The following is a 115,343-nucleotide window of genomic DNA, read 5'->3' as shown; positions in this document are numbered from 1 at the left end:
TTCAAACTTAACTTGGTCTTTCACTTGTGTTCTCTTTTGCTTCTTTTTTTGACGTTTCTTCGCCATTCGCTCACCATCTTTCAAGCAAGTATAGTAAATTGCTCTTATGAGCAACATCCATCTCTTAGCTACTATAATATTTCTAAAAATAGAACAAGAAATCCTGCAACATAAAGCGTTACAGGATTTTCATACCAAAGTATGCCTCGTTTGGATAGGCAATCCTTCAGATCCTATTATAGCATAAAAAGAAGCGAACAAATATACCCATTCCTTAGGTACTTAGGCCGTTTGTCAGAATCGTGCCTGGCATATATTGTTGATTTAAATAATCCTGAGGATCTGTAGATAACAATTGTACGAGTTGATAAGATCCGTCATCAAGCTGTTCAACTCTACACATTTTTCCGTCTATTGTCATTGTTTGATGTTTCTCGTAGCTAGATAGATCATCCTCGATAATATCGTAGTCACTTAAAGGAGTGTAGTGGATCATTGGATCACCTGCTGATCTTGCTGTTTATTTTCACCAATTAACTCATTCAGTTTCTTCATAGCGTGACTAACCCCGCCAACTGCATCAATCAAACCACATTCTACTGCATCATCTCCGATTACATTCGTCCCTATATCACGAGTTAAATTTCCCTTTGCAAACATTAAGTCTTTAAACTTCTCTTCTGTTACGTTTGAGTGATGTGTAACAAAGTTAATAACGCGCTCCTGCATTTTATCTAAATACTCAAATGTCTGTGGCACACCAATTACGAGTCCTGTTAATCGAATAGGATGAATAGTCATTGTAGCTGTCTCTGCTATAAATGAATAATCTGTCGCTACTGCAATTGGTACTCCAATAGAATGCCCTCCTCCAAGGACAATGGAAACAGAAGGCTTTGATAAAGAAGCAATCATCTCAGAAATGGCAAGACCTGCTTCTACATCCCCTCCAACGGTGTTTAACAACACAATGACACCTTCAATCTTAGGGTTTTGCTCAATAGCAATAATTTGAGGTATTAAGTGTTCGTATTTTGTAGTTTTATTTTTAGGAGGGAGTTGTACATGTCCCTCCACTTGACCAATAATAGGTAAAATGTGAATATTTGAGTCTGGTGCTTGCGGTACATTGGATTGCCCTAATTGTTGAATTTTTTGCATTAATGAAGACTGTGAATTTTGATCTTGTTCTTGCTCCTGGTCTTGGCCCTTTTTAGTCGTTTCTTCTTTTCCCATAATTACTCGCTCCTTTCATCATTATTCCTAGTATGAGCGAACTGAAAAAGAAGCATGCACCGTTTATAAAATACAATTGTTAACCCAGAATGTTTTACATTTTGTTTTCTTAATACATTGGCTCTATTAATGGAAAGGACCGTTATGTTTGATGAGTGGTTGGGCTAGCTCGGGGACAACTCGCTTTCCTGCGGGGAGCTTGGGAAGGAGAGCCTAGGTGAGGCCCCGGAAGCCGGCTGGCCCGCTGAGGAGACTCACCAGCTCCCCATAGGAAAGCGAGTGGTTTCCAGGCACACCTCATACTACACTAACAGAAACATTCTCTCAGTTTCGAGTCTTCATAATGAGTGCACTATTCTTAAACAATCATGTTATAGAGATAACGACATTAAACGACTATATTTAAATGGATACTTCTATATTAAGAATATGTAGTTGATATAATCACAAAAAAGCTCCCTGACAAGTAAGTCAGGGAGCTTTCCATTATTTAAAAGGATCTAGAGCTTTAGACAGTGTGCTCCTCTCTTCTGCAGATAAAGGAATAAGTGGAAGGCGTACTCCACCTACATCTAATCCTTTCATTTGAAGAGCAGTTTTGACAGGTGTTGGGGATGGGGCCATGAAACAGGCATTCATCACAGGAAGTAGCTTTTGATGAAGTTTCGCTGCTTTTCGAGAATCTCCTTCTCGCAGTTCACGGACCATCTCTTGCATTTCGTTACCAATCACATGAGCAGATACTGAAACAATCCCATTTGCGCCAACAGCAACAGAAGGAAGGGTAAGACTATCCTCACCACTATAAACGCTGAACCCCTCATCTGTATTGGAAATTAATTCTGTCATAGCGTCTAAATCACCACTTGCATCTTTAACAGATACAATATTCTCAACCTTAGACAAACGAGTGATTGTATCTACATCCATATTAACTACAGAACGTCCCGGGATGTTATACAGCATTACTGGTAAAGACGTTTCTTTAGCAATTGTACTAAAATGCTGATAGAGCCCTTCTTGGCTTGGTTTGTTGTAATAAGGAGCGACTAACATAATACCATCTACGCCAGTCTGTTCTACCTTTTTTGTTAATTCAATTGAAGCATGTGTGTTGTTGCTTCCCGTTCCTGCGATCACAGGCACTCGGTTGTTTACGATGCTAACAACATGTTTACTTAGAGCAACCTTTTCTTCTGAAGTTAAGGTAGGTGATTCGCCCGTAGTGCCAGCAATGACAAGACCGTCAGATCCATTTTCAATTAAGTAGTTGACGAGTTGCGTTGTTTTATCTAGATCTAGATTCCCACGATTGTCAAATGGAGTCACCATAGCAGTCAATACATTTCCAAAGTTCATAAACATGCTCCTTTCTATAATTATTCGTTTAATTGTAGTTCAAATGTTTTATGAAGGGCATTAACAGCTTGTTTTAGATCCTCATCTTTTACAAGTACCCAAATGGTTGTGTGACTATCTGCCGATTGCAAAATTTGAACACCTGCAGATGTTAGTGTATGAACAATTTTAGCTGCAATACCAGGTACCCCTGTTATTCCAGCCCCAACAGTAGAGACTTTTGCACAATTATGAGTAATTTCTGGTTCATAACCTAGTGCTTCTAAAATCTCACGTGCATGAGACGTGTAGATATCCGGGATCGTGTACACAACTCCCTTAGGAGAAATATTAATAAAGTCCACAGAGATTCCTGCTTCAGCCATTGATTTAAATACCTCAGACTGGAGCTGGTAAGGCTCATCTTTAGCAAAAACTTTAATTTGGGCAATTCCAGACAAATGTGCAATTCCTGTTACCGGACGATCTGGAATATCTTTCCCTCTCCCATCATGTCTAGATTGTGTGACGAGTGTACCGAAATCATCTGAATACGTTGAGCGTACTCGAATTGGCACTTTTGCTTGCATAGCTATTTCGACTGCTCTAGGATGGATGACCTTTGCTCCTTGATAAGCCAAGTTAACAATTTCATTATAAGTCATCACCTTTAAAGGTCTTGCCGTCTCAACAATTCTTGGATCAGCAGTCATAATACCTTCAACGTCTGTAAAAATATCAATATATTCAGCATCTAAAGCAGCACCAAGTGCTGCCGCGGAAGTGTCGCTTCCGCCACGGCCAATTGTCGTAACATCACCAGATTCCGTTTGGCCCTGGAATCCAGCTACAACAGCTACATCTGAGTACTGGAGTTCCTGCAAAATGCGTTCGGGATTCATTGCCCGAATTTTTGCTTCGGTAAAATCATTACTCGTCACAAAACCAGCCTGAGCACCTGTTAAAGCAACAGAGCTTACGCCAACTTTTTGCAATTCATTAGAGAAAACGACTGAAGAAATCACTTCTCCGCAAGAAGTCAATAAGTCTTGTTCTCTTTTCGATGAGTTTGTGGTTGGAAAATCGATAAGACCTAAAAGACTATCTGTTGCGTAAGGATCCCCTTTGCGACCCATTGCCGATACGACAACAACGACTTTATAGCCCTCAGCACGCGCTTTCTGAACGTGGGCAATAGCCTTCTCTCGACTCTCTTCGTCTTTTACCGAAGTGCCTCCAAACTTTTGAACTAAAATCTTCATAAGGACACCTCTAATTATCTATTCTTGTTGTATAAATCTCCTTATTACCTGCGAATGGTAATAAGAGTTGCTACACGGAAAGGATTATTGCTCAAAAAGAATCAGACGGCAGTCAACGGATATTCGCTACGCTGCCTGCCGTCTTCTCATTGAATCTATGAAAAGCTTACTTTGAAAGCCACTGGTTCTGGACTAGGCTTTCTGCAATCTGTACAGAGTTCCATGCAGCACCCTTAAGTAGGTTATCAGAAACAACCCACATATGGAAGCCACGAGTCTGATCCAAGTCTTTACGAATGCGCCCTACAAATACATCACGTTTCCCCGTTGCATTTAAAGGTGTTGGATAAACTTGATTACTTGGGTCATCTTCTAATACTAATCCAGGAGCATTGGCAACCGCTTCTTTTAAAGCCTCAACTGTTACATTATCCGTTTCTACTTCAATATAAACACTTTCAGCATGTGAAGTAAAGAACGGAAGTCTTACACAAGTTGCCGCTACAGGCAATTCGTTCATATGCATAATTTTTTTCGTTTCATTAATCATTTTCATCTCTTCAAATGTATATCCATTTTCCTGGAATTTATCAATTTGAGGGAGCGCATTAAAAGCAATTGGATAATGATGCTCATCACCGCCAACTGGCAGGATTTCAGCTTTCATGTCTTCACCATTCAAATATGCTTCTGATTGAGCTCTTAACTCGTCATTCGCTGGATTTCCCGCACCAGAAACAGCCTGGTAAGTTGATACGATGACACGGTTCAATCCGTATAAATTTCGAATTGGTTCAAGTGCTGCCACCATTTGGATGGTTGAACAGTTCGGGTTTGCGATAATACCATTATGGTTAGCAAGATCCCCCTCATTAACTTCAGGTACGACAAGAGGTACGTCGGGATCCATTCGGTATGCACTCGTATTGTCGACTACAACAGCACCTCGTTTTACTGCTTCAGGTGCTAGAGATTTAGAAATTGAGCCCCCTGCTGAGAATAAAGCAATGTCTACTCCTTCAAAGCTTTCCGGTGTTGCTTCTTGCACAATAATTTCTTTATCTTGAAAGCGCACGCGTTTACCAGCAGAGCGCTTGGATGATAACAACGTTAAGGTTTCAATTGGGAAATTACGATCGGCTAATGTTTCGATCATCTTTTCTCCTACTGCCCCTGTTGCTCCGACAACTGCTACATGATATTTTTTATTTTCGACCATAGTATGTTCTCCCTTCGTCCTTACGTTTTCTTCCTATATCTACATAAAAAGATTACTTTATATTCTACCACAACCCCAAATCTTCAAGATACCTATTTCTATCATCATCTCTCAATAATTACAGGCTGAACTTGCTTAAATTCAAGAGCGGCTTCAATGGTCTCTACAAGTGAGTCCATACGAGCTACCATAGAGTTTGGTTTTTTTACCGGATCATCTTGACCATAAGGAACAAAGAAGATATTCTTTGTTGCCATAAGTCTCATTAAATTGACACCATTTAATCCTAGAGCGTCGTTTGTGGAAATGGCTAATACGACAGGACTCTGATTCCTGAGTGTAGCTTTTGCTGCCATCAATACAGGAGAATCTGTTAATGCATTTGCCATTTTACTCATGGAATTACCTGTTAATGGAGCGATAACCATACAATCTAGTGGGCGTTTTGGTCCGAGGGGTTCCGCTTCAGGAATAGTTGAAATCAATTTCTCTCCTGTGATCTCTTCTATTTTCTTTAAATGTTCAGCCGCTTCCCCAAAATACGTATCTGTCTTCTGCACTGTATATGACACTACAGGTACCACAGTAGCACCTAAATCCATAAGTTTCTGCATTTGCGGAAAGACTTCTGAATATGTGCAATGAGAACCTGTTAAACCAAAACCAATCGTTTTCCCCTTAAGTGACATATTTATGAACTCCCTTCACCTAGTTTTTCTATAATAATTTGAGTAACCACATTCGCCAAAATGTTTCCAGCTGTCTTAGGTGCAACAATTCCAGGCAATCCTGGAGCTAAAAGTGCTTTTACACCTCGTTTTTCAGCATATCGAAAATCGGTTCCGCCTGGTTTAGATGCCAAATCAATGATTAACGTGTGTGTCGGCATCGTTTGGATTACACTTGCTGTTAAAACATGAGCAGGAATAGTATTGATAACAATATCGCTGTCGTGTGTATGTTCTTTAATATCTTTCATAGAAAATGGGATGAGTCCCATTTCGGATATACGTGCTAGATCCTCTGATTTTCTCGCTCCCACTTTGACTTTTGCTCCTAGAGATGCAAACACCCGGGCTACACTCATCCCAACGCGACCAAGGCCAAGTACAGTCACTTTAGAAGAGTGGATTGTGAAATCAGTGTGTTGAATTGCCATCATAATTGTTCCTTCTACGGTTGGTATAGAATTATAGATGGCCACGTCATTTCGATCGAATAAAGGTATCAGCGTTCGCTTTGTTTCATCTGTAATGCCTGTTAAATATTTATTTGTAATCCCGGTAAAGATCAAGCAGTGCTTAGGTGTCTTCTCTAGCCATTCCTTCGTTAGGGAAAGAGATTGATTTGAAAAAATTGTATCAATTTTCCCATCTGTGTTTGTTCCTGGCACTGGCAAAATGACCGCATCAAGCCTCCCAGGATCCACTTCATCAAAATCGACTTGCTTTGCCCCTGTAAAACCATGATCCAGTTGATCAAAACCTGTAAGAATTAAGGTCGCATCCCATTCACTTAGTCTGCGAATAACCTCCAATTGCCTCGCATCTCCACCAAGAATTCCAATTGTATATCCAGTTAGCATTCCATTCACCTCGCCTTGCATGGAATAATATCTCTTGATTCTCTCCTATCCTATGAGGGGTGAAATCGAATGGTGAATGTCTTATGTAAATCATCTTTTCTTCCCTTTCCTCAAAGGAATGGTATTCCGCATAAGCCCCCCTTATATGTGTAGATAGGGCCGTTGCGTTTGTTGAGTGCTTGGAGTGTCTGGGGAACGACTCGCTTTCCGCGGGCGAGCTGTCGAGCCTCCTCCTTCACTACGTTCAGTCTGGGGTCTCGTCGACCTCTTTCTCCCGCAGGAGTCTCCCCGTTCCCCAGACACCCCTGGCTCTAGTTTTACGAACGGCCTCTCATCTTAAGGATGGTGAAAGTGGCAGGCTTTCCACATAAGACAGTTTCCGTTACACCATATATAGCAAAGGTGGGCCTGGAAACTGCGAGACTCCCGTGGGATAAAGAGCCTAGGTGAGACCCCGCAGCCCGGCCCTGCCGGGTGAGGAGGCTCACCAGCTCTCCACAGGAAAGCGAGTAGTTTCCAGGCCCTCCTTACACTCAATTAAAGTTAACGGAAACATTCTCTCAACTTCGAATATCCAACAATAGGGCCTAATTGTTGAAATAGTTCAGTAATTAATTGTGTTACAGAAAAGAGTAAGAGTTAAAATAGAAGAAAATAAAAAAACCGCTCTGAGTTATATAACTCAGAGCGGTTCATTGGCTATTGGTATGGTACTGAAACAGCAATTTACTCTTTTGGGTCAATGATAATCATATCATCACCGATTTTTTGGATATCAGACCAGTGAAGTTTTATTTCAGCCCCTTCTTTTTTCATCCCAAACCATTTGTAGTTAGGAATAATAAAAGAATGGATATTTCCTGTGTTCGGATCAATTTCTAAATCCGTTTGCCCTAACACACCGAGTCTAGAGCCGTGTCTTACATCTACAATCTCTTTTCCGCTAAGTTCACGATATCTCATATTCATCGCTCCTTTATAAAACTCTATGAAGAAAAGGAACGCGGTATGAACACCATCTACTCTTCAATCGGTGAAATAATAGAAGAAGATTGATTTCCAGTGAATACAGCTTTTAAGACATGGTCTACAGATTCGTGCGTTACACTATCAATTTGAGTCACCATTTCATCTAGTGTTCGGTGACGACCTAACATGAGTTCATTTTTACCATTTCGACTCATCCGGCTATTAGTGCTCTCAAGTCCTAACATAATACTTCCTTTTAGCTGCTCTTTACTGTTCTCAAGCTCTTTATTGGATAATCCATCACGAATAAATTCATTTACCGTGGTGTCGATTGTTTCTTGAAGTACTCCTAATTGATCTTTACCTGTACCACCATAAATTGTTAAGAGCCCACTGTCTGCGTGAGAACTGTGGTATGAAAAGATCGAATAAGCTAACCCTCGTTGCTCACGAACTTCCTGGAACAACCTAGAGCTCATGCTTCCACCTAATACATTATTCAAAACGACTAAGCTGAATACGCGATCATCTCCGATTGGCAGACCGTCATATCCTAAGCAAAGATGCGCCTGTTCTGTATCCTTTTTGCGACGAATGGCACCTGTTTGAAAAGCAGGTTTAGTAAATGGATCCGGACTATGTTGACTCGTATAACCTCCAAAGCGATCCTCTACGTCTTTAAAGAATGATTCGTCAACATTTCCTGCTACCGAAACGACTACATTACCCGGAATGTATTGCTGATCCATATAGGACCTAATGGATTCTGGTGTAAATGACTTTAGCGTTTCTTCTGTACCTAGTATCGGATAACCTAATGGATGGTTGCCATATGTAGCCTGGGCCAATAAATCATGGACGATATCATCAGGTGTATCTTCATACATTTTTATTTCTTCGAGGACTACTTTCTTCTCACGGTCCATTTCTGTTTCATCAAACGTCGAGTTAAAGAACATGTCTGATAATATATCAAGAGCTTTTTTGGCATGTGTATCCAATACTTTTGCATAGTAGCACGTATATTCTTTTGACGTAAACGCATTAACTTGTCCGCCAATTGAATCAAAACTCTCAGCTATTTCACGAGCAGAACGTGTTTTAGTTCCTTTAAAGAACATGTGCTCAATAAAATGTGAGATTCCGTTGTTTTGTTGATTTTCATTTCTTGATCCCGTTTTCACCCATACTCCAATTGTAACAGAGCGGACGTTCGAGATTTCCTCCAACACGATTCTAAGCCCGTTGGAGCAGGTATATTTTTTAACCAAAGGTCATCCTCCTAAAATTAGTGCTTAATCGATGAGCATATTACTTTAAGCGCTTCTCATCTAACATCTTGGTGACTGTATCTATTGTATAGTCTTTTTGTTTAATTTTCAAAATAAGGTCGTTTAATCCATTTTGAACAGATGTTGTAGGGTGCATGAGTACAAATGATCCACCTTCTAACTTACTCATAACTCTTCGAATCATAACTTCTGGAGCAGGCTTTTTCCAATCTATTGTGTCAACCGTCCACAAGATCGTCTCCATGCCCAGAAGATCTGCCTGTTCGACCACTTCATCTGTCCAACTGCCACTTGGAGGAGCAAACCATTTTGGTTTTTCCCCTGTGATAGCTTGGAGGATATCGTTCGTTTGTTTAATTTGTTTTTGTATTTCATCTTTAGATATTTTTGACATGTCAGGGTGGTTGTATGCGTGGTTACCAATTTCATGACCCTCTTCTTGAATCATTTCAACTAGATCTACATTCTTATTGGCCCATTTCCCTTCAATAAAAAAGGTTGCTTTCACTTTATTCTTTTTAAGTATGTTTAAGATATCTGGAATATATTCTTCTCCCCAGGAAACGTTTATATTTAAAGAGACCATTTCTTTGTCAGGATGACCTCTAAATATAGGTGCTGCAGGTAGATCGTTAAGAGAGACTTCTGGTTTAGTTTGTTTATATACGAGTAACGATTCCTCAAACTTCCCCTTCTTCTTCATCTTTTTATACGATTTGTCTATGTCTACCTCTAGACCGTTTAAACCAGGCATCTTCTTCCACACATCATGAATAACCGCATCCTCTGCAGGTTTCTCGTATTCGCGAGCCTTTTCTTCAATTTCCTTATACAACGCATCTTCCGTATTCGCAACAGGTGTCGCTTGATCCTTCATACTCGTCAAATAAGAAGAGGAATAAGGATTCTCAAACGCCTTATAAGAAACAAGCAACATACAAACAAACACCACAATCGGCACAAACCGCCTCATCACCACCACTCCCCTCTACCACAACCTATGTAAAGAAAGGACAAGGTAGAACAGAAAAGCGCAAGGGGCTGTTTAGAGGCGTACGGATAAGCAAGCTACTGTAAGTCTGCGCAGCAGACTGGAGGTAGCTTGCTTATCTCGCTAGCCTCTAGCCCCTGAAGCTAGACATCCGAAAAGCGCAAGGGGCAAAGAGGAAGCTCGACTAAGACCGTCACCTCCTGTGACAACGCCGAACTGACCTGCGTCCTGCAGGCCCGCATAAGCAAGCTGACGGAAGTTCGCGCAAGCGTCCTGCAGCCAGATTGCTTATGACGCTAGGGGCTAGGAGCCGGAGCTGGACAACAGAAAAGCGCAGGCGGGGTGCCCAGGGCCGTACGGATAAGCAAGATGGCGGAAATAAGCGTAGCTTATTGTAGTCAGATTGCTTATCTCGCTAGGCCCTCCCCGCCGGAGCTAGACACCCTAAAAGCACAATCAAAAACTCACCAAAACCAACATCTAAAATAAATCAAATAATTATGTATAAAAAAAGAAACTGGCTTGCCAGCTCCTTTTTGCTATACTACTCTGTAGTTTCTTGTTGCTTTTTTTCTTCAATGATGACGTCTTTGTGAGATAGATTGACACGACCTTGGTTGTCGATTTCTTTAACTTTAACCTTCAACTGATCTCCAATTGCTACAACGTCTTCTACTTTACCTACTCGTTCTTCAGCTAATTGAGAAATGTGTACTAAGCCATCTTTCCCTTTAAATAGCTCAACGAAAGCACCAAATTTCTCGATACGTTTAACAGTACCAAGGTACGTTTCTCCAACTTCGACTTCTCGAACCAAGTCTTCGATGATCTGTTTTGCGTTACGGTTCGCTGCTGCATCTGTAGATGAGATGAAGATTTTACCGTCTTGCTCGATATCGATTTTAACACCTGTTTCTTCGATAATCTTGTTGATTTGTTTACCACTTGGTCCAATAACGTCACGAATCTTATCAGGCTTAATTGCCATTGTAAGAATTTTCGGAGCGTATGCAGAAAGCTCTTCACGTGGCTGTTCGATTGTTGCAATCATGCTATCTAGGATTTCTTTACGTCCAGCTTTCGCTTGTGTAAGTGCATCCTCTAGAATTGAGCGAGATAAACCTTCAATCTTAATATCCATTTGTAGAGCAGTTACACCTTTTTCTGTACCTGCTACTTTAAAGTCCATATCTCCAAGGAAGTCTTCCATACCTTGAATATCAGTAAGAACTGTATAATCTTCGCCTGATTTCACAAGACCCATCGCAATACCAGCTACAGGTGCTTTAATCGGAACACCAGCATCCATCATGGCAAGTGTACTTGCACAAATACTTGCTTGTGACGTTGAACCATTAGATTCTAATACTTCTGACACAAGACGTACCGTATAAGGGAAGTCCTCTTCTGATGGTACCACTTTCTCAAGAGCACGCTCACCTAATGCACCGTGGCCGATTTCACGACGACCTGGTCCACGCATTGGGCCTGTTTCACCAACACTAAAGTGAGGGAAGTTGTAGTGGTGCATAAAGCGTTTTGATTCTTCTAAGTCAAGACCATCAAGAATTTGAACATCACCTAAAGCACCAAGTGTACAAATGCTTAAGGCTTGAGTTTGTCCACGAGTAAACAATCCAGAACCATGTGTACGAGGTAAGACTCCTACACGAGAAGACAATGAACGAATTTCTTCCGGTTTACGCCCGTCTGGACGGATCTTTTCTTTCGTGATTAAGCGACGAACTTCTTCTTTGACGATTTTATCAAGAACAGATTTGACTTGACTAATCTTTTCAGTCTCAGCATCAGCATCTTCGTATTCAGCAACCACATTGTTCTTAACTTCTGTGATCGCTTCATCACGAGCATGTTTTTCTTCTGTTTGAATTGCTTTAACTAGTGCGTCTTTTGCTTTGCCTTCAACTTCTGCAACGATATCTGCATCAAGTTCAAACAGCGTTACCTCACGTTTTGCTTTTCCAACTGCTTCTACAACTTCTTCTTGGAAAGCAACAAGGCGCTTGATTTCTTCATGACCAAACATAATTGCTTCTAACATGACTTCTTCAGGTACTTCATCCGCTCCTGCTTCTACCATGTTTACAGCGTCTTTTGTACCAGCTACTGTTAGTTGAATGTCGCTTTTTTCTTGCTGTTCAATCGTTGGGTTGATGATGAACTCTCCATCAACACGACCTACAATTACACCTGCGATTGGACCGCTAAATGGAAGGTCCGAAATAGATAATGCAAGGGATGACCCTAACATTGCTGCCATTTCTGAAGAACAATCCTGATCCACACTCATTACTGTACTAATTACTTGTACTTCATTACGAAAGCCGTCTGGGAAAAGAGGACGGATTGGGCGGTCAATTAGACGTGAAGCAAGAACTGCTTTCTCGCTTGGACGTCCTTCACGCTTAATAAATCCACCTGGGATTTTACCTACAGCATATAATCTCTCTTCGTAATTAACAGTAAGAGGGAAAAACGGCAAGTCTTTTGGCTCTTTAGATCCTGTTGCGGTTGCTAAAACAGATGTGTCTCCGTATTGCACCATACATGCTCCACTTGCTTGTTTGGCTAACTCTCCAATATCTATACGTAAAGGGCGGCCAGCTATTTCAGTGGAGAAAACTTGTTTTTCTTCTGCCATTTGTATGTTAACACCTCTCATACTCAATCTTATATTCTCATTCTTATTGTGCATAAGATTCCTCTTATGTATTAATTTTAGCTATAGAAAAAGCGGGAAATCATCCCGCTTTTAACTACTTAACGACGTAGGCCTAGTTCTTTAATTAATTCACGGTAACGAGTTACATCTTTGTTACGTAAATAGTTTAAAAGGTTACGACGTTTACCTACCATTTTTAGAAGACCACGACGAGAGTGGTGATCTTGCTTATGAGTACGTAAATGCTCGTTTAATTTTGTAATCTTTTCAGTAAGGACAGCGATTTGAACCTCAGCGGATCCAGTATCGTTTTCGTGTGTCTTGAACTTACTAATGATTTCATTCTTACGTTCTTGTGTGATAGCCATCCTATTCACCTCCTAAAATTTTATCGAACCCCTATCCCCTAGCAAGCGTCGGTGATTTCGACTTGCCAAGCGATGGTTCCTGTGCACGCAGCACAACTATTAATGTACATGTTTTTAAGGAAAAATGCAAGGGGAACCCGGAATTCTACGCAAAAAAGTTACGAATCTCGGCTTCATCTTTCTGAAGTTGCTCAATTAGATGATCTACTCCATTAAATTTCTCTTCATCCCGGATAAATGCATGCCATTCTACCGTTAACTCTTCTCCGTATAAGTCCTTTTCAAAATCGAAGAGGTTAATTTCAACAGACAGTACTCTTGTGTCTTGGAAGGTGGGTTTATACCCTATATTCGCCATTCCATAGTATGAAGAGTTATTGTAAAGGACTTTTACAGCATAAACCCCTACTTTAGGAAGCAAATACTCTTCAGAGACATAAAGGTTTGCAGTGGGAAAACCTATTGTACGTCCTCTTTGATCCCCTGTAACCACCTTACCTCGAATCTGATAGGGCCGTCCAAGCAATTCATTTGCTAAAGCAATGTTTCCTTCTCTAATTGAGTCTCTAATTAGTGTAGAACTGATTTTTTTCTCATGCTCCGTCACTTTAGATACGACGGTTTGAGATAAATATTCTCCTCCGTGAGTAGGGAGGGTATCCATAGTTCCTTTCCCCATTCGTCCATATGTGAAATCAAAACCTGCTACAACATGAGACACATGTAAACCAATAAAATAATGATTCACAAATTCCTGAGGTAATAAACCTGCTAAATCTTTGTTAAATGTCACAAGATAAACACGATCAATCCCTAAATCTTCTAAAACCTTTATTTTATCCTCTAAGGGAGTAATGTATTTCACATGCTGGGTTTCTTTCTTCAAAACAACAGACGGATGAGGATGAAAGGTCATAACAGCACTAGTTCGACCCGTTTCATCAGCTATTTGCTTAGCTGTACGAATGACCTCCTGATGTCCGCGATGAACCCCATCAAAATAACCTACAGCTAATACAGTATCAGGCAGGTCTTGATACTTGAGTGTATGGGGATGTTGTAGTTCATAAATTTCCATTTCCTCTCACCCTCTTTTCCTTACACGTTTCATTCGTATTGAAAGACTCGGACTGGCTTAATTAAATGTGGTTTCTTTGGGTGTACTTGGTAAAGCGCAAGTAATTTACCTTCTTGACTAACCATACCGAATGGATTTGTTTCTGGCAATATAGAAGGCTTAGGAAAAACCATACCATGGTAAACCTGATCTTCTTTTCCTGTTTCGACAAGAAGATTGCCAAGATGTCGCACACCTCTTTCTAAAGGTTGCAAGAGCTGAGCTAGGTTTTGCTCATCTCTTGCCTTTTCTATCTGTTCAAACGTGAATGACTCATTTGTTGTAAAAGAACCAGAAGCGGTACGGACCAAGGAAGACATATGAGAAGGGTATCCCAACTCTTTTCCAATGTCCACACAAAGCGTACGAATATAAGTACCTTTTGAGCAAGTAATATCAATGGTAAAGGAAGCTTTCCCATTATGATAAGATACCTCTTCAGATGTTAGATTTATATCATAGATCTGAACGGTTCTTTCAGGTCTTTCTACTTCCAAGCCTTCCCTGGCATATTCATACAAACGCTTACCACCCACGCGTACAGCAGAATACATAGGGGGAACTTGAGTGATTGTACCCGTAAATGATTCTAACACACTTCTAATTTCATTCATGTTTATTTCTTCTACCATTTTTTCAGAGATGATAGAACCGGTTTGATCTTCTGTTTCGGTAGCTGTGCCTAAAGTTACTTCTGCTTTATATACTTTTTCAGACTCCGTTACATAAGAAGAAATTTTGGTTGCCATTCCAACACACATTGGGAGAACCCCTTCTACATCAGGGTCAAGAGTGCCAGTATGGCCAACCTTTTTAGTTCTTAATATACCTCTCATTTTCATCACGCAATCGTGTGATGTCATGCCTTTTGGTTTCCATAAAGGGATGATCCCATCCATCATAAAAGCCCCCTCACCTTATTACTTGAGTATGTATGGGTTTTATTAAAAATAAAAAGAGTGCCCCTCAAAGGGACAGTCCCCCTTGTGTGTATACACATCATACAATGGTATATGCCACATTTCAGGGGAGCAGCCCCCTTGTGGGACACCCTCTACCAGATTTTATTCGTTTGTATCATTTAAATCTTGCAGAATTGTTTCAATACGATTCCCGTATTCAACAGCTTCATCAAATTCAAACATAATTTCTGGTGTTTTACGAAGGCGAATTCTTCGTCCAATTTCGGAACGAATAAATCCTTTCGCTTTAGCTAAGCCGATAAGTGTATCTTGTTTCTGTTTATCATCACCCAAAACGGAGATATACACTTTAGCTTGTTGTAAGTCACCTGTTACTTTCACTTCTGTGACTGTGACAAATCCAATGCGAGGGTCTTTAATCTTACGACTAATAATGTCTCCCATTTCTTTTTTCATTTGCTCACCGACACGGTTTGCTCTTAAATCACTCATTAATTTTCACCTCTTTATTCTGAGGGAGGGCTACAACCATTCCAAATTTGTTGTGGTGCGTTCAATTTCTGGAAAAGAGTCGATCATCGCTAACACTCGATTGATCTCTTTTTCAGCCTGAACTTTGTCACTAGAAATCGTGACAAAGCCAAGGCCTGTTCGTTGCCAAACATCTTGATGATCCAATTCTGCTACAGCAACATTATACTCATTATGAGCTCTTGTTAAGATTCGGCGCAATACCGAACGTTTTTCTTTTAAAGAATGAGCATCATATATGAGGCATTCTACTTCGACGGAAGCGATCATTTACGTTCGATCTCCTGCATTTCGAAAGCTTCAATGATGTCACCTTCACGGATATCATTGTAGTTTTTGATTGTTATACCACATTCATACCCTTTTTGAACGGTTTTTGCATCATCTTTATAACGTTTTAGTGCATCAATTTCGCCTTCATATTGAACAATACCATCACGGATAAGACGAACGCCACCTTCGCGTTTAATAACACCTTCTGTTACATAGCTTCCGGCAATCGTTCCAACTTTAGAAACTTTGAAGATTTCACGAACTTCTGCTTGACCTACAATTTTTTCTTCAAATTCTGGGTCTAAAAGACCTTTCATAGCACTTTCGATTTCTTCCATTACCTTGTAGATAATACGGTGAAGTCGAATGTCTACGTCTTCAGATTCTGCCGTACGCTTTGCGTTTACATCAGGACGAACGTTAAATCCGATTACCACTGCATTAGAAGCAGATGCAAGGATGATGTCTGATTCTGTAATCGCACCCACTCCAGTGTGAATAATTTTAACCTTCGCACCCTCTACATCAATTTGTTGTAAAGAAGAAGCAAGAGCTTCTGCAGACCCTTGTACGTCTGCTTTAATAATGATGTTAATTTCTTTTATGTCACCTTGTTTAATTTGTTCGAATAAATCATCAAGGCTAACTTTTGCTTTTTCACCGCGGTTTTCTTCAATCATACGCTGTTGACGAGCTTCCCCAACTTGACGGGCTTTCTTCTCATCATCAAACGCCACGAAGCGATCTCCTGCTTGAGGCACGCCGTTTAGTCCAGTGATCTCAACTGGTGTAGATGGTGGAGCCACTTTCACACGACGTCCTAAGTCATTTACCATCGCGCGGACACGTCCAAACGTATTACCAACAACAATTGGGTCTCCTACGTTTAACGTACCATTTTGCACAAGTAATGTTGCTACAGAACCGCGACCTTTATCTAATTCAGCTTCAATAACTGTACCCATCGCCAGACGATTTGGGTTTGCTTTTAATTCTTCTACTTCTGAAACAAGGACGATCATTTCTAGAAGATCATCGATCCCTTCCCCTTTTACGGCTGAAAGTTCTACGAAGATCGTCTCTCCACCGTACTCTTCAGGAACTAAATTATATTCCATAAGCTCCTGTTTCACACGATCTGGATTCGCACCCTCTTTATCCATCTTATTAACAGCTACAATAATAGGAACTTCAGCAGCTTGAGCGTGGTTAATAGCTTCTTTAGTCTGAGGCATAACCCCATCATCTGCTGCTACAACTAGTATTGCAATATCCGTTACTTGAGCACCACGAGATCGCATACTTGTGAATGCAGCGTGACCTGGTGTATCAAGGAACGTAATCTTCTTATCATTTTCTTCTACTTGGTAAGCACCAATATGCTGTGTGATTCCACCAGCTTCCCCTGCTGTCACTTTCGTTTTACGTATGGAATCAAGAAGAGTTGTTTTACCATGGTCAACGTGGCCCATGATTGTTACGACTGATGGACGTTCTACCAGATCAGCAGGATCGTCATCAGAGATGTAGTTTTCAAAATCCGTCTCATCTACTACAATCTCTTCTTCAGCTTTCACTCCGTATTCATCACAGATCAGTTCAATGGTGTCAGGATCTAGGTCCTGGTTTTTTGTAGCCATTACGCCAGAGAACATTAACTTTTTAATGATTTCAGAAGATTCTCTAGATAGCTTTTCAGCTAGCTCTGATACCTGCAAACTACCGGTGTACGTAATTTTTTCTGGTAGTTGTGGTTTCTTAGCTTGAGGGCGCTGTTGTTGATTGTTACGGTTTTGACCGCCACGGTTGTTTCGCTTGTTATTTTGGTTTTGCTTTTTGTTATTATTTTTAGTGTTTTTATTCATACGATTATCCTGATCTTTCTCACGTTTTTTCTGACCGCCATCCTTTTGGTTATTAGATGGCTTCGCAGAACCTTGTGAGTTATTTTGTTTCTTTTCTGCTCCCTTTGCTTGAGGGTTCTGGTCACTTTTCCCTTTATTATATACACCATCAAGACGAGTTTTTGTGTCGTCTGAAATAGTGGACATATGGTTTGAGACCTCTATATTCATGTTTTGTAATTTCGTTAATACATCTTTACTGGTTACATTTTTCTCTTTGGCATATTCATAAACACGCATTTTCGTCATACGTTCACCCCCGAATAGATTCATCGAGCATCGATGTGATTTTCGTTGCGAAACCACGATCGGTTATAGCCAAGGCTACTCTGCCTGATTTCCCTATCGCACTGGATAATGTGTCCCTATCAACAACTTCCCGATAAGGGACTTTATAGAAGCTACATTTATCCACTAGCTTCTTTTTAGTGTTTATCCCCGTGTCATTTGCTATTAAAACCAGGCAGGCTCGTTTTCGTTGTATATCACGAACGATGGCTTCTTCACCTAAAGTACATTTTCCGGCTCGAAATGCAAGTCCAATCATATTGAGGAATTTCTGATTCATGTTAATCCTCTTCTACCATTTCTAGAAGCTGATCATAAAGCTCCTGATCTACTTTGGCCTTTAAATGGTGGGACAGAATACTTTTTTCTCGAGCGGTTTTAATGACTTCTGCATCCTTAGTTAAATAAGCACCTCGGCCGTTCTTCTTTCCGGTTTCATCAATAAAAACTTCCCCGTCTTTATTTCTTACGACACGAATTAGCTGTTGTTTAGGTAGCATTTCTTTGGTAACTACGCATTTTCTTAATGGTGTTTTTTTGTTCTTAGCCATTTCGAGTCCCCCTTATTCGAATAGATCTTCGTCTACTTCAGAATAAGCGTCCTCTTGATGTTCACCAGGAGTAATCGTGCCATCTTCTAAAGCATCCGATTCACTCTTGATGTCAATTTTCCATCCAGTCAATTTAGCAGCAAGTCGGGCATTTTGTCCACGCTTACCGATTGCTAGAGAAAGTTGATGGTCCGGTACAACGACTGTTGTTGCTTTTTCTTCTTCATCTACTAATACCTCTACTACTTTCGCAGGGCTTAAGGCATTTGAGACGAATACGACAGGATCTTCTGACCACTGTACGATATCAATCTTTTCACCTTTTAGCTCATTCACAATTGCTTGTACCCTTTGACCACGTTGTCCTACACAAGAACCAACTGGATCAATTTCTGGGTCTGGAGCATGAACAGAAATCTTAGAGCGATCCCCTGCTTCACGAGAAACAGATTTAATTTCAACTGTTCCATCATAAATCTCAGGTACTTCCATTTCAAATAAACGCTTAAGAAGACCTGGATGTGAGCGAGACACATAAATATGAGGCCCTTTGTTTGTGTTTTCAACTTTTGTTACAAATACTTTTATACGATCATGAACATGATATTCTTCTGTCGGCATTTGTTCACCAACAGGAAGACGGGCTTCAACTTTACCAAGATTAATGTAAGTAAATCTTGCATCTTTACGTTGAATAATCCCTGTCATCACATCTTCTTCACGATCAACATATTCACTAAAGATCACACCGCGTTCAGCCTCGCGCACACGTTGAGTAACAACCTGCTTAGCAGCTTGTGCTGCAATACGGCCAAAGTCCTTCGGTGTTACTTCAATTTCAATTACATCATCAATATCATAGTTTGGATCGATTTTTTTGGCTTCATCTAGAGAAATTTCTTGTTGTGGGTCCATAGACTCTTCAACAACAAGTTTGCGGGCATAAACGTGCATGCCTCCACTTACTTCATCAAGATCAACACGAACATTCGTGGCTGATTTAAAATTCTTTTTATAAGCAGAAATAAGTGCTGCTTCTAATGCTTCCATTAGAAGGTCTTTGTCTATTCCTTTTTCTTTCTCTAAGTAATGAATGGCATCAAAAAGCTCACTACTCACCGTTTCTTCCCCCTTTAATTAAAACTGACAGCTAACCTTGCTTTTGCAATGTTGTCAAACGGTATTTCATATGTTTTCTTACGTGTTTTGATTGTTACTTCTATAGAAGCTGTATCATTTTCAAAGGATAGTAAACGTCCTTCGAATTCTTTTTCACCATCAATATGTTCGTATACTTTTATATTCACATTATGGTCTACGTATTTTTCAAAGTCTTTTCTCTTCTTTAATGGGCGTTCAGCACCAGGTGATGATACTTCTAAAAAGTAAGGGAAGGTAATGGGATCTTGAGCATCTAGTTTCTCGCTTAACTGCTCGCTAACCTGGCCGCATTCTTCGATATCAACCCCACCCTCTTTATCAACGTAAACTCGTAGAAAATAGTTTTTCCCTTCCTGTTGAAACTCAATGTCTACAAGTTCAAGGTTCATATCTTCAAGGATTGGTTGAATGAGTTCTTCAGTTATTTCCGTAACATTCTGGCTTCCCAATGGAATTCCCTCCTTTTTATTATTGCTAGCTGGATAAGCCGATACGCTAAAATTCCCTGCTGAGACAGCAGGGAATTCGTTCGGCGGTCAAATTCGGAAGTAATACGAAAGAGTGGGTTGCCCCACTCTTTTACTCTCATACGTATCTTCTGTCATACCAACAAAAATATACCACACACACGAAATTTTAGCAAGCCATGGTTCATAAACAGTTAGAACAAGGATAACTGGTTTTTATCAGGTAGTCCTTCTAAGCACCCATGTTCATCTAAATATTCTAAAACAGTTTTAGAAATGCGGCTTCGCTCTCGGAGATCCTCTTTTGATAAGAACTCTCCATCTTCTCGTGCTTTTACAATATTAATGGCAGCGTTTGTTCCTAATCCGTCAATAGAGTTAAATGGAGGGATTAATGTATTCCCGTCTACAATAAATTCGCTTGCAGCAGAGCGATACAAGTCCACTTTTTGGAAAGAGAATCCGCGTTCTTGCATTTCAAGAGACAATTCTAAGACCGTCAACAAGCTCTTCTCTTTCGGAGTGGCGTCTAACCCTTTACCATTAATCTCTTTAATACGTGTACGGACAGCTTCTGATCCTTTCACCATCGTGTCAATGTCAAAGTCACTAGCACGTACCGTGTTATAAGCAGCATAGAAATAAATAGGGTAATGGACCTTAAAATAAGCGATACGAACAGCCATAAGAACATAAGCGGCTGCGTGTGCTTTCGGGAACATATATTTAATCTTTTTACAAGATTCAATATACCAATCTGGCACACCGTGCTTCTTCATTTCGTCGATCCATTCAGGCTTTAAGCCGCGTCCTTTACGAACAAACTCCATTATTGTAAAGGCTGTAGGAGCTTCTAATCCCTTGTGCATTAAATACACCATAATGTCGTCACGACACCCAATTACTTCAGAAAGTGTACATATACCATCGCTGATAAGTTGATCAGCGTTATTTAACCAAACATCCGTACCATGAGATAGTCCAGAAATAATGACAAGTTCTGCGAATGTAGAAGGCTTTGTGTCTTCTAACATTTGACGAACGAAACGAGTACCAAACTCGGGTACACCAAGTGTCCCTGTTTTACACATAATTTGATCAGGTTCTACCCCTAACACTTGCGGGCCGCTGAAGATCTTCATTACTTCTTCATCATCTGTAGGGATCGTTTTAGGATCTATACCACTTAAATCTTGTAGCATCCTGATAACTGTTGGATCATCGTGTCCGAGAATATCAAGCTTTAAGAGGTTATCGTGAATGGAGTGGAAGTCAAAGTGTGTCGTCATCCACTCAGATGATTGGTCGTCTGCAGGATATTGTATAGGTGTGAAATCATAAATATCCTGATCATCAGGAACAACAATAATTCCCCCAGGGTGTTGTCCGGTAGTTCGTTTCACTCCAGTACAGCCTTGCACCAATCGGTCTACTTCAGCACCTTTATATTGAATTTCATGGTCCCCTGCGTAACCTTTAACAAATCCGTATGCTGTTTTCTCAGCAACTGTACCTATTGTACCCGCACGGAAAACTTTATCTTCACCAAATAAAACCTTTGTGTAATTGTGTGCTCTTGGCTGGTATTCTCCTGAGAAGTTTAAGTCAATATCGGGTACCTTATCCCCTTTAAACCCTAGGAACGTTTCAAATGGAATGTCCTGGCCATCTTTCTTATACGGTACACCACAATCAGGACAGTCTTTCTCTGGTAAATCAAAACCAGAACCTACTGATCCGTCCGTAAAGAATTCAGATTTCTGACATTCATTACAGACATAGTGAGGTGGTAAAGGGTTAACTTCAGTGATATCGGTCATTGTAGCTACGAAAGACGAACCCACTGACCCACGAGAACCAACCAGATAGCCATCATCTAAAGATTTCGTTACAAGTTTCTGTGAGATTAAATAGATAACAGCAAAACCGTTTCCGATAATACTATCCAGTTCTTTTTCGATTCGTTTTTCAACAAGCTCAGGGATAGGATCACCATAAATACTTCTAGCCTTATTGTAGGTCATCTCACGCATCTCATCATTAGCACCATCAATATTTGGCGTGTATAGATCATCTTTAACCGGTTTGATTTCTTCAATTGAATCTGCTATCTGCTGTGAATTCGTTACAACAACCCTTTTAGCAGTTTCTTCATCTAAGAAAGAGAAATCATCTAGCATTTCATTTGTGGTTTTAAAATGCACATCAGGTTGTGTTTGTCGGTTAAGGGGATTACCACTTTGAGAAGCAATTAGGATTTTTCGATAAATCTTCTCATGCTCATCTACATAGTGAGTATTTCCTGTAGCGACAACAGGTTTATCTAATCGATCTGCCATATTGATTAAGTTCTTTAAGATATCATATAAATGAGCTTCATTTCTAATAAGGTCTTTCTCGATCAAATGGTAATAGTTTGAAGGAGGCTGTACCTCAATATAGTCATAAAACTCAGCCACTTTCTCCGCTTCATCTTGTGACTTCTGCATCATCGCTTCAAATACTTCACCTTTATCACATCCGCTACCAATTAGTATTCCTTCCCTATACTTTTTCAGTACGGACCTAGGAATACGAGGGACACGATAGAAATAATTCACAAGGGACATGGACACAAGCTTGTAAATGTTCTTTAGACCTGTTGGGTTTTGCGCTAACAAAATGGCATGTGAAGGGCGGGAACGTTGGTATGCGTTTCCTTCCCCCATATATTTGTTCAAGTCCTTGTGATTTGTAATGTCTTTTTTCCGAGCTTCTTTTAATAATTTCCACAGCAAGTATCCAGTTGCTTCAGCGTCATAGATCGCCCTGTGGTGCTGAGTCAGTTCAATGTCAAATTGCTTACATAGTGTATTAAGACGGTGGTTCTTAAGCTGCGGAACAACGAGTCTTGCGAGCTCTAACGTATCAATAACAGGGTTCGATGCTTTCTCGTAACCAATCTTCTTCAAACCTGCATTTAAGAAACCCATGTCAAAGCTTGCGTTATGAGCGACTAATATAGAATCACCCATCCATTCATGGAAAGCTTTAATGACATCATCAGGGTCTGGGGCATCTTTTACCATGTCGTCAGTAATCCCCGTAAGATCAGTCGTTGTTTGACTTAAAGGTTCATGAGGGTTAGCAAAGGATTCAAAACGGTCAATAATTTCGCCTTCTTTAATCTTAACAGCCGCTAATTCGATAACCGTATCATAAATAGCTGACAAACCTGTAGTCTCTACGTCAAAGACCACGTATTCATCTGTTGCTAGATCTCTGTCTTGTTCTTCATAAGCGATAGGTACACCGTCGTCTACAATATTGGCTTCCAATCCATAAAGGACTTTAACACCATTCTTACTCCCTGCTGCATAGGCTTCTGGGTATGCTTGTACAACAGCGTGATCGGTAATAGCCACAGCTTTATGCCCCCATTTAGCCGCTTGTTCAACTAAACGAGAAGCTGATACCGTAGAATCCATTTGGCTCATCGTAGTGTGGGCATGGAGTTCCACTCGCTTTTGCCCTTCTGGTGCTTCATCTTTACGAACGATAGGCTTAACTTCATTAATATCTGAGCCCATCATCGTTAATTCGTTCGTATAGTTATCGGTCTGAACGCGACCTTTAGCCTTAATCCACATGCCTTTTTTCAAACGTTGGAACTTCTCTTCATCGTCATCTCTTCGAGAGAACATTTTCACCTGAATAGAATCAGTGTAGTCGGTCATTTTGGCCATAAGGAGATGGCGGCCTGAACGAAGCTCTCTTATTTCAACATCAAAGACATAACCTTGGATGACCATTGTGTTTTCTTCCTCTTGAATGGATTCAATTTTTTCAGGAACATCTTTAATGTTATAACCAATGAGTAGGGGACCTTCATGTAGAACCTCATCATCATCTTTATCCTTAGCACGCTGTTCTTTCTCTTGGATTGCCTTTTGTACAATGTCTTTATCCTCTTGCTTCTTTCGCTCCTTAAACTGTTCTAGAGCTTCCTCTGAAGAACTCACTTCAACCGTAAGAACATATAGCGATGCTCCTACACGATTACAGAAAGCTTGGAATGGTTCGCTTAACCGACGTTTCAATGCATGAGCTTCTGCATCATTACGTGCGTGCAAAATAAGTTTATTTCCATCTATTTGAGGACGCTGCTCATGTAATAAATCCTTATAAGCAGGTGAGAGATCTGGTATTGATTTTACAAAGTGAAGCCAGTAATCACAAATTCCATCTTCATCAAGCTTCTTCTCATCTGTTTCAATTGACCATGTAATGGTTGCAATATGATGAAAGGCTTCATAAAGTTTCGTCGTAAAAACAGCATAAACATCAGGTGGTAAAACTTTAGGGATATAAAAGTAAAAGTGCCACTCTTTTGTTGGCTTATGCACTGATAATTTCGTCAACTTGCTATCTTGAAAATGTTCGTTCACAAGATCCTCTGGCATTTCGATTTGCTTTAGGAGCAACTGCATTTTTTCTATCTGTGAAAGGTCCATGCTTCATATCCTCCCCTTCATAAGCAAAGAGAGGTACCTTCGCTGACGAAGGTACCTATTTTCCACTTACAATTCTTTTAGTAATGCTTTAATATGATCAACTAGTTCATCTTCATGCACTTCAGATTGTTCACCCGTTGTGCGAATCTTACTTTCAACGACTCCTTCATCCGCTCGTTTACCTACTGTAATACGAAGTGGAATTCCAATCAAATCGCTATCAGCAAACTTTACACCTGCACGCTCTTTACGATCATCATATAATACTTCAATACCCTCATCTTTTAGAGTCGAATATAGACGCTCAGCTAATTCTTTTTGTTCATCTTTTTTTACATTTAGTGCTAAAAGATGAACTTGATAAGGAGCAACTTGTTTTGGCCATGTAATACCTGAATCATCATGATACTGTTCTACAATTGAAGCTAACGTGCGTGATACTCCAATTCCGTAACAACCCATAATGAGTGTTTGATTCTTTCCGTTTTCATCAAGGAAATTAGCACCCATTTTTTCTGCATAGAACTGACCAAGCTTGAATACATGTCCTACTTCAATACCTTTTGCAAATTGAATGGTTCCTTCACCATCTGGAGATGGATCTCCTTCTTGAATAAAACGAAGGTCCGCGTAATGGGTAACCTCGAAGTCTTCACCAGGTGTAACATTTGTGTAATGGAAACCATCTTCATTGGCTCCACAAGTGGCATTAGCAAGACTCTTAACGGCATAATCTGCCACAATGTCGATCGTTTCAGGAGCACCAACCGGACCTAAGGAGCCAAAGCCTGCACCAATGGCTGCTTTCACTTCTTCTTCTGAGGCTAAGTCGATTAAGCTGGCATCATAAAGATTCTTTAGCTTAACGTCGTTCACCTCATGGTCACCACGTGTAAGAACCATGACTAACTTTTCATCATCGATCTTAAACATAATGGCTTTCATACCTTCTGCAGGTGAATGTCCAAGTGCATCAGCAGCTTCGGCCATCGTCTTACAGTTTGGTGTAGCGACTTTTTCTCGTTCTTTCGGTTGCTCTGTTGAAGCTTCATACGTATCTACAACTGGAGCCATTTCAATATTGGCTGCATAACTACTTTTATCTGAGTAAGCAATTGTGTCTTCACCAACTTCAGATAAAACCATAAATTCGTGTGTATCCTTACCACCCATAGCACCTGAATCGGCAATAACAGCACGGAAGTTTAAACCAAGGCGAGTGAAGATGTTCGTATAAGCTTGGAACATGCGTTCATAAGCTTGATCAAGACTTTCATTAGAACTATGGAAAGAATACGCATCCTTCATTAAGAATTCTCTACCGCGAAGCAACCCAAAACGAGGGCGTTTTTCATCTCGAAACTTGGATTGAATTTGATAAACTGTTAATGGCAATTGTTTATAACTCTTTACTTCATCACGAATAATAGCTGTTACTTCTTCTTCATGAGTAGCACCAAGAGCAAATTCACGATTGTGACGGTCGTTCATCCGCATTAACTCAGGACCAAATGTGTTCCAGCGCCCTGTTTCTTTCCAGTATTCAGATGGTTGAAGCGCCGTCATATTCATTTCAAGAGCGCCCGCATTTTCCATTTCTTCTCGAACAATCGCTTCTACTTTTCGTAATACTTTCGTACCTGCTGGTAAAAAGGAATAAATACCAGAAGCTACTTTTCGGATGAAACCGGCACGAACTAGTAGTTGATGACTTTTAATCTCTGCATCAGCAGGATTTTCACGTAGTGTAGGTAAGAGCATTTCACTCTGTTTCATCCTCATTCACCTCGTCTCTCTATTTACTTATAAAAATAATCTTTGAATATCGTTCCAGGTTACTACAATCATTAATAACATGAGAAGAGCAAAACCAATGAAGTGTACAATAGCCTCTTTTTGAGGTTCAATTGGTTTCCCTCTCACCGCTTCGACACCTACAAACAGTAAACGTCCGCCGTCAAGGGCCGGAAGAGGTACAAGGTTAATAATCCCAAGATTAATACTTAACATAGCAATCCATGGCAAATAATTCGCCCAACTCATACTAACGACTTCATCAGTTGCATTGTAGATCCCTACAGGACCTGATAACTGATCAATGGATAATTGACCTGTAACCAACTTCCCGAGGTTTGTCAAAATCATTGTTGTGATTTCATACGTTTTAGTAAACCCATATGTGGCTAATGTAGTGAAAGATTTTTCTTTAGGTTGGAAAACTCCTATCTTTCCAACTTCTTCACCATCACGCTCCATAACTCCTGTTTTGACTGGGATTGTTAAACTTTCCCCATCTCGAACAATAGAAAGTTCTACGGTTTCATTAGGCTTTTCTTGCAAGGATTCCACAAGCTCAACCCAAGTTCCTACATTTTCTCCATCAACAGAAGTTACTTTATCTCCTTGTTGTAACCCTGCTTCTTGAGCCGGCCCATCCTCTGTTAGCTTACCTAAGGTCGATTCGTTAGAAGGAACCCCTTGAATCATAGCAAGGAGATAAAAGATTACGATGGCGAGCAGAAAGTTCATCATTGGGCCCGCAAATAATTGCATGGCACGTTGAGATACTGTCTTTGAAGCAAATTGACGATCATAAGGTGCAATCTGCGTTTCTTTCTCATCCATCACAAACATAGCATCCGGTTCAACTTCAAATAGAAGCTTTTCATCTTCATCAAGCTCATACCCTTGAATCATTAACTTATGATCTAAGTCAGCTTGTTCGACTTCAATTACTCTCGCATTTGGATATTTAGACTTATTGTTCACGATAATTCGATTTACCTTGCCAGATTGGCCAAATTCGAGACCAATATGATGGCCTGGCTTTAAGTCGACAATTTCAGGATCTTCTCCTGCTACACGCACATAACCACCAATAGGCAATAAACGAATTGTGTATAGTGTTTCATTTTTCATAAATGAAAAGATTTTGGGACCAAATCCAATTGCAAATTCACGAGCCAACATGCCTGCACGCTTAGCGAATATTAAGTGACCCAGTTCATGAACAAATACAAGCAATCCAAACATGAATATAAATGCTAATATAGTTGGCAAAAATAGCACCTACCTTTTACTTTACGTATGATTTGATTCTTGTTCGTGTTTCTTGATCAACCGCTACGATCGTGTCTAGAGTTGGCTTGGGGATGACCTCATGCTCTTCTAGCGCACGTTCAATTAACGCTTCAATCGTTAGGAAAGAAATCTTACCTTCTAAGAAAAGCGCTACAGCTTGTTCGTTTGCAGCGTTTAATACAGTAGGCATCGTTCCTCCCGCTCTCCCAGCCTCATAAGCCATTCGTAAGCAAGGAAAGCGGTCGAAATCCATTTCTTCAAAGTGAAGTTTTCCTATTTCTACTAAGTTTAACGTTTTCGTTTCCTGCATTTCAAGTCGATTAGGAAAAGTTAACGCATATTGAATCGGAACACGCATATCAGGAGTGCCTAATTGAGCAATTACGCTTTTATCCTTGAATTCAACCATAGAATGAATGACACTTTCTCGATGTTGAATGACATCAATATCGTCATAAGAAATATCAAAAAGCCAATGAGCTTCTATTACCTCTAAGCCCTTGTTCATCATAGTCGCTGAATCAATCGTAATCTTTGCCCCCATGCTCCAGTTAGGATGATTCAGAGCATCCTCCACTGTCACACCTTCAAGGTCAGAACGGGACTTGTCACGAAAGCTACCACCAGATGCTGTAAGAGTGATCTTGTTAACATCCTTACGATTCTCTCCGTTTAAACATTGATAAATAGCAGAATGTTCGCTATCCACTGGTAGGATATCAACTTGATTCTTTTTAGCTGCTTCCATAACTAGATGACCAGCTGTAACAAGCGTTTCCTTATTGGCAAGAGCAACTTGTTTATGTGATTCAATTGCTCCAAGTGTGGCTTCTAGCCCTACACTTCCCATAATAGCGTTGACCAATATGTCTACATGATCATGAGTTGCAATTTCTTTCATGCCATTAGACCCTGCCAAGATTTCTGCTTGTACATTCTGTTCACTGAGTTTTGTTTTGGTTTCTTCATCTTGAACAACGATGATAGCAGGGTTAAATTCTTCAACTAAAGGCAAGGCTTTTTCTACGTTTCGTCCAAATGCCATCGCAAACAGCTTGAATTCTTCCGGATGGTTGCGTATAACGTCTGTGGTCTGAATTCCTATTGATCCAGTTGACCCTAACAAAGCTATATGTTTCATTCCTCACGCTCCTATGCTAATTTAATCCTATGATATAAATTGGATAAAATGCAGAATGGGAAGCACAAAAATTAAGCTATCAAAGCGGTCTAGTACTCCTCCATGACCTGGCAACAACTTTCCTGAGTCTTTAACTGAATAATGTCGCTTGTAGGCTGACTCAACTAGGTCCCCAATTTGACCAAATATGGCAATTAGAACAGCTCCGGCAAGAACGACGAACATTGATTTGTCAAGTGGCGCTAACAGGTGGAAAATAATAGCTACCACACAAGCTAACAAAATTCCTCCAAGAGAGCCTTCAATTGTTTTCTTAGGGCTAATTTGTGGCCATAACTTACGTTTCCCCATCGCTTTACCAAAGAAGAAAGCTCCAGTGTCGGTTGCCCAGATCAGCAATAATGTGAAAAAGACATAATGAACACCGAACTCATCCACATTTCTAGTCATAATTAGATAGTAAAATCCCATCCCTACATATACAGCAGATAGCAATAAGAACCCTGCTTCGTCAAAAGTAAATTTGTTTTTAACAAGAACTGTGTAACCTAAGAGAATAAAGACAGCTAGTAATGTAAATTCTGCCTTGGTCATATCAATTACCCCCGAAAATGTTTCTTCAGGAGCTAACAGAACCCATAAATGGACAAAAGATACAACCCCTGGAAACGATATAGGGGAGATTCGTCGCATTCTCATAAGTTCAGCAAGACCAATTGTAGCAAAACCATATATTAGAATGACAAACGGAAGTTGTCCAAAAAAGAATATAGGAATGATTAACAAACCAAATATAATCGCCGTAACGATTCGTTGTTTCATAACAATTTCAACACCTTATACCCCTCCATAACGTCGCTTTCGCTGTTGGTAATCATGGAGAGCTTTTTCGAATTGACCTTCATCAAAGTCAGGCCATAATACTTCTGTAAACCAAAATTCAGCATAGGCAAGTTGCCATAGTAGATAGTTGCTCAATCGCTGTTCTCCACTCGTTCGTATTAACAAATCAGGATCTGGCAGCTGGTGTGTGTAAAGATGTGAGGCGATCATCTCTTCTGAAATAGCCGACGGATGTCCCTTTTCATCTATGACTTGCTGAGTTACCTGACGTACGGCTTGAACGATTTCATCACGTCCGCCATAGTTAAGAGCAAAATTTAATATAAGTCCTGTATTGCCTTGGGTTTGTTTTTTAGCGTTTTCTACAGCTTTCTTCGTATGAGGAGGTAGCTTATCAATATGCCCTATGGTCTGAACTCTCACGTTATTCTCCATTAACTCTGGTAAATATGTGTTGAGGAACTCATCAGGCAATTTCATTATAAATTCTACTTCGTTTTTGGGACGTTTCCAATTCTCTGTAGAGAAAGCATACAACGTTAGGACGCCGACGTTCAAGTCCGTAGCGCGACGAACGATTTTTTTGACAACATCCATTCCCTCTTTATGACCAGCGACGCGAGGTAAGCCTCGCTTTTTTGCCCATCTTCCATTTCCGTCCATAATAATGGCAACATGCCTAGGAATATTAGTACGGTCGAGTTGTATTGATTCTGTCGGTGTCATCTTCTTTTTAAAAAAAGGAAGTTTTAGTACCATGCGTGATCCTCCATTTGGGGGGCGTTAATTGTATATGTATAGAAAAATGAGGCTTTCGCTTATTAGCGAAAGCCAATCATCTGCACACCTTGACTAGCCCAAAAATGAAAAACCCCCTTCTAGCAAGAGGGTTCATCATTCATTGTACAAGGAAATACATTAAACTTCCATGATTTCTTCTTCTTTAGTCTTAGCAACTTTGTCGATCTCTGCAATGTTTTTATCTGTTTCTTTTTGCACGTCATCTTGATAGCTGCGAAGTTCGTCTTCTGTAATATCTCCATCTTTCTCAAGCTTCTTGAGTTGATCATTTGAGTCACGACGAACATTACGTACTTGAACTTTTGCTTCTTCTGTATATTTCTTCACAACTTTAACAAGGTCTTTACGACGCTGTTCATTTAGAGCTGGGATGTTAATACGTACAATATTACCATCACTAGATGGTGAAAGACCAAGGTCTGCTTTTTGAATTGCTTTTTCAATCTCACTGATTGATGATTTATCAAATGGTGTAATGACTAACATACGTGCTTCAGGAGCAGAAATGGTTGATAGTTGGTTTAGTGGTACAACCGCACCATAGTAGTCTACTTTAACACCATCAAGGATAGAAGGATTCGCACGTCCCGCGCGTACGGTAGCTAATTGACGTGTAAATGCGCGCACCGCTTCTTCCATTTGTTCTTTTGTTTGCTGTAATACTGTTTTAGGCATGTTTATTTCCCCCTCACAATAGTTCCAATTTGATCGCCTAGGACGGCTTTTTTAATATTACCTTCTTCTGTAATCGAGAATACAAGAAGTGGGATGTCATTGTCCATACATAACGAAGAAGCAGTTGAATCCATTACGCCTAATCCTTCGTTAAGAACATCAAGATAGGATAATTCATCATACTTTTTCGCGTCTTTATTTTGTTTAGGATCGTCATTATAGACGCCATCCACGTTGTTCTTAGCCATTAAAATGACATCTGCTTCAATTTCAGCAGCGCGTAATGCGGCTGTAGTATCTGTTGAGAAATATGGATTCCCTGTACCGGCAGCAAAGATCACTACTCGTTTCTTTTCTAGATGACGAATAGCTTTACGACGAATATAAGGTTCAGCTACTTGTCGCATTTCAATAGACGTTTGAACGCGTGTAGGAATACCAATATTCTCAAGACTATCTTGCATCGCTAACGAATTCATTACAGTTGCTAACATTCCCATATAGTCAGCAGTTGCACGGTCCATGCCAACTTCGCTTCCTACTTTCCCACGCCAGATGTTTCCACCACCAACAACGACGGCAACTTCTACACCTAATTCTGAAATTTCTTTAACTTGGCGTGCCACGGATTGAATGACAGCTGGGTCTAACCCATATCCTTCTGCACCACTTAACGCTTCCCCACTCAACTTTAATACAACACGACGATAGTGAGCTGTTGTCATAATAACCTCCATATCACATTTATGTAAGCTTTTGAAAATAGGGAACACCACGTGTCCCCTATTCCACTAAAGCTATCATGTTTTATTTATTTACTTGGTTCATTACTTCTTCAGCGAAGTTTTCTTCTTTCTTCTCCATGCCTTCGCCAACTTCGTAACGTACAAAGCCTTTAATGGAAGCACCTTTTTCAGATACATATTGTTTTACTTTTTGGTCTGGGTCTTTAACAAATGCTTGCTCAGTAAATACGATACCTTCGTAGAACTTGTTAAGACGACCTTCAACCATTTTTTCAACGATATGTTCAGGTTTGCCTTCGTTTAGCGCTTCTTTCTTAAGAACTTCGCGCTCAGCGTTTACTTCTTCTTCAGGAACTTCATCACGTGTTACATAGCGAGGGTTAACTGCTGCAGCGTGCATTGCAACATCTTTAGCAACCGTTTCATCTGTTGTACCTTCAAGAACAGAAAGTACACCAATGCGACCTCCCATGTGAGTGTAAGCGCCAAATGCATCGTTATCACCTTTAGTGACAATTGCGAAACGACGAAGAGAAATTTTCTCACCGATTTTAGCTACTTGAGAAGTGATGTAGTCTTGAAGCGTGTCGCCTTCACCATGAAGTGGTTGCTCAAGTGCCTCTTCTACTGTTGCTGGTTGTTGTTTTACAAGATGTTGACCAAGTTCAGAAAGCATTGCTTTAAACTGATCGTTCTTCGTAACGAAGTCTGTTTCTGCGTTCAATTCGAAAATAACAGCAGTATTACCGTCTACCTCGATAGAAGCAGAACCTTCTGCAGCGATACGGTCTGCTTTTTTCGCAGCCTTAGACATACCTTTTTCACGTAACCACTCAACTGCTTTTTCCATGTCACCATCAGTTTCAGTAAGGGCTTTTTTACAATCCATCATACCCGCGCCCGTTTGTTCGCGTAGTTCTTTAACTTGTTTTGCTGTTACAGCCATTATAAAATCCTCCTTAAATGTTCAATATTATGTTTCAAAGAAAAGCAATGACAATTTGTGCCGTTTTGCTTGTCATAAAAACGAAAACATTATGCTATCTTTTCTTTAAAAAAGGTGATAAAAGGTTAATCCCTCTTATCACCTTTCAAACCTTCTTTATTCAGCAGCTGTTTCTGCTTCTTCAGCTTGAACTTCTTCAGTTTCTTCGCCTTGTTTAGCTTCAAGTACAGCATCTGCCATCTTAGAAGTAAGAAGTTTTACAGCGCGAATTGCGTCATCGTTCGCAGGGATAACGTAGTCGATTTCGTCTGGATCACAGTTTGTGTCAACGATACCAACAATCGGAATGTTTAGTTTGTGAGCTTCCGCTACAGCGATACGCTCTTTACGCGGGTCGATAATGAACATTACGTCTGGAAGACTTTCCATATTTTTAATACCGCCAAGGAATTTAACAAGACGTTCTTTTTCTTTAAGAAGTTCTACAACTTCTTTCTTAGGAAGAACGTCGAATGTGCCGTCTTCTTCCATACGCTCGATGTCTTTAAGACGAGCAATACGCTTACGGATTGTTTGGAAGTTTGTAAGTGTTCCACCTAACCAACGTTGGTTGATGTAGTACTGACCAGCACGAGTTGCTTCTTCCTTAACAGATTCTTGTGCTTGCTTCTTCGTACCAACGAAAAGGACGTTACCGCCGTTCGCTGCTACTTCCTTAACGTAGTTAAATGCTTCGTCAACCTTTTTAACTGTTTTCTGAAGGTCGATGATGTAGATGCCGTTACGCTCCGTGAAGATATATTTCTTCATCTTTGGATTCCAACGACGAGTTTGGTGTCCGAAATGAACACCAGCTTCTAAAAGCTGTTTCATAGAAATTACTGACATGATGTTTCCTCCTAATGGTTATTTGTTATCCTCCGCCTGTCTCATCTTCATTGCGGAACTCTAAAATAGAGCACCAACCGCATGAATCGACAAGCGTGTGTACTAACACCAAAAATAAATATATCATACGACATCATTCCAAGCAAGAATAATTATGACATTCTTGAGTGGAATTTCAGTGTAAGTTCAATTTCTGTTGTACCACGGTCTAACTCTTTGGCAATTTCTTCTACCGTTACCCCTTCATTATACATTTGAATTATAGATGATTCAATTGATGGCTGGTAGTGATCTTGCTCTTCTGGAACTGGAGGTTGATAAGAAGAAGCGCCGCCTTTATTGCTCCACTCTTGTCGGGTGACCTCAGCCCCCTCTATTTGGTTAGTAGAAATAGAACTATTTATATTCTTTCTTGAGTTCAAATCATACGGTTCCTCTTGCGCCTTAACCTTTTCACCATTGTCACCGTTTTCTTCAAGTTTATTCAATAGCTGAACATTTTCTTCTTTAATTTCTAGTAGATAAGCAGTAAAAGTATCTTCTATTTCTTTAGCTATCTGTTCTTGACGCTTTTCTAGCTCCTTCGTTTTCGATACTCTTAAAGATAAAATCACAATGGCTACTAGAAGAATTCCATGTAACAAAAAACTAATGGCGAGTAAATATGGTATCATAATTTTCCTTCCTTCACCTACACAGACTTTTAAGATTGAGATTGACCTTCCATAGACTGTATAGATACTTCCCCATCTTTGAATGTAGCTCTTGCTTTTGTGTAATTTCTACTTTCTCTACGTTGATATTTTCCAAAGGCAATGGTGACATAAGCAAATAATGTACCGTGAGTCATTAAATAAGCTTGATCTCCATCTTCGTAATCAGGTACTAGAGCTGCTAATTCATTTTGCACGATTTGAAGCCTCGTATAGGTTTGCTCATATGAGTTTCGCTGTCGCAATAAGGTTATACGTTCTTTACTGCTTAATCCGGAGTTTTCTTGTTTTAGAAGTAATTTATCTCCAATAATCGAGAGCTTATGTAAGGTATCCACTAGTTGTTCCTTTTCAAGTTCAAGTTGCTGCTGAGTCTCTAATAGCTTCTTATTAGAACCAACATAAATTTGAGTAGGTGTGTGCATTTTATTACCAATATCTTTCGCTTCAATAGAAGAACCTGCAGAAAGGGCTCCTCCAATGATGTTTCCTTTTTGACAATAAATATGTTTTCTCGCTATTACATCACTATGTAATACAGAGTTTTCAACAAATAAATCTCGTCCAGCTTCAATCTTCCCCTGATTTATATACCCACATTTGATATCTACTCCAGCGATTACACTACCTTTTCCATGCCCTGCAATTCCCTCTGATATGTAAACTGACCCTCCCGCTTCAATTGTGGATCCTTCAAGCAGGCCATAAATGGTAACGTCTCCTGTTGCTTTAATGGTGTACCCCGTAGGTACGTTCCCCCGAATCACAACACTCCCTACAAAATCTATATTGCCGGTCCTCATGGATATATCTCCATGAACTTCATAAAGAGGATATACATGAATACTTCTGTCACCTACTGAAAGTTGACCATCTGAAGTTGCGTACATCCTCGACTCAATCTTTTTCCATTCTACATTTTGGCCTGGTCGTAATAGCACAGCACGCCCGGGTTTAGGAGGGATATCTTCACCAGTAACAGTTTTGCCAGCCTCTCCATTTGTCGGTTCGAGAATCGTAAGCAAGGCATCCCCCGCGTGAACAGAAGGGATTTTAATTACATCACGAAAATTCACTTTTTCATCATAAGAAAATGTACGAGACAACTCTTTCTCATATTGCACCTTACCATCAGCACCATCCTGAGGAAGTATTCCTTCAGCAATTACAATAGGGAATTGATCCTCTTTGGCTCCAGATCCAATAACTTCAAGATTATCTTCTTCAAGACCCCACGTAATATTGTGAGAATTTAATGTTTCTATAAGATCGCCTTTAGAAAAGGAGAGCTCTAAATGGTATTCTTTCTTCAATGAAAGAGTTGCTAACATTTTGTCTGAATCAATTTGTACAGTGAAATAATCTGAAAAATTTTCAATTACCCCCATTAAAAAGCCCCCCTCGTTTTACACACTTATCGTATCTTTAAGAACCTTCCTTAATTTAAACAGAGCACGGGCGTGAATTTGAGAAATACGAGAAGTTGTTAAACTCATAACTTGCCCAATCTCTGTTAAGGTTAGCTCTTCTTGATAGAATAAACTAACTACTAATTGTTCTTTCTCATTTAACTTCTTTATGCCAAGTGCTAAGTCGCGATAATTCTCTTCTTTTATAACTTGGTCATGCGGGGTGATGGTGTTTTGGTCAGGTAGTGAATAACCAATCCCCTCTTTATGCTCATCTTTGGTATCCTTTGGTTTTTCTTCAATAGACAAGAGGTTAGCAAAGACTGTATCTTTAACGATCGAATCGACCTCTTGCTCAGCCATTCCTAAATGATCTGCAACTTCCTTTGATGTTACTTCTCTTTGCAAGAACTGTTCTAAATGTTCGGCCGTCTGCTCTATACGCTTTGATTTATCACGAATAGAACGAGGCAACCAATCTTCTTTCCTGAGACCATCCATAATGGCACCTCTTATACGAAAAGAGGCATATGTATCAAATTTCAAGTCGCGTGTCACATCAAATTTTTCAAGAGCATCATAAAGTCCGATTAACCCTAGACTTCGAATATCCTCCTTATGAACACTTTGAGGCAGATGAGCAGCAATTCGTTGCACATGGTACATGACAAGGTGCATGTATCGCTTCACAAGCTCATCTCCCGATTCTATATCTCGTTCCTTGTGCCATTTCTCCCATAGTTGTTCTTCATGAGGAGCCGAATTGTTGGTCATATATACCCTCCTCGCTATTACCTATTGGTCTTCATTTAATAAAGCTCTAACCATGTCTGAGGTTTGCTTGGCTTCGTCTTCTGATAAGTGACTCCCCCTCCCTTGGTCTTGCTTATTTGTTTTTTGGAATTCTACTTCTGAATTGTCTTCTTCCCAAGCTTCTCCATCCTGCCTCTCGACTGAGACACTAGAAACTCCTATTGCTTTTCGGAAGAGATACATAAATAAATAGAAGAAAGTAAATACAACCCCTACTTTTATAGAGGTAGTTGGTACTGTGTTTTGAGGAAAAGATAAACCTAAGGTTAGTAAAGCTCCGACACTTGCAAAAAGTACATTCCATAAGACTGAACCTACCATTAAATTTCTCTCACACCTTTATTTACAGTTCTTATTTGTAAGGTACCATTTGAAGGATTAAATTCAATGGTACGTCCATTGCTCCCTCCACAATCTTCTGCTACAACAGGAATGCCATAATCTTTCAACTGTTTCTTAACTGCTTCCAAATTTCTAGGGCCGATACGCATCATATCATTACTTGAGAACTGAAACATTTGAGCCCCACCCGCAAGCTTTGCTTTAAAAGATTTCCCGCCTTCTTCCCTTAACAGATCCATCATAATAGGGATAGCAGTGTCTGCATACTTAGCTAGCTTAATTTGATCTCCTTTAGCTAGACGAGAATCAGGTAGCATTACATGCGCCATTCCCCCTAACTTTGCCCGCAGATCATAAATTACAACACCAACACACGAACCTAGCCCAGATGTACGGATTATCCCTGGATCTTGAACAATATTTAAATCTGCTATTCCGACTTTCACTACATGATCACGTTTCATCTGTTGGGACTCCGAGTGAAGTAAATATCGTATCAAAGGAAGGGGGGTCCGGAAGAAGAAAGAAATGACCTTTCATTTCCTCCCCCTGATCTACTTCATCTACAAACGTCGTATCAATAACAATGGCATAATCATTGACTTGTGAAAGTTCTAGAAGTCCATAACTAAGAATGGCCCCTACCATATCAATTGCAATAGAGGGCACGGATGGATAAAGAGATAAACTTGTAAAATCCGACATGGAAGATAAATAGGATCCTGACAAAATATTCCCTAATTCTTGTATGGAGGATAAAGCCAGTTCTGAATAGGGAGGTCTAGTGAAATCAAAAGTTTCATCACCTGTCATGTATCTTACAAAACGACTAGCTTGTGTTGGTGACATAATAAAAAACATGTTGCCCGGGGCATCACCTTCAACACGAAGGAATACAGAAACGATCATCCGTTCAGCCCCTCCTACAATATCCATGACTTCATCAAAATCCACGACACGGACAGAAGGTACCTTCATATCAATCTTTCGTTGTAAAAGTTTCGATAATGCTGTGGCTGCATTTCCTGCGCCTATGTTTCCAATCTCTTTTAAAATATCTAAATGATAAGAAGTAAAACGATTGTCTAGTTTCATTCAACATTAACCTTCTACAGATTGTAATTGCTTCAATTCTTGATCTGATAAAACTTCCTCTAAATCAAGTAGAATGAGCAGTCGGCGCTCCAATTTCGCCACCCCACTTATGTAATCAGCATCTAGTGTGCCAACAACTTCAGGAGGAGGCTCAATAGTTCCACCAGGAATATCTATTACGTCATTTGCAGCATCAACCACAAGGCCCACTTCCATGTCCTCAAGGTGGACAATGATAATGCGTGTACGATCATCATAAGTGGATTCCCCAATATTAAATCGTTCTCTAAGATCTATAATGGGTGTTACAACTCCTCTTAAATTCATAACCCCTTTAACAAAAGAAGCAGTACGAGGAACTCGAGTTATCGGTTGCACCCTCTCTATAGATCCTACTCGACTTACGGGTACCCCATATTCTTCATTATTCAATTGAAACACAATTACTTTTAAATCCTGAGTATGATCTTCCATACCTCCACTTCCCCCTTTTTTATTTAATTAGTGCATTACTGTCGATAATTAGAGCCACCTGTCCATCTCCTAATATAGTAGCCCCCGAAATAGCAAAGACGTTCTGAAGATAGTTGCCGAGAGATTTAAGAACAACTTCTTGTTGACCAATGAATGAATCCACAACAAGACCGGCCATTTTATCTCCTTTACGTATAATCACAATAGAATAATAGTCACCTTTGTCAAATTCTTGTGGTACTTCAAATACATCCTCAAGTGATACTAACGGGACCACGCTGCCTCTAAAATCGATGACTTGTTTATTGTGAGCATGCATGATGTCTTCTTTCTTAACGATTGCTGTTTCAATAATAGACGAAAGTGGTACAGCATATTTCTCTTGTTGAACCTCAACAAGCATAACTGAAATAATTGATAACGTTAGAGGCAATTGGATGGAGAAGGTTGACCCCTTATCCGGAACAGAATCTATTGTGATCGAACCTCCTAGCGATTCAATCGTATTCTTTACTACATCCAATCCTACACCACGGCCAGATACATCCGAGATTTGGTCTGCAGTAGAAAACCCACTAGACATGATATAATCAAATACCTGTTGGTTGGACAAACCAGAAGCTTGCTCATTCGTAACAAGTCCATTATTTATTGCTTTTTGGAGCACCTTGTCTCGGTTAATCCCACCACCATCGTCAGAGATTTCTATAAAAACATGATTACCACTATGGTAGGCTTGTAGCTTTAGGTTTCCTTCTTCTGGTTTCCCCTTTGCTAAACGACTCTCAGGTGTTTCAATCCCATGATCTAATGAATTTCTAATCAGATGAACAAGGGGATCCCCAATTTCGTCAATTACCGTGCGGTCGAGTTCGGTCTCAGCCCCTTCAACAACTAGATTCACCTTCTTATTCAGATCCCTCGCTAATTGACGGACCATTCTAGGAAAACGGTTAAATACTTGCTCAACAGGCACCATGCGCATATTTAAAATAATGCTCTGCAGATCTCCTGATATGCGAGACATACGTTCTACCGTCTCCTGGAGTTCTGAATGATTTAAATCTGTTGAAATTTGTTCCAAACGCCCTCTGTCAATGACTAACTCTTCGAATAAGTTCATTAATACATCTAAACGATCGATATTCACTCGAATTGTTTTACTTTGAGCCACCTTTTGCTGAGATTCTTGAGTTTTTGACTCCTCTGGTGTTTCTGTCTTTTCTTTCACAGCGACGGCGGTCTGTTCTTTGTCACTAGAGTGTTGATTGGACTCATCCTTAGAATCATCCTTATGTGGAGATGTTGCTAGACTACTTGTCTCTGTAGTAGAAACATAGTCTTCAACTGTTACTTTCTTTATATGAACCGAATCAATCTCAGAAACTTTTAGTATGCGAGCTTGAATATCTTCTTCGTCATGTGTTGAGAGGAGTAAAACTTTAAATTGAAGATCGAAATTTTCTTCCTCCAACTGATCAACTGTTGGTGCTGATTGAGCTACTTCCCCAATTTGCTCTAACACTTCAAACACCATGTACACTCGCGCACCTTTTAACATGCAATCTTTGGTAAGTGAAACCGTGATTTCATAGTTGGTAAATCCTTGTTCAGCAGATTCCATTAAAACCGTACGTTGAAACTCATCTAAGTTCAGTTCATATGAAATCTCACTAGTCGATGCTTCTTTTGATTCCATTTCAACTTGTTCGTCTTGCACCTTAGCAGGAAGTTCACCTTCCTCAATACGTTCAAGCTTACCAACAACTTGTTGAACATCCCTTTCCCCTTGGCCTCCGGTTGCAATGTCTCCGACCATTGCTTCAAGATCGTCCACTGCATCAAATATAATATCCAATAGGTCGCTGTCTACTTGAATTTTGCTATTACGAATGAGATCAAGAACATTTTCCATCTTATGAGTTAAGTTGGCCAAATCCTGATAATTCATTGTTGCTGACATTCCTTTTAGAGTATGTGCAGCTCTAAAAATTTCGCTTACTATAGTTAGATCTTCTGGGTTCTTCTCTAGCTTTAATAATGAATCATTTACAGTTTGTAAGTGTTCCTTACTTTCTTCAATAAAAACTTCTAAATATTGGCTCATTTCCATACAACCTTCACCTCTTGTGTCCGCCTACCCTTTTCATAAGGGCTAGACTGATCTCGTTTACATGTACAACTTCATCTACTAAGTGGGTTAGAATCGCTGCTTTAGGCATTCCAAAAACAATAGATGATTTCTCTGATTCTGCGATAACTGCTACAGAATTGTTTGATTTCTTTAATTGCTCTAACCCTAATGCTCCGTCTGACCCCATACCTGTCATTATTACGGCGGTCATGTTAATGGAATTTATACGAGCGATCGAACTAAACAATACGTCTACTGACGGTCTATGTCCTTTTGTTGCATCTGTCTGATCTAGGTGAATGATTAAATTCCTTTGGTATTGAATCTTCATGTGATAATTTCCTGGTGCTATGTATGCTACTCCTCCATGCAAGATTTCCTGATCTTCCGCTTCTTTGACGGAAATCTCGCACAACCTGTCAAGTCTTTGAGCAAGAGACTTAGTAAAGCCAGGAGGCATATGTTGAACAATAACAATTGGAGCTGGATAGTCTTTGGGTAAAGCAGTCAACACTTGCTGAAGAGCTCTCGGACCACCAGTAGAAGTACCAATTGCAATCAAATCCTGCTTGCCCTTTGAATAAACAAACCGTTTTGCATCAATCGTCGCAGATGAAGCAACTACAGGGGAAACCACTGATTTATTAACTTCATTAAGATTAGCCTTTGATGCAGCAATTACTTTTCCTACAATCTTTTCTGCAATGGAATTGATGTTTAAAGATATAGACCCAGAAGGCTTCTCTATGAAATCTACCGCCCCGTATTCCATGGCTTTTAATGTATTTTCTCCACCACGTGTCGTCATACTCGATAACATCACAACAGGAAGTGGGTACGATCTCATAATTTCTTTTAAACAAGTCAGTCCATCCATTTTAGGCATTTCTACATCGAGCGTTATGATGTCAGGAGATAATTCTTTCACCTTTTTAAGGCCTTCTTCTCCATTTCTTGCTGTTCCAACTACAGTTATTCGATGATCTGCTTCTAAAATTTCCTGTATCATTTTTCTCATGAAGGCAGAGTCATCAACGACCAATACTCGAATGGTGTTCATATAGGATCTACCTTTCTAATAAAGAGTGCTTTAATCGGGATAAAAACGAACGTTTAGGGTTAACTGTTAATCGATCCCCCAGATAGTTAAGAGTGATTTCATTTATCGCTTTACTTACGGGAGCTTTATCATTGTAGATCGTATAGGGGACTTGAGCTGTTACAGCTTTTACGACCGTTCGATCATCTGGAAGGATTCCAAGAGCATAAACGGTTCGGTTCAAGAATTGTTCTGCTACAGTTTGTAAACGTTTAAGTGTTTCATCACCAGACTTGTTCGAAAAGGAACGGTTAACAACTACACGAATTGGTAACTCACTCGTTCTTTGGTGGATATGCTTCATCATGGCATAGGCATCTGTTAATGATGTAGGTTCAGGAGTCGTTACAACAATACACTCGTTACTTGCAAGAATAAAATGGACCCCTTCATGAGTAATTCCTGCTCCCATATCAAAAAGAATATAATCATAACTTTGCATAAGTTTCTCTAATTGATCAAAAAAGTAATCTATACGTCCGTCATTAAAGGTAAATATCGTAGAAAGCCCTGAGCCTCCTGCAATGTAGGAAAGAGATTTAGGGCCATTTTCAATGATGTCAAAAATGGATAAATTGTTTTCAAACATGTCTACAATCGATCTTTTAGGAGTAAGTCCTAAAAGAATATCGATGTTCCCCATTCCAATATCAAGATCAAACAGCAAAACCCGCTTCCCCTTATCTGCTAAAGTCAGTCCAAAGTTAAGAGCAAAATTCGATTTTCCTACGCCCCCTTTACCACTTGTAACAGCAATCGTTTTAGCTTCCTTGGATGTTTTAATATATTTTAATTTCTCTCTCAAGTTAGAGGCTTGGTCACTCATAATGAAGCCCTCCCACTAATTTCGAGACAATTGATTTAGAGGAGGCTTCTCTAATATCATCCGGAACGTTTTGACCATCCGTTAGATAAGCAACGCCAATATTAAATTTCATCATCATATTGAACATGACACCATAATGAGACGTCTCATCGACTTTAGTAAAGATCAATCGTTTAAGGGGAACACTATTAAACTGTTTATAGATCTCCTCAATGTCTGTCGCTTTACTAGTAATAGATAAAACTAGATAAGTCTCTAACTCTTCTTCAAAGTCAACTGTTTCCTTTAATTCCTGAACATATTTCTCATCTTTAAAATTTCGGCCTGCTGTGTCAACCAACACAAGATCGTAGTCAGAAAATTTTTCTTTGGCTTTCTTGTAATCATCAAGGTTATAAGCAACTTCTATTGGAACATCTAATATCTTTGCATACGTTTTTAATTGATCAATCGCTGCTATGCGAAACGTGTCAGTAGTGATGAAAGCCACTCGTTTTTGATGGCTTAACACACTTTCTGCAGCAATTTTAGCAAGAGATGTTGTTTTCCCTACTCCTGTAGGTCCAACGAGATGAATGTACTTTTTACTAAAGTCTATACCTCCAAATGGTATTCCTTCTAATTCGGAAGAAAGGCGCTCTTTTAGCCATTCTTTTGCAGTTGCAACGTCAACGTTCCCCTTTGCAACGTAATAATGTTCGACTAATGGGTCTATAAGTCTTTTCGCCAGTCTTTCAGATACTTCTTGATTAATAAGGTGGTTATATAGTTTTTGTAAGACACCTGGATACACCAGAGGGCTGCTTGTTGATTGCGTCTTCATTAATTTCTTAAGTTCTTGTAATTCATCGTACACATTTTGACCCTGATCGGTAGGTTTCTCTTTTGATATACTGCCTGATCTTTGAATCGTTTGCATGGTATAGGTTTGCTCTGAATCCCGCTTTGGTTCTGGGTCTATAGCTGCTACAACTTCTATAGACTTCTTCTTAAACATTCCAAGAAACCCTCCTTTATGGATTTCTTTGGAATTTAGGATTACAGCTTCTGCGCCTAATTCACTCCGAACCTGCTTCATTACTTCAGGCATAGTTGGTGCACGATATTTTTTCACCTTCACGCTACATTCACCTCCCCTACACTTTGCACTTCTATAGTAGGCTCTAATTCGTTGTAAGAAAGAACCGCCACCTGTGGTAGAAATCTTTCTAACAGTTGTTTAACATACATTCTAGTAGCAGGAGAACATAATACGATCGGAGTTTCTTCCTGCAAGGAAAGCTGCTCGACCTGGCTAGCAACAGATTGAACAATTTGCTGTTGCGTTTCAGGATCTAATGCCAAATAACTTCCATGTTCTGTTTGTTGAACGTGTTCAGCTATGGTTTTTTCCACTTTTCCTGAAACAGTAATGACCTTAAGCCCATTCTGGCCAACAGAATATTGTTGAGTGATTTGAGTTGATAACGACTGTCTGGCATATTCAGCTAGAAGTTCAGTATCATTTGTCATCTTCCCAAAGTCCGCCAAGGTTTCAAAAATGACAGGAAGATTTTTAATCGATACATTCTCTCTTAATAACTTTCCTAATACTTTTTGCACTTCCCCTACAGATAATGGTTCTGGTGTTACTTCCTCAACTAAGATAGGGTATGAGTCTTTCAAATGATCAATAAGTTGTTTGGTCTCCTGCCTCCCTAACAACTGATGAGCATACTGCTTAATGACTTCTGTTATATGTGTAGACACAACAGATGGTGGGTCTACCACTGTGTAGCCAAACATTTCAGCATCTTCTTTCGTTTCCTCAGCAATCCATTTAGCTGGTAAACCAAAAGCTGGTTCTTGCGTATCAATCCCCTCTACACTATCGTCTTCAACACCTGGACTCATAGCTAAGTAATGATCAAGAAGAAGCTCTCCCTTTGCCACTTCATTCCCTTTTATTTTTAACCGATATTCATTAGGATTTAGCTGAATGTTGTCTCTAATTCTAACAACAGGGATAACTAAGCCCAGTTCAATTGCTAACTGCCGCCTGATCATTACGATTCTATCTAGTAAGTCCCCTCCTTGATTTGTATCTGCCAAGGGAATCAGAGCATAACCAAATTCAAATTCAATAGGATCAGTTGAAATCAAGCTAACGACATTCTCAGGTGACTTCATGTCTGAACTCTCTTGCTCTGTCTCTTCTTCTAAATCTGGTTCTTGGTCTTGTGCTGCCTCTTTTGACAGCCACCAACCTCCAAAAGCCAACACCCCCGATATAAATGTTGTAATCAAAATCGGTATCGGTGTGAGCCCGAGCATAAAAATTGTAGCAGCCGCTATGTATAAAAGTTTCGGATATCTTAACAGCTGTGTGGAAACATCTGTACCTAGATTTCCTTCTGAAGCAACACGTGTGACAACAATCCCTGTTGCAGTAGAAATAAGCAAAGCAGGTATTTGACTCACAAGCCCATCTCCCACAGTTAATCTCATATATGTATCAATAGCTTCAGAGAAGCCATACCCTTTTTGGGTCATTCCGATAATAAGTCCGAAAATGATATTAATTAATACTATAATAATTCCAGCGATGGCATCACCTTTTACAAACTTACTTGCACCATCCATCGCACCATAAAAGTCGGCTTCGTTCTCAATTTTTTCTCGCCGATTTTTTGCTTGTTGCTCAGAAATTAATCCCGCATTTAAATCCGCATCAATACTCATCTGCTTACCTGGCATCGCATCTAGTGTGAATCGTGCAGCAACTTCTGACACACGTTCAGCACCTTTAGTTATGACCAGAAATTGAATGATGACGAGGATGGAAAAGATTACAAAACCAACTAGTGCGCTGTTTCCCGTAACAAATGTACCAAACGTTGCAACAACGCCTCCAGCCTCTGCATTCGCTAAGATTGATCGCGTTGTAGATACGTTTAACCCCAACCTAAACAAAGTGAGCAATAATAAGAGGGATGGAAAAATGGAAAACTGTAATGCTTCAGTCGTGTTCATTGCCACTAAAATGACAATAAGAGCTAATGTAATATTAATGAGTATAAAGATACTCAAGAGTACAGGCGGCATTGGAATGACTAACATGACGATGATAAGTATAACGCCAACCAATACCGATAAATCTCTAATGGCCATGCATTTCTCTCCCTACGATTACGCTTTCTTCTGAAGTTTATATACGTAAGCTAATATTTCAGCAACCGCTTGGTAAAATTCTTCACCTATGGGTTGGTCGATTTCTGACTGTTCATACAATGCTCTTGCTAACGGTCGATTTTCAACAGTAGTAACGTCATTTGTGTGCGCAATCTCTTTTATTTTTAAAGCGACATAATCGACACCCTTAGCAACAACATAAGGGGCTTGAGCTTTCTCCTCATCATACTTAATCGCTATGGCAAAGTGTGTAGGGTTTGTTATGACAACATCCGCTTCTGGCACTTCACTCATCATTCGCTGCTGTGACATCTGACGCTGACGTTCTTTTATCTTTGATTTAATCTGAGGATCCCCTTCAATGTTTTTATGCTCATCTTTCAAGTCTTGCTTTGACATCCGTATATTCTTTTCATAATCATATCGCTGATAAATATAATCAATGCTAGATAATAATAAGAGCAAAAGAGAAGCAGCAAGTCCCATAATAACCGTTGTTTGACCGAAAAAGCTGACGGCGCTTTCTACACTTTTTTGAGACATTTCTAAAAGATCGCCCCGTCTCATCCACAGCACTGTAAATGTTACAGTCCCAATAAAACCTATCTTGAGCAAAGACTTAAGTAATTCTACCAATGCACGAGCGGCAAAGATTTTTTTCGCCCCTTGAATAGGGTTTAACTTTTTCAAGTCCATTTTTAATGGTTCTCCTGTGAAAAGAAAGCCAATTTGCAAAAAATTTGCAGCCAATCCCGCGACAATAGCCGCTCCCATTAAAGGCGCTGTGGTAAGAGCCATTTCCATCGTTACCTGGAGTAACATCTGATGGACTGTTTGCTCTGTTACTTCCCAAGTTATGTACTCTTGAAAGGTATGTCTGTATAGACTTGTGAACCTGTCTCTTAAAAAACCGCCAACGACGAACATCATTAAAAACACCGCGAAAAGAAGCAAAGCAGTGTTCACATCTTGGCTTTTGGCTACTTGACCTTTTTTACGAGAGTCTTCACGTTTTTTCGGTGTTGCTTTCTCGGTTTTCTCACCAGAAAAATATTGCAGATCTAATTGTAACTTCTCCATTTAAGACCCTCCCATCAGCGCCATTAAATCCCTCATTGAGACAAGCATTAAATCAAATAAATTCTCTACTAAGATTGAAAACATACCAAATGAAATAATAATGACTACAAAACTTACAAATATTTTTAAAGGTAAACCCACTACGAAAACGTTTAATTGGGGAACTGTACGCGCAATTATCCCTAAAGCGACGTCAACCAAAAATAGGCATCCGACAACAGGCATCGCCATCTGGAAAGCTACTATAAACATTTTATTAAAAGTAAAAAGAACAAATTCAGCAATAGAACCTTCACCAAAAGGTATAAAGACTTGTTCCATGGGAATCACTTCATAGCTATAAAAAACTCCATCGATTAATAGGTGATGACCATTTACAGCTAGTAAAAACAACAATGTGAATGTATATAGATATTGTCCAATTAGAGGACTTTGAACGCCGGTTTGGGGATCGATTACATTTGCAATTGCAAACCCCATCTGAAAGTCAATAAATCCTCCCGCAATTTGAATGGCAGATAATATTAAATAAGCAATAAACCCCACTAATAATCCAACCATCGCTTCTTTTAAAATTAGGAGAATAAATGTTTCATCTAATAGAATAATTGGTACATCAATTGTGAAATACATTAATAAAGCGATAAACACACTAAATCCTATTTTATGCTGAGTAGGCATATTCCGATACGAAAACAATGGAAGGGTAACAAAAAATGCTGTGACTCGCATGAATATTAATAAAAGTCCAGGCACTTTCGCTAGGTCAATTAAACTAACCATTCTTACCCTACAAACTGGTTCAAGTTCTCAAAAATAGTAGCTGTAAATTCTACCATTCTAGTTAACATCCATGGACCAAAAAAAACAAGTCCGCCCATAACAGCAACGATCTTCGGAATAAAGGCAAGTGTTTGTTCTTGAATTTGTGTGGTGGCCTGGAATATAGAAACAAGTAAGCCTACGGATAATGCCAATATGAGTAATGGTCCTGTAATGGTGAGAACGGTTACTACACCTTTTTCAGCTAGTGATATAACAAACTGACTATTCATCTATTGATCACCCTTCCTATCTTAAAATCCTTCTAGAAGTGACTGCATAATGAGATACCACCCATCCACAAGAACAAAAAGCAAAATCTTAAACGGAAGTGAAATCATTACAGGAGGTAACATCATCATCCCCATTGACATAAGGATACTTGCAACAGCCATATCAATCACAAGGAAGGGAACAAATATCATAAACCCCATTTGAAAAGCCGTTTTCAACTCACTAATAGCAAAAGCCGGAACCATAGTAGTTAAGGGAATATCCTGTACGCTTTCTGGTTTTTCCATTTGAGCATAGTTCATAAACAGTGCAAGGTCTTTCTCCCTTGTGTGTTTGGCCATAAACTCTTTCATTGGCTCACTAGCATTCTGATAAGCTTCTTCTAAAGTAATATCTTCATTAAACAAAGGAGTGAGAGCTTCTTCATTCACTTCTTGTAGTGTAGGGGCCATCACAAAGAAAGACAAAAACAAGGCTAATCCTACTAAGACTTGGTTTGGAGGCATTTGTTGTGTTGCCAGTGATGTACGAACAAACGATAGAACAATAATAATTCTTGTAAAACTTGTCATAAGAACCAAAATCCCCGGAGCTATAGAGAGAACCGTTAGTACCAATAGAAGCTTTACAGATGTGGCTACATTTGCTGGATCTGAGTCTGCAAATAGATTTATAAATTCATTCATTTGAATCCTCTTTCTTTTTCTTTTCCGCTTCTATAAGTTGCTGTCTCCGTTCCTTTAAAGAAGAAAGTTCTGATTGAAAAAGTTTTTGAAACGATTGATTTTGATAGCTTTTATTATAACTAGCCTCTTTTTTCTTCTGTGGCAACAGCTGCTTTAACAGTGCTGGTGAAAAGCTTTCAGATTCCGCTTCATTATTCTTCGTTAATTCTTTTATCGTGCTCTCATCCGTAATTTCTGTTACTAGCTCCACGTTCTCTCCTACACCAATTGCATAGAAATGTTGGCCAATGCGGACAATTTGTAATGATTTTTGCTGACCTAAAGGCACCCCTCCCATATTTTCCATAGCTTTAGAAGGGTGTATGCTTTTATTTCGTTTATTCATAAATTTCAATAACATATAGATTAAAAAAACAATGAAAGCAAGAGCCAGTACAATCTTTACTAAATCTAAAATAATTGAACTCTCAGAGGAAGCAGGCGAAGAAGAGGTCTTTTGTTCTTCCTCTTCTCCTTTTTCTTTAGATGAATCGTAATCCCCACATCCTTCAAGGGCTGGATTTTCTATGCATGTTTCTACACTTGGTTGTGCAGATAAATTCATTGATGTTGGCCACAATACCGTAATGATGACGAGGGTACTCACCCAAATAAATAACTGCTTAGTCATACTTCCTCCTATTTAAGCTAATGCTTTATTAATTGCTTCAAGTACTCGGTCTGCTTGGAATGGCTTTACAATGAAGTCTTTTGCTCCGGCTTGAATGGCATCAATAACCATCGCTTGCTGCCCCATTGCAGAGCACATAATGATCTTAGCATCAGCATTCATCCCCTTTATTTCTTTAAGGGCAGAGATTCCATCCATTTCAGGCATTGTGATATCCATCGTGATAAGATCAGGTTGCAGTTCTTTATATTTATCCACTGCTTCACTTCCGTCTTGAGCTTCTCCTACTACCTCAAATCCATTCTTCGTTAAAATGTCTTTAATCATCATTCTCATAAATGCTGCGTCGTCTACAATTAAAATTTTACTGGCCATTTAGATCCTCCTAATAATTACTATTGTAATTTTCTCAATCGCTCTTGTTGACTTAGTATTTCAGTTACCCGAACACCAAAGTTTTCATCAATCACAACCACTTCACCTTGAGCAATTGGTTTATCATTAACAAGTATATCAACTGGTTCACCTGCTAGTTTATCAAGCTCTACTATTGAACCAGATGAGAGTTCAAGAATGTCTTTTATCGTCCGCTTCGTACGTCCTAATTCTACTGTGACTTTTAGAGGTATATCCATAAGCATATCAAGATTACGCTTTTCTTGTTGATGGAGAGCTGTTGGTTCAAATTGACTAAACACTGCTTGTTGAACCTGACTTGAATCTTCTTGGCTCATCCCTCCCATATACTGTGTTTCTCTTTGAGAAGGAGTCTCTTGCGACTGAGACATATAGTGAGCAGAAGGTTGATGGTGTGAAGCATCTTCGTAAGTCTGCTGATATGTAGCTGAATCAGATGAACTCCCTTTATCTATTTCATTAGCGGGTTTTGGTTCTTGTTGTGTTTCTTTTTGGTCTAAGATATCGCCCTCTTCAGAAGGAGGGTTTAACAATTGATCTACCAACTCCCTGGCAAAGTCAATAGGCAACACTTGCATAATTCTAGAATCTATTAAGTCTCCAACTTTAATTTGAAAACTAACATTAACTAAATCTTCATCAGGTATTTGTTCTGTACCTTCTCCTTCTCTCACATGAAGCAAGTCAATACTTGGCGGTGAAATATCAACCTTTTTATTAAATACCGTAGACATACTTGTCGCAGCCGAACCCATCATTTGATTCATGGCTTCTTGTACGGCACTAAGATGAATTTCATTCATTTCTTCAGAAGGTGAAGTCCCATCCCCACCGAGCATTAAGTCTGCGATAATCGCTGCATCACTTTGCTGAATCACCAGTAAGTTCATGCCTGAAAAACCTTCTGTATATTCGACCTGAATCGCGACATTCGGTTCAGGAAATTCATCCGCCAAATTGGATCGCTTCATGATGGAGATTGTTGGTGTTGTGATGTCCACCTTTTGCATTAATAGGCTTGATAAAGCAGTGGCAGAGCTACCAAATGATATATTTCCAATCTCACCCAGCGCATCTTGCTCTAATGAACTTAAATATTCCTCGGTTGAGGGTTGTTGTTTATTCATATTACTTGTATCTGCAGTCCCATTTAATAGAGCATCTATTTCATCTTGGGACAGCATATCGTCACTCATCATCATCGTCCCCCCCTTGGTATTCGTCTAATATTTGCACAGCTACTTTCTTTTTAATTTGTCCAGGCTGTGCTAAGAACTTAGTTTCTTCGTCTACTTGTATTCTTAATGGATCATCAATCAGTTGATCTAACTGAATCACATCGTCTTTTGCTAGATGATAAAGCTCGTCTACTGTTATTTTAGACTCACCTAGTAAGGCTTTGACATCTACCTCAGCTTTTTCAATCGTTTTGGAAAGTGACTGATACTCCTCAGTACTCGTCTCTTGAGGTGCCTGCGTTTGCATCCAATAGTGTACAGATAACTTCGGTATTATGGGTTCTAATACTACATGCGGAATGCATATATTAATCATTCCCGAAGATTCACCGATTTCTGTGTTCAAGGATATAACAACCACTGTTTCATTTGGAGAAACCATTTGAAGGAATTGCGGATTCACTTCAAATTCTTCCAATTCTGGGTTAATGTCCACCACAGAACTCCAGGCCTCTTGTAGATTATCAATTGCCTTCTCAAAAAGTTGGGACATGATATTGGTTTCGATTTCAGTTAAACTTTCAACTTTGTTTACACTGACGCCCTTACCACCTAAAACGCGGTCAAGCATGGCGTACGCAATGTTGGGATTCGCCTCAAGTAAGATCCTCCCATCTAAAGGTTCTACTGAAAACACATTCAATATCGTCATTTTGGGAATGGATCTTATAAACTCTTCATAAGGAATTTGATCAACCGAAGCAACAGAAATGTGAATGTACGTTCTTAACTGAGCTGAAAAATATGTCGTTAATAGTCGCGCGAAATTCTCATGTATTCTACCTAAGCTTCTGATCTGATCTTTCGAGAACCTTAAGGCTCTTTTGAAATCATACACGCGCACTTTTCTTTCTTTCTCTTCCTTTTTTAAATCATCTGCATCCATTTCCCCTGTCGAGATTGCGGATAACAATGCATCAATCTCATTTTGAGAGAGAACTTCCTCTGCCAAAACGTCACCTCCAATCAGGTGCTCTTCATATTTATTATTGCAATACTTTCTTAATGGTGTAGACTTCCGTCACAACACCTTCTGTCATAAGTTCGTTCAAGCGGGTCTTAAGTGTTCCTTCTAAACTTTCGACCCCTGATTTAAATTCTTCTTCATTCATAGGAGATAATTGCTTAATTAAGATATTCTTTAATTGGAAGTCCCGTTTTTCTAACTCTTCTTTAGCGTCTTTACTATCTGTTACAATCCTAAATTGAATACGAACAAAACGATCGTTTTGTAAATCAGTCGTAAGTTCATCTGTTTCAATCGAATATTCTCTTAATTCGTCAATCGTTGGTTCATCACTTGCTTGAGTACTAGAATTCAAGACTAATATAAGCGCAACCACTCCTCCTACAGTGATTACTACAAGACTGATTACCATTGCTTTTAGAATTTTCGGGTTCAAGTTATGATCCCTCCTTTTGATTTACGCTAATAGTAGCTAGTCCAATCTGTCTGTAGAACTGTTTGGTTAACGTAGTCACTTCGTCTTCTTTCTCACGAACAAGAAGCTTCCGCCCATTAGTTAATGTAATGGTGGTATCTGGATAAGCTTGAATTTGTTCTATGTAAATTGCATTCAAAGTAAATGAATCACCATTTAATCGAGTTAATGAAATCATTATGTATGAGAGAGACGTATAAAACGCCCCTCTACCTCCCTTTTTAGTCAGGATTAAACCTTTTTATCGTTTCAGATTCACTAGTTCCTGTAGAATCTCATCAGACGTTGTAATAATACGTGTGTTTGCCTGAAAGCCACGTTGAGCTGTTATCATTTCCGTAAATTCTTCTGCTAGATCAACATTGGACATCTCAAGAGACCCAGATACTAGAGAACCAGTACCATTTGCCCCAGGTTGAGAGAGGTTTGCTGCAGCTCCAGAGTTTGTAGTGGCCCTGTAAGCATTGCTTCCAACTTTCTCTAGTCCACCCGGGTTTGAAAATTTCATTAATCCTACAGGCCCAGCTGTTTGGGGGGTAGCATTACCAGGAGTAATATAACTTACCGTTCCATTTGACTGTATACTGAAACTCTCAGCATTTGGAGGGATATTAATCGTTGCACCTTGATTATCAGATAAATACATTCCTTCATTGTTGACAATATCTCCGTTATTGTCTAAGTAGAAGTTACCAGCCCTTGTGTAGTAACTTTCATTCCCATCTCTAACTTCAAACATTCCATCCCCTTCTATCGATAGATCAAGAGGTCGGTTAGTAGTTTGGCGATTTCCTTGGGTGTAGATATTATCGATTGACCCTAGTTGGGATCCAAGTCCAACTTGGGAAGGGTTTTTACCTCCTAAGCCCCCTGCTGGTGCTTCTGCTGGAGATACACTTTGACTCATCATATCCTGAAACGTCACGCGGCCTTTCTTGTAACCTGAGGTGTTCACATTTGCGATATTATTCCCAATCGTATCTAACTTCGTTTGCATACCTTTCATCCCTGAAATACCAGCGTACATTGAACGTAACATGTAACATTCATCCCTTTCGGTTTTTAATAGAACCATTACCTCACTGCATCATTCAGTCCGCAGTGATCAGGCCTCCCGCAGGTCCAGCCCTAGTCTTCCATAACAATTGTTCCGTTTATATTCGTGAAAATTTGTGACTGTGCTTCTTGTTTATTCATTGCTGTAATAACAGTATTGTTTTTTGTACTCACAACAAGCGCCTTATCTTTCATAAGAATAAGTGAATCAGTAACCCCTTTTTGTTTAGCTTCCCGCATACGTTCCTCCATCTTCACCCATTCTGCTTCAGATATGTAAAGATTTCTCTCTTTCAATCGTAGTTGGGCATGTTTACTCAACTTAATACCGGATAGTTCTTGCTGTAACACACTCTTAAAAGAGGCATTTCCATTTTCAGCAGGTGTTCTTTTGGTGCTAGAAATGGTTAGTGGAGGATGAGATTGTAACGAGTGGATTCTTGGATCCATGTTACCTCCTTCTTTCCTGATAAAATTCGTTTCTACATTTAGTCCATCTGGTCAGAAACCCTCATGATTTGCTCTGTAGATATCTTTTCACCATTGCGAAGTTCTAGCTCTACTGTATTTTGTTTTTTTGTAACTGCCATAACTTCACTCGTTTCCGCGCCTGTTACCGTTCCATTTTCATTTTTAGTCTCGTAGGAAACCTGCTTCCCTATCATAGAGCTATATTTTACAACTGGTGCAAAATTCTGTGCTTGTGTTAACTTCTCGATGGCTGTAGACATATTTGTCATTTGCTCCAAAGTTGAGAAGCTAGTCATTTGAGAGATAAATTCTTTATCTTTCATAGGACTAGTAGGGTCTTGGTTTTGAAGCTGAGTCATCAATATCTTCAAAAAATCATCTTTTCCTAACACGTTATTACTACCAGCTTCTACTGACCTAGTTTGTTGCTGTGACTTTAAATAAAGAGAAGGATCAATAGTTGTCATCGTTATCACCTACACCTTTTCGTTCATTAATACATCATGGAAACTTTGCGCTTCATCATCTTCTTCACTCGCAGTTTCGGAAGACTTCTCATGTTGCCTTCCCTTTTCCTGCTCTTGGTCTTCTTCTTTCTCAAAAGTAAACGACTGGTCTGTTTGAGTTGAGAGATCTTGCTTCTCTATTTGAACCTGATTCGGTGTGAACATGTGACGAAGCTGATTCAGATTCCCTTCTAGCATTTCTTTGGCAGCTTGGGTACTAACCATGATTTTTACCATCATCTCACCATTTTGTTGAGTCATCTTTACCATCATGTCGCCTAGAGAACCTGGGTTCAATTTAATAGAAAGTTGGGACCCTGCTTTGTTCATGTTAAAACGGCTTCGGTTCATGATCTTTTGGAACTCTTCTATTAATTGTTTCGGCATACTTTGATCACTTTGGTTACTCGGATTCAACTTTATAACCATTTGCTCTTGCTTTGTCATAATTCCATCACCAGCTGGAGAAAACGAAATCGTTTTTAAGGATGATTCTTTCTTAGAATCAGAAATGTCCCCAAGCCTTGACCATGAGTTCTCCATCCACTTACCAAACTCTGCTGATGTTACTTTGGCATTTTGACTATATTTGTTAGTTAAGGAGAGGTTTGAGCGTCTCTTTAAATTCATTAATGCTTGTTCGAAGCTTGCAAAAGCCTTTGGTGACGTTGTATCTTGCTTTACTTGTTGCAATAGTTGTTTAACTTCAGTTGAAGCTGGGTTGTTTTTCTCAATTTTTATTAGTTGTTCGGCTATAGAGTATAATTCTTTCAATTGTTTGGACATTTGAAGTGGGTTTTGCTCTTTGTTCCCTGTAAAAGACGTCGATAAATCTTGTAGCAACCCCTTAAGCTCAGTCGCTAACTTTTCAACCTTTCCATTTATGAGAGGGTTTAAATCTCCGGTTTCTGACAAGTTGAATGAATAGATTTTTGATTGGGGCATACTTAATGACATGGATAGCTGCATTGAAATATCTTTCTTATTAATCGATTCTAGATTAATTTCTAAATCTGAAAGCCATCCTTCAAGCGCTTCTAAATTTTCAACCAAGTTGTTGTCTAAAGAAAGACTACGATCGTTCCCAGTTTCTAAAGCTTTTTCAAGGGATTGGATGAGACTCCCCACATCTGTCTCCTCAGTAAGCGTGCTCATATTTGGATGAGCACTGTCTTGATTAAGCGCCATATCTCCTCCAGGAAGAGAATGAACAAATGCTTTGAGCTGATCAATTAGTGTTTTTAACTCTTTTTCCATTTGAGCAGGGTTCATTTCTTTGTTCAAAAGAACTTTAATTTGCTTCATCAAAGGTTGTTGTCCTTGATTGTTTGAAGAAACCTCTCCAAGTAAAGATTGCAACTTGTTTGCAAACCCCTCTTCTGACTTAGCATTAGATGTTAATGATCGATTAGCTCCGTTAAGATTTGCCCCTATTTGCTTTAGTAGAGTAACGCTTCCATTCATGACTTCACCTCCTTTCAAAGATTCATAAAACAACCTACCTATTCATAAGCGCGCTTGTTAAATTAGCTGCCTGTTCTGGATTTAGTGCCGCTAAAACTTTGCCCCGCTCATCGCTAGGTAGCTTTTCTAAAAGATCAACAGAGGATGCTTGATCAAGCTGTGACAAAATAGCAGCTGCTTGTTCTGGATCCATTTTTTTAAAGGAAGAAGACAGATCTGTCAAAATTTCCTCCTGATTCTTATCAGATACCTTTTTATCTTTTACCTCTTGGTTCAATTGATTAATTTCATTATTTAATTCTTCAATCTTTTCATCTTTTACAGTGAGTTGAGACTTTAGTTCATCAAGTTGAGCATTTTGGTCTTCAATTGTTGCCTGTAATTCCACAGTTTGACCATCTGATTCATTTTTAGTTTCAGTATTCAGTAATGAGGATACGCGTGGTACATCATCAGCAAACTGCTTTGTTTTCTCAAATATATTGACACCTGCTACAGTCATAATAATAAGGGCTACAGTAACAGCTAAGATTAGTGGAATTAGGATCACAAACACAAACCATTGAACTTTACTTGATTTTTGTTTTGGCTTTTCAGAAATAGCCACGATTTACACCTAATTTCCTTGATTAATATATTGTTGGACTGATATTTCATCCATCATTTTCTTATCAATTGCTACTTGCTCTAACTCTCTTTGTTCAACCTTTTGATTGATTAGAATTTCATACTTTTTATATTCGATATGGGATTCTGATAGTTCCATTTGCTTCTGTTCCATTTCATTTCTTGCATCATGAACTTGGTGTTGGAGCTGCTCTATCTGTTTAGATAGCTGCTCTACATATGTGTGATAGTTATTTAAATCTATAATGCTTAATCCTTTTTTTACTGATGATTGATAAGCAGCTTCCTTGTCCTCTTTTTTCTTTAATAATTCATAAAGACGGGTTGCCACATACTCAAATTGATCCATGGCATCTTGATAATTTTTTTGAGCGACGTGCTTATCCTTTTCTTTTAAATCTAATAGCTTATGAAATGCACTTAAGCTTGTCATCCTTGACCACCTCGACCTACTAATTGAATAAGTTGTTCAACGGCCTCAACATTCTGTACTGGCTCATGAGTTCCTTGTTTTAAGAAAGAGATAAGTTTTGGATGGTATTCAATAGCTTCATCTACTTCTTTTGAACTTCCTTTTCGGTACGCGCCAATTTGAATCAGTTCTTGGTTTTCCTCATAGGTTGCTAGAAGATTTCTCATCCTTACAGCTGCGTCTAAATGCTCCGAGTCTGCCACATGATTCATAACACGACTAATTGATTTTAATACATTGATAGCAGGAAACTGACCTTGTTCAGCTAATTTCCGATCTAAAACAAAGTGGCCGTCAAGTATACCTCTCACCGTGTCGGCGATCGGTTCATTCATATCATCTCCATCTACTAGAACCGTATAAAAGGCTGTAATAGATCCAGACGCATTCGTACCTGTGCGCTCAAGGAGTTTCGGCAAGATTGCAAATACTGAAGGAGTGTAGCCTTTGGTTGTAGGAGGTTCACCTGTTGCGAGCCCCACCTCTCTTTGTGCCATTGCCACTCTTGTAACAGAATCCATCATAAGGTTCACGTCGTACCCTAAATCTCGGAAGTACTCACTAATTGCAGTAGCGGTGTAGGCCCCTTTAATTCTCATAAGAGCAGGTTGATCAGATGTAGCAACTACTACAATAGATTTCTTTAACCCTTCTTCACCGAGGTCCCTTTCGATAAATTCTCTTACTTCACGACCACGTTCTCCGATTAAAGCAATCACATTAATATCAGCCCCACTGTTTCTGGCAATCATGCCCATCAAAGTACTCTTCCCAACACCACTACCTGCGAAGATGCCCACACGCTGCCCTTTCCCTACCGTCAGTAATGTATCAATAGACCGAACACCTACTTGTATAGGCTCTTCGATTGGAGGTCTGGATAATGGATTTGGAGGTGATTGATCAGTTGGATAAGGTCTTAACCCCTTTAAGGAAGCTGATTCATACATCGATCTCCCAAGGGAATCGAGAACCTGACCGACCATTCCCCTGCCTACTTTCACTTGAAGAGGCTCACCTGTAGCTTCTACTAAACAACCAGGAGCAATATCCGTAATTTCTGAGTAGGGCATAAGAAGAACTTTTTCCTCAGAGAATCCTACAACCTCAGCGAGTATCGTCTCACCTTTTTTAGGGCTTGAGTGAATGACACAAACCTCGCCAACACTTGCCTCAGGTCCTTTTGACTCAATCATTAAACCAACGACTCTTACAATTTTTCCATATCGCTTATATGTATCAAGTTCATTAATAGCATCCAATAAATGACTTACATTCACCTATTTGCCCTCCTCGAGTAAACGAAACAACTTTACACGCAGCTCTTCTAATTGACTGTCGATGCTTACATCTACTCTCCCATAGGATGATTCTAGATAACATTGGAATGGCTTTAAATTTGTTTTCGGGTAAATGGAAAGTTCAGCTTGGTGATCCAATATTAGTTGTAATTCAGATTTTTGTTCTAAAATTTGTTCATATTGATCAGGATGTACATAAACTTGAAGCTGATCTCCATTATTTCCTTCTTCAATGACAGCTCTCACAATAGGCAAATAGCTTTCTGGATTATCTACTAGCGTTTGATTCAAAATCTTAGATGCGGCTTTCATACTTAAATGAAGAATGGCTTCTTCGCTATTTTCAATTTTGGAGCGGTAATCCAAGTTCGCTTGGTTTATCGTTTCTTGTGCTTTTTGAATAAGCTCCTCATACTGCCGGAAAGCCTCTTGTTCACCCGTTTCAAATCCTTCTTTGAATGCCCACTTCTTTGTTGATTCTATTAACTCATCTTTTTCAGTTTCCCAATCGTTCTGAAGTGATTTAATTTTTTCTTCTGTTTCTTTTAAAAGACGGTCAGATTTCTCTTTGGCATCACGAAGTATTTGATTAGCATAATCTTTTTTCTCATTAGCTTCTTGAATAAGTGATGATGCTAGCTTCGAAGATTGTTCAGGAGAAGTGTTGGACTCAGATACATAAGTTTCATGACATATCGGTTTTATTCCAATTACACGACCCGTTTTGTTGTTATGGTTATACAATGATATCGTCACCTCCGCCGCGTGCGATGACAATCTCTCCAACCTCTTCTAATCTCCTAATAATGGAAACGATTCGGGTTTGAGATTCTTCAACGTCACGCAAGCGAACTGGTCCCATATATTCCATCTCTTCCTGGAATGTTTCACTCATGCGAGAAGACATGTTTTTAAACACAACTTCTTTTACTTCTTCGCTAGCAACTTTTAATGAGAGCATCAAATCTTCATTATCTGCATCTCGAATGACACGCTGAATTGCTCGATTGTCAAGCGTAACGATATCTTCAAAGACAAACATGCGCTTCTTAATTTCTTCAGCTAGTTCAGGATCTTGAATTTCTAATGAATCTAGTATCGTTCGTTCTGTACTTCGATCTACACCATTTAATACATTGACAACAGCTTCAATGCCACCTGTTTGGGTATAATCTTGTGTAACAGTTGCCGAAAGCTTTCTTTCAAGAATTTGTTCGACTTCATTGATCACTTCAGGAGAAGTAGAATCCATAATGGCAATTCTTCTTGCAATGTCTGCTTGCATTTCTTGAGGAAGTTCTGACAGAATTTGTGCTGATTGCTCTGAATCTAAATATGATAAAATGAGCGCAATCGTTTGAGGGTGCTCATTTTGTATAAAATTTAATATTTGAGAAGGATCTGCCTTCCTCGCAAAATCGAATGGTTTAACCTGAAGGGAAGAGGTTAACCGATTAATAATAGCAGAAGCTTCTTTGTCTCCAAGTGCCTTTTCCAAAACCGTTTTAGCATAGCCAATGCCACCTTGGGTAATGTAATCTTGCGCTAGGGCAATTTGGTGGAATTGATCTAGTATCTCTTCTTTTTGATCAGGTTCGACTTTTTTGACAGACGAAATTTCTAGTGTCAGCTTCTCGATCTCTTCTTCCGTCAAATGTTTATATACTTGCGCTGAAACATCCGGACCTAAAGATATGAGGAGAACGGCCGCTTTTTGTCTGCCTGATAGTCCTTGTTTATGCTTTGCCATATATACTCACTCCTAGTCTTCGGCGATCCATGAACGTAATAACTTAGCAAAGTCTTCTGGTTTCTCTTTTGCCATACGTTCTAGTTGTTTGCGTCGCACAGAACTTTCTGTTTCTTCTGGTTCTTCCATAGCAGGAACCTCAACCGGAGTTCGGTCTCGCTCAACGTACTCTTCTGTTAAGTCTTCCTTTTTACGGCCTTTTCTTAATAACGTCCACATTAAGCTTGCAATAACTACAAGTAAGATCCCTCCCGTAACGTAAGCCCACACAGGTATAACGGGCGATGTTTCAGGATTAAATTGAGGTTTTCCGTTAAACTCTTGAAAGACAATTGAAACTTTGTTCTCTGGCTCAACAGGGCCGTATTCTTCATCGATACTTGTCGAAACGATTGAGCTTAAAATAGATGTAATACTCTCCGATAATGTAGCCTGCTCCTCTGTTGATAGTTGCTGAATAGCCCCATCATCTTGATTAGCCTCTTTATTTTGATCGACAGCTACTTGAATACCCAGGTCTCTAATTTTGTAAGGGGATTCGACTATGTTACGTTGTATTCGATTAAACTCATTATTAATCGTTTCTTTCATCATTTCATAGTCACCGTTTCCTGCTTCCCCATCTTCACCTTGATAAGCAGGAACATCGCCATCAGGATTAACCGTACCACCAGCATTCACATCACCAGGATCACCTGTATAAGTTTCTGTAATACGTTCAACGCTAACAGGAAGACCTTCTTCTCCCTCTTCAGTTGGCTGGACAAGATTTTCAGTTCGCTTTTCTTGAGTGAAGTCTACATCGGCTGTGACAGATACCATAACTTTATCTTGTCCCATCATCATGCCAAGCATCTGCTGGACGCGCCTTTGAATATCACTTTGTATATCATCTTTTACGGTTTGTTGGTATTCATATGATTGACCTGAGGCTATTGAACCAGACTTTTTTGGGTCAAAATACTTAAAGTTTTGATCCATTATGGCGATATTATCAGTAGGGAGATTTGGGATCGCTTTAGAAACAAGATGATACAACGATTGTATTTGATCTTCTTTTAGTTGGTAGCCTTGATTTACGTTGACGACGATTGAGGCTGATGCAGTTTGCTCCTGCTCACCAACAAAGATCTTATCTTTGGGCATGTTTATCATAACCTTAGCGTTCTCAATCCCCTCAATTTGTTTCATTAAAGAGGATAATTCTGTTTGCATGGCATCTAGTTTCATAACATCAAACTCATTATCTGTCATTCCCCAAGAAGTATTATCGCTGAAAAAACCATAGTCAATGCTACCACTATCAGGAAGACCTTGAGCAGCCAAGTCAACAAGTAAGCCATCTACAGTAGCTTCTGGCACCATAACTGTTGTACCTTGATTCCCCAGTTCATATTTCACCCCTCTAGCATCAAGCTCCTCTTTTATTTGCCCTACTTCTTGTACTGATAGATCATTATATAGAGGAACCAACTTTGGATTAGAGGCAAAAAGGCTAGCTCCAACAATAAGCGCTAATAAACCTACAATAGCACCCACCATGATGCTCTTCTGAGGCAAGCTGCGCCCCTTCCAAAATTCGCTAGTCTTGTATTTATAATCTTGTAGCTTTTCTCTCATAATAGCCCCCGTGCTGAACATCATCTAACTCATTTTAGTACCTTTCATTCTATGTATGATGTTTAATTAAGTTATACTTGCATTCTCATTATTTCTTTGTAAGCATCTATCGCTTTCCCTTGAACTTCAACAGCAGTTTGTAAGGTAATACTAGCTTTTTTAGAAGCAATCATCACATCGTGAAGATTATCAATTTCCCCTTTAGCAAGTTGCTGTGTTTTAATATTGGACTCAACCTGTGCATTATTTACAGTTTTCACTGCATTTTTTAAGCTAGTTGCAAAAGCCGATTGCGCTTCTTGTGGTGAAATTTTTTTCATATCTTGAGAAGTCTGTAAGGGTGCTTGACTAGCTTTTAATACTACGGGTTCCATACTTAACCACGCCCTTTCATTTCTTATCGACCGATCTCTAAGGCTTTCATCAACATACTCTTACTAGCATTAACAGCTGTAACATTTGCTTCGTATGACCTGGTAGCACTCATTAGATCAACCATCTCTTTTAATGGGTCCACATTAGGCATAGCAACATACCCATTTTCATCTGCGTCTGGATGATCAGGGTTATGCACCATTTTAAAAGGAGATTCATCCTCTTGGATTTCAGTCACCTTAACACCTTCAGCAGGAGTTTTTCCTGATCCCATTGCCTTTTGTAAATGAGATTGAAATGTTTCCCCTTTAGGTTGAAACTCTACCATTTTTCTTCTGTAGGGTTCCCATTGTCCATCTTCGGTTTGTGTTGCCCTAGTTGTCTCTGCATTTGATAGGTTTGATGAAATAACATCCATTCTAAGGCGTTGAGCCGTCAAGGCACTAGCACTTGCATTAAACGAATTAAATATTCCCAACGTTATCTTCCTCCCTTAATAACAGACTCTAAACTTCTGAACTTACCATTCAATCGATCAACCAATGCTTGGTAATAAATTTGGTTCTTAGCGAGATCAGACATTTCCTGATCTATATCCACGTTATTTCCATTGTGATTATACTGCGTACTTCCGTTTGAAGTTACTGAAAAACGGGAAGTACTAGTGGAAGAAAAGGGAATATGTTTACTATTAGTCCGTTTAGCATCAATTGAGCTCATTTGCTCGCTGAAGACATCTTTAAACTGTACATCTTTAGCTTTGTAATTAGGTGTGTCAACATTAGCAATATTATTACTTATTGTTTTGTTCTTAAGTGAAGCATAGTCCATAGATTTCTCTAGGGTTTGGATTGTACCACCGAACATTGTCATCTGAATCCCTCCTTTTTTATAGAAAAATAAGTATCCAGACCTACATAATGCTAATTGTAAGAAAACGTCGAATTTTTGTCCATGAGATGGATTCCCTATTTATACATGATTTGTCAAGGAAATTGGAATATTATTAGTCATTTAGTCCTCATGCATAGTAAAAAAGGCCCTGTAAAAGGTTAGTTATCATATTATTAACGTTTATTCGCCACATCTATGTTCCATTATGACATAGGTACGAATGAAAGAAAATGTCGAAAAAGGTAATTTAACTATTTCTAAACAATTTTTGTGGATTCATACAAAAAAAACCAGCCCCTCCGTATGGGGGCTGGTTTTTTGGAATAAGTTCCCTTAGTTTAAACGCATATTTTGTAATTCGACAAGGAACTTGTCGTTTAGGACTTTAATATACGTTCCTTTCATTCCTAGTGAGCGTGACTCAATAACGCCAGCACTTTCTAATTTACGAAGAGCATTTACAATCACTGAACGTGTAATTCCAACACGATCAGCAATTTTACTCGCAACAAGCAACCCTTCATTTCCTTCTAACTCTTCAAAGATGTGTTCAATTGCTTCTAATTCACTATAAGATAATGAGCTGATCGCCATCTGCACGACAGCTTTGCTTCTAGCTTCTACTTCAATCTCTTCTGTTTTCTCGTGAAGGATTTCCATACCTACAACAGTAGCTCCGTACTCACCTAGCAGAAGATCATCGTCGTTGAAACTTTCAGTTAACCGACTAAGAATAAGGGTACCGATTCGCTCACCCCCACCGATAATAGGAACAACAGTGGTCAACCCTTGTTGGAATAATTCACGGTTCTCAACTGGAAATGCAGTCAGCGGGTGATCAATGTCCAGATTTGGAGTTGTTTCATTGATAGAGAACAAGTTTTGAGTATACTCTTCTGGGAACTGACGCTCAGCTAACATACTTTTCATGCGGTCGTTTTCAATTTCTTGCTTAATAGCGAAACCTAACAGTTTACCTCTTCGACTTACGATATATGTGTTTGCTCCAATCGCATCACGAAGCGTCTCAGACATATCGTTAAAGTTGACGGATTTACCTGTAGTTTTTTGCAGCATTGAGTTAATATTGCGTGCTCGATCTAATAATTTCATATTGATCCTCCTAATCAGTGTGTCTATAAAATAAATTGACTTAAGTCTTTATTCTTGGCAATCGATGCTAATTTGTCATCTACATAAGCTTTAGTGATTTCAATGGTTTCCATATGAACATCTGGAGCTTCAAAGGAAAGATCCTCTAATAGCTTCTCTAAAATAGTGTGCAACCTACGTGCACCGATATTATCTGTTTCCTGATTCACTTCAAAAGCTACTTCTGCTAATCTGGTAACAGCTTCGTCAGAAAATTCCACATTTATACCTTCTGTTTCAAGTAAAGCTTTATATTGTTTCAATAGTGCATTTGATGGTTCAGTGAGAATGTTCACAAAATCTTCTACAGTGAGTTTCTCAAGCTCTACACGGATTGGAAAACGTCCTTGTAACTCAGGAATTAAATCTGAAGGCTTAGACATATGGAATGCTCCCGCTGCCACAAATAGAATATGGTCCGTTTTTACAGGCCCATGTTTTGTAACAACTGTAGATCCTTCTACAATTGGTAAAATATCGCGTTGAACGCCTTCTCTTGAGACATTGCCAGACGACTGTTCATTTCCACCAGCTACTTTATCAATTTCATCTACAAAGATCATTCCATTTTGCTCTACGCGTTCTACTGCATCTTGAGATACTTCATCCATATCAATTAGCTTTTGAGCTTCATCTTGGGTAAGCACCTTACGAGCGTCCTTTACAGAAAGTCGGCGTTTCTTAGACTTTTTCGGCATGAATTGACTAAAGGCATCTTGCATATTCATCCCCATTTGTTCCATACCCGAGCCTTGCAACATATCAAACATGGAAGATTGTTGCTCTTCAACTTCTATCGTAATCATTGTATCTTCTAGCTCACCCATTGCAAGCTTGTGAGAAGCTTGCTTTCTTTTTTGCTCTACATTCTGTTCTTCTGAACGATCTTCACTCTGCTGTGCGTCTTCTTGACCTGAGAAAAACATCTCTAATGGGTTTTTAAAATTATTTTGTTTTTTCTTTTTAGGCACCAAATATTCAACAATACGTTGGTTCGCACGCTCTTCAGCTTTCCCTTTCACTTGTTCCATTTTTTCTTCTTTCACCATACGGACTGCTGTCTCCATAAGGTCTCTTACCATGGATTCAACGTCACGACCCACATAACCTACTTCAGTAAATTTCGTAGCTTCAACCTTCACAAATGGAGCACCAACAAGCTTCGCTAATCTTCGAGCAATCTCTGTTTTACCTACTCCTGTTGGACCCATCATTAATATATTTTTAGGAACAATTTCGTCTTTTAACTTATCATCCAATTGCATGCGTCGATAGCGATTACGCAAAGCGATCGCTACAGCTTTTTTGGCATTATTTTGACCAATGATATATTGATCTAAGCGTTCAACTATTTGTCTAGGCGTTAAGTTTTCACTCATCGATAAAGACCTCCCTTAGTCCTCCAGCGATTCTAATACGATTTCATTATTAGTATACACACATATTTCTCCTGCGATTTCTAGAGCTGCTTGTGCAATTTCTGTTGCACTTTTCTCAGGAGAGTAACGTTTCAAAGCACGGCCTGCACTTAACGCATAGTGTCCTCCAGATCCAATTGCAATTACACCATCATCAGGTTCAATGACTTCACCGGTACCCGAAACAAGAAATAGGTCGTCTTTGTTCATCACAATTAACATCGCCTCAAGCTTACGCAGAACTTTGTCACTACGCCATTCTTTTGCAAGCTCTACAGCTGCACGTGCCAAGTTTCCATTATAAGCCTCAAGCTTTGCTTCAAATTTCTCAAATAACGTGAAAGCATCAGCTACAGAGCCTGCAAATCCAGCCAGGACTTGCCCTTTAAATAACCTACGAACTTTTTTTGCTTTATGTTTCATTACAACTGCATTTCCAAATGTAACTTGCCCATCTCCGCTCATTGCACATTGTCCATTATGTTGAACGGCAAAAATCGTTGTTGCGTGAAATTGTTGTTCCAAAAACTCCACCTCATTTCATTTATTCATCCTTACCTGCTCGTGGATGGCTATTCATGTATACGTTTTTTAAATGACCTTTCGTTACGTGTGTATAGATTTGAGTAGAGGTTAGGTGCTCATGTCCTAATAATTCCTGAACGGAACGTAAATCTGCCCCTTCATTTAACATATGAGTAGCAAACGTATGCCTAAGCATATGAGGATGGACATGAATAGTCATAGCTGCTTTTTCTACCATTTTATTTAGGACTAACCTAACTCCCCGGTCAGTTAATGGAGAACCTTTTGCGTTAAGCCAGATTGCTCCAGTTTCCATTCCAGATTTCTCTAATAACGAGTTTCTTCCATTATAAATGTAGTGTTTTAAAGCATCTCTTGCAAAGCTCCCAAAAGGAATGTAACGTTCCTTCCTTCCCTTACCTCGAACTAGAACCGTACCAAGCTCAAGATCTATATCAGATAACTCACACGTTACACATTCACTTATTCGCATCCCTGTCGCATAAAGGAGTTCTAAAATAGCTTGATTTCTTTGGCCTAAAGGTTCTTCCATATTACTCACATGAAATAACTTATCCAACTCTTCTTCATATAAGAATGAAGGGATTGGATTTTGCTGCTTTGGCAAAGAAACATGCAAGAAAGGATTAGACTCTACATGGCCTTCCCTTTCTAAGAAGCGATAAAACGATCGTAAGCTTGAAAGCTTTCTCGAAACCGACCTTCGAGATAGTTGCTGGTCATAGAGCTCTGTTAAAAAGACTCTAATAATGGGATAATCCACTTCCTCCCAACTTAGATCTCCTTCTCTTTGCAAAAATGCTTTAAAGGAATGGAGGTCACTTTGGTAAAAGTGGATCGTATATGATGAAGCGTTCTTTTCAATTTGTAAGTACTCCGTGAATAAGTTTATTTGACGTTGATTATCATTCATCAGCTCACCTCACATAAGGCGCTTAAATATTAACACAGATAATATACCTTATGCAATGAATTTTACTTAATTGTAACAAAATTCTGAATTGTTCCTAAACCTTTGTAAATTATCATTGCTAGCATATCCATGACAAAGAGCAAATATACTAATTTCTGTCAAGTATATTCCCTTACCACTCAACGATTATAGCTTGATGACCTACTAGTGTCAATTAAAATTATTTTAAGTATTTTTTAACAGTTTGTAAGGGAGGGATGGTTCAACTATAAATTCCATCAAAAGATCAATTACAATCATTAGACTCTTATGTGGAAGACTAAAAGTTGAGAGGATGCTTCCGTTTACTCAAGTTGAGAATAAGGTGGTTCGGGAAATCACTCGCTTTCCGCGGCGAGCTGGGAATCCTCCTCGAACGCTTTCGCTCTCTGCGGGGGCTCCCCTAGATTGAAAAGTGCAGGCGTGGTGCCTAGGATCGTACGGATAAGACAGCTTTTTGGAAAAGGCGATTAGCCTTTGGAAAAAAGATGACTTATCACGCTAGGTCCTCCTCGCCGTATTTAGACTAACTCCTGCTGCCGCAGGAGTCTCGCAATTTCCCGAACCACCTTTGCCATATATTGAGGGAACGGAAGCATGCTATATATGGGCGGGCGGATTGTTGAACCTCAGCCATGATGGTGCTAATGGGACGTTATACAAATTCTGATATGGGGTGTTTGGGGGACGGGGAGACTCCAGCAGGAGAAAGAGGTCGACGAGACCCCGGAGCGAACGTAGTGAGTGAGGAGGCTCGACAGCTCGCCTGCGGAAAGCGAGTCGTTCCCCAGACCCCCCTAACTCTCAATAAAAGTAACGGCCCCACATGCAATGAGGTGTCTCAGCCTCGAGTCTTAAACTATCTTGCCCTTACCTGAAATCGTTTGTTCGGAGATTATACGATTATTGCTCATAAATAAAAGCATAAGGGGATAGCCCCTTATGCTTATTGCTGGAGTTCTTCTTTATAGTCACATTCAGAACACTGCACTTGTGTTCCTTTTTTAGCTTTCTTCTCTACTAGCATTGATTCACATTTCGGACATGGACGACTGATTGGTTTATCCCATGAAATAAACTCACATTCAGGATAACGATCACAGCCATAGAACGTGCGTTTCTTTTTACTTTTACGTTCAACAACATTACCTTCTTTGCATCGAGGGCATTTAACGCCAATTTCTTTTAATATTGGCTTTGTATTACGGCAATCCGGGAAATTGGAACAAGCCAGGAACTTACCATAACGGCCCATTTTGTAAACCATTTCGTGACCACATTCTTCGCAGTCAATTCCTGCAGGTTCATCTTTAATTTCGATTTCTTCCATTTCTTTCTCAGCAGTTGTTAAACGCTTTTCGAAATCTTGATAAAAGTCATCGATAATTTGAACCCATTCTTTGTTCCCCTCTTCAACGGCATCGAGATTTCCTTCCATTTGTACAGTGAAATCGACATTAATGATTTCAGGGAAATACTCTTTCAATAATTCAATCACGATCTCACCTAATTCAGTGGGGACAAATCGTTTATTATCTAAACTCACATATCCTCTTCTTTGAATTGTATCCAGGGTAGGAGCGTATGTGGATGGACGTCCTATTCCCATCTCCTCTAATGTACGTACAAGACGAGCTTCTGTGTAACGTGGTGGAGGCTGAGTGAAGTGTTGATTCGGTTGAATGCTCTCTGCTTTAACCGTAGTGCCCTCTTCCAATTCTGGCAACATCTTATCTTCTTCTTTCTTATTATCATCGTTGCCTTCAACATATACTTTCATAAACCCTTTAAATTTAACTTTAGAACCGGTAGCTCTAAACTCTACGCCTTGATTTAATAAGTGAACGGTCATGGTATCAAGAACAGCAGGAGCCATTTGGCTAGCAACAAAACGTTCCCAGATTAATTTATACAATCGATACTGATCTCTAGACAAATATTCTTTCATTGCCTTTGGAGTACGGAGAGAGGAAGTTGGACGAATCGCTTCGTGTGCATCTTGAGCATTTTGCGATTTCTGTGACTTCTTTTGACTCCCTGATCCAAGATAGTCCTTTCCATACTGTTCTTCAATATATCCAGCAGCTTCATCCTTAGCTGTTTGGGAGATACGAGTTGAGTCAGTACGCATATAGGTAATCAAACCAACTGTTCCCTCTTTTTTACTAAGCTGAATTCCTTCATATAATTGTTGAGCCATCATCATTGTCTTCTTAGCACGGAAATTTAATTTCCGCGCTGCTTCTTGTTGTAAAGATGATGTTGTGAATGGTGAAGCTGGATTACGGCGACGTTCTCTTTTGTTTACTTTGTCGACATTGAAGTCTTCCTCGTTCATTTTAGAAAGAATCTTATCAACATCTTCTCTAGAGCCTAGTTTTTGCTTTTTACCATCTATGCCATAAAAAGCACCTTCAAACTGTTCATTATCTTTCATAAAGTTCCCATCAATGGACCAATACTCTTCAGGTTCGAAATTTTTAATTTCATTCTCCCGGTCCATAATCATTTTAACGGCTACTGATTGTACTCGTCCTGCACTAAGACCTTTTTTTACTTTTTTCCATAATAACGGGCTAATGTTGTAACCAACTAATCGATCTAAAACCCTTCTTGCTTGCTGTGCGTTTACAAGATCCATATCAATTGTACGAGGATGCTTAAACGATTCCTTTATTGCATCTTTCGTAATCTCATTAAACACAACACGACATTGAGATGTCTCATCCATATTTAAGCTATGAGCTAAGTGCCAGGCAATTGCTTCCCCTTCTCTATCGGGGTCGGCTGCGAGATAGACTTTCTTGGCTTTCTTAGCAGCTGTTTTGATTTCTTTTAATACAGGCCCTTTGCCTCGAATAGTAATGTATTTCGGGGTGTATCCTTCTTCTACATTTACACCCATTTGACTTTTGGGTAGGTCAATTACATGTCCCATTGATGCTTTTACGGTATACTTTTTTCCTAAGTATTTCTCTATTGTCTTTGCTTTTGCTGGTGATTCTACGATAACAAGATAATCTGCCATATAGTATCCTCCTAGATGAGGTTATTCTTTATTTTATTCATTTTATGTGTAAACGTTTGTTTTAAATTAAATCTTCCCTATTATTAAATACTTCTTATTCATTTGTCAAACAAATTATAGAAACAAAATGAATAGCAAAACGGAAAAATATTGATTTTATGACAGCTTTCGACACTATTTTCCCTTTTGAACTTCCCATTCTTCTAATATGTCATGGGCATTTTGCACTAATTTAGCGCCATCTTGTATCATCTTATTACACCCACTGGAAAAATCATTCAATATAGAGCCTGGGATTGCAAAAACTTCTCTTCCTTGTTCTAAAGCTTGATCAACTGTTATTAATGTACCGCTTCGTTCTTTAGCTTCTACCACTAAGGTTCCAAAGCCTAGGCCGCTTATAATTCTGTTTCGTTCAGGGAAATGCCATTTCCTTGGGGGAATATGAGGAGGGTATTCGGATAACAAGAGATGATTATGAGCTAATGTCTGCATTAGTGGTTTATTTACTTTAGGATAACAATACTGAAAACCAAATCCTAATACAGCTATGGTCTTTCCACCCAGGTCTTCGGTCAGCTCATGAGCAACGGAATCAATCCCTTCAGCCATCCCGCTTACGATAACAAATCCTTCATTTAATAATGGAGGAAGCACCTTCTTCACAGAAGCTAATGCAAGATTTGAACACTTTCTAGTTCCTACTATACTTAAGTACGAATCCTTACCCAAAAGCTTTATATCTCCCTTTGCATAGAGAAGTAATGGGGCATCAGGAATACTTCTTAATGATCTAGGATAATTAGGATGCCAAAATGGAAGTAAAGCGCATTCTGATAAATTTGTAAGGAGCTGCTTTCGATTAGAAACTGAGTGGAGGTGAGTAACAAATGTGGAAGCTCTTTTTGAGGAAAGTTTAAAATTTGAGGTAAGATCTTTGACGGAGAGTGAAAAAACAAACTTTAAAGAGGGATCAAACTGAAGAAATTGCCTTAATAAAACACGACTTGCTCCTTTTGTTTGATGTATAAGAGCCAATCTTAATGTTCTTTCTTCCAAGTGAACTCGTCCCTTCATTTAATATAGGAAATCGTTTAAAAAGGTGCTCCTACAACTAGGAGCACCTTCCTAAAATCTTAATGAGTTTTACATTTATCGTAGATATTGTTCTCTTTTAACACGTTTATGAGTGTTTCCCCCATAACAGCAGGAGTTTCAGCAACTTGTATGCCACACTCGTTCATGACTTTAATCTTTTCCTCTGCTGTACCTTTACCGCCTGAAATAATGGCACCTGCGTGTCCCATACGTTTACCAGGAGGTGCTGTGCGCCCCCCAATAAAGCCGACGACTGGTTTATCCATGTTGTCTTTAACAAATTGGGCTGCTTCTTCTTCAGCTGTTCCGCCTATTTCACCAATCATGATTACTCCATAGGTGTCCGGATCATCCTGAAAAGCTTGCAAGACATCGATGAAATCAGTTCCATTTACTGGGTCTCCACCAATTCCTACAGCTGTAGACTGACCAATACCAGCCTCAGAAAGTTGATGTACGGCTTCATATGTTAATGTACCACTTCTAGATACGACACCGATGTGTCCTTTCTTATGAATGTATCCTGGCATAATACCTATCTTACATTCTTCTGGCGTAATTACACCTGGACAGTTTGGTCCAACTAAGCGTGTTTTCTTCCCTTCCATATAACGCTTAACCTTTACCATGTCAATAACAGGAATGTGCTCTGTAATACAAATTACAAGATCAAGCTCAGCATCAACTGCTTCCATAATTGCATCAGCAGCAAATGCGGCTGGTACATACACAACAGATGCTGTTGCGCCTGTTTCTTCAACAGCTTCTTCTACAGTGTTAAATACAGGGACTCCTTCAACTTCAGTACCGCCTTTTTTCGGTGTTACACCGCCTACGATTTGGGTACCGTATTCAAGCATTTGCTTCGTATGGAAAAGGGCTGTAGCCCCTGTAATACCTTGTACAATGACTTTAGTATCTTTATTAATATATACACTCATTTTTGTCCGTCCTTTCTTATTTTACTAGTTCTACGATTTTCTGTGCTGCTTCGGCCATAGATTCGGATGCAACAATGTTCAGGCCTGATTCATCAAGGATTTTCTTACCTTGTTCCACGTTTGTTCCTTCTAGACGCACAACAAGTGGAATTTCAAGACCAACTTCTTTCGTTGCCGCAACGACACCTTCTGCAATGACATCACATTTCATAATTCCACCGAAGATATTAACAAGAATACCCTTAACACTGTTGTCGGACAAAATGATTTTGAAAGCTTCTGTTACCTTTTCAGTAGTTGCGCCTCCCCCAACGTCAAGGAAGTTAGCGGGGTCTCCGCCATAGTGCTTAATCGTGTCCATTGTCGCCATCGCAAGACCAGCACCATTAACCATACAGCCAATATTACCATCTAAAGCAATATAGCTTAGGTCATATTGAGAAGCTTCGATTTCTTTTGGATCTTCTTCATCTAAATCACGAAGTTCAAATACATCTTTTTGGCGATATAAAGCGTTATCATCAAAGTTTAACTTCGCATCAAGCGCCATTACTTGGCCGTCTCCTGTAGTTACAAGCGGGTTAATCTCTGCAATGGAACAATCTTTTTCAACAAATACTTGATAAAGACCCATCATAAATTTAACCGCTTTCCCTAACAGTTCATCTGGAATGTTAATGTTAAATGCTAAGCGACGAGCTTGATAAGGCATTAAACCCGTAACAGGATCGATTACTTCTTTGAAAATTTTCTCTGGTGTTTCAGCTGCTACTTCTTCAATTTCAGTACCGCCTTCTTCAGAAGCCATCATCGTTACACGTGAAGTGACGCGGTCTAGTACAATACCAACGTAATATTCTTTTTGAATATCACAGCCTTCTTCAATGAGTAAGCGCTTAACTTCTTTCCCTTGAGGACCCGTTTGATGAGTCACAAGCTGTTTGCCCAAAATTTCCTCAGCATATGTACGGACTTCATCTATATTTTTGGCTACTTTAACACCACCAGCTTTTCCGCGGCCCCCTGCATGGATTTGTGCTTTTACTACAGATACATCTGTACTTAAGCCTTTAGCGGCTTCTACAGCTTCGTCTACAGTAAATGCAACTGTTCCGCTTGGAACGGCAACGCCGTAGCTACGTAAAATTTCTTTCCCTTGATACTCATGAATGTTCATCTTCCATCCTCCCATCAAATTGTCACTGCATGACCATTGTATAAAAAATATGTGTGAATTGTCTACAAATTCATCTAGTATCTCCAAAAAAATTAAGAATATACCGACAAAATCCGCTATTATCTCGACTTTTAAGCTAAAAAAAATATCATCATAAAAAATATCAATCTTTATAAGTACCTTGATGTACGAGTTACGATCATTAGAATAGCAGACACGATTCTAAATGGATGCTTACAATAAATAAAAATAGCACTTAAAATCAGTTTTTGATCTAAGTGCTTAATAGTCGTTTATTAAGATTTAAATATGTTAGGTAACGGAAGCAGTTAAGCTTCAAGACTTCATTTGTTTATCGAGCTGATAAACATAAGCAAATACTTCGGCAACGGCTTGATACAATTCTTCCGGTATCTTTTCATTAATATCAAGCTCTCCTAATAGCTTTACAAGAGTGGGGTCTTCTTGTATAGGAACTCGGTGATCATTTGCTTTATTAATAATATTGGCAGCAATATCACCTTTCCCCTTAGCGACAACTTTTGGGGCATTGAATTGCTCTTCATCATAGCTTAACGCAACTGCTTCTCTTTTTTGGTTAGATTCGCTCATATTGTCAGATCAAAGCCTCCTGTATTTCGAGTCGGTGCATTTGTTCTATTTGTAGCGGTTTCAGAAGAATCTTTAAGATTAATTTCCTTATGTCGAACAGTGGATAGCTTATAATTCAATTGTTCTAAACCTTTTTCTAATGATGGCTTAAGCATTTGTATAAGACCTTCAACTCCACTGTTTTCAGTAAATAGGGTAAGTTGGACAACACGTTGTTGGATTCTCATATCAATAACCGTCTCTTTAAGAGAATGAAGATCTAGGTAAAATAGAATGTGACAATAGTCTGGATCAATTTCGCCATTTTCTTTCTTGTTCCCCTCTACATCCATTGTCACATCTTGCTCAATTCCAAACCATTCTCCTGGCATCTGGACGTTAAATTGGATGGATTGCTCGGATTCTTGCATCATAATTGGAGCAGCATTAAGATGATTCAACACTCTTTGCAAACGTTCTCCTACATGAGGGGCAAGGGGGTCTTGCATAGCTTGGAGGATACTTCCTTTTAAAGATGGGGATGGGGCTTCTCCTCTTTCTGCTAGTTGATATTCATAATTAATTCCACTGAGTTGAGTATAAGCTTTTAACTTCACTAAAAATTGATCTTTCATAGACATAGCCATTTCATTCGATTCTTGTAACCCATGCCTTAGCCATTCTATAAGCTTAACAGATTCCCCTTTTGAGAGTTGCTGATTCATAACTTGATTTAAAGTGTTTGTAACTTCTTTCAAAGAAGAGCGATTTTCGTTCAGTACTTTAGTTGGATTTGAACTTCCTATAAGGTACTCGAGAACTTTTAAAGACTGTTCGGATGCTCCTTGATTCGTTAATGCCACTTTAAGAGACGACCAAATCCCCGCTCCTCTTAGTGATTCAGTAAGTTGATTCAACGCTTGTTCAAGCTTGGGTGGCATATGCTCAGCCACGTTCCCTGTTGTATCTGTTATTTTATTTAATATAGATGAAAACTGATGGATTACTGACTTTGTACCTTTTGAAACAGGAAGTTGCTGCTCTAACAAGCTAGTCAACTGATTTTTCAACTTGTCAGGATCTTGAATAGATAGCTGATCTTGAAGTTGAGATAACGACATTTGGTTAGATACATGTCCACTTCGCTTCAAGAGTTGTAAAGCGGTTTTTTGTTCCCCTATAGGAGCGTTCATAAGTGTTCTCATGATCGCCTGATCTAGCGGTAAGCTAGAGCCTCCTCTTCCAAGAGTTTGTTGTAATTGATGACCAAGAGAGGCTTGAGATTGATTCGCAAAGTTTTCTACACCATTCAATGCAGATTGAAGAGAGGCCGTCAATGAAGATGGATCTGTGTATCTAGTGTATAAAGCGTGAAACACTGATGATTTAATTGGCAGGTTTCTTGAAAACATGTCTAGTAACACCTGCGATGCTCTCGAACGAGAACCTGACTGCTCTAATATGTGTAGGGCTTCTTTAAGATCTTGTCTTGTAAATGGAATATTCTTTTGGATCAGCTCACTCACGAAGTTCATTTGGCTTTTAGAGGGACTAGAGATGCCTAATTGTTGAATCACTTGTGGTGACGATTGAAGCGTTTTCCCATTCTCCTCTTCTATCACTTTCAAGCGGAGCATGGGCTTTGTCTGTTGAACTTGAAATACATACCTTTCATTTACAGAAAGGGACGCTTCTAGCTGCGCATTCATTTGACTTCCACCAATCTGAATTAGCGCTCTTGCTTGTGGATATAACTTTAATATTTTACCACCCACAAGACTACCTTGTTGAAGTGATTGCGATTGTTGATTCAGAGCAGCAGATGACCGAAGTTGATTGAGCAATTGAGGAGTCGTTAAGGATGACATACTCTCCCCCCTCTCTTTATTGAAATGTTAAAGACGCTTCCTTTACCGGTGCAAATGACCTTCTATGATACGGCGTGGCTCCATGTTCTTTTAAAGCTTGAAGATGACTTTTCGTTCCATAACCCGCGTTCTGGTTAAATTCGTACTCCGGATAAGATTGATGAAGATCATTCATATAACGATCTCTCGTAACTTTTGCGAGCACACTCGCAGCTGCGATAGAAATGCTCCGCTGATCTCCTTTAGGAAATGCATCTACTGGTGCATTTGTATGTGTTAGAGGAAGAGCATCAATCAACAGTTGATCGGGCTCTTTGCTTAACTGAGCAATTGCTCTATGCATAGCCAATTTAGTAGCTTCGTAGATGTTAATGTCATCAATCGTTTCACTTGTGACAATTCCAATTCCATATGAAATAGAATGAGCTTTTATATAGTCAAAGAACGTGTCCTTTTGGCTTTCTGAAAGTGCTTTTGAATCATATAATCCTTCTAAATAGAATGTATCAGGTAAAATCACTGCCGCAGCTACTACTGGACCCGCTATAGGCCCTCGACCCGCCTCATCAATTCCAGCGATTAGCTTTTTCCCTTTTTCCTTGTAGGCATTCTCATAAGTTTTCATAGCTTCAAATTGATCTTTGAGCGCTTGTTTTCTAGCTAATTGTTTGTGGTATTGTTTAACCAACTTTTGTACACCTTTACGCTCATCCGATTCTAAACCTTGTAATTCTTTTGGTGTACATCCTGTTTCAAAAAGTTTTTCCTTTATCTCTGCAATGGTTTCTTTACTCATGGTTGTCCTCGCTTCTTCTTTTATCGGTTATCTATATATATCTGTTAAGAATGGATTTATTATTTTCCCATACAAAAAGCTGACCCTCAACATGAGAAAGTCAGCCTTATCTTTTATTGTATCATATCTGGTGTTTCCAAAGTAACTCTGCCAATTTTAGCTGAACGAAGATCACGAATAATGACCTCAGCCACTTTGTCATAATTGATATTTCCACCGCTCTCTAAGCAGCCTCTTTTCGTACCGATATGATCAAATACTTCACCCATATCCTCCACGTCAGCAGTCACTCCATAGCGTTCTTGCAAAAGGCTTGGATAATGTTCTTGTAAGAAGCGAATGAAGAAAGCTGCCACATCTGGAATAGGTAAAATATTATCCTTAATCGTACCAATCGTAGCCAGGCGATAGCCCACTATTTCCTCTTCAAATTTCGGCCAAAGTATACCTGGCGTATCTAGAAGCTCGAAGTCTTTTTTCACTTTAATCCATTGTTGAGCAGTCGTAACGCCTGGCCGATCACCCGTTTTAGTAATCTTCTTTTTCGCCAAACGATTAATAAGCGTTGACTTCCCAACATTCGGAATCCCAATAATCATAGCTCGAGCGGGACGAGGGCGTACACCTTTTTTCTTTAGGCGTTCTAGCTTTTCTTGCCCCATCTCTTTAGCGTATTGAATGACATGCTGTACGTCTTTTGGATCATCCACATTAACCGCTATTGCCTCGATGTCTTGCTCTTTATACCAACTAATCCACTTGTTCGTAATCCCATCATCAGCTAAATCTCTCTTCATAAGTAGAACCATCTTAGGCTTCTGTTGAAGTACTTGATGAAGCATGGGGTTTTGGGAAGAGTATGGTGCACGCGCATCTACTAATTCAATGACAAAGTCAACAAGCTTTAACTTCTCTTCTACTTGTCGTTTGGCTTTAGCCATATGGCCTGGAAACCATTGTATCGTCATAGTCATCATCCTTTATCAATCTACAAAACCAAACCGTTCCATTGGCCAATAAATAAATCGGGTTTCCCCAACTATTCTGTCTAATGGAATTAACCCAAGCATACGGCTATCTGTTGAGTTATTTCGGTTGTCCCCAAGTACCAGAACATGGTCCTCAGGAATGGTTTCATAGTTCCCTTTTATATCTTGTAATCGAAAATCAAACGTGTAGGATTGATTCTCTGAAAGTCGGTCTAATCTTTCTTGCAAATACGTTTCCTCTACAGGCTCTCCGTTCACATATAACGTGTCATCCCGATATTCAATGTGATCGCCGGGGAGTCCAATCACTCGTTTAATATAATCTTTCGTTTCTGTTGCATGAAACACAACGATATCAAAACGTTCTGGTTTTCCAATAGTATAACTGAATTTATTCACAATCATGTGGTCACCATTTTCTAGCGTCGGAAGCATAGATGGCCCGTCCACTACGATTGGAGCGAATAAAAATACGCGGATGACAATTGCTAAAATGGCTGCAACGATCAACGCTTTTATCCAATCAAGCCATTCATTTCTTTTCTTCGTCATCCAGCTTCCCTCCACTATGTAAACAACATCTGTTATAAGTCATTATAGAACAAAAAGGAGCCTGTCTAAACAAGCTCCTTTCTTCCGTGTTCATCTTAGCGAATTTCTTTAATGCGCGCTGCTTTACCACGTAGGTTACGTAGGTAGTAAAGTTTAGCACGACGTACTTTACCACGACGAACAACTTCGATTTTATCAACGCGTGGAGAGTGTACTGGGAACGTACGTTCAACACCAACGCCAGAAGAAATTTTACGTACAGTGAATGTTTCGGAGATGCCTCCGCCACGGCGCTTAATTACAACACCTTCAAACACCTGAATACGTTCGCGGCTTCCCTCAACAACTTTAACGTGAACTTTTACAGTGTCACCAGCTTTGAAACGTGGAAGATCCTCGCGTAGCTGTTCTTTAGTAATTTCTTGGATTAGATTTTGCATCCTGTTTCACTCCTTCTTCACCAATGCTCTTACCTGGATTAACCTGATAGCGGAACATCGTAATTAGACTTAAGCTAAACGCCTAAGCACAAGTTTTAATATAGCATAATTACAACAATGATGCAATATGCTTTTAATCATTCTGCCATTCGTTTATCCATTGTTTTTCTTGATCAGTTAATGAGCGCTGTTCAATGAGATCTTTGCGCCTCTCATAGGTTCGCTTTAAAGACTGTTTATGTCTCCATTCATCAATCTTTGCATGATTGCCTGAGAATAATACCTCTGGGACTTGCATTCCGCGAAAATCACGAGGTCGTGTATAGTGAGGATGTTCTAACAGGCCATTTGAGAAGGAATCTTCAGGTGCTGATGATGCGTTCCCTAGTACACCAGGCAACAATCGCACAACACTGTCCATGACAACCATAGCCCCTAACTCACCACCGGTTAACACGTAATCCCCTATAGAAATCTCATCTGTTACAACATGCTCGCGAATTCGCTCATCATAACCTTCATAATGGCCACATAAGAAGATTAAGTGATCTTCCTCGGCTAACTCTTCCGCCTTAGCTTGAGAGTGAGGCTCCCCTTGTGGGCACATAAGAATGACTCTTGGCTTTTTCCCTTGCTTATCTTTAATGGCATCTACTGCGTCAAAGATCGGTTGAGGAGATAAAACCATACCAGCTCCCCCTCCGTAAGGGGTGTCATCCACCTTTAAATGTTTACTTTCTGTATAATCTCGAAAGTTAACAGTCTCATATGAAAATGCATCTAAGTCTTGTGCTTTTTTCATAATAGATGTATTGAGTACCCCACTAAACATTTCCGGGAACAAAGTCAAAATATCAATATGCATTAGTCTAGCAGCCCTTCCATAGGTTCAATTGTTATCGTTTTGTTGTGGGTGTCTATTTCTTTTACAACTTGTTCGATATAAGGAATTAGCGCATCCTTTTTCTGAGGACGCTTTACGACCCAAACATCATTTCCACCAGGACTTAAAATTTCTTTCACGGTTCCCACAACTTCCTCTTCAGTTGTTTGTACGGAACAACCGATAATCTCATGGTAATAAAATTCTCCTTCATCCAGAGGAGTTTGTTGCTCTTTCGTGATCGCTAATGTACCGCCTTTTAACGATTCTACCTCATTTAATGAGCTGTACTCCTCAAAATGAAGAAGGTGAAAGGATTTATGCATACGATGGCCTTTAATCGTTAATAGAAGGGGGTCTTCTTCCTTTGACTGTGGAACCCAGTATACTTCATTTCCTGGTTCAAAACGGTCTTCAAAATCTGTAACTTGAATCACGCGAATTTCACCGCGTACGCCGTGTGTGTTCACGACCTTACCTATTGTATATAATTCTTTATCCATTCACATCACCTATTTATCAATCCGGATTACTTGACCATCTTGAACAACAATAGCGCCCTGGTTCATTTTCTCATCCCACATATCGCCTACTTTTAGGTCCACAATAGATTCTACTTCTCCATCTTCTATTTCACTGCCTAATGGTAGGATTTCTAATTGTTCGAGCTGATATTCAAGCCACCGAATTTTTTCTTTTCTTTTATCGATTTCTCGATTAAAACGCTTTGCTACTTCTTCACGAGAGACATTTTGTTTTACTTCAATCTTTCTTTTTTCAAAGGAAAGTTGCTGACACTCTTCATCAAGTCTCGCTTTCCTTGTTTCAAAATCTTGACGCAGTGTCTCTTTACTTGTTTCTGTAAGGACTCGTTTTACTGATACACGTTTGATGATGTTCATCATATTCGCTCCTATAATCGTAAACGACTCTTCGATACATACAGGGATTTCGTTATTAAGAAGAGCAAGTTACATGAAAAAGTTTAACCTAGTAAAAAAAGGGAAAGGTGGCCCCTCTCCCTTTTTACATAATATCTAAATAAATTCGCTTTTTGGAATTCGATCCTGCCGCATATACAACGGTTCGGATGGCCTTAGCCACTCGTCCGTGTCTACCAATCACCTTGCCGACATCGTCTTTGTGAACAGATAAGTGATACGTATGTTTACGCTCTTCTTCTTGCTCTGTAACGGCAACATCATCTGGATAATCAACTAGTGGACGTACAATGGTTTCGATTAAGGCTTTCACGTTATCACACTACTTTACTTTTGAGTTTTTTGTGCGTGAAACTTTTCCATAAGACCTTGTGTTGAGAACAAGTTGCGAACTGTATCAGATGGCTTAGCACCTTCTGTCATCCAGTTAAGAGCTTTTTCTTCATTTACAGTAACCTCTGTTGGGTTAGCTGTTGGATTGTACGTTCCGATCTCTTCGATGAAACGACCATCACGTGGGGAACGAGAATCTGCTACTACTATACGATAGAATGGGTTACGCTTAGAACCCATGCGCTTTAGGCGAATTTTTACTGCCATATTAAATACCTCCATATTTTCAAATGCTTATTTTTACTTAACACAATTTTAGATTTTAGCAGAGAACTGCGAGTGTGTAAAGGGGTTTTGCATTACATATTAATAAAAGTGTAAGCGAGTGTTCTGACCCGGAGGCATAAGCAAGGATGCGGAGGTGGTTGAAAACCACCAGAGCAGCATTGCTTATGTCAGGAGGGTCAACGAGCTGGAACTGGATATCGCTATAAAAAGCGGAAACAGTTTGGTCAGAACCGATTCACACGAAGTATGTCAGTTCGACGTTAGCTTTTAACTTGACGGTTTTAATCAAACTTCCACCGTTTATTTGAGCCAATATGACACCTTTATAACTATTGGACTCTACTAAGCCTTGTTAAAAAAAGCGCTTCGACCGAAGTCCAGCTCCAACGGTTAGGCCCTAGCGCGATAAGTAAAAACACTGCGGTGAGGAAACCTCACCTACGCGCTTTTACTTATCCGTACGGGCCTGGACAAACCGTTTCCGCTTCCTGCTTTTCCAGCTCCGGCGGGGAGGAGCTAGCGCGATAAGCAAGCGACTTGCAGTGACTAACGTCACTTCCAGTCGCTTGCTTATCCGTACGCTCCTGTTCACCCCGCCTGCGCTTTTCGTTTTACATAAACGGTAATTTAAATCCGCCGCCTTTACCTTTTTTACCTTTTTGGTTCGTCATCTGCTTCATCATTTTCTTCATGTCGTTGAACTGTTTTAATAAACGGTTCACTTCGGATACGTTTCGGCCGGAGCCTTTGGCGATTCGTTTTTTACGACTTGCGTTCATGATACTTGGGTCGTTTCGTTCGGCTTTGGTCATGGATTGAATGATTGCTTCGATGTGATTTAATTGTTTCTCATCGATATTTGCGTTCTTCAAGCCTTTCATTTTATCAGCGCCTGGGATCATACCTATTAGTTCATCTAAAGGTCCCATATTACGAACTTGGCCCATTTGTTCTAAGAAATCATCCAATGTAAAGGACGCGTCGCGCATTTTTTGCTCGAGCTCTTTCGCCTGGTCTTCGTTCACTTCAGACTGGGCTTTTTCAATTAATGTTAGCACGTCCCCCATACCTAAGATACGAGACGCCATGCGTTCAGGGTGGAACGCTTCTAGCTGATCCAGTTTCTCACCCATACCAGCAAACTTAATTGGTTTGTCAGTTACAGCTTTGATTGATAGCGCGGCACCACCACGGGTGTCACCATCTAACTTAGTTAGGACTACTCCACTAACGTCTAGCTGCTCATTAAAGGATTCTGCTACGTTGACTGCATCTTGACCTGTCATTGCATCAACAACTAGGAAGACTTCATCTGGATTCACGTTTGAGTGAATTTCTTTTAATTCACCCATTAGGTTCTCGTCAATATGAAGACGACCAGCTGTATCAATAATGACATAGTCATTATGATTTTCTTTTGCTTGAGCAATCGCTTCGTTGGCAATATCAACTGGATTGGCTTCTGTCCCTTTTGAGAAGACAGGCATATTAAGCTGAGTACCAAGCGTCTCTAACTGGTTGATTGCAGCAGGACGATAAACGTCGGCTGCTACTAGTAAAGGATTTCTGTTGTGGTTCTTACGCAAATGATTGGCAAGTTTACCAGTAGTGGTTGTTTTACCAGCACCTTGAAGACCTACCATCATAATAACTGTTGGTGGGCGATTGGCCACAGCAATTTTGCTCTGGTCTCCTCCCATAAGATCAGTTAACTCTTCTTTTACCACTTTAATTACTTGTTGACCTGGAGTTAAACTCTGCATAACTTCTTGTCCAACCGCACGTTCTTTCACGCGCTTCACAAAGTCTTTTACTACTTTGAAGTTAACGTCCGCTTCAAGAAGCGCAAGGCGGACTTCACGGGTCATTTCTTTTACATCTGCTTCGGTTACCTTACCTTTGCCTTTGATCTTTTGGATCGAATTCTGCAGTCGGTCGGCTAAACCTTCGAATGCCATATAAGCCGCCCTCCTAATCTAAATTCTCAAGGGTCTCAATGATTTCTATCGCGTCATCAGACCCTTTTTGAACGGATTCTTTCAATTGTTTCAACAACCGTTGTCGTTTCTCAAAACGATCGTATAAATCTAACTTTTGTTCGTATTCCTCAAGCATTGTTTCTGTTCGTTTAATATTGTCATATACAGCCTGACGACTTACATTGAATGTTTCAGAGATTTCTCCTAAAGAATAATCTTCAAGATAATAGTACTCCATATAACTTCGCTGTTTATCTGTCAGTAATTCTTGGTAAAAATCAAACAAATAGTTCATGCGTGTTGTTTTCTCAAGCAAAGTAAGCACTCCTTGTTAAGTGAAATGCCTTTACATATACAAATAGTACAAAATAAAGGTGTGATCTGTCAAGTTTACCCCAATGAATTATTCTTGTTCTGACTCTTCAAGCATATCAGCAAATAGGCCATAAACGAAAGCATGGGCATCAAAGGATTGAAGATCTGTCACTTTCTCTCCTAGTCCTACGAATTTAACTGGAATATCTAATTCATTTCGTATCGCCATGACAATACCACCTTTAGCAGTGCCATCAAGCTTAGTCAGCACAATACCAGAAACATTGGTCGCTTCTGAGAAGGTCTTAGCTTGACTCAAGGCATTTTGACCTGTAGTGGCATCAAGAACAAGTAACGATTCATGAGGAGCACCTGGTATTTCACGTTCAATTACACGCTTCACCTTTGATAGCTCGTTCATTAAGTTAACTTTGTTTTGCAGACGACCAGCTGTGTCACATAATAACACATCTGCTCCCTTGGATTTCGCCGACTGTATGCCGTCATAAATAACCGCAGCAGGGTCACTTCCTTCACTATGACGAATAACAGGCACACCTACACGATCACCCCACACTTCAAGCTGCTCAATTGCACCTGCGCGGAATGTATCACCAGCAGCCATAACAACATTCTTTCCTTGTTGTTTAAGTCTGTGAGCCATTTTACCGATTGTGGTTGTTTTCCCTACACCATTCACCCCGACGAAAAGGAGAACAGTAAGCCCATCTTGATTAAACGTAATCTCTTCAATTTCTTCGTCATCATTTCCGTAATAGATGTCGACAAGTTTTTCTGAAATGACTTCACGCACCTCACGGGTATCTTTAATGTTTCGGCGCTTCACTTCCATCTTTAATTCATCTATTAAATGCATAACTGTGTTTACGCCAACATCAGCAGAAATAAGAATTTCTTCTAGTTCTTCGAAGAAATCTTCGTCAACTGTACGATAACGTGCTACAAGGTCATTTACTTTAGTTGCAAAAGAGTTGCGAGTTTTTGCTAACCCTTTTTTAAACTTTGTGGAAATACTCTCTTTCTCTTCTACCTCTTCTACCTCTTCTATTTCTTCTTGCACCTCTTGTTCTTCTACAGGGGGTGCTTCAACAACCTCTTCCTCTTTAGGTTGTTCTTCAACACCTTCTTCAGAAGCTGTCTCAGTAACTTCTTCTTTTACGTCTTCTTCAATTGAGGTAGAAAGTTCTTGTTCGTCTTCTTTGTCATGATCCTCTTCAAGGTTGTCTACGTCTTCTTCTTTAGTAGAATCATCTTGTAGATGCTCATCTTCTTTTACAAATTTCTCTTTTAACTTCTTAAAAAATCCCATCTTTTCTACTTCCTTTCTACGAACGTTGTATTAATTCCTTGGTCTCTTCCAAACGTACAGAGACAAGTTTTGATACACCAGACTCTTGCATCGTTACCCCATACAAGACATCCGATTCTTCCATCGTTCCTTTTCTGTGAGTGATGACAATAAACTGTGTTTTAGCGCTAAACCGTTTTAGATATTGAGCAAACCGAGTTACATTTGCTTCATCAAGGGCTGCTTCTACTTCATCTAGTACACAGAATGGAACAGGGCGCACGTGAAGAATTGCAAACAGAAGAGCGATTGCTGTTAGTGCACGTTCACCTCCAGACAACAGCCCTAAATGCTGCAATTTCTTACCTGGAGGTTGTGCTACAATTTCAATTCCCGTCTCTAAAATATTGTCAGGGTCAGTCATTCGAAGGTCAGCCCTGCCACCTCCAAAGAGGTCTTTAAAGACATGAGTGAACTCTTCGCGGATTTGTACGAATGTACTCTCGAAACGACGCTCCATTTCTCCATCCATCTCTGAAATCACACCAAATAACGTATCTTTCGCCTCTAGCAAGTCTGTTTGCTGTTCTGTTAAGAAGGTGTGGCGCTCTTTAATGCGATCATATTCTTCAATGGCTCCTATATTAACGGTCCCTAATTCATCAATAGCAAGACGAATAAGTTTGACTTGTCTCTTCGTAGCATTGATATCCTCTACTTCGGGATAAGTCTCTTTTGCCTTCTCATAAGAAAGCATATATTCGGTCCTTAGGTGTTCTAGTCGATTTTCTAGTTCCACATCGAGACGGTTAGCTTTAACCTCTTTATCCTGAATGTCTTGTACCAAGGATTGGTGAACCCGTTTGTTTTCTTTTAGGTCTACTTCGATGTTTTGGATCTTTTGAGAACGGTTGGTGCGATCCTCACGTCTGGTTCGTATTAGTTCGCTATTTGTTTCTTTTTGATTTCGTTTTGCTTCAATTTGAGCGTCAATCTCTTCTTCTGTTTCTTTAGACTCAGCAATATCTTTTAACTGGTCAAGCTGAGATTGTTGTTCTTGTTTAGAAGACTGAACTTCTTCTAATTGAACGAGAAGAGCTTCTGTTTTTTCCTGCTGGTTTTTCACCTGTGTTTGCTGCTCTGCATGTTCAATTTGCAATTGATTTAATTCTTGTTGCAGTTGATCATAACTTGCTTTTTGAGTTGTTTGCTGCTCTGTTAGCTGATCAATTTCTTTCTGAATGTTGATTAGATTCTCTTCGATCGCTTCTAATTCTGATGTTAAATTCTTATTCCGCTCATGTAGAGACGAGCGATCGTCATCAAACTGAGCTTTATCTTGGTCATAAAGAGAAAGCTGATCGTTTAAATTTTGTTCTTGTAATTCTAGCTCCCTTAATCGCCCTCTACTTGCTTGTTCTTCAAGTCTTGAGGATTCAAGTTGTTCTTGTAAAGTAGAGCGTTTTTCTTTCTTCTCTTTAATTTTTTCCTTTAAGTCCTTAACTGTTCGCTCATATTGTGCACTTCTTTGTTCAAATTGAGTTAACTTTTCTTGTAACTCTTGAAGTTCTTGATCTCTTGTAAACAGCGACTGGTTGCTCTTCTTCTGCGCACCACCTGTCATGGAACCACCAGGGTTTACTACATCCCCTTCTAATGTCACAACGCGGAAACGCCTTCCAGTTGCTTTTGCGATCTCATTGGCATCCTTTAATGACTCTGCTATGATTACGTGTCCCATAAGGTGTTGAATGGCTTTAGAGAAGTGCTCTTCATATTGCACGAGCTCAGAAGCTACCCCAACAAACCCATTTATTCCTTTAGCTATATTTAACTTTTCTGAAGGAATATATTTTGGTTGGATCGTAGGTAGTGGCAAGAACGTAGCTCTACCTCTGTTCGTTTGTTTTAACCAGTTTATAGTCTTTCGAGCAGTAGCTTCATCTTCCATTACAACATGCTGTGCGGCTCCACCAAGCGTCGTTTCAATAGCTGTCACATAATTCTTCGGGATATCAATGAGTTCAGCTACAGCACCTTTAACGCCTTTTAGTTCACCAGACTCACGTGCTTTTAAGACTTCTTTTACCCCTTGGAAAAAACCTGCAAAATCTTCTTTTAAGTCTTCAAGCATTTCTTTCTTAGAACGTAATTTCTCTAAATGTTGATAACCTTGATAAAGTTTAGATTGTTTCTCCTGATACTCTTTCTCTTCATGGTCAAGCTCTGTTTTAACGCGGTTTAAGCTTTGCTCTTGTTCTGTTCGTTTAGCTGTAATCGCCTCAAGTTCTTGTTCTAAAGTACCTTTTTGTTTTTGGATAGCATCACGGTCATCAATGAGGTCTTTAAACTTCCCTTCAAGACGAGTCGTTCTCACATCAAACTGTTCTAGTTGTTGGCTTACAGACTGACGTTCATTACGTTTTGCAGCCTGCTCATTAAGCTGTTCAATGTAATCACTCTTTAAGCTTTCTATTTTTTCTTCTTGATTGCTATCTAATTGATTCAGTTGTTCCCGAACTTTGTTTAACTTTTCATTAGTCGTATTCGCTTGGGATGTGACACGATCTAACTTAGACTGTTCGTCGTCGTATTGTCCTTGAATAGTTTCTTCGCGATCCTGGAGTTTGGTAACATCGTCTTCTAGTTTGGAGCGGTTTTCGGTATAGTGTTTCTGACGCTCGCTAAATAACTCTTTCTTTCCTTCTAGGTTCTCAAGCTCCTGTGTTAAAACCAACAAAGCTTCTTGCAACTCTTCAATAGAGTCATCTAAGGCCTTCATTTCGTTTCGCTCTTCTTCTACATTTGCTTCTTGGTTAGAAGTGAACACACGCAATTCTTGTTCACGAGCTTTTTGAGTTTCTAAATCTTTCAACAACGCTTCCCAATCAGCGTGTATGGTCTCAATTTCTGCTACCATTAGAGAAACTTCATAATTCTCAAGCTCTTCTTTCTTCTCGAGGTAGTCTTTTGCAATAGCCGCTTGTTCTTTTAACGGCTCTAGTTGACCTTCAATCTCATAAATAATATCTTCTACCCGGTTCAAGTTTTCTTGTGTTTCTGCTAACTTGTACTCGGCTTTTTGTTTACGCTTCTTATATTTAAGAACACCCGCAGCCTCTTCAAAGATGGCTCTGCGCTCTTCGGCTTTTGAGCTTAAAATCTCTTCTACCTTTCCTTGTGAGATAATAGAGAAAGCTTCCCTACCGAGGCCTGAGTCCATAAACAAGTCAATGATATCTTTTAGACGACACGCTTGTTTATTAATAAGGAACTCACTTTCTCCAGACCGATACACTCTTCGTGTGACAGAAACTTCCTGATAATCAAGGGGAAGTGTGTGGTCTTCATTATCAAGCGTTAATGTAACTTCTGCAAAATTAAGCGGTTTACGGGAATCACTGCCCTGAAAAATAATATCCTCCATTTTAGAACCACGAAGAGATCTAGCTGATTGCTCACCTAGCACCCACCTAATGGCATCTGTGATATTACTTTTCCCGCTTCCGTTCGGACCTACTACTGAGGTGACGCCTGGCACAAAATCTACAGTAATCCGTTCGGCAAACGATTTAAATCCTACTGTATCTAAACGTTTGAGGAACATGTTAACTTCCTCCTATGTAAAACTATTTTTTGTATTTCTGCGATGAATAATTTCAATTTCAACTCATTTATTTTATCATAAACTATAAGGTGTTAGAAGAAAGCATTCTAGTAATGAAAAAGAGGAGAGAGATTTATGGATTTAAATACCCCAACAAATGATAATTTAGTGTTTATGATTAACACACTAGCAGAACAGCTTCAGGTTGTTAACCGAGGTTTAATGGACCCTGAAGACTACGACATCAAGCATTATGAAGATATTAAAGACATGTATGACATGGTTCAAATGAAAAAGGGACAACTTAGCGTCTCAGAACTGCAAGCTGTTGTTGGAGAACTAGGTAAATACCGCGTTAAAGCATAGCATTTAAGACAAGCCTATTTACATAGGCTTGTCTTTTTTGTTGTATGAACAGCCCTATAGCGTCAGCAAAACCGTCGGTTATCTTGCACTCGCATATGGCATGTTCTCGCTAGTCCCCATTACAGAAGTGGTGGGCCGGAAAACTGCGAGACTCCACCTCGCCGCGGAAAACGAGCGGTTTTCCGGCGCACCTCACGCTCAATATCGCCCAAAGAAAACATTCTCTCAAGCAGATAGAAAAAGCTGCTAGCGCGAGCCAGCAGCTTTTTACACCTCTATATCGAAAGCATCAAGTGCTTCCTTAGCAGCATTTTGTTCTGCTTCTTTTTTCGTTCGACCAATGCCAATACCAGAACGATCACCTTGTATGAAAACGTGGGCGATAAATTCACGATTATGAGCTGGGCCTCTTTCTTCCACAATCTCATATTCTATAACGCCATTACGCTCTCTTTGGACCACTTCTTGTAATTGACTTTTATAATCCATCGCATGCGAAAAAGCACCTTTATGAATTTTAGGGTAGACAAACTCTTCAAGAAATCGAATAACAGTCTGAAAGCCTTGATCCAGATAAATAGCTCCGATAAACGCTTCAAATACGTCTGCTAACAGAGCAGGACGCTCACGACCTCCTGTCATTTCTTCCCCTTTGCCTAAGAAGATTAGGTCACTGAAATGTAAATCATTTGCGAAACGAACGAGTGATGCTTCACAAACAATTGAAGCGCGATATTTCGTTAATTCGCCTTCAGTCATCTCTGGATGCTTACGGTATAGATATTGCGATATTGCTAATTCTAGTACAGCATCCCCTAAAAATTCTAATCGTTCATTGTCGTCATATTCTCTGGTGCGATGCTCATTCACATAGGATGAATGGGTGAAAGCCTGTTCTAATAACTTTTTACTCTCAAAGCTTATCCCAATCCTATTTTGAAATTTCGTGAAATCCACTGTCTCATGCCACCTATTCTTATTATTAGAATTACATACAGAGAAAGTCTCGCATCTTGCGAGACTTTCTTACTTTATTGTTACTTGCTGTTTATGTAATTCACAGCATCGCCAACTGTCTCAATTTTCTCTGCATCTTCGTCAGAGATCTCCATGTCGAACTCATCTTCAAGTTCCATAACAAGCTCAACCACATCTAGTGAGTCTGCTTCTAGGTCATCTTTAAAGGAAGCTTCCATGGTTACTTTTGAGTCGTCTACATCCAGACGTTCAACAACTATGCCTTTTACTCGTTCAAATACATCTGCCATCGTTGTTCACCTCCCTTCAGTAATTATAGAAGATTTCGCATTAAAATACTAGGTCATGACACGATTTTATCTGCGGATCTTTATAAAAATTACATGACCATGCCGCCATCTACATGGAGAGTTTGACCCGTCATGTAGTTGGCATCATCAGACGCTAAGAAGCGCACAACTTTTGCGATATCTTCACCTTGCCCTAAACGGGACAACGGAATCATCGACTGCATACTCTCAACTTGTTCGTCTGTCAGTTCATCTGTCATATCCGTTTCAATAAATCCAGGTGCAACGGCATTAACAAGAATATTACGAGCAGCTAGTTCTTTAGCTGATGTCTTCGTTAATCCAATAACACCTGCTTTAGCGGCTACATAGTTAGCTTGTCCTGGGTTTCCACTAACCCCAACAACAGATGCTATATTAATAATTTTCCCGCCTTTTTGCTTCATCATCGGACGTGTTACAGCCTTCGTTGTCAAGAATACACCTTTAAGGTTCGTATCTATAACCTGATCAAACTCTTCTTCCTTCATGCGCATAAGAAGATTATCACGCGTTATACCAGCGTTATTGATTAAAATATCAATACGACCAAATGTTTCAGTAACTTGCTTCACCATTGCTTTCACTTCTTCTTCTGATGATACATTGGCTTGGATTTTAATACCTTCAGTTCCTAAAGAAGTGATTTCATCAACAACGTCTTGAGCCTTTTGTTCGCTACCCGCATAGTTCACAGCTACTTTAGCTCCTTGTCTTGCTAGCTCTAAAGCGATAGCACGGCCGATACCGCGAGATGCACCAGTTACAAGGGCAACTTTACCTTCAAGCATTTGTTAGTCCTCCTTATACCATTCCAGAAATGCCTCTAAGCTCTCTGGGTCTTGGATATTAAATGTTTTCATTCGTCGATTAACTTTACGGATCAAGCCGCTTAAGACTTTTCCATTCCCAACCTCTACAAAGGCATCAATGTCTTGGTCCATCATATAGCGAATCGTTTCTTCAAAGCGAACCGGAGAATATAGTTGCTCAACTAAAGAATCAAAGATTTGATCTTTATCTTGAACAGGTTCTGCTGTTACATTGGCTACAACCGGAACTTCAGCCTCTTTCAAGGAGATACCTTTTAGTTCTGATTCAAATTGCTCACTTGCAGGCTTCATTAGGCGAGAGTGGAAAGGACCACTTACATTAAGAGGAAGAGCACGCTTTGCACCTTCTTCTTTCAAACGTTCACACGCTTTGTCTACACCTTCTTTAGATCCTGAAATAACAATTTGACCTGGGCAGTTATAATTGGCAACTTCTACAACTTCCCCTTGATCCCGAATTGTTGATGTTACACGTTCGATTGTCTCAACATCTAATCCGAGCACTGCAGCCATGGAACCTTGTCCAGCTGGTACAGCCTCTTCCATAAGCTGACCACGCTTTTGTACTAAAGATAAGGCTTCGTCTTGTGACATTGTACCGGCAGCTACATGAGCGCTATATTCACCTAGGCTGTGCCCTGCAACAAGCTCAGGTTTGATGCCTTCATCTTTAAGTAATTGAGCAATCGATGTACTAAGTAAAAGAAGAGCGGGTTGAGCATTCTCTGTCTTCGTTAGCGTTTCCTCTGGCCCTTCTAACATGTATTGGCTAAGGGAAACACCCAAGCGATCGTCCGCTTTTGCGAACTGCTCTCTTACACTTTCATATTGATCATAGAAAGCTTTTCCCATACCAACTTCTTGAGAACCTTGTCCCGGAAAGACAAAAGCTATTCTTTTCATTGATCATCATCCTTATCCCAGTCCATATTTTGAACTGTTTCTTGTATAGCTTGATTTACTTCATGGTCCACCATGTGACAAGCTTGTTTAATAGCGTTATAAACTGCACGAGCATCAGAAGAACCATGCGCTTTAATAACAGGTGCGGCAAGACCAAATAATCCAGCTCCACCATACTCAGAATAATCTAGCTTGCTCTTTAAGCCGCGTAGATTTTCCTTAGCCATACTAGCAGCCAACTTAGTCTTCCAATTTGTCATAAATGTATCTTTAATCATGGCAAACATCGACATCGCTGTACCTTCTATTGTTTTAAGGGTTACATTCCCAGTAAAACCATCTGCCACAACAACATCCGCTACCCCATTCAGCAAGTCGCGCGCCTCTATATTTCCTACAAAATTTATCGGAGCACCTTGCAATTGCTTGAATGTCTTCTTAACAAGATCATTCCCTTTTCCGTCTTCTGTACCTACATTCAATAGGCCTACTCTAGGGGAGGTTATGCCACGCACTTGCTCTGCATAAACAGATCCCATTACGGCGTATTGTACTAGGTGATTCGGTTTTGCATCAACATTCGCTCCGACGTCTAGTAGTAAAAAACCTTTTCCATCTACTGTAGGAAGCGTTGGACTAAGCGCAGGGCGTTCGATCCCCTCAATACGTCCAACAACGAACAAGCCAGCACTCATAAGCGCCCCTGTATTCCCGGCAGAGACGCAAGCATCTGCTCGTCCTTCTTTAACTTCTTTCGCCATTAAAACCATTGAAGCATTTTTCTTACGACGAACCGCACGAACGGGTTCGTCTTCTGAAGTAATCATTTCATCTGTATGTACGACCTTAATGGCTGTGTGGTCTTCGTTCATGTGTGAACGAATCTTGTCCTCCTGGCCAAATAAGGTGATTTCTAAGTTTTCTATATTCTTTACCGCTTCTATTGCACCTAATACGATTTCTTTAGGAGCATGGTCTCCCCCCATTGCATCGACTGCTAATCTCATGGTTAGGCCTCTCCTTTTTCATCATTTGAACGATACATGACAAAGACACCAGAAAAAACAGTCTCTTGGTCAACGACACTTTCTACTTCTACTATGGTACGACCTTTGTCATCGTTCCCTTTAACTTGCGCCTTCGCTACAACGCGTTCTCCCTCTTTCACCTGCCGTGTAAACCGAATTTCAGACTTAGCTGTCAGAGCAAGTTCATCATTAATAACAGCCACAGCCAAAGAGTTCGCCTGTGCAAACAAGTGATGACCTCTGGCAATTCTGTTACGTGAGAATACGTGTTCATCTTTTATATCTAAAATCGAGATTGCTTTATGATCTAACTCCAAATCTACAACCTCACCAATAACCTCCTCTAGAGGCAGGGCTTTAACCGTTTCATTCCATTGGTAGGTAGCGACCGACTTAATTCGTTCACGAAGTTCAGGAATTGATAGTTCCATTCGATCCAAACGTATCGTTTGGATACTAACCCCATATTTCTTGGCTAATTCCTCATCTGTAATGAACGGAGTCTGCTCAATCGTTTCCTTAAGGCGATGCTGACGCTCTTTCTTCGATAACTTCATCTATAAACACCGTCCAATTATGACTAGGTACTAATAGTAATATATAATACCTCCCTATCTTATGCAAGGATTGTTTCTTTAATCCAATACTTCTCCTTTTAAAATAGGATCATTCATTAAGATGTTAAATAGGGGCTGAAGAGATGGGTCTTTCTTAAAATGATCTTCTTCAATCATCTTCTGGGCATCTTGACGGGCGGTTTCTAGAGCGCGATAATCATGCACCATATCTGCAACTTTAAACTCCGGAACACCACTTTGCTTCCTCCCAAAGAAATCACCAGGGCCACGAAGTTTAAGGTCATGCTCAGACAATTCGAATCCATTTGTAGTTTCACTCATGATCCTCATTCGCTCTTTACCCACATCTCCTTTTGGGTCAGCAAGTAAAATACAGTAACTTTGATGGCTCCCTCTTCCTACACGACCTCTTAACTGATGAAGTTGCGATAAACCAAAACGATCAGCATCGTAAATAAGCATTACCGTTGCATTGGGAACGTTCACACCTACCTCAACAACTGTTGTAGATACTAGTACTTGCACCTCGTTATTGGCATACTGCTTCATCACTTCTTCTTTTTCCTCAGCTGATAAACGGCCGTGCATTAATCCTACTTTTATAGATGAAGGGAAATAAGCAGTTAGCTGATGATAAGTATCTACTGCATTCTGAATGTCAAGCTTATCGGATTCTTCAATTAACGGGCTAATGACATACGCCTGACGCCCCTCTTCGACTTCCTTTTGAATAAATGTTAAAACACGATCTAACATTTGATCTTTCACCCAATATGTCTCGACAGCTTTACGGCCGGCTGGCATTTCATCAATTACAGAAACATCCATATCGCCAAATGCTGTAATCGCTAGAGTTCTAGGAATTGGTGTAGCGGTCATAAAGAGCACATCAGGCATCAATCCTTTGTCACGAAGCGTCCGGCGCTGCTCCACACCAAAACGGTGCTGCTCATCTATAATGGCTAAGCCGAGGTCACTAAAAATAACTTCATCTTGGATTAACGCATGTGTACCAATGATAATATCGGCTTCATGGTTCGCGATTTTTTCTACTACTTCTTTACGACGTTTCCCTTTAACACTGCCTGTTAACAAGACAACATTCGCTTTGTCTCCAAACAGCTCTTGCAACGATTCATAATGTTGCTCTGCCAGAATTTCTGTAGGAACCATCAGCGAACCTTGTTTCCCTGATGTAATGGTTGCATATAAAGCTATAGCTGCTACCGCAGTTTTACCAGATCCTACATCCCCTTGAAGCAAACGGTTCATTCGATAAGGAGAGCTCATATCTTTTAAGATTTCTTTTAGACTTTTAGACTGCGCCCCTGTCAATTCAAAAGGTAAACCATTTGTAAAGTGAGTAACGGACTCTTTATCAAAGCTTTGTGCATTGCCAGTGGTAGCTTCTCGTTTAATTTTTCGGAGGAGCTGCATTTTCAATTGGAATAACAAGAATTCTTCGTATATAAAACGACGTTTTGCATGCTTTAAAACGACCCGGCTTTCCGGGAAATGCATTCCATATAATGCTTTGGAACGTTCAGGTAACTTATAAGCTTCCAAATAAGAAGAAGGCAAAACCTCTTCTATGTCGGAACCATATTGGTCTACAGCAGTTCTCATCCACTTTTTAAACGTCGGCATTTTCATATTGCCTTTTAAAGAATAGACCGGTTGAATTGGTGTGTTTGACTTTGCTCTACCTTTATAATAATGACTTACCGTAATCTGCAAACGATGCTGATCCCATTTACCCGTTACAGTTACCGTATCACCTGGTTGAAGCTGTTTCTTAGCAAAAGCACGATTAAACATAACTGCTTTCACTGCAAATTGTTCCACTTGTAACGTAATGGTTAAGCGTGATTTCTTCTTTCCAAAAAAGGTGAGGGAAGGTTCACCTACAACCTCCCCTTCAATAGTAGCTTTTTCATCGTGTACAAGTTCGGTCAACGGCTTTACCTCGTGAACATCATAACGGAAAGGAAAATAAAATAGAAAATCTTCAATCGTGAATATTCCCATTTCATTTAGCGTTTCTCCTGTCTTTTCGCCAACTCCTGTCAATTGTAAAACCGATTGTTGTAGCACTTGTCTCACTCACTTTTTAAATTTATTCCATATACTTTTGCTTCTAGCTCCCGGCCTGTTGGTGTAGCTGCTAAACCACCTTGAGCTGTTTCTCTAAGAGCAACAGGCATCGTTTGACCAATCTTATACATAGCATCAATGACTTCATCACATGGTATGCGACTTGTCACACCAGCAAGAGCCATATCTGCTGCAACTACTGCATTAGAAGCTCCCATCGCATTTCGTTTCACACACGGAACTTCCACAAGCCCTGCAACAGGATCACACACCAACCCTAGCATATTCTTAAGAGTAATCGCCATTGCTTCAGCTGATTGAGCAGGTGTACCTCCTGCCATTTCAACGATTGCACCAGCTGCCATTCCTGCAGCAGATCCAACTTCTGCCTGACAACCTCCGGCAGCACCTGAGATTGATGCATTGTTTGCAACGACAAATCCAAATGCGCCTGAAGTAAATAAATATCTCACCATTTGCTCACGTGTTGGGTTTAATTGGTTCTTCACAGCGAATAGTGTACCAGGTACACACCCTGCACTCCCTGCTGTAGGTGTTGCACATATGGTTCCCATCGCCGCATTCACTTCATTGGTAGCTACCGCTTTACTTACTGCATCCATTAACAAGTTACCCGAAAGTGGCGTGTGGTTTTTCATATAGTTCTGAATGAGTACAGCATCTCCACCTGTTAAACCTGAATGAGACTTAACCCCTTGCAGTCCTTCTTCTACCGCATTTTCCATAACCTTTAGGTTTTCTTCCATTTGTCCAAAGACCTCTTCACGAGATCGCTCACGAACCGCCATCTCCTGACGAATCATTAACTCTGAAATGGATACTCCTTCACTTTCACAACGCTCTATTAACTCCGCAACATTACGAAATAAGATTTTCATATATGATTCCTCCCCTAGTCTGTTAATCTACAACTTTCGCTACTTGTAAAATATGATCGCAACTTTCAAGTTCTCTTAAAAGATCATCACTAACATTTTGGTCTACTTCAATGACCATAAGAGCTTCTTTCCCCATTTCTTTTCTCGAAACTTCCATATGCCCAATGTTTATCTCATGCTTCGCAAGCGTTTGAGTAACAGAGGCAATCGAACCAAATCTGTCGTTATGCATAACCAAAATAGCGGGATGATTCCCTGATAGACGCAATTCAAATCCATTTAGTTCAGTAATTTCTGCTTTTCCTCCACCAATTGATATACCGACTAATTCTAGATCTCCATCATCATCTCCAATTCTTACCCGGGCCGTGTTGGGATGATCTGTATGAGCATCTTCCTCTTCAAAGTGAACTTTAATTCCTTTTTCTTTCGCCAATTCAAGTGAAGTGCTAATTCTAGTGTCCCACGTCTCAAAGTCAAGCACACCACCTACAATAGCAACATCTGTACCATGACCTTTATACGTCTTCGCAAATGATCCATACAAATGGACGGTTACCCACTTAGGCTCTCGACCAAATAACGTACGAGCTACTCTCCCTATACGAGCAGCTCCAGCTGTGTGTGAACTAGACGGCCCAATCATAACCGGACCAATAATATCAAAAACAGATTTAAACTTCACTGTTACCACCATCCTATAATTAAAATGATCATCTATTTCCTTTATACACGTAAATGTAAGCGCATTCAACAACTGAGAGTGTTTTTGATTAACTCTTTTATTATAACAAAAATAACAAAATACGAGTATGAAGAGTAGTTGATAAAATTCAAAGACTTCCCTATAATAAAACTTTGTGGATTATGTTCGGCATAATCGGGTGGGAGAGGGCAATATTATACTGAGGGTTTTATATGAAACACCATAACCCTGATTTACAAGGAGCAAAGACATCCCTGAAAACAGAGATGATGGCAGGCTTGATCGGTTACTTAACGACTGTATACATTGTTGCCGTTAATGGCTCGATTTTAAGTGAAGCCGGTATCAGTTACCAAGCTGGTATGATCGCTACTATTTTAGCTAGCTTTGTGGGCTGCTTGTTGATCGGTTTTTGGGCAAACGCTCCTATGGTATTAATACCAGGAATGGGCGTTAACGCCTTGTTCTCATATTCAATCGTACAAGGTGGTGGACTTTCTTTCCAAGAAGGATTAGGCGTTGTTCTTGTATCTTCAGTCCTTTTTATCATCATTGCCCTAACCAAATTAGGCTCATGGCTCCAAGAAGCTATACCTGACTCGTTAAAGCACGCCATTACGGTTGGACTAGGTCTATTTCTTACGTTTATCGGGCTTGAGAAAGGCGGCTTAATTACGCGCGGGGAACATTCTTTGATTGAACTAGGACAATTCACTTCCCCAACCGTGCTTGTTAGCTTACTAACTTTAGCGGTAGGTATATTCCTATTCATCAAAAATGTTCCTGGTCATTTTCTGTTAACCATGGGAACCGGAACGGCCTTAGCCTATCTGTTCGGGATTCTAGAGGGAGGCACAACAAACATTGCGCTAGATGCACAATGGATGTTCATCCCATCTTTCAGCGCAATAGACGAACTTGCCTTTTGGCTAGGTGTATTTCCGTTAACGATTGTACTCGTCTTTGAGAACATGGGTCTCATAAACGGACAGCTATCGATGGTGGGAGATATGAGTAAATTTAAGCGCTCCTTCCAGTCCACAGCTTTTTCAAGCCTTACATGCGCTTTTTTCGGCACATCACCAACTGTGTCCTCAGCAGAAAGTGCAGCAACGATTGCTTCAAATGGTCGCACAGGTAAAGCAGCCATCACTACAGGCGTATTGTTTTTGCTCACCCTTGGACTAATCCCGTTTATATCATGGATTCCTTCCATGGCGATTAGCCCTATATTGATTATAGTAGGAGCCCTTATGGTACAAAACATTCGCCATATTGCTTTTGACGATTTATCAGAAGCGATGCCCGCTTTCTTAATCATTGTAATGATTCCTTTTACAAACAGCATTGCTGACGGAATGGCCTTTGGATTTATCGCTTACCCCATTGTTAAAATGGCTAGCGGACAAAGAAGCAAAGTCACCCTTCCTGTCATGGTGATCGCGGGTATGTTCCTAACTGAATTCATCATTAAAGCATTAGGGTTGTAACCATACCTTTTTAGATGCATATTAGAGCATTGGACTGCTATCCAGTTCAATGCTCTTTTGTATGTAGGAACTTTAAAGCCCTCTTTTTTCCCCTAACAATAATAAACCGAAGCTGAGAGAATGTTTCCTTTGCTTTACTTGAGTGTAAGGCAGGCCTGGAAACTCCTGTGAGAGAAAGAGATCCACGAGATCCTGCAGGGGGATTTCCCCAAGGAAGCTTTTAGAAGAAAGATGAAGTTCGACTAAAAACGTCACGCCCTGTGACAACATCGAACCCCCACCTCGTGTGGGGCCGCGGAAAGCGAGTCGTTCCCCAAGACACCTCTTCTACGCAATTAAAATAATGACCCCATACAAAAAAGTATCTCGACTTCGACCCCTCAAGTTTATCCCCATTTTTAACCAACTTTTTAAAAGCAACAAAATAAATCTTTTACCAGATTCAATAAGAAAAGCAGTTTAATCAAGGGGGACAAGCTTTTTTGTCCTCCAAAATTAAACTGCTTTCTTTTCATACCTTTTACTATTCCACAGAGAAAATAAAGGAATAGATTGGCTGATTTCCTTTATGAATTTCTACTTCAAGATCTTCAAAGTTTTCTTCTAAGAAGCTCTCAAGAGCCTCAACTTCTTCAGCAGTAGCGTCTTCGCCTTGCAGAATGGTTAAGATCTCGTCTTCCTCTTCATCGATCATGTCTTGAAGAAGCTGTTTCGCTGCTTCAAGTTTATCTTGATGAGTGGAAGAAATGCTACTTTCTAGAATACCCATAAAGTTACCTTTTTCAATCGTCATTCCATCAATTTGAGTGTCACGTACAGCATATGTTAGCTGACCAGTCTTTACAGCTGAAGCAGCTTCTTTCATCCCTTCCTGATTCTCTTCAATCGATTGTTCAGGGTGGAATGATAGTAGTGCACTCATACCTTGAGGAACTGTTTTAGTAGGAACGACAACAACATGATCCTCTGCTAATTCTGCAGCTTGTTCAGCAGCCATGACGATGTTTTTATTATTTGGCAATACGATAATTTGTTTCGCATTTGCTTCCTGAATAGCGTTAGTAATGTCTTGAGTACTTGGGTTCATCGTTTGGCCGCCCTCGATTACAACTGTAGCTCCAAGGCTTTCAAACATCTCTTTAATACCACTTCCCATTGCAACAGTTACAATAGCAAATTCAGCTTTTTCTTTCTTAGCAGGCTTTTCTTTCTTCTGTTCGCCTACAATGGATGTATGCTGTTCACGCATATTTTCAATCTTCATATTCACCAGACTACCATAGCGCTGACCTAGTGTTAGCGCTTTACCAGGCGTCTCAGCATGAACATGCACCTTAATGAGCTCATCGTCTGATACAACAAGTAAAGAATCCCCAAGCTCGCTTAGGTCCTCTCTGAAAGCATCCTCATCGTATGGGTTTTGAGCTAGTTTATCTTCTTCGAATTTCACCATAAATTCGGTACAGTAACCAAATTCTATTTCATCCGTGCTCATGAAGTCTTGAGCAAGTTTATGGTGTTCAGCATTAACCATATCATCCATGCTAGGCCCAGCTTCGTTCGTGGCTGGTAACTCTTCGCCTTTCAAGTTAGCCAAGAACCCTTCATAAATCGTAACAAGACCTTGTCCTCCACTATCAACTACCCCAACCTCTTTAAGAACAGGCAATAGTTCTGGAGTACGTTTCAATGATGATTTTGCATTCTTAATCATTTCTTCCATAAAGACAATAATATCTTCTTCTTGGTCCGCAATCTTGTAAGCGGCTTCAGCGGAATCTTTAGCAACAGTAAGGATTGTCCCTTCAACAGGTTTCATTACGGCTTTGTAGGCAGTTTTAACACCCTGGTTCATTGCTTCAGCAAAATCAACTGTTGTAATTGTTTCCTTATCTTCAATAGCTTTAGAAAAACCTCTAAAGAGCTGTGATAAGATTACACCCGAGTTACCGCGTGCACCCATCAACAAACCTTTGGCTAAGCTTTTAGCTACCTCTCCAACATGGTCCGCTTGTACATTTCTTACTTCATTCGCTCCTGATGTCATTGATAAATTCATATTCGTACCTGTATCACCATCTGGAACAGGGAATACATTAAGAGCGTCGATCATATTCGCATTGTTTGTTAAATGGTTTGCTCCTGCAAGTACCATTTGTGCAAACGTTGCTCCATCTAACGTCCTTATCGTCACTCCGACTTCCTCCTTCGTCATCCACTAACTTGTCTGATTAATCATTTGCCACACGCACACCCTGAACATAAATATTCACAGAGTCTACGGACAAGCCAACTGTTTTATTTAATGTATACTTCACTTGTGATTGTACATTAGATGCAACCTCTGAAATCTTCGTCCCATAGCTTACGATAATATACATATCAATATGTGTTTCTTCTTCTTCTTGACGTACTATGACGCCACGCGCGAAATTCTCTTTGCGCAATATTTCTGTAAGACCATCTTTGATTTGATTTTTTGAGGCCATTCCTACAATTCCGTAGCATTCTACAGCTGCACCGCCAGCTACAGTTGCAATAACTTCATTCGTAATGGTTACGTGACCAAAGTTCGTATTTAAATCAATGGACATATTGGATCCTCCTTCGTTCTCTTCCATACTTATCGTCATTTTACTATAACGAGCTTGAATTTAAAAGTGTGGTTGACAGAAGAAACCCGACACATTCTCTACAATCGAACACTTTAATTGACTAATTCGCATAAAAGCTTATGAAAACCCTATTTAACAATGGACGAAAACATTTTATCTGTCAAGTGACTTTTCTTGATATATTTCGTCAAACCTGTTGAAATCTTCATGGCTGTGTGATAAATTAAATAAGTATTTGAAGATATACATGAAAGCTTTAGTGCAAGTAGGAGGGAAAATTATGAGTCGTAAATGTGCTGTTACAGGCCGTAAAACAACTACTGGAAACAACCGTTCACACGCTATGAACGCTAGTAAACGTCAATTTAAATCTAACGTACAAAAAGTACGTGTTATGATCGACGGTAAGCCTCAAAAGGTTTACGTTTCAACACGTGCTCTTAAATCCGGTAAAATTCAACGCGTTTAATCGCTAAGCATTTTACCATACAAAAAAAGCACCCTTCAGGGTGCTTTTTTTGTATCCAAAGATAAGAAATTACTACAAATGAGAACATGCGTTAGACGTCGTACGCCTTTAGTCTTTTTTGAAGGTACCTATGATGACGCGCACGAAACCACCAATGAAGCGTGGGAGTTTAATGGTATAAAATTTCAACTGGTCCCCCTCCTCTAACATACAATGACCTTTAACAGCCTTAGGATTTCCTAGTTTCACTTAGTACATCTCGGCTCTTTATTAGTAATAGTATGCCATGCTCAAATGAAAAAGTACCTTTTTCTGAAATAAGCTTATTCGACACACACAATGTTGACCCCCATGGGACGAAGGCATTTTCTAAAGGATAATAAAACCCCTCAAGTGTTAGACCCTGAACCTCAGGGGTGAATGGAATAAATGAAATGTTCGGATAGCCAGGGTCAAACTGCACTTCGTGACTCCCGGGGGATTTACATTCAACCCAATTCCCCTTATCAATAATCACCCCTTTAATCCCTTGAGCTTCTAGTGGAGCTAGAATTTGCAAGTTGGTTAAAGCATGATCCAACCTTCCTCCTGTGACACCAAAGAAGTAAATAACTTCTGGATTCAACATCAAAGCCTTTCGTACTGCAATTTCTAAATCAGTCTCATCCTTTTCGGCCGGGTGCTTTGTGAACTCCTTTGCCGAACGCTTAATCTTTTCTAATTCTTCTTCAGTAACAGAATCAAAATCTCCTACAGCAAAGTCTGGAGAGATCCCATCTTCTACAAGGGTGATAGCCCCATGATCAGCACCAATCCATGTAATCTCTTCTTCTTTGTATTGTATTAATGAGGGAATGTGCTCACTAGGCCCTCCCCCAACTATTGCGATCCCTTTCATCATTTCACCCTTTCTACATTCTATGAAAAAAGGCTGATCCCATTCCTAAAGGGTCAGCCTTTTTGTTATCTAGGAAAATATAAGACGGGTAGTTAGTGTATAACTCACACAAAAATGAGCAGCCTACTTATTTTTGCTAGTCGATCTATTAGGTGCGACTCTAATCAAGTGCTCATTCATTTTACACGTGAGTGGCTAATAGCGCTTGAATCGCTTCCCCTCGGTTCTCTTTATTAAAGACAGCACTTCCCGCAACAAGAACGTCAGCTCCCGCTTCTACACATGTTTGAGCTGTGCCTTCTTTAACTCCACCATCAACTTCAATTTCAAAGTTATACCCAAATTCTTCTCTCAAGTTTGCCACCTCTTTAATTTTAGGCACAACATTTTCAATAAATTGTTGTCCACCAAACCCAGGGTTAACAGTCATGAGGAGAACTAAATCCACATCAGGCAATACAGACTTGATCATCTCTACAGGTGTAGCAGGGTTTATGACTACACCCGCTTTTACACCAGTTGATTTAATCAACTGAATTGTTCTATGAAGGTGAGGGCACGCTTCTTGGTGAACAGAAATAATATCTGCACCAGCAGAAGCAAACTGTGGAATGTACTGATCTGGATTTTCAATCATTAAGTGAACATCAAGTGGCAAGTTAGTGTGTGGTTTAATTGCATCTACAATAAGTGGTCCAATCGTGATATTTGGAACAAAATGACCATCCATCACATCCACGTGTACATATTCAGCACCGCCTTGTTCAATATCTTTTATTTCTTCTCCTAACTTAGCAAAGTCAGCAGATAATATAGATGGAGCAATTTTTGTCATAGATCAGTACCTCGGCTTTCTGTTTTGTATTTCTTCTAAGAACTGCAAGTAATGTTCATATCTGTAAGAAGGAATTTCCCCTTCTTCTACCGCAGCTTTCACAGCACATTTTGGTTCTTTGTTGTGTAAGCATCCTCTAAATTTACAGTACTCTCCGTGCTCCCGCATCTCAGGAAAACAATCCGGAAGTTCATCATATTCCAGGTCTTGAAATTCAAGAGAACTAAAACCAGGCGTATCGGCAATAAGACCCCCGTACATTTCAATCAGTTCCACATGACGTGTTGTATGCTTCCCTCGACCAAGACTTTTCGAAATGTCATTCGTTTCAAGATCCAAATGAGGCTTAAGGGCGTTTAACATTGAAGACTTCCCTACACCAGATTGTCCAGCAATAACGGTGGTTTTCCCTTCAAGGTAAGGCGTAATTCCCAATAGACCATCCTCTTCTTTTGAAGAGCCCACAATCACTGTGTACCCCAGTTTCTCATAGTTTTCCTTGTAAGACTCCAACTTCTCAAGCTCCTCATCATCGACAAGGTCTGTCTTCGTTAATACAATCATTGGTGTAATATTTTTTGATTCAATCAAGACTAGGAAACGATCCATCAAAATTGTACGAAACTCAGGCTCTACAACTGATGCTACAATCATTGCTTGGTCAATATTCGCTATAGGCGGTCGTACTAACTCGTTTTGTCTTTCGTCAATATCAAGGATATATCCTTCTTCATTCTCATCCATCTCAAAGGAAACGTTGTCTCCTACTAGCGGAGTGATTTTTCGCTTTCGGAAATTTCCTCGTCCCTTACATGGATAAACAGAATTTCCATCCTGCACATAATAAAAGCCACTGAGTGCTTTCACAATTTTACCCTTTAACATCTATTCAGCTTCACCTTCTTCATAATTTACCTCTTCTTCTTTCACAGTCTCACCATCTACGTCTATCCTATAGTAAGCAGTTGAGCCTTGTTTCACTCGAAGTGGTATAGTGAATTCTTTTGTTTTATTAATGGTTTCGTCAATATAAGGTGTATCCACATCTTCATTTTCATCATCAATATAAATTTTAACCGTTTTTTCAATAGGTTCTTGCTGGTCTGCGTTCTCTTCTCCATTGTTGTTTTGAGCTTGTTCATCTTCTTGAGATGTATCTTGTTCGACTTGAACGGTGTATTTTCTATTAATCGTAGTATAAGAAGGTGGTTCCTGACCTTTAGATACCCATACCCTCACGGTCGATCCTATATCTACTTCATCATTGGCAGTTGGCTGCTGACGAATAATTTGACCGTTAGGAACAGAAGAACTAAACTCTTGCCCAGCTTCTTCGAGCGTAAAGTTATTTCCTAACGTAGACTCTGCTTCAGCAATGGTGGCCCCTGTTATATCTGGTACATCCACTTGTTCAGGACCACTACTAACCACCAACACAACAGACGTTTCTTCCGGAAGAACCATCTCCCCAGCACCTGGAATAATGTTGGAGATGATGATCCCTTCTTGAACGTCAGATGAATTCTCAAGATTGGAATACACAGTCTTATACCCTTTCTCTTCCAATTCTTTCTTGACTTTCTCGAAAGAAGCTCCGGCATAATCCTTAAATTCTTCTTTTTTCTTACCAAGACTTGAGAAAACAGTAATCTCTGAACCTTCTTTTACAGTGGACCCTACTTCAGGATTAGTCCTAATGACTTTTCCTTCTTCTACTTCAGTGGAATTAATGGCCTCACGATTCACTTTCAAATTGAGTTCCATTAACTGACTAAGCGCGTCCTCGTACTCTAGGCCTCTCACATCAATCACTTCTACGTCATCAGGAATCATAAGGGCCGGAATAAGAAATAGCGCCAAAGCACCTGCTCCGATTAACGTAAATAAAATCCCAAAGACCCATCCTTTCCACTTCCGCTTCTTCTTAGGAGTCGTTGGTGGCTCAGGATCCCTGTTAACCTCTGTATGATCTGTCTGATGTATAATCGTATCATCTGTGCGCTCAGAGTTATAAGCATCATTCGTTATAATCGGTATTGCTTTCGTTACTTCCTCATCATCATCCAATGGAACGGTAAATTTCGCTTCATCTTGCCTTTCCGGCAGAAGAGCAGTATCTAAGTCTTCATCAATTTCTGATATATCATCATAACGATGAAATGGGTCTTTAGCTGTTGCTTTCAACACAATGTTTTCTACACTTTGAGGTACTTGTGGGTTCCATCTTTTCATAGAAGGGGTCTCACTTTGAAGATGCTTCAAAGCAATAGACACAGGTGACTGTCCCGAAAAAGGAAGTCGCCCTGTCAACATCTCAAATAAAACGATTCCAATCGAGTAAATATCTGATTTCTTAGTTGCCATACCTCCTCTAGCTTGTTCAGGAGATAAGTAGTGCACAGAACCTAGGACTGAATTGGTTTGGGTTAAGGACGTAGCGCTTAAAGCCATAGCAATCCCGAAATCAGTTACTTTCACTTGTTTATATTCATCAATCAATATGTTTTGAGGTTTTATATCCCTGTGTACGATATGGTTATCGTGGGCATGTGTGATGGCTGCTGTAATTTGCTTAGTGATATCGAGTGATTCTTGAACATCTAGAGGTCCATATGACTGTATGTATTGTTTCAAGGTCATTCCATCAACATATTCCATGACCATGTAGTAAATGTGCTCTTCTTCGCCGACATCGTATATATTTACAATATTCGGGTGAGACAAACTTGTAGCCGAATGCGCTTCTCTTCGAAACCTTGCAATAAACTCATCATCATTCGCGTATTCCAAGCGAAGTACTTTAATTGCTACATCTCGGTTTAAAATCGTATCACGGCCAAGATATACATTGGCCATTCCTCCGCCACCAATGGTCTCCTGGATTTCATAGCGGTCATTTAATAGGTGACCCTTAAGCATTAAGAAACACCCTCTTCCGTTGGTGCATCATGATGAACGAGCACTAACGAAATATTATCTTCTCCCCCACGCTCATTCGCAATGGTGACAAGCTTTTCAGCAGCTTTCTCGAGCGGGAGTGGCTCTTGAACGAATTCAACCAGTTCATTATCCATCATTTTATTCGATAAACCATCTGAACAAAGTAATAACTTATCATCTTCTTCCCAAATAACCGTATTAATATCCACACTCGTTTCATACTCTGTTCCAAGTGCCTTTAATAATACATTCTTCCTTGGGTGATGTTCAGCATCTTCACGGGTAATTTGACCAGCTCTTACAAGTTCATTCACCAACGAATGATCTTCAGTTACTTGCTTAAAACCGAATTCATTTGACAAATAACAGCGACTATCGCCAATATGAGCTACAGACACAAATTCCTCTGTACAAATGGCCGCTACAATCGTTGTTCCCATCCCCTGGCATTCTTTATGGTTTAATGCATACTGATATAATTCTTGATTAACACTTTTAATCGTATGCCTAAGCCACTCCTCTGCCTCTTCTGCTGTTTGAATCGGTTGAGCGTCAAGCCACTTATTATGTAAAGAGGTCGTCGCTATATTACTTGCTACGTCTCCTGCTCGATGTCCACCCATCCCATCTGCTACAACTGCTAACACTTGACTGTTTTGGTTAAAGAAAATTCCCCCAGAGTCCTCATTATGGCTACGAACCTGTCCTTTGTCCGTCAAAAAATAACCATTCAAGGGTTTCACCTCGTCTCTTATTTAAGCTGTTTATGATAATAGATCAATGTAAATTGACCATTCATACTCTTTAAACACGCGATTATTACTGATTACTAAAACAGGGCACCTGCCCTATTATAAAAGAACAGACCCCAATGTTCTTTTAGTACAATGGGGTTATGTTGTTCTTACTCTAAATTCACGTAAAGTGTCTTAAATAAACGATGATCGTTCACATCATTCTCTTAAAAAATGTTCTATCTAAAATAGTCAAATAACTAAACAACCATAAAGGGACTTATCTTTTACGCTTTAATCTTGTTAAGAAGAAACCATCTGTATCAAAGTCTTGTGGGAATAGTTGAAGACCCCACTCACTTAGACCTGGTAGATTGTTACAATCTTCAGGTAGCTCGTTAAAGAAATCCTTGTCCACTTCAAATTCCTGATGGCTACTTAAGAAATCTTGTATAACTTCTTCGTTTTCTTGACGGTCTACTGTACATGTACTATATACTAGTGTACCATTTTTTTTCATTAATGAACTGACTGATTCAAGCAACTCTTTCTGTATAGTTGAGAGAGAGGCAATATCATCTTCTGTTTTGGAGTACTTAATGTCTGGTTTACCCCTAACTACACCAAGGCCAGAACAAGGAGCGTCTAATAATACGCGGTCAAATGTTTCAGCACCTATTAACTCAGGCAGGTGCCTTGCATCAGCTTGTGCAGTTGAGATATTCGTTAAACCTAGCTGGTCCGCCTTCTCTTCTACAAGCTTTACCTTCTTCTTGTGAAGATCAAAAGAAGCAACTCGCCCAGTGTTATTCATCTTCTCAGCAATATGAGTGGACTTTCCACCTGGTGCGCTACAAGAATCCAGAACATGCATTCCTTCCTGAAGCCCCATCATCTCCGCCACGAGCATTGAACTTTCGTCCTGAACGGTTATCCCGCCTTCTTTAAAGATGCTATGACGAAGGATGTTACCTGAAAAGATGATAATTCCTTGTGGTGACAAAGCAGAGGCTTCTACATCAAAACCATCCTCTTTTAATGTCTCCATCACCTGAGTGCGCGTATAGCGAGTCGTATTAACTCGAACAGACATCGTTGGTCGCTCAAGGTTCTTACGACACATTCTCGCCGTTTCTTCAAGCCCATACATATTACTCCAGCGTTCTACCATCCATTTTGGATGACTTGTCTCTATTGCTACACGCTCAATAGGGTCCTCGATCTCATCAAGGGAAGGTACTCCATTACGTTGAAGGTTACGAAGCACACCATTTACCATAGATACAATACCTTTATGTCCTCGTTTTTTTGCAATTTCTACTGCTTCATGAATAATAGCGTGATCAGGTACACGTTCTAAGTAAACCATCTGGTAACAAGACATATATAGTAGCCAAAGTACCCAAGGCTTTAACTTCTTTTTATTCTTAACAAAGGGTGTGATGTAGTAATCTAAAGTATCTTTACGTTGTATAGTTCCGTAAACAATCTCTGTAAGTAGTGAGGTGTCACGGTCTGACAATCCTCTCTTTTCAATGGTTTGATTAATTAAGAGGTGGCTATACCCTCCGTTTTCACCAACGCGAGTAACAATATCTAGTGCTGCGTTTCTTAAGGCCATCTCACTCATTTGCTTCACCTAAAACGTAGCCAACCTCAAGAGACTGACCAGCTCCACGTAAGAAATCGCCAGCAGCCATCCGCTTTTTCCCTGATGGTTGTATATCTGTTAACTTAATACCCTTACCATCTCCGCAAGTAACAACAAATCCATCTTCTTCTAAACGTACAACTTCTCCAGGACTTCCTTTAAAGGATTCTTGTACTTTTACTCCCCACCATACTTTCAATGGCTTATTGTTCCATGATGTAAAAGCAACAGGCCAAGGGTGTAAACCGCGAATATGGTTATAAACCGTTTGTGCGTCATTATTCCAGTTAATTCGCTCTTGCTCTCGCTTAATATTAGAAGCAAAGGTTACTTTGCTTTCATCTTGCTTAACAGGGGTAATATTACCATTAAGTAAATCGGGTAATGTGTCATGTAAAAGGGCCGCACCGACTTCTGAAAGTTTATCATGAAGGGTGCCAACATGATCGTCTTCTTCAATCGAAACACGACGTTGACTCAAAATATCCCCTGCGTCTAATGCTTCTACCATATACATAATTGTAATCCCGGTTTCTTTTTTCCCTTGAAGGATTGAATAATGAATGGGTGCTCCTCCTCTAAGTTCTGGAAGGATCGAGGCATGTACGTTTATACATCCGTACTCGGGCACCTCTAATAATTCTTTTGGGAGGATTTGACCGAATGCAGCTGTGACAATTAGGTCGGGATGGTATTCTAGTACATCTCCATACTCATGCTTAATCTTCTCTGGTTGCAATACCGGAATGTCGTGACGTTTCGCCTCCACTTTAACCGGAGGTGGTGTCATTTCTCTCTTTCGGCCTTTAGGACGATCTGGTTGTGTGACAACTGCCACCACATTATATTGGTCTTCAATTAATTGTTGTAATACAGGCACGGCAAAATCAGGCGTCCCCATAAATACGATACGCTTCATTTCAGCATATCTCCTTTCTTACATTAGCTGGTACGGTTGAAAATCGATTGTGAGCTGCAAATCCTTTTGTTGAATAGCGTCCTCATATATTTGAAATAGTCGATTCATGACCTTGTGTAATGTTGGTTCATTTCTGTATTTTATCATGCATTGATACCGATATCTATCTTTGATCCGAGTTAGCGGTGATGGTGTAGGTCCTAAAATAATGGCTTGGTCCGAAAGATGATCACGTAAAAATTGCACAATTTTCTGCGTAACATCCATTGTGTACAAATGATTTGGATGGGAAACAGTGAGCAATGTTAAAAAGTAGTACGGAGGATATCGAAACGTTTTTCGCATCTTCATTTCTTTCTTATAAAACGACTCAAAATCGTACTGACTCGCCATTTCAATGCTGTAATGTTCAGGAGTATAACTCTGTACAATTACTTCACCAGGTAATGTATGCCTACCAGCGCGTCCACTAACTTGAGTTAATAGTTGAAACGTCTTCTCAGATGACCGAAAGTCAGGCAGGTGCAATAATGAATCTGCTGCTAACACACCAACAAGTGTAACATTTCCAAAATCGAGTCCTTTCGCAATCATCTGTGTACCTAGTAATATATCTGCTTCCTTGTCTGCAAATTTCGTTAAAAGCCTCTCGTGAGCACCTTTACGACGTGTTGTATCTACATCCATTCTTATGATTCTTGCATCTGGTATAAGTTGGTTAAGAGACTCTTCCACTTTCTGAGTTCCTGTACCAAAGTAACGAATCGTGTCGCTCTCACAGCTTGGGCAGATTGTAGGCATTGGCTCTTCATGAGAGCAATAATGACACTTTAATCGTTCTGCCTTTCGATGATAAGTCAATGCAATATCACAGTGAGGACATTCTTTAACTTCACCACAGTCGCGGCACATAACGAAAGTTGAGTACCCACGTCTATTCAGGAACAATACAACTTGTTCACCCTTTTGAATACGATCTTCGATTTTCTCTCGAAGTTGTATGGAAAACATGGATCTATTCCCTGCATGTAATTCCTTTCTCATATCAACAAGTTCTACTTCAGGCATACTCGCATTGTTCATTCGCTTTTTTAACGTAAGAAGTTTATAGACGTCTTTCTGTGCTCTTGCAAAAGACTCAAGTGTTGGAGTGGCACTACCAAGTACAACAGGACAGTGATGATATTTCCCACGTTCAATCGCTACATCTCGTGCATGGTACCTTGGGTAGTCTTCTTGTTTATAACTGGATTCATGCTCTTCATCAATGATGATAATACCAATATTCTCAAAAGGAGCAAAGATTGCGGAACGAGCACCAACTACAACCTGCACTTCCTTTCGTTGAATCTTTCTCCATTCGTCAAACTTTTCTCCTGCAGACAAGGCACTATGTAATACAGCGACCCTTGAGCCAAATCGCCCTTTAAATCGCTCCACCATTTGTGGGGTAAGCGCAATTTCAGGCACTAGCACAATAGCTTCTCTTCCATCATCAAGTACTTGCTGGATAGATTGAAGATACACTTCCGTTTTACCACTTCCAGTTACACCATGAAGAAGAAAAGGAACATGACGCTTGTCCTCAATAGAAGCAAGAACAGGTTCAATCGCCTCTTGCTGTTCTTCTGTTAACGGGAAAGGTGTTGTACGCTCGTATTCTCGTTGTTGATAAGGGTCCCGGTAAACTTCTTTATATACAGTTTTAAGAATTTCTTTATCGAGTAATGGTTTCAGGGATGCTCTTGTCGTTTTTAGTTCTTCTAATAATTTTTTCTGTAAAATTTCATCTGGATATTCAATAAAGAATGCAAGAATCAACCGTTGTTTCTTCGCCTGTTTGGGCGTGTCATGATAGATCTCTTCTAAGCGGTGTGAAGGTATACCCGGAACGATATAGGTTTCTTTTTTCTTCGTTTCCTTGCCTTTTACTTTATAATGAACTTCTACTAATCCTTCATGGATGCGCTTTTGGATTTGGGAGTAGGACAAGGAAGAAGCTTCAATCTCCTCATATGGTACAACACCTCTTCCACCGAACAACCTCTCTAGATCCTCTGTTAAATCTTCGTGTTCAGCTAACAGCCACAGCTCTTTCTCATACTTCGCTTTGAGTAGTTGTGGTAGCATAGCCTGATAGGCAGAAACGTAAAAACAAAGTGTTGTCTCTGAAATCCATCTTCCTAGTTGAATAAGCTCATGAGTTAAGACCGGGGTCAGATCCATAACGTCTTGTATCTTTTTCAATCGTGTAAAGCTTGTCTGGTCTGTAACTTCTAATACAAACCCCATGATTTTACGAGGTCCAAATGGAATAATGACCCTCATACCCGGAGCTACAACGCCTATTAAAGAATCTGGAATTTTATAATCAAATGGTCTGTTTGTTTGGCTTGTAGGTACATCCACAATAACTCGAGCTATATTCACGTCTGACCATCCTTCAGCTCATTAGCTACCTGTATGAGAATCTGATAAGCCACATCTTCTTTAGACTGAAGTGGAAGATCCCATTCCAAACCATCTTTATTCAGGTATGTGACAACATTTGTATCGGTTCCAAAACCAGCACCTGCCTCAGAAACATTATTTACTACGATAGCATCAGCATTTTTCTTAATAAGTTTTTGCTTTGCATAAGTAATCGGTTCAGTCGTCTCAGCTGCAAATCCGACAACAAACTGATTCGTTTTAGCTTTGCCTATTTCACCTAGTATATCTGTTGTTCGCTCCATCTCAATCGATAGAAGACCCTCTTTCTTTTTCATCTTTTGGTCTAGAGGGGCTCTAGGACGATAATCTGCTACGGCAGCTGTTTTTATGATAATATCCGACTGCGGAAGCTCCTTCATAACAGTTTCATACATGTCATGAGCAGATTCCGTTTGGATGACCTTCACGCCAATAGGCTCATCAATCGAAACTGGACCTGAAATAAGTGTAACCTCAGCCCCTAGCTCTTTGGCTTTCCTGGCAAAAGCATACCCCATTTTCCCTGTTGAGAAATTTGTAAAAAAGCGAACTGGATCTACCCTTTCTCTTGTTGGTCCCGCCGTAACGATTAAACGCTTCCCTTCTAATGGAAGGAAAGGGCTCACTTGTTCCTCTAACACGGTAACGATCGTCTCAGGTTCTTCTAATCGACCCTTCCCTACATAACCGCAAGCCAAATACCCTTCACCAGGCTCTATGAATTGATAACCATAGGCTTCTAGTCTCTTTAAGTTCTCTTGTACTGCAGGATGGGCGTACATATGAACATTCATTGCAGGCGCTATATAAACAGGCGCTTCACTAGCCAATAGTGTCGTTGTGAGCATATCATCTGCGATTCCATTTGCGACTTTACCTAAAAGATTTGCAGTAGCAGGAGCAAGAACAATTAAGTCCGCCCAGTCCGCTACATCAATATGTGATATTTGTTCAGGGATTTTTTCATCAAATGTATCTGTGTAAACCGGGTTTCGTGATAAAGCTTGAAACGTTAGCGGGGTAACAAACTCTTGGGCACTACTTGTCATAATGACAGTAACGTCAGCCCCAGCCTGAACAAGTTTGCTCGTTAAGGCACAAGCTTTATAAGCAGCGATCCCACCTGAAACACCTAGGACGACTTTCTTTCCTTTTAACATGATTATCCCATCCTTCCCATCTACATAAAAATAACAACCTTGGTAAGGTTGTTATTCTTCGTGTTTATAATGCAATTTGCCTTCTTTGATTTCCTCAAGCGCAATGCCGACGTATTTTTTTGAGTCAAATGAGTCAATCAAATACTTGTTCGTCTCTTGCATTTGACGAGCTCTGCGAGCAGAGATTGTTACTAGGGTATACTTAGAATTAATGGTTTCCATTAGGGAATCGATGGACGGTTCTAACATCATGATTCATCACGCTCCAATGCTTGTTTATATTGTTTTGCTACACGGTCACGTTTGCAGTGTTCACTTCTGACAATGGATTGAACCGTATCTACCGCACGGTCAATTTGATCATTTACAACAACATAATCATAATAATCCATCATTTCAATTTCCTCTTTAGCCGCTGCTAAACGATTTCGTACTAATTCTTCTGTCTCAGTCCCACGACTAATAATACGATCTTTAAGCTCTTCAAGACTTGGTGGGATCAAGAATACGAATACACCTTGCGGGAAGTTTTCTTTAACCTGTAAAGCCCCCTGGACTTCGATCTCAAGAAAAACATCGTTCCCTGATTCTAATTGTTGCTCCACATAATCTTTAGGTGTTCCATAATAATTTCCCACATATTGAGCATATTCAATCAACTTTTTATTCTCAATTAGTGTTTCAAATTCCTCTTTGCTTTTAAAGAAATAATCAACTCCATCTACTTCTCCTTCACGAGGGTCTCGTGTCGTCATAGAGATTGAGTATCTTAAGTCTGTATCTTTTTCAAAAAGAGACTTCCTTACTGTCCCCTTTCCAACTCCGGAAGGACCGGACAAAATAAATAAAATCCCTTTCTCATCTATCACAATAAAGCTCCTACCCTTCTTCTGACATATCGTCATGACTTGTGACACGTCCACCTACAGTTTCAGGTTGAACTGCCGATAAAACGACATGATCGCTGTCAGTTATAATTACCGCACGCGTCCTGCGGCCGTATGTAGCATCTACCAATTTATTATTATCCCGAGCAACGGTTATAATCCTTTTTATTGGTGCTGATTCTGGTGACACGATGGAAATGATACGATTTGCGGAAACTACGTTACCAAACCCGATATTGATTAGTCGTAAGCTCAATGTGGCTCCTCCTTCATCATCTAAAACCATTCAAGATTGTATATGAATACTATAATTATATGAAAAATTTTATGATAAACTCAATCATTATTCAACATTTTGTACTTGTTCTTTTATTTTTTCTATTTCGCTCTTTAATAATACTACCCATTCACTAATTTTTGAATCAGTTGATTTAGAGCCAATAGTATTCGTTTCCCTATTCATTTCTTGAACAATAAAATCAAGCTTACGTCCAATGGATTCGTTTAACTCTAATGTTGTAAAAAACTGTTCTGTGTGACTATACAAACGGGTAATTTCCTCTGCAATATCACCTTTTTCAGCTAATATACCAACTTCTTGGAGAAGTCGTGAATCCTCTCTAGGGAGGGCGGCTTGAGCATATTCTTCAATTTTCGTTTTTATACGCTCTCTCGTTTCATCAACAACGATTGGTCTTCGGCTTTTTAAATCATCCACAATTGAAACAACCGTTTCTACACGGTTTCTTAAATCTTGTCGTAATGCATCTCCTTCTTGCACTCGCATAGATATTACGTGCTCACTTGCTTCATCTACACAAGAAAGAATCATTGATTCCATACGATCTTCGTGTTCCTCTAACTCTTGAATAGTAAACAGATCTTCTAGCTTCGTCAAGACATTTATCGAAATTTCTTCAACCAATTCATACCGAGCCTTAGCTTCTCGAAGCTGGTTTATGTATTGATCTAGCAAATCCCAGTCCGTTTTTACATGGCGTTTAGTTAAAGCATTCCCTTCAACTGTTATAAACACTTCAACTCGTCCTCTTGTGAAAGAAGGCTGCAACTTTTTTTTCACTTTTTCTTCAAGGTAAAGGAGTGGCCTTGGCATTTTAGGCGAAATGTCTAAAAAACGGTGATTCACAGCTTTAAGTTCTACCGTTACCGTTGTGTCATCTAATGTTTTACTACTTCTCCCATATCCAGTCATGCTTCTAACCATATCCATCACACCTATTATTACAAGATTATATCCATTTTAACATAACCCAGTCAGGATAAAAGAACTTGTACCCCACCAAAACAAAAACTGCCCTTTAAAAGGGCAGTTCTTATGACAATTGATTATTAATGGGCAGGGAAAAACACGAGTTGTATAGC

The 115,343-nt window shown here is 39.8% G+C and carries 119 protein-coding genes (2 of these 119 cut by a window edge); 3 read left to right on the top strand and 116 right to left on the bottom strand.

Translation table 11 applies throughout. The annotated features are described in order from the left end of the window. From N780_RS00855 to smc, 90 genes are all read right to left on the bottom strand, one after another. Window positions 1–66: the 5' end (the start) of a DNA translocase FtsK gene (locus N780_RS00855; protein WP_036778829.1), read on the bottom strand. Its footprint begins 2,268 nt before the window's first position; only the first 66 of its 2,334 coding nucleotides appear in the window; the start codon lies at window positions 64–66; its stop codon lies off the left edge, out of view. 208 nt (window positions 67–274) lie between these two features. Further along, a complete protein-coding gene (locus tag N780_RS00850; protein WP_036778826.1) occupies window positions 275–496 on the bottom strand; it encodes a YlzJ-like family protein in 222 nt (73 codons plus the stop codon). Then, window positions 493–1,236, bottom strand: coding sequence for a ClpP family protease (locus N780_RS00845; RefSeq protein WP_036778823.1), 744 nt, complete (start codon window positions 1,234–1,236; stop codon window positions 493–495). Before N780_RS00845 ends, N780_RS00850 begins: the two co-directional genes overlap by 4 nt. Window positions 1,237–1,722: 486 nt before the next feature. Beyond that, window positions 1,723–2,595, bottom strand: coding sequence for a 4-hydroxy-tetrahydrodipicolinate synthase (gene dapA, locus N780_RS00840; protein ID WP_036778820.1), 873 nt, complete (start codon window positions 2,593–2,595; stop codon window positions 1,723–1,725). A 20-nt stretch (window positions 2,596–2,615) separates the two neighbouring features. Further along, complete coding sequence (dapG, locus tag N780_RS00835) at window positions 2,616–3,836, bottom strand: aspartate kinase (protein WP_036778816.1); 1,221 nt, start codon at window positions 3,834–3,836, stop codon at window positions 2,616–2,618. Between the two features lie 166 nt (window positions 3,837–4,002). Next, on the bottom strand, window positions 4,003–5,055 hold the full coding sequence (gene asd, locus N780_RS00830) for an aspartate-semialdehyde dehydrogenase (protein ID WP_036778814.1): 1,053 nt from the start codon (window positions 5,053–5,055) through the stop codon (window positions 4,003–4,005). 104 nt (window positions 5,056–5,159) lie between these two features. Then, window positions 5,160–5,744, bottom strand: coding sequence for a dipicolinate synthase subunit B (gene dpaB / locus N780_RS00825; protein WP_036778812.1), 585 nt, complete (start codon window positions 5,742–5,744; stop codon window positions 5,160–5,162). Window positions 5,745–5,746: 2 nt separating this feature from the next. Continuing rightward, on the bottom strand, window positions 5,747–6,640 hold the full coding sequence (gene dpaA, locus N780_RS00820) for a dipicolinic acid synthetase subunit A (RefSeq protein WP_036779793.1): 894 nt from the start codon (window positions 6,638–6,640) through the stop codon (window positions 5,747–5,749). Between the two features lie 726 nt (window positions 6,641–7,366). Then, on the bottom strand, window positions 7,367–7,603 hold the full coding sequence (locus N780_RS00815) for a YlmC/YmxH family sporulation protein (RefSeq protein ID WP_036778810.1): 237 nt from the start codon (window positions 7,601–7,603) through the stop codon (window positions 7,367–7,369). Window positions 7,604–7,659: 56 nt separating this feature from the next. Continuing rightward, window positions 7,660–8,880, bottom strand: coding sequence for a M16 family metallopeptidase (locus tag N780_RS00810; RefSeq protein WP_036778809.1), 1,221 nt, complete (start codon window positions 8,878–8,880; stop codon window positions 7,660–7,662). 40 nt (window positions 8,881–8,920) lie between these two features. Next, window positions 8,921–9,877, bottom strand: coding sequence for a polysaccharide deacetylase family protein (locus N780_RS00805; protein WP_438942495.1), 957 nt, complete (start codon window positions 9,875–9,877; stop codon window positions 8,921–8,923). A 559-nt stretch (window positions 9,878–10,436) separates the two neighbouring features. Continuing rightward, a complete protein-coding gene (gene pnp / locus N780_RS00800; protein ID WP_036779791.1) occupies window positions 10,437–12,554 on the bottom strand; it encodes a polyribonucleotide nucleotidyltransferase in 2,118 nt (705 codons plus the stop codon). 119 nt (window positions 12,555–12,673) lie between these two features. Beyond that, a complete protein-coding gene (gene rpsO / locus N780_RS00795) occupies window positions 12,674–12,943 on the bottom strand; it encodes a 30S ribosomal protein S15 (RefSeq protein WP_036778804.1) in 270 nt (89 codons plus the stop codon). Between the two features lie 145 nt (window positions 12,944–13,088). Next, entirely contained in the window at window positions 13,089–14,021 is a 933-nt protein-coding gene (gene ribF / locus N780_RS00790) for a bifunctional riboflavin kinase/FAD synthetase (RefSeq protein ID WP_036778802.1), read from the bottom strand. 29 nt (window positions 14,022–14,050) lie between these two features. Continuing rightward, window positions 14,051–14,959 carry a tRNA pseudouridine(55) synthase TruB gene (truB, locus tag N780_RS00785; RefSeq protein WP_036778798.1) on the bottom strand — a complete coding sequence of 303 codons (909 nt, stop codon included), beginning with the start codon at window positions 14,957–14,959 and terminating at the stop codon, window positions 14,051–14,053. Between the two features lie 165 nt (window positions 14,960–15,124). Further along, window positions 15,125–15,475, bottom strand: coding sequence for a 30S ribosome-binding factor RbfA (gene rbfA, locus N780_RS00780; RefSeq protein ID WP_036778795.1), 351 nt, complete (start codon window positions 15,473–15,475; stop codon window positions 15,125–15,127). 30 nt (window positions 15,476–15,505) lie between these two features. Continuing rightward, complete coding sequence (locus N780_RS00775) at window positions 15,506–15,784, bottom strand: DUF503 domain-containing protein (protein WP_036778792.1); 279 nt, start codon at window positions 15,782–15,784, stop codon at window positions 15,506–15,508. Then, window positions 15,781–17,940, bottom strand: coding sequence for a translation initiation factor IF-2 (gene infB / locus N780_RS00770; protein WP_036778790.1), 2,160 nt, complete (start codon window positions 17,938–17,940; stop codon window positions 15,781–15,783). The genes N780_RS00775 and infB overlap by 4 nt, the downstream gene beginning before the upstream one ends. Window positions 17,941–17,944: 4 nt before the next feature. Continuing rightward, window positions 17,945–18,259 carry a L7Ae/L30e/S12e/Gadd45 family ribosomal protein gene (locus tag N780_RS00765; protein ID WP_036778788.1) on the bottom strand — a complete coding sequence of 105 codons (315 nt, stop codon included), beginning with the start codon at window positions 18,257–18,259 and terminating at the stop codon, window positions 17,945–17,947. A 1-nt stretch (window position 18,260) separates the two neighbouring features. Beyond that, window positions 18,261–18,530, bottom strand: a complete 270-nt coding sequence (gene rnpM / locus N780_RS00760; protein WP_036778786.1) for an RNase P modulator RnpM — start codon at window positions 18,528–18,530, stop codon at window positions 18,261–18,263. A 12-nt stretch (window positions 18,531–18,542) separates the two neighbouring features. Then, on the bottom strand, window positions 18,543–19,649 hold the full coding sequence (gene nusA / locus N780_RS00755; RefSeq protein WP_036778782.1) for a transcription termination factor NusA: 1,107 nt from the start codon (window positions 19,647–19,649) through the stop codon (window positions 18,543–18,545). Between the two features lie 14 nt (window positions 19,650–19,663). Continuing rightward, window positions 19,664–20,140: a ribosome maturation factor RimP gene (gene rimP, locus N780_RS00750; RefSeq protein WP_036778780.1), complete on the bottom strand. Its 477-nt coding sequence runs from the start codon at window positions 20,138–20,140 to the stop codon at window positions 19,664–19,666. 212 nt (window positions 20,141–20,352) lie between these two features. Next, window positions 20,353–24,651: a PolC-type DNA polymerase III gene (locus N780_RS00745; protein WP_036778777.1), complete on the bottom strand. Its 4,299-nt coding sequence runs from the start codon at window positions 24,649–24,651 to the stop codon at window positions 20,353–20,355. A gap of 66 nt (window positions 24,652–24,717) precedes the next feature. Next, window positions 24,718–26,427: a proline--tRNA ligase gene (locus N780_RS00740; protein ID WP_036778775.1), complete on the bottom strand. Its 1,710-nt coding sequence runs from the start codon at window positions 26,425–26,427 to the stop codon at window positions 24,718–24,720. A 27-nt stretch (window positions 26,428–26,454) separates the two neighbouring features. Beyond that, a complete protein-coding gene (gene rseP / locus N780_RS00735) occupies window positions 26,455–27,711 on the bottom strand; it encodes an RIP metalloprotease RseP (protein WP_036778771.1) in 1,257 nt (418 codons plus the stop codon). A 16-nt stretch (window positions 27,712–27,727) separates the two neighbouring features. Continuing rightward, window positions 27,728–28,873, bottom strand: a complete 1,146-nt coding sequence (gene dxr / locus N780_RS00730) for a 1-deoxy-D-xylulose-5-phosphate reductoisomerase (RefSeq protein WP_036778769.1) — start codon at window positions 28,871–28,873, stop codon at window positions 27,728–27,730. A 27-nt stretch (window positions 28,874–28,900) separates the two neighbouring features. Beyond that, window positions 28,901–29,695, bottom strand: a complete 795-nt coding sequence (locus N780_RS00725) for a phosphatidate cytidylyltransferase (protein WP_036778766.1) — start codon at window positions 29,693–29,695, stop codon at window positions 28,901–28,903. A gap of 15 nt (window positions 29,696–29,710) precedes the next feature. Continuing rightward, window positions 29,711–30,475 (bottom strand): undecaprenyl pyrophosphate synthase, encoded by a 765-nt coding sequence (gene uppS / locus N780_RS00720; RefSeq protein ID WP_036778764.1) that lies wholly within the window; start codon window positions 30,473–30,475, stop codon window positions 29,711–29,713. Window positions 30,476–30,634: 159 nt separating this feature from the next. Then, complete coding sequence (frr, locus tag N780_RS00715) at window positions 30,635–31,192, bottom strand: ribosome recycling factor (RefSeq protein ID WP_036778761.1); 558 nt, start codon at window positions 31,190–31,192, stop codon at window positions 30,635–30,637. Between the two features lie 2 nt (window positions 31,193–31,194). Next, window positions 31,195–31,917 carry a UMP kinase gene (gene pyrH, locus N780_RS00710; protein WP_036778758.1) on the bottom strand — a complete coding sequence of 241 codons (723 nt, stop codon included), beginning with the start codon at window positions 31,915–31,917 and terminating at the stop codon, window positions 31,195–31,197. A gap of 82 nt (window positions 31,918–31,999) precedes the next feature. Continuing rightward, entirely contained in the window at window positions 32,000–32,884 is an 885-nt protein-coding gene (gene tsf, locus N780_RS00705; RefSeq protein WP_036778755.1) for a translation elongation factor Ts, read from the bottom strand. Between the two features lie 156 nt (window positions 32,885–33,040). Next, the gene (gene rpsB / locus N780_RS00700) at window positions 33,041–33,772 is read right to left on the bottom strand and encodes a 30S ribosomal protein S2 (RefSeq protein ID WP_036778753.1); all 732 of its coding nucleotides are present in this window, start codon (window positions 33,770–33,772) and stop codon (window positions 33,041–33,043) included. A gap of 152 nt (window positions 33,773–33,924) precedes the next feature. Beyond that, a complete protein-coding gene (locus tag N780_RS00695) occupies window positions 33,925–34,446 on the bottom strand; it encodes a hypothetical protein (protein ID WP_036778751.1) in 522 nt (173 codons plus the stop codon). A 29-nt stretch (window positions 34,447–34,475) separates the two neighbouring features. Next, on the bottom strand, window positions 34,476–35,873 hold the full coding sequence (locus N780_RS00690) for a flagellar assembly protein A (RefSeq protein WP_052114826.1): 1,398 nt from the start codon (window positions 35,871–35,873) through the stop codon (window positions 34,476–34,478). Window positions 35,874–35,891: 18 nt separating this feature from the next. After that, a complete protein-coding gene (locus tag N780_RS00685) occupies window positions 35,892–36,668 on the bottom strand; it encodes a FliA/WhiG family RNA polymerase sigma factor (protein ID WP_036778749.1) in 777 nt (258 codons plus the stop codon). A 21-nt stretch (window positions 36,669–36,689) separates the two neighbouring features. Continuing rightward, window positions 36,690–37,028 (bottom strand): hypothetical protein, encoded by a 339-nt coding sequence (locus N780_RS00680; protein WP_036778746.1) that lies wholly within the window; start codon window positions 37,026–37,028, stop codon window positions 36,690–36,692. Continuing rightward, on the bottom strand, window positions 37,028–37,513 hold the full coding sequence (locus N780_RS00675; protein WP_036778744.1) for a chemotaxis protein CheD: 486 nt from the start codon (window positions 37,511–37,513) through the stop codon (window positions 37,028–37,030). Before N780_RS00675 ends, N780_RS00680 begins: the two co-directional genes overlap by 1 nt. Then, on the bottom strand, window positions 37,503–38,144 hold the full coding sequence (locus tag N780_RS00670) for a chemotaxis protein CheC (RefSeq protein WP_036778741.1): 642 nt from the start codon (window positions 38,142–38,144) through the stop codon (window positions 37,503–37,505). The genes N780_RS00675 and N780_RS00670 overlap by 11 nt, the downstream gene beginning before the upstream one ends. Window positions 38,145–38,150: 6 nt before the next feature. Next, window positions 38,151–38,618 (bottom strand): chemotaxis protein CheW, encoded by a 468-nt coding sequence (locus tag N780_RS00665; protein ID WP_036778739.1) that lies wholly within the window; start codon window positions 38,616–38,618, stop codon window positions 38,151–38,153. Window positions 38,619–38,637: 19 nt separating this feature from the next. After that, window positions 38,638–40,731: a chemotaxis protein CheA gene (locus N780_RS00660; RefSeq protein WP_036778736.1), complete on the bottom strand. Its 2,094-nt coding sequence runs from the start codon at window positions 40,729–40,731 to the stop codon at window positions 38,638–38,640. A 7-nt stretch (window positions 40,732–40,738) separates the two neighbouring features. Further along, window positions 40,739–41,812 carry a protein-glutamate methylesterase/protein-glutamine glutaminase gene (locus N780_RS00655; protein ID WP_036778734.1) on the bottom strand — a complete coding sequence of 358 codons (1,074 nt, stop codon included), beginning with the start codon at window positions 41,810–41,812 and terminating at the stop codon, window positions 40,739–40,741. Window positions 41,813–41,819: 7 nt separating this feature from the next. Further along, a complete protein-coding gene (locus N780_RS00650; RefSeq protein ID WP_036778731.1) occupies window positions 41,820–42,677 on the bottom strand; it encodes a MinD/ParA family protein in 858 nt (285 codons plus the stop codon). Further along, window positions 42,670–43,797 carry a flagellar biosynthesis GTPase FlhF gene (gene flhF, locus N780_RS00645; protein WP_036778729.1) on the bottom strand — a complete coding sequence of 376 codons (1,128 nt, stop codon included), beginning with the start codon at window positions 43,795–43,797 and terminating at the stop codon, window positions 42,670–42,672. The genes N780_RS00650 and flhF overlap by 8 nt, the downstream gene beginning before the upstream one ends. Further along, the gene (gene flhA / locus N780_RS00640) at window positions 43,794–45,827 is read right to left on the bottom strand and encodes a flagellar biosynthesis protein FlhA (protein ID WP_036778726.1); all 2,034 of its coding nucleotides are present in this window, start codon (window positions 45,825–45,827) and stop codon (window positions 43,794–43,796) included. Before flhA ends, flhF begins: the two co-directional genes overlap by 4 nt. Before the next feature lie 18 nt (window positions 45,828–45,845). Beyond that, window positions 45,846–46,928: a flagellar biosynthesis protein FlhB gene (gene flhB / locus N780_RS00635; protein WP_036778724.1), complete on the bottom strand. Its 1,083-nt coding sequence runs from the start codon at window positions 46,926–46,928 to the stop codon at window positions 45,846–45,848. Further along, the gene (gene fliR, locus N780_RS00630; protein WP_036778722.1) at window positions 46,929–47,711 is read right to left on the bottom strand and encodes a flagellar biosynthetic protein FliR; all 783 of its coding nucleotides are present in this window, start codon (window positions 47,709–47,711) and stop codon (window positions 46,929–46,931) included. A gap of 2 nt (window positions 47,712–47,713) precedes the next feature. After that, window positions 47,714–47,983, bottom strand: a complete 270-nt coding sequence (fliQ, locus tag N780_RS00625; protein WP_036778720.1) for a flagellar biosynthesis protein FliQ — start codon at window positions 47,981–47,983, stop codon at window positions 47,714–47,716. A 21-nt stretch (window positions 47,984–48,004) separates the two neighbouring features. After that, the gene (gene fliP / locus N780_RS00620; RefSeq protein ID WP_036778717.1) at window positions 48,005–48,670 is read right to left on the bottom strand and encodes a flagellar type III secretion system pore protein FliP; all 666 of its coding nucleotides are present in this window, start codon (window positions 48,668–48,670) and stop codon (window positions 48,005–48,007) included. Next, window positions 48,663–49,340 (bottom strand): flagellar biosynthetic protein FliO, encoded by a 678-nt coding sequence (locus N780_RS00615; protein WP_036778716.1) that lies wholly within the window; start codon window positions 49,338–49,340, stop codon window positions 48,663–48,665. The genes fliP and N780_RS00615 overlap by 8 nt, the downstream gene beginning before the upstream one ends. 12 nt (window positions 49,341–49,352) lie before the next feature. Further along, on the bottom strand, window positions 49,353–49,715 hold the full coding sequence (locus N780_RS00610; protein ID WP_036778714.1) for a response regulator: 363 nt from the start codon (window positions 49,713–49,715) through the stop codon (window positions 49,353–49,355). Window positions 49,716–49,735: 20 nt separating this feature from the next. Next, window positions 49,736–50,956 (bottom strand): flagellar motor switch phosphatase FliY, encoded by a 1,221-nt coding sequence (gene fliY / locus N780_RS00605; protein WP_036778712.1) that lies wholly within the window; start codon window positions 50,954–50,956, stop codon window positions 49,736–49,738. Beyond that, on the bottom strand, window positions 50,946–51,947 hold the full coding sequence (fliM, locus tag N780_RS00600) for a flagellar motor switch protein FliM (protein ID WP_036778711.1): 1,002 nt from the start codon (window positions 51,945–51,947) through the stop codon (window positions 50,946–50,948). Before fliM ends, fliY begins: the two co-directional genes overlap by 11 nt. A 34-nt stretch (window positions 51,948–51,981) precedes the next feature. Beyond that, complete coding sequence (gene fliL, locus N780_RS00595; protein ID WP_232299471.1) at window positions 51,982–52,398, bottom strand: flagellar basal body-associated protein FliL; 417 nt, start codon at window positions 52,396–52,398, stop codon at window positions 51,982–51,984. Between the two features lies 1 nt (window position 52,399). Continuing rightward, window positions 52,400–52,615 (bottom strand): flagellar FlbD family protein, encoded by a 216-nt coding sequence (locus N780_RS00590; protein ID WP_036778709.1) that lies wholly within the window; start codon window positions 52,613–52,615, stop codon window positions 52,400–52,402. 63 nt (window positions 52,616–52,678) lie between these two features. After that, window positions 52,679–53,476 carry a flagellar basal body rod protein FlgG gene (flgG, locus tag N780_RS00585; protein WP_036778707.1) on the bottom strand — a complete coding sequence of 266 codons (798 nt, stop codon included), beginning with the start codon at window positions 53,474–53,476 and terminating at the stop codon, window positions 52,679–52,681. 89 nt (window positions 53,477–53,565) lie between these two features. After that, window positions 53,566–53,943 (bottom strand): TIGR02530 family flagellar biosynthesis protein, encoded by a 378-nt coding sequence (locus N780_RS00580; protein WP_036778705.1) that lies wholly within the window; start codon window positions 53,941–53,943, stop codon window positions 53,566–53,568. A 38-nt stretch (window positions 53,944–53,981) separates the two neighbouring features. Continuing rightward, window positions 53,982–54,431, bottom strand: coding sequence for a flagellar hook assembly protein FlgD (gene flgD / locus N780_RS00575; protein ID WP_036778703.1), 450 nt, complete (start codon window positions 54,429–54,431; stop codon window positions 53,982–53,984). Between the two features lie 9 nt (window positions 54,432–54,440). Continuing rightward, window positions 54,441–55,934, bottom strand: coding sequence for a flagellar hook-length control protein FliK (locus N780_RS00570; RefSeq protein ID WP_036778701.1), 1,494 nt, complete (start codon window positions 55,932–55,934; stop codon window positions 54,441–54,443). A gap of 34 nt (window positions 55,935–55,968) precedes the next feature. Further along, window positions 55,969–56,541, bottom strand: a complete 573-nt coding sequence (locus N780_RS00565) for a MotE family protein (RefSeq protein ID WP_036778699.1) — start codon at window positions 56,539–56,541, stop codon at window positions 55,969–55,971. A gap of 9 nt (window positions 56,542–56,550) precedes the next feature. Beyond that, window positions 56,551–56,994, bottom strand: coding sequence for a flagellar export protein FliJ (gene fliJ, locus N780_RS00560; protein WP_036778696.1), 444 nt, complete (start codon window positions 56,992–56,994; stop codon window positions 56,551–56,553). Beyond that, entirely contained in the window at window positions 56,991–58,313 is a 1,323-nt protein-coding gene (fliI, locus tag N780_RS00555) for a flagellar protein export ATPase FliI (RefSeq protein WP_036778694.1), read from the bottom strand. The genes fliJ and fliI overlap by 4 nt, the downstream gene beginning before the upstream one ends. After that, entirely contained in the window at window positions 58,314–59,078 is a 765-nt protein-coding gene (fliH, locus tag N780_RS00550) for a flagellar assembly protein FliH (protein WP_036778691.1), read from the bottom strand. Next, window positions 59,071–60,084, bottom strand: a complete 1,014-nt coding sequence (gene fliG / locus N780_RS00545; protein WP_036778689.1) for a flagellar motor switch protein FliG — start codon at window positions 60,082–60,084, stop codon at window positions 59,071–59,073. Before fliG ends, fliH begins: the two co-directional genes overlap by 8 nt. Window positions 60,085–60,096: 12 nt before the next feature. Next, window positions 60,097–61,704, bottom strand: a complete 1,608-nt coding sequence (gene fliF / locus N780_RS00540) for a flagellar basal-body MS-ring/collar protein FliF (RefSeq protein WP_036778686.1) — start codon at window positions 61,702–61,704, stop codon at window positions 60,097–60,099. A gap of 71 nt (window positions 61,705–61,775) precedes the next feature. Next, window positions 61,776–62,024: a flagellar hook-basal body complex protein FliE gene (fliE, locus tag N780_RS00535; protein WP_500037834.1), complete on the bottom strand. Its 249-nt coding sequence runs from the start codon at window positions 62,022–62,024 to the stop codon at window positions 61,776–61,778. Between the two features lie 77 nt (window positions 62,025–62,101). Further along, entirely contained in the window at window positions 62,102–62,557 is a 456-nt protein-coding gene (flgC, locus tag N780_RS00530) for a flagellar basal body rod protein FlgC (RefSeq protein ID WP_036778681.1), read from the bottom strand. Window positions 62,558–62,559: 2 nt separating this feature from the next. Beyond that, the gene (gene flgB / locus N780_RS00525) at window positions 62,560–62,952 is read right to left on the bottom strand and encodes a flagellar basal body rod protein FlgB (protein WP_036778678.1); all 393 of its coding nucleotides are present in this window, start codon (window positions 62,950–62,952) and stop codon (window positions 62,560–62,562) included. A 354-nt stretch (window positions 62,953–63,306) separates the two neighbouring features. After that, window positions 63,307–64,086, bottom strand: a complete 780-nt coding sequence (codY, locus tag N780_RS00520; protein WP_036778675.1) for a GTP-sensing pleiotropic transcriptional regulator CodY — start codon at window positions 64,084–64,086, stop codon at window positions 63,307–63,309. A 23-nt stretch (window positions 64,087–64,109) separates the two neighbouring features. Next, complete coding sequence (hslU, locus tag N780_RS00515; protein WP_036778673.1) at window positions 64,110–65,504, bottom strand: ATP-dependent protease ATPase subunit HslU; 1,395 nt, start codon at window positions 65,502–65,504, stop codon at window positions 64,110–64,112. A 15-nt stretch (window positions 65,505–65,519) separates the two neighbouring features. Next, window positions 65,520–66,068, bottom strand: coding sequence for an ATP-dependent protease subunit HslV (gene hslV / locus N780_RS00510; RefSeq protein WP_036778671.1), 549 nt, complete (start codon window positions 66,066–66,068; stop codon window positions 65,520–65,522). Between the two features lie 19 nt (window positions 66,069–66,087). Then, window positions 66,088–67,002, bottom strand: coding sequence for a tyrosine recombinase XerC (gene xerC, locus N780_RS00505; RefSeq protein WP_036778669.1), 915 nt, complete (start codon window positions 67,000–67,002; stop codon window positions 66,088–66,090). A 985-nt stretch (window positions 67,003–67,987) separates the two neighbouring features. After that, entirely contained in the window at window positions 67,988–70,069 is a 2,082-nt protein-coding gene (topA, locus tag N780_RS00500; protein ID WP_036778667.1) for a type I DNA topoisomerase, read from the bottom strand. A 174-nt stretch (window positions 70,070–70,243) separates the two neighbouring features. Further along, complete coding sequence (gene dprA / locus N780_RS00495) at window positions 70,244–71,146, bottom strand: DNA-processing protein DprA (RefSeq protein WP_084599250.1); 903 nt, start codon at window positions 71,144–71,146, stop codon at window positions 70,244–70,246. Window positions 71,147–71,205: 59 nt separating this feature from the next. Beyond that, window positions 71,206–72,108: a succinate--CoA ligase subunit alpha gene (sucD, locus tag N780_RS00490; RefSeq protein WP_036778665.1), complete on the bottom strand. Its 903-nt coding sequence runs from the start codon at window positions 72,106–72,108 to the stop codon at window positions 71,206–71,208. A 16-nt stretch (window positions 72,109–72,124) separates the two neighbouring features. Next, a complete protein-coding gene (gene sucC, locus N780_RS00485) occupies window positions 72,125–73,285 on the bottom strand; it encodes an ADP-forming succinate--CoA ligase subunit beta (protein ID WP_036778662.1) in 1,161 nt (386 codons plus the stop codon). 336 nt (window positions 73,286–73,621) lie between these two features. Beyond that, on the bottom strand, window positions 73,622–73,897 hold the full coding sequence (locus N780_RS00480; RefSeq protein WP_036778659.1) for an EscU/YscU/HrcU family type III secretion system export apparatus switch protein: 276 nt from the start codon (window positions 73,895–73,897) through the stop codon (window positions 73,622–73,624). Continuing rightward, the gene (locus tag N780_RS00475) at window positions 73,894–75,744 is read right to left on the bottom strand and encodes a TP0910 N-terminal domain-containing protein (RefSeq protein WP_036778657.1); all 1,851 of its coding nucleotides are present in this window, start codon (window positions 75,742–75,744) and stop codon (window positions 73,894–73,896) included. The genes N780_RS00480 and N780_RS00475 overlap by 4 nt, the downstream gene beginning before the upstream one ends. A 16-nt stretch (window positions 75,745–75,760) precedes the next feature. Then, window positions 75,761–76,540, bottom strand: a complete 780-nt coding sequence (gene rnhB, locus N780_RS00470) for a ribonuclease HII (RefSeq protein ID WP_036778655.1) — start codon at window positions 76,538–76,540, stop codon at window positions 75,761–75,763. 113 nt (window positions 76,541–76,653) lie between these two features. Further along, window positions 76,654–77,508 (bottom strand): ribosome biogenesis GTPase YlqF, encoded by an 855-nt coding sequence (gene ylqF / locus N780_RS00465; protein ID WP_036778652.1) that lies wholly within the window; start codon window positions 77,506–77,508, stop codon window positions 76,654–76,656. Window positions 77,509–77,523: 15 nt separating this feature from the next. Then, a complete protein-coding gene (gene lepB, locus N780_RS00460; protein WP_036778648.1) occupies window positions 77,524–78,081 on the bottom strand; it encodes a signal peptidase I in 558 nt (185 codons plus the stop codon). 95 nt (window positions 78,082–78,176) lie between these two features. After that, complete coding sequence (gene rplS / locus N780_RS00455) at window positions 78,177–78,521, bottom strand: 50S ribosomal protein L19 (RefSeq protein ID WP_036778645.1); 345 nt, start codon at window positions 78,519–78,521, stop codon at window positions 78,177–78,179. A 133-nt stretch (window positions 78,522–78,654) separates the two neighbouring features. Then, complete coding sequence (gene trmD / locus N780_RS00450; RefSeq protein WP_036778642.1) at window positions 78,655–79,386, bottom strand: tRNA (guanosine(37)-N1)-methyltransferase TrmD; 732 nt, start codon at window positions 79,384–79,386, stop codon at window positions 78,655–78,657. Then, complete coding sequence (rimM, locus tag N780_RS00445; RefSeq protein ID WP_036778640.1) at window positions 79,386–79,907, bottom strand: ribosome maturation factor RimM; 522 nt, start codon at window positions 79,905–79,907, stop codon at window positions 79,386–79,388. The genes trmD and rimM overlap by 1 nt, the downstream gene beginning before the upstream one ends. Before the next feature lie 9 nt (window positions 79,908–79,916). Then, window positions 79,917–80,306 (bottom strand): YlqD family protein, encoded by a 390-nt coding sequence (locus N780_RS00440; protein ID WP_036778638.1) that lies wholly within the window; start codon window positions 80,304–80,306, stop codon window positions 79,917–79,919. Between the two features lie 124 nt (window positions 80,307–80,430). Further along, entirely contained in the window at window positions 80,431–80,658 is a 228-nt protein-coding gene (locus N780_RS00435; protein ID WP_036778636.1) for a KH domain-containing protein, read from the bottom strand. Window positions 80,659–80,672: 14 nt separating this feature from the next. Next, the gene (rpsP, locus tag N780_RS00430; RefSeq protein ID WP_036778634.1) at window positions 80,673–80,945 is read right to left on the bottom strand and encodes a 30S ribosomal protein S16; all 273 of its coding nucleotides are present in this window, start codon (window positions 80,943–80,945) and stop codon (window positions 80,673–80,675) included. Window positions 80,946–81,577: 632 nt separating this feature from the next. Continuing rightward, on the bottom strand, window positions 81,578–82,924 hold the full coding sequence (ffh, locus tag N780_RS00425; RefSeq protein WP_036778632.1) for a signal recognition particle protein: 1,347 nt from the start codon (window positions 82,922–82,924) through the stop codon (window positions 81,578–81,580). A 13-nt stretch (window positions 82,925–82,937) separates the two neighbouring features. Then, complete coding sequence (locus tag N780_RS00420; RefSeq protein ID WP_036778629.1) at window positions 82,938–83,261, bottom strand: putative DNA-binding protein; 324 nt, start codon at window positions 83,259–83,261, stop codon at window positions 82,938–82,940. An 87-nt stretch (window positions 83,262–83,348) separates the two neighbouring features. After that, complete coding sequence (gene ftsY, locus N780_RS00415; RefSeq protein ID WP_036778627.1) at window positions 83,349–84,590, bottom strand: signal recognition particle-docking protein FtsY; 1,242 nt, start codon at window positions 84,588–84,590, stop codon at window positions 83,349–83,351. Window positions 84,591–84,606: 16 nt separating this feature from the next. Continuing rightward, a complete protein-coding gene (smc, locus tag N780_RS00410) occupies window positions 84,607–88,176 on the bottom strand; it encodes a chromosome segregation protein SMC (protein ID WP_036778625.1) in 3,570 nt (1,189 codons plus the stop codon). Window positions 88,177–88,311: 135 nt separating this feature from the next. Between smc and N780_RS00405 the strand changes: the two genes are divergently transcribed. Next, window positions 88,312–88,542, top strand: a complete 231-nt coding sequence (locus tag N780_RS00405; protein WP_036778623.1) for a DUF1128 domain-containing protein — start codon at window positions 88,312–88,314, stop codon at window positions 88,540–88,542. 267 nt (window positions 88,543–88,809) lie between these two features. Here N780_RS00405 and rnc read toward each other — a convergent pair whose 3' ends face one another. From rnc to sdaAB, 9 genes are all read right to left on the bottom strand, one after another. Further along, window positions 88,810–89,499 carry a ribonuclease III gene (rnc, locus tag N780_RS00400; protein WP_036778621.1) on the bottom strand — a complete coding sequence of 230 codons (690 nt, stop codon included), beginning with the start codon at window positions 89,497–89,499 and terminating at the stop codon, window positions 88,810–88,812. A gap of 80 nt (window positions 89,500–89,579) precedes the next feature. Then, a complete protein-coding gene (gene acpP, locus N780_RS00395) occupies window positions 89,580–89,810 on the bottom strand; it encodes an acyl carrier protein (RefSeq protein ID WP_036778618.1) in 231 nt (76 codons plus the stop codon). An 89-nt stretch (window positions 89,811–89,899) separates the two neighbouring features. Continuing rightward, window positions 89,900–90,640, bottom strand: coding sequence for a 3-oxoacyl-[acyl-carrier-protein] reductase (gene fabG / locus N780_RS00390; RefSeq protein ID WP_036778616.1), 741 nt, complete (start codon window positions 90,638–90,640; stop codon window positions 89,900–89,902). Between the two features lie 3 nt (window positions 90,641–90,643). After that, the gene (gene fabD, locus N780_RS00385; RefSeq protein ID WP_036778614.1) at window positions 90,644–91,585 is read right to left on the bottom strand and encodes an ACP S-malonyltransferase; all 942 of its coding nucleotides are present in this window, start codon (window positions 91,583–91,585) and stop codon (window positions 90,644–90,646) included. Continuing rightward, complete coding sequence (gene plsX, locus N780_RS00380) at window positions 91,582–92,592, bottom strand: phosphate acyltransferase PlsX (protein ID WP_036778611.1); 1,011 nt, start codon at window positions 92,590–92,592, stop codon at window positions 91,582–91,584. The genes fabD and plsX overlap by 4 nt, the downstream gene beginning before the upstream one ends. A 2-nt stretch (window positions 92,593–92,594) precedes the next feature. Next, complete coding sequence (gene fapR / locus N780_RS00375) at window positions 92,595–93,170, bottom strand: transcription factor FapR (RefSeq protein WP_036778609.1); 576 nt, start codon at window positions 93,168–93,170, stop codon at window positions 92,595–92,597. Window positions 93,171–93,248: 78 nt separating this feature from the next. Further along, a complete protein-coding gene (recG, locus tag N780_RS00370; protein ID WP_036778607.1) occupies window positions 93,249–95,285 on the bottom strand; it encodes an ATP-dependent DNA helicase RecG in 2,037 nt (678 codons plus the stop codon). Window positions 95,286–95,290: 5 nt separating this feature from the next. Further along, window positions 95,291–96,184, bottom strand: coding sequence for an L-serine ammonia-lyase, iron-sulfur-dependent, subunit alpha (gene sdaAA, locus N780_RS00365; RefSeq protein WP_036778605.1), 894 nt, complete (start codon window positions 96,182–96,184; stop codon window positions 95,291–95,293). Window positions 96,185–96,206: 22 nt separating this feature from the next. Further along, window positions 96,207–96,869, bottom strand: coding sequence for an L-serine ammonia-lyase, iron-sulfur-dependent subunit beta (gene sdaAB / locus N780_RS00360; RefSeq protein ID WP_036778603.1), 663 nt, complete (start codon window positions 96,867–96,869; stop codon window positions 96,207–96,209). Window positions 96,870–97,102: 233 nt separating this feature from the next. On the opposite strand from sdaAB, the gene N780_RS00355 reads away from it, so the two are divergent. After that, a complete protein-coding gene (locus tag N780_RS00355; RefSeq protein WP_036778600.1) occupies window positions 97,103–98,380 on the top strand; it encodes an NCS2 family permease in 1,278 nt (425 codons plus the stop codon). 523 nt (window positions 98,381–98,903) lie between these two features. On the opposite strand, the gene N780_RS00345 is transcribed toward N780_RS00355, so the two are convergent. Both N780_RS00345 and N780_RS00340 read right to left on the bottom strand, forming a co-directional pair. Then, entirely contained in the window at window positions 98,904–100,574 is a 1,671-nt protein-coding gene (locus N780_RS00345) for a DAK2 domain-containing protein (protein ID WP_036778596.1), read from the bottom strand. A gap of 37 nt (window positions 100,575–100,611) precedes the next feature. Further along, window positions 100,612–100,974, bottom strand: a complete 363-nt coding sequence (locus N780_RS00340) for an Asp23/Gls24 family envelope stress response protein (protein WP_036778594.1) — start codon at window positions 100,972–100,974, stop codon at window positions 100,612–100,614. 301 nt (window positions 100,975–101,275) lie between these two features. Between N780_RS00340 and rpmB the strand changes: the two genes are divergently transcribed. Then, window positions 101,276–101,464 carry a 50S ribosomal protein L28 gene (gene rpmB / locus N780_RS00335; protein WP_036778593.1) on the top strand — a complete coding sequence of 63 codons (189 nt, stop codon included), beginning with the start codon at window positions 101,276–101,278 and terminating at the stop codon, window positions 101,462–101,464. Window positions 101,465–101,572: 108 nt separating this feature from the next. Here the strand turns inward: rpmB and spoVM are convergent, their stop codons facing one another. The 15 genes from spoVM to N780_RS00260 all read right to left on the bottom strand — a co-directional run. Then, window positions 101,573–101,653, bottom strand: coding sequence for a stage V sporulation protein SpoVM (gene spoVM / locus N780_RS00330; RefSeq protein WP_019376515.1), 81 nt, complete (start codon window positions 101,651–101,653; stop codon window positions 101,573–101,575). Between the two features lie 40 nt (window positions 101,654–101,693). Further along, window positions 101,694–102,365 carry a thiamine diphosphokinase gene (locus tag N780_RS00325; RefSeq protein ID WP_332307796.1) on the bottom strand — a complete coding sequence of 224 codons (672 nt, stop codon included), beginning with the start codon at window positions 102,363–102,365 and terminating at the stop codon, window positions 101,694–101,696. A 178-nt stretch (window positions 102,366–102,543) separates the two neighbouring features. Then, window positions 102,544–103,197 (bottom strand): ribulose-phosphate 3-epimerase, encoded by a 654-nt coding sequence (gene rpe / locus N780_RS00320; RefSeq protein ID WP_036778586.1) that lies wholly within the window; start codon window positions 103,195–103,197, stop codon window positions 102,544–102,546. Between the two features lie 3 nt (window positions 103,198–103,200). After that, entirely contained in the window at window positions 103,201–104,082 is an 882-nt protein-coding gene (gene rsgA / locus N780_RS00315; RefSeq protein ID WP_036778584.1) for a ribosome small subunit-dependent GTPase A, read from the bottom strand. After that, window positions 104,083–106,116 carry a Stk1 family PASTA domain-containing Ser/Thr kinase gene (pknB, locus tag N780_RS00310; protein ID WP_036778581.1) on the bottom strand — a complete coding sequence of 678 codons (2,034 nt, stop codon included), beginning with the start codon at window positions 106,114–106,116 and terminating at the stop codon, window positions 104,083–104,085. Next, window positions 106,116–106,871, bottom strand: coding sequence for a Stp1/IreP family PP2C-type Ser/Thr phosphatase (locus N780_RS00305; protein WP_036778579.1), 756 nt, complete (start codon window positions 106,869–106,871; stop codon window positions 106,116–106,118). The genes pknB and N780_RS00305 overlap by 1 nt, the downstream gene beginning before the upstream one ends. Before the next feature lie 280 nt (window positions 106,872–107,151). Continuing rightward, window positions 107,152–108,501 (bottom strand): 16S rRNA (cytosine(967)-C(5))-methyltransferase RsmB, encoded by a 1,350-nt coding sequence (rsmB, locus tag N780_RS00300; protein WP_036778575.1) that lies wholly within the window; start codon window positions 108,499–108,501, stop codon window positions 107,152–107,154. Continuing rightward, the gene (gene fmt / locus N780_RS00295) at window positions 108,494–109,441 is read right to left on the bottom strand and encodes a methionyl-tRNA formyltransferase (RefSeq protein WP_036778572.1); all 948 of its coding nucleotides are present in this window, start codon (window positions 109,439–109,441) and stop codon (window positions 108,494–108,496) included. Before fmt ends, rsmB begins: the two co-directional genes overlap by 8 nt. An 18-nt stretch (window positions 109,442–109,459) precedes the next feature. Next, entirely contained in the window at window positions 109,460–111,871 is a 2,412-nt protein-coding gene (gene priA, locus N780_RS00290) for a primosomal protein N' (RefSeq protein WP_036778569.1), read from the bottom strand. Continuing rightward, window positions 111,868–113,073: a bifunctional phosphopantothenoylcysteine decarboxylase/phosphopantothenate--cysteine ligase CoaBC gene (coaBC, locus tag N780_RS00285; protein WP_036778567.1), complete on the bottom strand. Its 1,206-nt coding sequence runs from the start codon at window positions 113,071–113,073 to the stop codon at window positions 111,868–111,870. The genes priA and coaBC overlap by 4 nt, the downstream gene beginning before the upstream one ends. A 51-nt stretch (window positions 113,074–113,124) precedes the next feature. After that, the gene (gene rpoZ / locus N780_RS00280; protein WP_084599247.1) at window positions 113,125–113,325 is read right to left on the bottom strand and encodes a DNA-directed RNA polymerase subunit omega; all 201 of its coding nucleotides are present in this window, start codon (window positions 113,323–113,325) and stop codon (window positions 113,125–113,127) included. After that, window positions 113,322–113,942 carry a guanylate kinase gene (gene gmk / locus N780_RS00275; RefSeq protein WP_036778564.1) on the bottom strand — a complete coding sequence of 207 codons (621 nt, stop codon included), beginning with the start codon at window positions 113,940–113,942 and terminating at the stop codon, window positions 113,322–113,324. Before gmk ends, rpoZ begins: the two co-directional genes overlap by 4 nt. A 10-nt stretch (window positions 113,943–113,952) precedes the next feature. Next, window positions 113,953–114,216, bottom strand: coding sequence for an extracellular matrix/biofilm regulator RemA (gene remA, locus N780_RS00270; protein WP_036778562.1), 264 nt, complete (start codon window positions 114,214–114,216; stop codon window positions 113,953–113,955). Window positions 114,217–114,303: 87 nt separating this feature from the next. Continuing rightward, entirely contained in the window at window positions 114,304–115,185 is an 882-nt protein-coding gene (locus N780_RS00265; protein ID WP_036778560.1) for a YicC/YloC family endoribonuclease, read from the bottom strand. A 125-nt stretch (window positions 115,186–115,310) separates the two neighbouring features. Next, window positions 115,311–115,343, bottom strand: the 3' end of a protein-coding gene (locus N780_RS00260) for an NCS2 family permease (protein ID WP_036778557.1). It continues 1,260 nt past the right edge of the window; the window shows 33 of its 1,293 coding nt (coding positions 1,261–1,293); the start codon falls outside the window, past its right edge; its stop codon occupies window positions 115,311–115,313.

The organism is Pontibacillus chungwhensis BH030062, from assembly GCF_000770675.1.
GTDB classification, from domain to species: Bacteria; Bacillota; Bacilli; order Bacillales; family BH030062; genus Pontibacillus; species Pontibacillus chungwhensis.
Note: the sequence above shows the minus strand (reverse complement) of the source record. Positions and strands in the feature narration are given on the sequence as shown.

Excerpts from the sequence above, each read along its gene's own strand:
- hslU (WP_036778673.1), bottom strand. The coding sequence starts at position 65,504 with ATGAGTGAAAACTTAACGCCTAGACAAATAGTTGAACGCTTAGATCAA.
- sdaAA (WP_036778605.1), bottom strand. The coding sequence starts at position 96,184 with ATGAAAATCTTATTTCGTAATGTTGCGGAGTTAATAGAGCGTTGTGAA.
- rimM (WP_036778640.1), bottom strand. The coding sequence starts at position 79,907 with ATGGATAAAGAATTATATACAATAGGTAAGGTCGTGAACACACACGGC.
- ylqF (WP_036778652.1), bottom strand. The coding sequence starts at position 77,508 with ATGACGATACAATGGTTTCCAGGCCATATGGCTAAAGCCAAACGACAA.
- fapR (WP_036778609.1), bottom strand. The coding sequence starts at position 93,170 with ATGAAGTTATCGAAGAAAGAGCGTCAGCATCGCCTTAAGGAAACGATT.
- N780_RS00765 (WP_036778788.1), bottom strand. The coding sequence starts at position 18,259 with ATGAATCAGAAATTCCTCAATATGATTGGACTTGCATTTCGAGCCGGA.
- sucC (WP_036778662.1), bottom strand. The coding sequence starts at position 73,285 with ATGAACATTCATGAGTATCAAGGGAAAGAAATTTTACGTAGCTACGGC.
- rsmB (WP_036778575.1), bottom strand. The coding sequence starts at position 108,501 with ATGAGTGAGATGGCCTTAAGAAACGCAGCACTAGATATTGTTACTCGC.
- N780_RS00440 (WP_036778638.1), bottom strand. The coding sequence starts at position 80,306 with ATGAACATCATCAAACGTGTATCAGTAAAACGAGTCCTTACAGAAACA.
- N780_RS00775 (WP_036778792.1), bottom strand. The coding sequence starts at position 15,784 with ATGATCGCTTCCGTCGAAGTAGAATGCCTCATATATGATGCTCATTCT.
- N780_RS00695 (WP_036778751.1), bottom strand. The coding sequence starts at position 34,446 with ATGATACCATATTTACTCGCCATTAGTTTTTTGTTACATGGAATTCTT.
- fliF (WP_036778686.1), bottom strand. The coding sequence starts at position 61,704 with ATGAGAGAAAAGCTACAAGATTATAAATACAAGACTAGCGAATTTTGG.
- N780_RS00475 (WP_036778657.1), bottom strand. The coding sequence starts at position 75,744 with ATGTCATCCTTAACGACTCCTCAATTGCTCAATCAACTTCGGTCATCT.
- N780_RS00265 (WP_036778560.1), bottom strand. The coding sequence starts at position 115,185 with ATGGTTAGAAGCATGACTGGATATGGGAGAAGTAGTAAAACATTAGAT.
- dpaA (WP_036779793.1), bottom strand. The coding sequence starts at position 6,640 with ATGCTAACTGGATATACAATTGGAATTCTTGGTGGAGATGCGAGGCAA.
- N780_RS00815 (WP_036778810.1), bottom strand. The coding sequence starts at position 7,603 with ATGAGATATCGTGAACTTAGCGGAAAAGAGATTGTAGATGTAAGACAC.
- N780_RS00725 (WP_036778766.1), bottom strand. The coding sequence starts at position 29,695 with ATGAAACAACGAATCGTTACGGCGATTATATTTGGTTTGTTAATCATT.
- N780_RS00655 (WP_036778734.1), bottom strand. The coding sequence starts at position 41,812 with ATGAACACCATTCGAGTATTGGTCGTTGATGACTCTGCCTTCATGAGA.
- N780_RS00650 (WP_036778731.1), bottom strand. The coding sequence starts at position 42,677 with ATGAGTGACCAAGCCTCTAACTTGAGAGAGAAATTAAAATATATTAAA.
- ffh (WP_036778632.1), bottom strand. The coding sequence starts at position 82,924 with ATGGCATTCGAAGGTTTAGCCGACCGACTGCAGAATTCGATCCAAAAG.
- N780_RS00680 (WP_036778746.1), bottom strand. The coding sequence starts at position 37,028 with ATGGTAGGTTCAGTCTTATGGAATGTACTTTTTGCAAGTGTCGGAGCT.
- pknB (WP_036778581.1), bottom strand. The coding sequence starts at position 106,116 with ATGCTTAAGGGTCACCTATTAAATGACCGCTATGAAATCCAGGAGACC.
- fliG (WP_036778689.1), bottom strand. The coding sequence starts at position 60,084 with ATGGCAAAGCATAAACAAGGACTATCAGGCAGACAAAAAGCGGCCGTT.
- coaBC (WP_036778567.1), bottom strand. The coding sequence starts at position 113,073 with ATGTTAAAAGGAAAGAAAGTCGTCCTAGGTGTTTCAGGTGGGATCGCT.
- dapA (WP_036778820.1), bottom strand. The coding sequence starts at position 2,595 with ATGAACTTTGGAAATGTATTGACTGCTATGGTGACTCCATTTGACAAT.
- flgD (WP_036778703.1), bottom strand. The coding sequence starts at position 54,431 with ATGACAACTATTGATCCTTCTCTTTATTTAAAGTCACAGCAACAAACT.
- N780_RS00405 (WP_036778623.1), top strand. The coding sequence starts at position 88,312 with ATGGATTTAAATACCCCAACAAATGATAATTTAGTGTTTATGATTAAC.
- rpmB (WP_036778593.1), top strand. The coding sequence starts at position 101,276 with ATGAGTCGTAAATGTGCTGTTACAGGCCGTAAAACAACTACTGGAAAC.
- dxr (WP_036778769.1), bottom strand. The coding sequence starts at position 28,873 with ATGAAACATATAGCTTTGTTAGGGTCAACTGGATCAATAGGAATTCAG.
- N780_RS00480 (WP_036778659.1), bottom strand. The coding sequence starts at position 73,897 with ATGAGCGAATCTAACCAAAAAAGAGAAGCAGTTGCGTTAAGCTATGAT.
- codY (WP_036778675.1), bottom strand. The coding sequence starts at position 64,086 with ATGAAATTATTAGATCGAGCACGCAATATTAACTCAATGCTGCAAAAA.
- flhA (WP_036778726.1), bottom strand. The coding sequence starts at position 45,827 with ATGGCCATTAGAGATTTATCGGTATTGGTTGGCGTTATACTTATCATC.
- flgB (WP_036778678.1), bottom strand. The coding sequence starts at position 62,952 with ATGACAATGTTCGGTGGTACAATCCAAACCCTAGAGAAATCTATGGAC.
- frr (WP_036778761.1), bottom strand. The coding sequence starts at position 31,192 with ATGCCTAAAACAGTATTACAGCAAACAAAAGAACAAATGGAAGAAGCG.
- rpsO (WP_036778804.1), bottom strand. The coding sequence starts at position 12,943 with ATGGCTATCACACAAGAACGTAAGAATGAAATCATTAGTAAGTTCAAG.
- N780_RS00685 (WP_036778749.1), bottom strand. The coding sequence starts at position 36,668 with ATGACCAACAATTCGGCTCCTCATGAAGAACAACTATGGGAGAAATGG.
- fliP (WP_036778717.1), bottom strand. The coding sequence starts at position 48,670 with ATGAATGAATTTATAAATCTATTTGCAGACTCAGATCCAGCAAATGTA.
- tsf (WP_036778755.1), bottom strand. The coding sequence starts at position 32,884 with ATGGCTGTAACAGCAAAACAAGTTAAAGAACTACGCGAACAAACGGGC.
- fliR (WP_036778722.1), bottom strand. The coding sequence starts at position 47,711 with ATGGTTAGTTTAATTGACCTAGCGAAAGTGCCTGGACTTTTATTAATA.
- N780_RS00745 (WP_036778777.1), bottom strand. The coding sequence starts at position 24,651 with ATGGACCTTTCACAGATAGAAAAAATGCAGTTGCTCCTAAAGCAAATC.
- uppS (WP_036778764.1), bottom strand. The coding sequence starts at position 30,475 with ATGGTACTAAAACTTCCTTTTTTTAAAAAGAAGATGACACCGACAGAA.
- sucD (WP_036778665.1), bottom strand. The coding sequence starts at position 72,108 with ATGAGTGTATATATTAATAAAGATACTAAAGTCATTGTACAAGGTATT.
- fabD (WP_036778614.1), bottom strand. The coding sequence starts at position 91,585 with ATGAAAAGAATAGCTTTTGTCTTTCCGGGACAAGGTTCTCAAGAAGTT.
- N780_RS00580 (WP_036778705.1), bottom strand. The coding sequence starts at position 53,943 with ATGGATCCAAGAATCCACTCGTTACAATCTCATCCTCCACTAACCATT.
- infB (WP_036778790.1), bottom strand. The coding sequence starts at position 17,940 with ATGACGAAAATGCGTGTTTATGAATATGCCAAAGAGAAAAATGTAACC.
- rpe (WP_036778586.1), bottom strand. The coding sequence starts at position 103,197 with ATGACAAAAATTGCTCCATCTATATTATCTGCTGACTTTGCTAAGTTA.
- acpP (WP_036778618.1), bottom strand. The coding sequence starts at position 89,810 with ATGGCAGATGTATTTGAACGAGTAAAAGGCATAGTTGTTGAACGTCTG.
- lepB (WP_036778648.1), bottom strand. The coding sequence starts at position 78,081 with ATGACGAAGAAAAGAAATGAATGGCTTGATTGGATAAAAGCGTTGATC.
- N780_RS00670 (WP_036778741.1), bottom strand. The coding sequence starts at position 38,144 with ATGAAACTAGACAATCGTTTTACTTCTTATCATTTAGATATTTTAAAA.
- N780_RS00740 (WP_036778775.1), bottom strand. The coding sequence starts at position 26,427 with ATGAAACAGAGTGAAATGCTCTTACCTACACTACGTGAAAATCCTGCT.
- flhB (WP_036778724.1), bottom strand. The coding sequence starts at position 46,928 with ATGGAGAAGTTACAATTAGATCTGCAATATTTTTCTGGTGAGAAAACC.
- rbfA (WP_036778795.1), bottom strand. The coding sequence starts at position 15,475 with ATGAGTGATTTAAGAGCAAACCGTGTCGGTGAGCAAATGAAAAAAGAA.
- N780_RS00850 (WP_036778826.1), bottom strand. The coding sequence starts at position 496 with ATGATCCACTACACTCCTTTAAGTGACTACGATATTATCGAGGATGAT.
- N780_RS00690 (WP_052114826.1), bottom strand. The coding sequence starts at position 35,873 with ATGGGGGTAATTGAAAATTTTTCAGATTATTTCACTGTACAAATTGAT.
- flgG (WP_036778707.1), bottom strand. The coding sequence starts at position 53,476 with ATGTTACGTTCAATGTACGCTGGTATTTCAGGGATGAAAGGTATGCAA.
- N780_RS00325 (WP_332307796.1), bottom strand. The coding sequence starts at position 102,365 with ATGATGAAAGGGATCGCAATAGTTGGGGGAGGGCCTAGTGAGCACATT.
- N780_RS00660 (WP_036778736.1), bottom strand. The coding sequence starts at position 40,731 with ATGGAAATGAGCCAATATTTAGAAGTTTTTATTGAAGAAAGTAAGGAA.
- N780_RS00665 (WP_036778739.1), bottom strand. The coding sequence starts at position 38,618 with ATGGAAGATCATACTCAGGATTTAAAAGTAATTGTGTTTCAATTGAAT.
- dapG (WP_036778816.1), bottom strand. The coding sequence starts at position 3,836 with ATGAAGATTTTAGTTCAAAAGTTTGGAGGCACTTCGGTAAAAGACGAA.
- fabG (WP_036778616.1), bottom strand. The coding sequence starts at position 90,640 with ATGCTTGAAGGTAAAGTTGCCCTTGTAACTGGTGCATCTCGCGGTATC.
- truB (WP_036778798.1), bottom strand. The coding sequence starts at position 14,959 with ATGGATGGGATCATCCCTTTATGGAAACCAAAAGGCATGACATCACAC.
- dprA (WP_084599250.1), bottom strand. The coding sequence starts at position 71,146 with ATGAAGGGACGAGTTCACTTGGAAGAAAGAACATTAAGATTGGCTCTT.
- topA (WP_036778667.1), bottom strand. The coding sequence starts at position 70,069 with ATGGCAGATTATCTTGTTATCGTAGAATCACCAGCAAAAGCAAAGACA.
- xerC (WP_036778669.1), bottom strand. The coding sequence starts at position 67,002 with ATGAATGATAATCAACGTCAAATAAACTTATTCACGGAGTACTTACAA.
- rpsB (WP_036778753.1), bottom strand. The coding sequence starts at position 33,772 with ATGTCAGTAATTTCTATGAAACAGCTTTTAGAAGCTGGTGTTCATTTC.
- ftsY (WP_036778627.1), bottom strand. The coding sequence starts at position 84,590 with ATGGGATTTTTTAAGAAGTTAAAAGAGAAATTTGTAAAAGAAGATGAG.
- smc (WP_036778625.1), bottom strand. The coding sequence starts at position 88,176 with ATGTTCCTCAAACGTTTAGATACAGTAGGATTTAAATCGTTTGCCGAA.
- N780_RS00340 (WP_036778594.1), bottom strand. The coding sequence starts at position 100,974 with ATGTCCATTGATTTAAATACGAACTTTGGTCACGTAACCATTACGAAT.
- dpaB (WP_036778812.1), bottom strand. The coding sequence starts at position 5,744 with ATGTCACTTAAGGGGAAAACGATTGGTTTTGGTTTAACAGGTTCTCAT.
- fliQ (WP_036778720.1), bottom strand. The coding sequence starts at position 47,983 with ATGAATAGTCAGTTTGTTATATCACTAGCTGAAAAAGGTGTAGTAACC.
- pnp (WP_036779791.1), bottom strand. The coding sequence starts at position 12,554 with ATGGCAGAAGAAAAACAAGTTTTCTCCACTGAAATAGCTGGCCGCCCT.
- plsX (WP_036778611.1), bottom strand. The coding sequence starts at position 92,592 with ATGAGATTAGCAGTCGATGCAATGGGGGGAGACCATGCTCCTAAAGAA.
- rnhB (WP_036778655.1), bottom strand. The coding sequence starts at position 76,540 with ATGAGTAAAGAAACCATTGCAGAGATAAAGGAAAAACTTTTTGAAACA.
- rpsP (WP_036778634.1), bottom strand. The coding sequence starts at position 80,945 with ATGGCAGTAAAAATTCGCCTAAAGCGCATGGGTTCTAAGCGTAACCCA.
- N780_RS00590 (WP_036778709.1), bottom strand. The coding sequence starts at position 52,615 with ATGATTTCATTAACTCGATTAAATGGTGATTCATTTACTTTGAATGCA.
- N780_RS00570 (WP_036778701.1), bottom strand. The coding sequence starts at position 55,934 with ATGAATGGAAGCGTTACTCTACTAAAGCAAATAGGGGCAAATCTTAAC.
- fliJ (WP_036778696.1), bottom strand. The coding sequence starts at position 56,994 with ATGACAAGCTTAAGTGCATTTCATAAGCTATTAGATTTAAAAGAAAAG.
- ribF (WP_036778802.1), bottom strand. The coding sequence starts at position 14,021 with ATGGAAATTTATGAACTACAACATCCCCATACACTCAAGTATCAAGAC.
- N780_RS00615 (WP_036778716.1), bottom strand. The coding sequence starts at position 49,340 with ATGACTAAGCAGTTATTTATTTGGGTGAGTACCCTCGTCATCATTACG.
- fliY (WP_036778712.1), bottom strand. The coding sequence starts at position 50,956 with ATGATGAGTGACGATATGCTGTCCCAAGATGAAATAGATGCTCTATTA.
- N780_RS00355 (WP_036778600.1), top strand. The coding sequence starts at position 97,103 with ATGAAACACCATAACCCTGATTTACAAGGAGCAAAGACATCCCTGAAA.
- rpoZ (WP_084599247.1), bottom strand. The coding sequence starts at position 113,325 with ATGATGTTAGAACCGTCCATCGATTCCCTAATGGAAACCATTAATTCT.
- asd (WP_036778814.1), bottom strand. The coding sequence starts at position 5,055 with ATGGTCGAAAATAAAAAATATCATGTAGCAGTTGTCGGAGCAACAGGG.
- N780_RS00675 (WP_036778744.1), bottom strand. The coding sequence starts at position 37,513 with ATGAAACGTGATCATGTAGTGAAAGTCGGAATAGCAGATTTAAATATT.
- rsgA (WP_036778584.1), bottom strand. The coding sequence starts at position 104,082 with ATGTTAAAGGGTAAAATTGTGAAAGCACTCAGTGGCTTTTATTATGTG.
- N780_RS00610 (WP_036778714.1), bottom strand. The coding sequence starts at position 49,715 with ATGGCCAGTAAAATTTTAATTGTAGACGACGCAGCATTTATGAGAATG.
- trmD (WP_036778642.1), bottom strand. The coding sequence starts at position 79,386 with ATGCATATTGATATTTTGACTTTGTTCCCGGAAATGTTTAGTGGGGTA.
- N780_RS00845 (WP_036778823.1), bottom strand. The coding sequence starts at position 1,236 with ATGGGAAAAGAAGAAACGACTAAAAAGGGCCAAGACCAGGAGCAAGAA.
- fmt (WP_036778572.1), bottom strand. The coding sequence starts at position 109,441 with ATGAAGCGTATCGTATTTATGGGGACGCCTGATTTTGCCGTGCCTGTA.
- rnpM (WP_036778786.1), bottom strand. The coding sequence starts at position 18,530 with ATGGCTAAGAACAAAAAAACACCATTAAGAAAATGCGTAGTTACCAAA.
- fliE (WP_500037834.1), bottom strand. The coding sequence starts at position 62,024 with ATGAAAAAAATTTCACCACAAGAAGCGCAATCGGCTTTTGCAACTAGC.
- pyrH (WP_036778758.1), bottom strand. The coding sequence starts at position 31,917 with ATGACAACAGCTCACTATCGTCGTGTTGTATTAAAGTTGAGTGGGGAA.
- rplS (WP_036778645.1), bottom strand. The coding sequence starts at position 78,521 with ATGCAAAATCTAATCCAAGAAATTACTAAAGAACAGCTACGCGAGGAT.